85 protein-coding genes and 1 tRNA gene (2 of these 86 running past the window's edge) are annotated in these 115,343 nt (G+C 32.6%); 65 read left to right on the top strand and 21 right to left on the bottom strand.

Annotated elements, in window-relative coordinates:
- Together HNQ90_RS01185 and HNQ90_RS01180 are read right to left on the bottom strand one after the other, a co-directional pair.
- A protein-coding gene (locus HNQ90_RS01185; RefSeq protein ID WP_144114834.1) for a hypothetical protein crosses the window boundary here: on the bottom strand, window positions 1-1,870 show its 5' portion. It extends 623 nt beyond the left edge of the window; the window shows 1,870 of its 2,493 coding nt (coding positions 1-1,870); the start codon lies at window positions 1,868-1,870; its stop codon lies off the left edge, out of view.
- A 64-nt stretch (window positions 1,871-1,934) separates the two neighbouring features.
- On the bottom strand, window positions 1,935-4,394 hold the full coding sequence (locus HNQ90_RS01180; RefSeq protein WP_144114833.1) for a SusC/RagA family TonB-linked outer membrane protein: 2,460 nt from the start codon (window positions 4,392-4,394) through the stop codon (window positions 1,935-1,937).
- Window positions 4,395-4,644: 250 nt separating this feature from the next.
- Here HNQ90_RS01180 and lepA point away from each other — a divergent pair, with 250 nt between their 5' ends.
- Window positions 4,645-6,441, top strand: a complete 1,797-nt coding sequence (gene lepA / locus HNQ90_RS01175; protein WP_144114832.1) for a translation elongation factor 4 — start codon at window positions 4,645-4,647, stop codon at window positions 6,439-6,441.
- Window positions 6,442-6,581: 140 nt separating this feature from the next.
- On the opposite strand, the gene HNQ90_RS01170 is transcribed toward lepA, so the two are convergent.
- Genes HNQ90_RS01170 through HNQ90_RS01160 form a run of 3 tightly spaced genes read right to left on the bottom strand, consistent with a single transcriptional unit; the run spans window position 6,582 to window position 10,744 of the window.
- The gene (locus HNQ90_RS01170) at window positions 6,582-7,346 is read right to left on the bottom strand and encodes a LytR/AlgR family response regulator transcription factor (protein WP_144114831.1); all 765 of its coding nucleotides are present in this window, start codon (window positions 7,344-7,346) and stop codon (window positions 6,582-6,584) included.
- 15 nt (window positions 7,347-7,361) lie between these two features.
- Complete coding sequence (locus HNQ90_RS01165) at window positions 7,362-8,372, bottom strand: sensor histidine kinase (RefSeq protein WP_144114830.1); 1,011 nt, start codon at window positions 8,370-8,372, stop codon at window positions 7,362-7,364.
- A 17-nt stretch (window positions 8,373-8,389) separates the two neighbouring features.
- Window positions 8,390-10,744 carry a TonB-dependent receptor gene (locus tag HNQ90_RS01160; RefSeq protein ID WP_144114829.1) on the bottom strand — a complete coding sequence of 785 codons (2,355 nt, stop codon included), beginning with the start codon at window positions 10,742-10,744 and terminating at the stop codon, window positions 8,390-8,392.
- 712 nt (window positions 10,745-11,456) lie between these two features.
- Here HNQ90_RS01160 and glgA point away from each other — a divergent pair.
- The 6 genes from glgA to HNQ90_RS01130 all read left to right on the top strand — a co-directional run bounded on the left by glgA (window position 11,457) and on the right by HNQ90_RS01130 (window position 21,111).
- Window positions 11,457-12,659: a glycogen synthase gene (gene glgA, locus HNQ90_RS01155; RefSeq protein ID WP_144114828.1), complete on the top strand. Its 1,203-nt coding sequence runs from the start codon at window positions 11,457-11,459 to the stop codon at window positions 12,657-12,659.
- 35 nt (window positions 12,660-12,694) lie between these two features.
- Window positions 12,695-13,960 (top strand): glucose-1-phosphate adenylyltransferase, encoded by a 1,266-nt coding sequence (locus tag HNQ90_RS01150; RefSeq protein WP_144114827.1) that lies wholly within the window; start codon window positions 12,695-12,697, stop codon window positions 13,958-13,960.
- Window positions 13,961-13,995: 35 nt separating this feature from the next.
- Window positions 13,996-15,933 carry an alpha-1,4-glucan--maltose-1-phosphate maltosyltransferase gene (locus HNQ90_RS01145; RefSeq protein WP_144114826.1) on the top strand — a complete coding sequence of 646 codons (1,938 nt, stop codon included), beginning with the start codon at window positions 13,996-13,998 and terminating at the stop codon, window positions 15,931-15,933.
- Between the two features lie 39 nt (window positions 15,934-15,972).
- Window positions 15,973-17,880 carry a 1,4-alpha-glucan branching protein GlgB gene (gene glgB, locus HNQ90_RS01140; protein ID WP_144114825.1) on the top strand — a complete coding sequence of 636 codons (1,908 nt, stop codon included), beginning with the start codon at window positions 15,973-15,975 and terminating at the stop codon, window positions 17,878-17,880.
- A 300-nt stretch (window positions 17,881-18,180) separates the two neighbouring features.
- Window positions 18,181-20,583, top strand: coding sequence for a glycoside hydrolase family 31 protein (locus HNQ90_RS01135; protein WP_144114824.1), 2,403 nt, complete (start codon window positions 18,181-18,183; stop codon window positions 20,581-20,583).
- A gap of 120 nt (window positions 20,584-20,703) precedes the next feature.
- A complete protein-coding gene (locus tag HNQ90_RS01130) occupies window positions 20,704-21,111 on the top strand; it encodes an MFS transporter (RefSeq protein WP_144114823.1) in 408 nt (135 codons plus the stop codon).
- 61 nt (window positions 21,112-21,172) lie between these two features.
- Here HNQ90_RS01130 and HNQ90_RS01125 read toward each other — a convergent pair whose 3' ends face one another.
- Window positions 21,173-23,041 (bottom strand): cation:proton antiporter, encoded by a 1,869-nt coding sequence (locus HNQ90_RS01125; RefSeq protein WP_144114822.1) that lies wholly within the window; start codon window positions 23,039-23,041, stop codon window positions 21,173-21,175.
- A 104-nt stretch (window positions 23,042-23,145) separates the two neighbouring features.
- Here HNQ90_RS01125 and HNQ90_RS01120 point away from each other — a divergent pair, with 104 nt between their 5' ends.
- The 10 genes from HNQ90_RS01120 (at window position 23,146) to HNQ90_RS01075 (ending at window position 36,301) form a co-directional block, all read left to right on the top strand.
- Window positions 23,146-23,994 (top strand): universal stress protein, encoded by an 849-nt coding sequence (locus HNQ90_RS01120; RefSeq protein WP_144114821.1) that lies wholly within the window; start codon window positions 23,146-23,148, stop codon window positions 23,992-23,994.
- Complete coding sequence (locus tag HNQ90_RS01115; protein ID WP_144114820.1) at window positions 23,991-26,213, top strand: SulP family inorganic anion transporter; 2,223 nt, start codon at window positions 23,991-23,993, stop codon at window positions 26,211-26,213. The genes HNQ90_RS01120 and HNQ90_RS01115 overlap by 4 nt, the downstream gene beginning before the upstream one ends.
- A gap of 72 nt (window positions 26,214-26,285) precedes the next feature.
- Window positions 26,286-27,146 (top strand): MBL fold metallo-hydrolase, encoded by an 861-nt coding sequence (locus HNQ90_RS01110; RefSeq protein WP_144114819.1) that lies wholly within the window; start codon window positions 26,286-26,288, stop codon window positions 27,144-27,146.
- A 28-nt stretch (window positions 27,147-27,174) separates the two neighbouring features.
- A complete protein-coding gene (locus HNQ90_RS01105; protein WP_144114818.1) occupies window positions 27,175-28,782 on the top strand; it encodes a S8 family peptidase in 1,608 nt (535 codons plus the stop codon).
- A 73-nt stretch (window positions 28,783-28,855) separates the two neighbouring features.
- Window positions 28,856-30,661 (top strand): M1 family metallopeptidase, encoded by a 1,806-nt coding sequence (locus tag HNQ90_RS01100; RefSeq protein WP_144114817.1) that lies wholly within the window; start codon window positions 28,856-28,858, stop codon window positions 30,659-30,661.
- 301 nt (window positions 30,662-30,962) lie between these two features.
- On the top strand, window positions 30,963-31,868 hold the full coding sequence (locus HNQ90_RS01095; protein WP_144114816.1) for a LolA-like protein: 906 nt from the start codon (window positions 30,963-30,965) through the stop codon (window positions 31,866-31,868).
- A gap of 89 nt (window positions 31,869-31,957) precedes the next feature.
- Window positions 31,958-32,335, top strand: coding sequence for a ribonuclease P protein component (gene rnpA, locus HNQ90_RS01090; protein WP_144114815.1), 378 nt, complete (start codon window positions 31,958-31,960; stop codon window positions 32,333-32,335).
- Between the two features lie 6 nt (window positions 32,336-32,341).
- A complete protein-coding gene (locus HNQ90_RS01085; protein WP_144114814.1) occupies window positions 32,342-33,976 on the top strand; it encodes a S41 family peptidase in 1,635 nt (544 codons plus the stop codon).
- A 99-nt stretch (window positions 33,977-34,075) separates the two neighbouring features.
- Entirely contained in the window at window positions 34,076-34,939 is an 864-nt protein-coding gene (locus HNQ90_RS01080; protein WP_144114813.1) for an OmpA family protein, read from the top strand.
- A 6-nt stretch (window positions 34,940-34,945) separates the two neighbouring features.
- Window positions 34,946-36,301 (top strand): T9SS type B sorting domain-containing protein, encoded by a 1,356-nt coding sequence (locus HNQ90_RS01075; RefSeq protein WP_144114812.1) that lies wholly within the window; start codon window positions 34,946-34,948, stop codon window positions 36,299-36,301.
- 4 nt (window positions 36,302-36,305) lie between these two features.
- Here HNQ90_RS01075 and HNQ90_RS01070 read toward each other — a convergent pair whose 3' ends face one another.
- The 3 genes from HNQ90_RS01070 to HNQ90_RS01060 all read right to left on the bottom strand — a co-directional run bounded on the left by HNQ90_RS01070 (window position 36,306) and on the right by HNQ90_RS01060 (window position 38,205).
- Window positions 36,306-36,749, bottom strand: a complete 444-nt coding sequence (locus HNQ90_RS01070; RefSeq protein ID WP_144114811.1) for a GNAT family N-acetyltransferase — start codon at window positions 36,747-36,749, stop codon at window positions 36,306-36,308.
- Between the two features lie 103 nt (window positions 36,750-36,852).
- Window positions 36,853-37,770, bottom strand: coding sequence for a cation diffusion facilitator family transporter (locus HNQ90_RS01065; protein WP_144114810.1), 918 nt, complete (start codon window positions 37,768-37,770; stop codon window positions 36,853-36,855).
- A complete protein-coding gene (locus HNQ90_RS01060) occupies window positions 37,771-38,205 on the bottom strand; it encodes an RpiB/LacA/LacB family sugar-phosphate isomerase (protein WP_144114809.1) in 435 nt (144 codons plus the stop codon).
- A gap of 725 nt (window positions 38,206-38,930) precedes the next feature.
- Between HNQ90_RS01060 and HNQ90_RS01055 the strand changes: the two genes are divergently transcribed.
- The 13 genes from HNQ90_RS01055 (at window position 38,931) to HNQ90_RS00995 (ending at window position 61,498) form a co-directional block, all read left to right on the top strand.
- Window positions 38,931-40,994, top strand: coding sequence for a T9SS type A sorting domain-containing protein (locus tag HNQ90_RS01055; RefSeq protein WP_144114808.1), 2,064 nt, complete (start codon window positions 38,931-38,933; stop codon window positions 40,992-40,994).
- 197 nt (window positions 40,995-41,191) lie between these two features.
- Window positions 41,192-43,390, top strand: a complete 2,199-nt coding sequence (rnr, locus tag HNQ90_RS01050) for a ribonuclease R (RefSeq protein WP_144114807.1) — start codon at window positions 41,192-41,194, stop codon at window positions 43,388-43,390.
- A gap of 146 nt (window positions 43,391-43,536) precedes the next feature.
- Window positions 43,537-43,830: a YbjQ family protein gene (locus HNQ90_RS01045; RefSeq protein ID WP_144114806.1), complete on the top strand. Its 294-nt coding sequence runs from the start codon at window positions 43,537-43,539 to the stop codon at window positions 43,828-43,830.
- Between the two features lie 85 nt (window positions 43,831-43,915).
- The gene (locus HNQ90_RS01040; protein WP_144114805.1) at window positions 43,916-44,593 is read left to right on the top strand and encodes a head GIN domain-containing protein; all 678 of its coding nucleotides are present in this window, start codon (window positions 43,916-43,918) and stop codon (window positions 44,591-44,593) included.
- Window positions 44,594-44,749: 156 nt separating this feature from the next.
- Window positions 44,750-47,560 carry a helix-turn-helix and ligand-binding sensor domain-containing protein gene (locus HNQ90_RS01035; RefSeq protein WP_241678308.1) on the top strand — a complete coding sequence of 937 codons (2,811 nt, stop codon included), beginning with the start codon at window positions 44,750-44,752 and terminating at the stop codon, window positions 47,558-47,560.
- A 232-nt stretch (window positions 47,561-47,792) separates the two neighbouring features.
- Window positions 47,793-50,807: a SusC/RagA family TonB-linked outer membrane protein gene (locus tag HNQ90_RS01030; RefSeq protein ID WP_144114804.1), complete on the top strand. Its 3,015-nt coding sequence runs from the start codon at window positions 47,793-47,795 to the stop codon at window positions 50,805-50,807.
- An 11-nt stretch (window positions 50,808-50,818) separates the two neighbouring features.
- Window positions 50,819-52,291: a RagB/SusD family nutrient uptake outer membrane protein gene (locus tag HNQ90_RS01025; protein ID WP_144114803.1), complete on the top strand. Its 1,473-nt coding sequence runs from the start codon at window positions 50,819-50,821 to the stop codon at window positions 52,289-52,291.
- Window positions 52,292-52,303: 12 nt separating this feature from the next.
- Window positions 52,304-54,289, top strand: a complete 1,986-nt coding sequence (locus HNQ90_RS01020; RefSeq protein ID WP_144114802.1) for a carbohydrate binding domain-containing protein — start codon at window positions 52,304-52,306, stop codon at window positions 54,287-54,289.
- A 10-nt stretch (window positions 54,290-54,299) separates the two neighbouring features.
- The gene (locus HNQ90_RS01015; protein ID WP_241678307.1) at window positions 54,300-55,985 is read left to right on the top strand and encodes a family 16 glycosylhydrolase; all 1,686 of its coding nucleotides are present in this window, start codon (window positions 54,300-54,302) and stop codon (window positions 55,983-55,985) included.
- A gap of 4 nt (window positions 55,986-55,989) precedes the next feature.
- Window positions 55,990-58,275: a beta-glucosidase BglX gene (bglX, locus tag HNQ90_RS01010; protein ID WP_144114801.1), complete on the top strand. Its 2,286-nt coding sequence runs from the start codon at window positions 55,990-55,992 to the stop codon at window positions 58,273-58,275.
- On the top strand, window positions 58,275-59,042 hold the full coding sequence (locus tag HNQ90_RS01005; RefSeq protein WP_144114800.1) for a glycoside hydrolase family 16 protein: 768 nt from the start codon (window positions 58,275-58,277) through the stop codon (window positions 59,040-59,042). The genes bglX and HNQ90_RS01005 overlap by 1 nt, the downstream gene beginning before the upstream one ends.
- 265 nt (window positions 59,043-59,307) lie before the next feature.
- The gene (locus HNQ90_RS01000; protein ID WP_241678306.1) at window positions 59,308-60,654 is read left to right on the top strand and encodes a T9SS type A sorting domain-containing protein; all 1,347 of its coding nucleotides are present in this window, start codon (window positions 59,308-59,310) and stop codon (window positions 60,652-60,654) included.
- A 148-nt stretch (window positions 60,655-60,802) separates the two neighbouring features.
- A complete protein-coding gene (locus tag HNQ90_RS00995; protein ID WP_144114799.1) occupies window positions 60,803-61,498 on the top strand; it encodes a LysE family translocator in 696 nt (231 codons plus the stop codon).
- A 214-nt stretch (window positions 61,499-61,712) separates the two neighbouring features.
- Here the strand turns inward: HNQ90_RS00995 and HNQ90_RS00990 are convergent.
- Window positions 61,713-61,783 (bottom strand) — tRNA-Cys (locus tag HNQ90_RS00990).
- 120 nt (window positions 61,784-61,903) lie between these two features.
- On the bottom strand, window positions 61,904-62,260 hold the full coding sequence (gene folB, locus HNQ90_RS00985; RefSeq protein WP_144114798.1) for a dihydroneopterin aldolase: 357 nt from the start codon (window positions 62,258-62,260) through the stop codon (window positions 61,904-61,906).
- A 100-nt stretch (window positions 62,261-62,360) separates the two neighbouring features.
- Between folB and HNQ90_RS00980 the strand changes: the two genes are divergently transcribed.
- From HNQ90_RS00980 to HNQ90_RS00960, 5 genes are all read left to right on the top strand, one after another.
- The gene (locus HNQ90_RS00980; RefSeq protein ID WP_144114797.1) at window positions 62,361-64,358 is read left to right on the top strand and encodes a glutamine--tRNA ligase/YqeY domain fusion protein; all 1,998 of its coding nucleotides are present in this window, start codon (window positions 62,361-62,363) and stop codon (window positions 64,356-64,358) included.
- A 53-nt stretch (window positions 64,359-64,411) separates the two neighbouring features.
- Window positions 64,412-65,497: a TPM domain-containing protein gene (locus HNQ90_RS00975; protein WP_144114796.1), complete on the top strand. Its 1,086-nt coding sequence runs from the start codon at window positions 64,412-64,414 to the stop codon at window positions 65,495-65,497.
- A gap of 57 nt (window positions 65,498-65,554) precedes the next feature.
- A complete protein-coding gene (locus HNQ90_RS00970; RefSeq protein ID WP_144114795.1) occupies window positions 65,555-66,040 on the top strand; it encodes a DUF1761 domain-containing protein in 486 nt (161 codons plus the stop codon).
- Between the two features lie 67 nt (window positions 66,041-66,107).
- A complete protein-coding gene (locus HNQ90_RS00965) occupies window positions 66,108-67,262 on the top strand; it encodes a GNAT family N-acetyltransferase (protein WP_144114794.1) in 1,155 nt (384 codons plus the stop codon).
- A 68-nt stretch (window positions 67,263-67,330) separates the two neighbouring features.
- Entirely contained in the window at window positions 67,331-67,543 is a 213-nt protein-coding gene (locus HNQ90_RS00960; protein WP_092849403.1) for a hypothetical protein, read from the top strand.
- A gap of 175 nt (window positions 67,544-67,718) precedes the next feature.
- Here HNQ90_RS00960 and HNQ90_RS00955 read toward each other — a convergent pair whose 3' ends face one another.
- On the bottom strand, window positions 67,719-69,035 hold the full coding sequence (locus tag HNQ90_RS00955) for a T9SS type A sorting domain-containing protein (RefSeq protein WP_144114793.1): 1,317 nt from the start codon (window positions 69,033-69,035) through the stop codon (window positions 67,719-67,721).
- A 245-nt stretch (window positions 69,036-69,280) separates the two neighbouring features.
- Entirely contained in the window at window positions 69,281-70,204 is a 924-nt protein-coding gene (locus HNQ90_RS00950) for an SPFH domain-containing protein (protein WP_144114792.1), read from the bottom strand.
- A gap of 77 nt (window positions 70,205-70,281) precedes the next feature.
- Between HNQ90_RS00950 and HNQ90_RS00945 the strand changes: the two genes are divergently transcribed.
- A complete protein-coding gene (locus tag HNQ90_RS00945) occupies window positions 70,282-70,965 on the top strand; it encodes a hypothetical protein (RefSeq protein ID WP_144114791.1) in 684 nt (227 codons plus the stop codon).
- Window positions 70,966-71,306: 341 nt separating this feature from the next.
- Here the strand turns inward: HNQ90_RS00945 and gltX are convergent, their stop codons facing one another.
- Window positions 71,307-72,818 (bottom strand): glutamate--tRNA ligase, encoded by a 1,512-nt coding sequence (gene gltX, locus HNQ90_RS00940; protein ID WP_144114790.1) that lies wholly within the window; start codon window positions 72,816-72,818, stop codon window positions 71,307-71,309.
- A 179-nt stretch (window positions 72,819-72,997) separates the two neighbouring features.
- On the opposite strand from gltX, the gene HNQ90_RS00935 reads away from it, so the two are divergent.
- The 5 genes from HNQ90_RS00935 (at window position 72,998) to HNQ90_RS00915 (ending at window position 80,686) form a co-directional block, all read left to right on the top strand.
- Complete coding sequence (locus HNQ90_RS00935) at window positions 72,998-76,480, top strand: DUF4175 family protein (protein WP_183822283.1); 3,483 nt, start codon at window positions 72,998-73,000, stop codon at window positions 76,478-76,480.
- Complete coding sequence (gene ybeY, locus HNQ90_RS00930; protein WP_144114789.1) at window positions 76,473-76,889, top strand: rRNA maturation RNase YbeY; 417 nt, start codon at window positions 76,473-76,475, stop codon at window positions 76,887-76,889. The genes HNQ90_RS00935 and ybeY overlap by 8 nt, the downstream gene beginning before the upstream one ends.
- An 87-nt stretch (window positions 76,890-76,976) precedes the next feature.
- Window positions 76,977-78,848 carry a tRNA uridine-5-carboxymethylaminomethyl(34) synthesis enzyme MnmG gene (gene mnmG / locus HNQ90_RS00925; RefSeq protein WP_144114788.1) on the top strand — a complete coding sequence of 624 codons (1,872 nt, stop codon included), beginning with the start codon at window positions 76,977-76,979 and terminating at the stop codon, window positions 78,846-78,848.
- 215 nt (window positions 78,849-79,063) lie between these two features.
- Complete coding sequence (locus tag HNQ90_RS00920; RefSeq protein WP_144114787.1) at window positions 79,064-79,909, top strand: class I SAM-dependent methyltransferase; 846 nt, start codon at window positions 79,064-79,066, stop codon at window positions 79,907-79,909.
- Window positions 79,910-80,158: 249 nt separating this feature from the next.
- Complete coding sequence (locus tag HNQ90_RS00915) at window positions 80,159-80,686, top strand: OmpH/Skp family outer membrane protein (RefSeq protein WP_144114786.1); 528 nt, start codon at window positions 80,159-80,161, stop codon at window positions 80,684-80,686.
- Between the two features lie 67 nt (window positions 80,687-80,753).
- On the opposite strand, the gene HNQ90_RS00910 is transcribed toward HNQ90_RS00915, so the two are convergent.
- Both HNQ90_RS00910 and HNQ90_RS00905 read right to left on the bottom strand, forming a co-directional pair.
- Window positions 80,754-81,908: a DNA polymerase III subunit gene (locus tag HNQ90_RS00910; protein ID WP_144114785.1), complete on the bottom strand. Its 1,155-nt coding sequence runs from the start codon at window positions 81,906-81,908 to the stop codon at window positions 80,754-80,756.
- 357 nt (window positions 81,909-82,265) lie between these two features.
- A complete protein-coding gene (locus HNQ90_RS00905; protein WP_144114784.1) occupies window positions 82,266-83,486 on the bottom strand; it encodes a DUF418 domain-containing protein in 1,221 nt (406 codons plus the stop codon).
- Window positions 83,487-83,802: 316 nt separating this feature from the next.
- Here HNQ90_RS00905 and HNQ90_RS00900 point away from each other — a divergent pair, with 316 nt between their 5' ends.
- The 3 genes from HNQ90_RS00900 (at window position 83,803) to HNQ90_RS00890 (ending at window position 87,754) form a co-directional block, all read left to right on the top strand.
- Window positions 83,803-84,990, top strand: a complete 1,188-nt coding sequence (locus HNQ90_RS00900; RefSeq protein WP_144114783.1) for a phosphoglycerate kinase — start codon at window positions 83,803-83,805, stop codon at window positions 84,988-84,990.
- Window positions 84,991-85,100: 110 nt separating this feature from the next.
- Window positions 85,101-86,720 carry a LysM peptidoglycan-binding domain-containing protein gene (locus HNQ90_RS00895; protein ID WP_144114782.1) on the top strand — a complete coding sequence of 540 codons (1,620 nt, stop codon included), beginning with the start codon at window positions 85,101-85,103 and terminating at the stop codon, window positions 86,718-86,720.
- Window positions 86,721-86,746: 26 nt separating this feature from the next.
- The gene (locus HNQ90_RS00890) at window positions 86,747-87,754 is read left to right on the top strand and encodes a DUF4837 family protein (protein WP_144114781.1); all 1,008 of its coding nucleotides are present in this window, start codon (window positions 86,747-86,749) and stop codon (window positions 87,752-87,754) included.
- Between the two features lie 71 nt (window positions 87,755-87,825).
- Here HNQ90_RS00890 and HNQ90_RS00885 read toward each other — a convergent pair whose 3' ends face one another.
- On the bottom strand, window positions 87,826-88,008 hold the full coding sequence (locus HNQ90_RS00885; protein ID WP_092849366.1) for a twin-arginine translocase TatA/TatE family subunit: 183 nt from the start codon (window positions 88,006-88,008) through the stop codon (window positions 87,826-87,828).
- Window positions 88,009-88,124: 116 nt separating this feature from the next.
- Between HNQ90_RS00885 and HNQ90_RS00880 the strand changes: the two genes are divergently transcribed.
- From HNQ90_RS00880 to HNQ90_RS00790, 19 genes are all read left to right on the top strand, one after another.
- Window positions 88,125-88,994, top strand: coding sequence for a M23 family metallopeptidase (locus HNQ90_RS00880; RefSeq protein ID WP_144114780.1), 870 nt, complete (start codon window positions 88,125-88,127; stop codon window positions 88,992-88,994).
- Between the two features lie 91 nt (window positions 88,995-89,085).
- Window positions 89,086-90,567 carry a GH3 auxin-responsive promoter family protein gene (locus HNQ90_RS00875; RefSeq protein ID WP_144114779.1) on the top strand — a complete coding sequence of 494 codons (1,482 nt, stop codon included), beginning with the start codon at window positions 89,086-89,088 and terminating at the stop codon, window positions 90,565-90,567.
- A gap of 51 nt (window positions 90,568-90,618) precedes the next feature.
- On the top strand, window positions 90,619-92,307 hold the full coding sequence (locus HNQ90_RS00870) for a DUF6909 family protein (RefSeq protein ID WP_144114778.1): 1,689 nt from the start codon (window positions 90,619-90,621) through the stop codon (window positions 92,305-92,307).
- 5 nt (window positions 92,308-92,312) lie between these two features.
- A complete protein-coding gene (locus HNQ90_RS00865) occupies window positions 92,313-93,398 on the top strand; it encodes a hypothetical protein (protein WP_144114777.1) in 1,086 nt (361 codons plus the stop codon).
- Window positions 93,395-94,402, top strand: coding sequence for a dTDP-glucose 4,6-dehydratase (gene rfbB, locus HNQ90_RS00860; RefSeq protein ID WP_144114776.1), 1,008 nt, complete (start codon window positions 93,395-93,397; stop codon window positions 94,400-94,402). Before HNQ90_RS00865 ends, rfbB begins: the two co-directional genes overlap by 4 nt.
- A gap of 50 nt (window positions 94,403-94,452) precedes the next feature.
- Window positions 94,453-95,310 carry a glucose-1-phosphate thymidylyltransferase RfbA gene (gene rfbA, locus HNQ90_RS00855; RefSeq protein ID WP_144114775.1) on the top strand — a complete coding sequence of 286 codons (858 nt, stop codon included), beginning with the start codon at window positions 94,453-94,455 and terminating at the stop codon, window positions 95,308-95,310.
- A 5-nt stretch (window positions 95,311-95,315) separates the two neighbouring features.
- Window positions 95,316-95,864 (top strand): dTDP-4-dehydrorhamnose 3,5-epimerase, encoded by a 549-nt coding sequence (rfbC, locus tag HNQ90_RS00850; protein WP_144114774.1) that lies wholly within the window; start codon window positions 95,316-95,318, stop codon window positions 95,862-95,864.
- On the top strand, window positions 95,858-96,640 hold the full coding sequence (gene rfbD / locus HNQ90_RS00845) for a dTDP-4-dehydrorhamnose reductase (protein WP_144114773.1): 783 nt from the start codon (window positions 95,858-95,860) through the stop codon (window positions 96,638-96,640). Before rfbC ends, rfbD begins: the two co-directional genes overlap by 7 nt.
- Before the next feature lie 209 nt (window positions 96,641-96,849).
- Window positions 96,850-97,872 (top strand): NAD-dependent epimerase/dehydratase family protein, encoded by a 1,023-nt coding sequence (locus HNQ90_RS00840; protein WP_144114772.1) that lies wholly within the window; start codon window positions 96,850-96,852, stop codon window positions 97,870-97,872.
- Between the two features lie 8 nt (window positions 97,873-97,880).
- Window positions 97,881-98,249, top strand: coding sequence for a serine O-acetyltransferase (locus HNQ90_RS18040; protein ID WP_144114771.1), 369 nt, complete (start codon window positions 97,881-97,883; stop codon window positions 98,247-98,249).
- 12 nt (window positions 98,250-98,261) lie between these two features.
- Window positions 98,262-99,539 carry an oligosaccharide flippase family protein gene (locus HNQ90_RS00830; protein ID WP_144114770.1) on the top strand — a complete coding sequence of 426 codons (1,278 nt, stop codon included), beginning with the start codon at window positions 98,262-98,264 and terminating at the stop codon, window positions 99,537-99,539.
- A gap of 33 nt (window positions 99,540-99,572) precedes the next feature.
- Window positions 99,573-100,775 carry a glycosyltransferase gene (locus HNQ90_RS00825; RefSeq protein WP_144114769.1) on the top strand — a complete coding sequence of 401 codons (1,203 nt, stop codon included), beginning with the start codon at window positions 99,573-99,575 and terminating at the stop codon, window positions 100,773-100,775.
- 7 nt (window positions 100,776-100,782) lie between these two features.
- Window positions 100,783-101,910, top strand: a complete 1,128-nt coding sequence (locus HNQ90_RS00820; protein WP_144114768.1) for an acyltransferase family protein — start codon at window positions 100,783-100,785, stop codon at window positions 101,908-101,910.
- 2 nt (window positions 101,911-101,912) lie between these two features.
- On the top strand, window positions 101,913-102,971 hold the full coding sequence (locus tag HNQ90_RS00815) for a hypothetical protein (protein WP_144114767.1): 1,059 nt from the start codon (window positions 101,913-101,915) through the stop codon (window positions 102,969-102,971).
- Entirely contained in the window at window positions 102,943-104,214 is a 1,272-nt protein-coding gene (locus tag HNQ90_RS18060; protein WP_144114766.1) for an O-antigen ligase family protein, read from the top strand. The genes HNQ90_RS00815 and HNQ90_RS18060 overlap by 29 nt, the downstream gene beginning before the upstream one ends.
- Window positions 104,211-105,338 (top strand): glycosyltransferase, encoded by a 1,128-nt coding sequence (locus HNQ90_RS00805; RefSeq protein WP_144114765.1) that lies wholly within the window; start codon window positions 104,211-104,213, stop codon window positions 105,336-105,338. Before HNQ90_RS18060 ends, HNQ90_RS00805 begins: the two co-directional genes overlap by 4 nt.
- A gap of 135 nt (window positions 105,339-105,473) precedes the next feature.
- Window positions 105,474-106,877, top strand: coding sequence for a UDP-glucose 6-dehydrogenase (locus tag HNQ90_RS00800; RefSeq protein WP_144114764.1), 1,404 nt, complete (start codon window positions 105,474-105,476; stop codon window positions 106,875-106,877).
- Between the two features lie 2 nt (window positions 106,878-106,879).
- The gene (locus tag HNQ90_RS00795) at window positions 106,880-107,866 is read left to right on the top strand and encodes a UDP-glucuronic acid decarboxylase family protein (protein WP_144114763.1); all 987 of its coding nucleotides are present in this window, start codon (window positions 106,880-106,882) and stop codon (window positions 107,864-107,866) included.
- A complete protein-coding gene (locus tag HNQ90_RS00790; RefSeq protein WP_144114762.1) occupies window positions 107,867-109,219 on the top strand; it encodes an undecaprenyl-phosphate glucose phosphotransferase in 1,353 nt (450 codons plus the stop codon).
- Here HNQ90_RS00790 and HNQ90_RS00785 read toward each other — a convergent pair.
- The 3 genes from HNQ90_RS00785 to HNQ90_RS00775 are packed head-to-tail and all read right to left on the bottom strand — an operon-like array spanning window position 109,216 to window position 112,788.
- Window positions 109,216-110,379 (bottom strand): glycosyltransferase family 4 protein, encoded by a 1,164-nt coding sequence (locus tag HNQ90_RS00785; RefSeq protein ID WP_144114761.1) that lies wholly within the window; start codon window positions 110,377-110,379, stop codon window positions 109,216-109,218. The genes HNQ90_RS00790 and HNQ90_RS00785 overlap by 4 nt on opposite strands.
- A 7-nt stretch (window positions 110,380-110,386) precedes the next feature.
- Window positions 110,387-111,472, bottom strand: coding sequence for a non-hydrolyzing UDP-N-acetylglucosamine 2-epimerase (gene wecB / locus HNQ90_RS00780; protein ID WP_144114760.1), 1,086 nt, complete (start codon window positions 111,470-111,472; stop codon window positions 110,387-110,389).
- On the bottom strand, window positions 111,469-112,788 hold the full coding sequence (locus HNQ90_RS00775) for a phenylacetate--CoA ligase family protein (protein ID WP_144114759.1): 1,320 nt from the start codon (window positions 112,786-112,788) through the stop codon (window positions 111,469-111,471). The genes wecB and HNQ90_RS00775 overlap by 4 nt, the downstream gene beginning before the upstream one ends.
- A 183-nt stretch (window positions 112,789-112,971) precedes the next feature.
- Between HNQ90_RS00775 and purD the strand changes: the two genes are divergently transcribed.
- Window positions 112,972-114,243 carry a phosphoribosylamine--glycine ligase gene (purD, locus tag HNQ90_RS00770; protein WP_144114758.1) on the top strand — a complete coding sequence of 424 codons (1,272 nt, stop codon included), beginning with the start codon at window positions 112,972-112,974 and terminating at the stop codon, window positions 114,241-114,243.
- Here the strand turns inward: purD and HNQ90_RS00765 are convergent.
- A complete protein-coding gene (locus HNQ90_RS00765; RefSeq protein ID WP_144114757.1) occupies window positions 114,238-114,465 on the bottom strand; it encodes a DUF6341 family protein in 228 nt (75 codons plus the stop codon). The genes purD and HNQ90_RS00765 overlap by 6 nt on opposite strands.
- A 73-nt stretch (window positions 114,466-114,538) precedes the next feature.
- Between HNQ90_RS00765 and HNQ90_RS00760 the strand changes: the two genes are divergently transcribed.
- On the top strand, window positions 114,539-115,343 hold the 5' portion of the coding sequence (locus tag HNQ90_RS00760) for a DUF6427 family protein (protein ID WP_144114756.1). It continues 119 nt past the right edge of the window; only the first 805 of its 924 coding nucleotides appear in the window; the start codon lies at window positions 114,539-114,541; its stop codon lies beyond the right edge, outside the window.

The raw sequence follows: 115,343 nt of genomic DNA, 5'->3' as shown, positions 1-115,343 counted from the left end.
TGTTTCCTAAATTGCTATACATAGTTTTCATGGAAGCCTCTTTCTTTTTACCTGTTAAGACAACCTCATCCAGAATATTTTCTGGCAACACATCAAATTGAATGTGTTTTTTATAAATGTTGTTCGACAATATGCTCATTTCAGATGAAAAGTTAGAGCGGTCTTCAACAGCCTTATAATCGACAGCTATTGGCCCATTAAAAATGGAATCTAAAACAAACATGCCGTTGTTTTTCCCTTTTTTGTTTTTTGAATTTAGCATAATACGTGCTTTACCCGTAATTGCTAAATCGTTAAAACTAAATTTACCATCATGGTCTGTAATTTTAGTAAATGATTCTATCGATTTATTAAAAACAGCCAAGGAAATGGTATTACCAGCAGCAGGCTTATTACCAAATAATTGCTTCACACGACCACTAATATTAATACCTTTTTCAAGATTATAAGTCGGGTTTTCTTTTACCACCGGCAATTGTTTCCATAAAAAATCTCTCCACCCTTGTGTTAGAAGCAACAAGTCTAAAAACCTAAATCGGTTAACGTTATTAGCATCAAAATAATAGCCAGCGTTGTGTATTTTTCCTCGTATATCCGATTCCATTAAAAAATAAGAACTAATGTTGGCACCATAGTCTTTCTCGTCTTTAACACCATTAAGATCGGTACTTGCTATAGAGAAACTTGCAGGAATCGCATCTCCTAAACTGTTTGTAGAAGACAGCTTTAAAACTACTTTTTCTCGCGGACTATAGGTGGTTTTATCGGTACCTAAAACAACATTTACATCTTGATTTTTATTAACATAAACTAAGCGTTCACTTTGTGGTCGCAATGCTTCATCAAACAAGGTGATTTGAGCAATGCCCTCTGGTAGATTATCCTTTGGTAATTCAATAGACAAACTACCTTTTGTTAACGTAAGCTTTTCTTCAAAGTACGGAACTCCTCTTGAGGCATATCGTATGGTTAAATTAGCATTTGGATGTTTTAAAACGGTTTGGGCATTCGTTTTTATGCTCAAAATATCGGTGTCCTTTATTTTTCTTGCACTTAAAATATAACCTTCTTGGGTTACTTTTGGAAGCGGCACCTCCATTTCGGTGTTATTAGCTAACGTTATTTTAGCATGGTATGTATTGCCTGTACCAGGTTTAAGTACAAATTTGCCCATACCATCATGAACGCTAGCAAACATGGTTACTACTTCGTTATTAGTATCAAGAATTTGCCCTTGTATGTTTACCGGATTCCCGTTTTTATCGGTAGTCTTAAATGCTACAACACTAGCAACATTATCTAGCAAAGATCCGCCTTCGGGAAAAAACTGTATATCTAAATTGGCTTTAGTAATTAATGTTTTATTTTCGTTTTGATTGTTAGCATCCAACGTAGTAATTGCCGCTGCACTATGGGCTCGCTTTTGAGATTCAAAAACATCTATAATTTCAATTTCTTTTTTAAATACAAAATCTGCTCCAAAGTTTCTAGACCAATTGGTATACGCTCGAATTTGATATATACCCAACTTATTTATCTCGTTAGATTTTGTAAGTTCAAAATCACCATGACCTAATCCACCCACTAATTTGGTATTATTACGGGCTACAACTCTAGAGTCTGGCGACACTAACTCGACATACAAAATACCACTATTATCAAACAATAAGTGGTTATAAGCATAAACCAAATACGCCTTGTACCATATAGATTCTCCTGCTACATAAGTGGTTCTATCGGTATGCAGATATACTTTTTCAATATCTGGAATGGATGGTTTTTCTTGAGAACACAACGGTAGGGAGACCACCATTAAAATTAAAAAAAATAGCGTTTTATGTTTTAATTTTTGGCTTAATAAATGTTGCATTTATATAGTTTTAGTTGGATTGTTTATGATGCTTTAAAACGCGATACAAAAAAGAAAAACCGTGTTATTTCTTAATGGCATAGTGGGTTTTAACTACAATAGGTATCCCGGTTGATGTTAAGCCCTCTAAAGTAACTTTCACGTCGGTTTCCACGTTGGTATTATAATAACTTACTTGTGTGTTTCCTGTTTCGTCTGGATGAACAAAGGCATTCCAATACAACGTATTTCTTATAGCATCGCTATTGTCCATTTTAAAAGCAAGCTCTTCGGGCTTTGGCGAGTAAAAAACACGCGCATCATAGAGACCATCAATTTGCTTTGTTATAGAGTGTGGTTTTAATTTTGTTTTACTGCGTTTATTAAGTGCGCCTTCTTTTAAATAAATTAATATTACGCCATTTGCGCCATCCAATCCAAATACAGAAGCACTTGGTCCGTTCATAGATTCTACTTTAGCAACATCGTCTGGATAAATAAAGCCTATATCGCCCTCAAAAGGCACGCCATCAATTCTTATTTGTGCTGTTCCAGAATTACCAAAAAATTTAATTGAAGTACCGCTAACTTGTATTCCTGGTATTTTAAACTGAAGTAGTAAATAAATACTTGAAAAATGCGGTGTGTCTTCATCAATAATATAACTATGGTCTGGTGTGCCATATAAGCTTTTAGGTACGTTACTTTTGCCCTTTCCATTAATTTCTACAGCATCTAAAACAGTTTCTCCAGTAATACCAAAGGTTATATTTTTTCTGTAAATATTATTTTTTATGGTTAAGCTTTTTGACGAAAACACAGTGCTATCTGCTGTAAAGTTAGAGGCTAAAGGCGGTAAAAGAAGCGAATCTAACTCAAACATACCTCGCTCTTTCCTTTTATCATCTTGGGTGTTTAGCATCATGGTCGTTGGCCCCATAAAAACTAAGTTTTCAAATTTAAACCTCCCATTAGCGTCTGTTAATCCGGTAAGAGATCTCATTTTCCCTTTATTAAACATGTTTAAAAGCACCGTGTTATTTGGTTTAGGAATATCGGCTTCAATTTGCTTTACGGTGCCAGAAATGGTAATTCCTTTTTCGGCAACGTAGGGTTCGTTATACGGGTTAATTTTAGGCATTTCTTTCCATAAAAAATCCCTCCAACCTTGGGTTAATAATAAAACATCTAAATACGCTAACCGTCTAGGGTTGGCCTTATCAAAATAAAAACTAGGGTTGTGTACCTTTCCTCTAATATCCGACTCCAATAAAAAATAAGAACAAATATTTGTGCCAAAATCTTTTGAACCCTGCATACCATTAACATCTACACTACTTAACGAGAAACTAGCTGGTACAGCTTTGTCTTCTGCTGTTTTGGACGAAATGTATAAGGTTACTTTTTCATTAGGTTTATAAACCTCTTTTACGGTTTTTAAAGTAACATTAACGTCTTTTTTCTTTTCTATATAAATTAAGCGTTCGCTTTGTGGTCGTGCAAGTGCATCATACAAGGTTATTTGTAAAACACCTTCTAGTAGGTTTGTTTTAGGCAGCTCAAAAGTAATACTGGTTTGGCTTAAAGGTTGAGATCCTTCAAAATACGAAATCCCTCGTGATGAACACACTATTTTAACGGGTGCACTTTGATAATTGGCTATAGTTACCGCATTCGTTTTAATGCTTATCATGTTCTTTCCTCTAACACTAACTGCACTTAATAAATAGCCTTGATCTTTAGCTTTTGGAAGCTTAACCTCTAAAATTTCCTCTCCATTTGAGTTGGTGATTTTCGCGTAATACCTTTCCCCTTTTTTAGGCGTTATAATAAACTTACCCATACCATCATGCAAACTCCCTAATAAGGTAACTAAGTTCCCATTATCATCAAAAACTTCACCTTTTACCTTTACAGGATTGCCATAACTATCAACAGCTTTAAAAGCCACAACACTTAAAACATCTTCAATTAGCGATCCGCCTTCCGGAAAAAACTGCAGGTTAATATCACTTTTAGTTGCTGCAGCTATATTACTGGGTTCTGTGTTTTGCAACGCAGTGTTTTTAGCGTTTTTATTACTTTTATCGAACACATCAAAGACCTCTATTTCTTTAGTAAAAACAAAATCGTCATCAAAATTCCGCATCCAATTTGTATAGGCTCGAATTTGATATTTTCCTGGTTTTACGCCTAAAGAATCGGTTAGTTTAAAATCGCCATAACCTAAACCATCATCTAACCTTGTTTTATTGCGCGCAATTATTTTAGAGTTTGCCGCAATAAGTTCTACGTATAAAACATTGCTGTGGTCGAAAAGTAAATTATTAAACGCGTACACCAAATAAGCTTTATACCATAAATCTTCACCTACAACGTAGTTGGATCTATCGGTATGAAGGTACACTTTTTCTATATCTGGAATCCCTTCCTTTGGGGGTGTAGACGTGGGTGTTTGTTGAGAAAACGAAAAATTAAAACTTAAAATTAAAAGAAAAACACAGCGTACTATAGTCGATGTAATTTTGGGCGGTTGGTTTAACATGTTTTAATTTAGCTTGTGTGTATCAATACTTAAGACTTGAAAAGCGACTAATAGTTTAATTCTTACATGATATTTTTGTCTGTTTAACATATTGAAACTTTTAAAGTTGTATTAAAACAAATTATGTAATTGCTTTTAACCCCTTTTAAACGCTGAAAAAAGCGACATCTTACAATTTCCATGTATTGCATATTAAAGCCTCATTTAAAACATCTATATTTGCAGAATCTTTTTATGAAGATTGTTGACTATGAAAAACATTAGAAATTTTTGCATCATTGCACATATAGATCACGGTAAAAGCACACTTGCAGACCGTTTATTAGATTTTACAGGCTCGGTAACTGCTAGAGAGCAACAAGCGCAATTACTAGATAGTATGGACTTGGAACGCGAACGCGGTATAACCATAAAGTCGCACGCTATACAAATGGATTATGAGCTTAATGGTGAAAAATATGTTTTGAATTTAATTGACACACCTGGTCACGTAGATTTCTCATACGAAGTATCTCGATCTATCGCTGCTTGCGAAGGCGCCTTACTTATTGTTGATGCAGCACAAAGTATACAAGCACAAACTATTTCTAATTTATATTTAGCCTTAGAAAACGACTTGGAAATTATTCCTGTTTTAAACAAGGTAGATTTACCAAGTGCCAATCCAGAAGAAGTAACCGATGATATTGTTGATTTATTAGGTTGCGACCCATCGGAAGTGATACATGCCAGTGGGAAAACAGGTTTTGGTGTAGATAATATATTAGCGGCTATTATAGATCGTATTCCGGCGCCAAAAGGGAATGTAGATGAACCGCTTCAAGCCTTAATTTTCGATTCTGTTTACAATACTTTTAGAGGTATTGAAACGTATTTTAGAGTCTTTAATGGTGAAATTAAAAAAGGACAAAAAATTAAATTTGTTGCTACAGATAAAGAATATTTTGCCGACGAAGTTGGTACTTTAAAACTAACTCAGGTTGCAAAACAAAGCGTAAAAGCTGGTGATGTTGGTTACTTAATAACGGGTATTAAAACCGCTAAAGAGGTAAAAGTTGGTGATACCATTACCGATTTTGCTAATCCAACAACCAATATTGTTGAAGGTTTTGAAGATGTAAAACCTATGGTGTTTGCTGGTATTTACCCAGTTGATACTGAAGATTACGAAGAGCTTAGAAACTCTATGGAAAAACTTCAACTTAACGATGCATCGTTAGTCTTTCAACCAGAAAGTTCTGCGGCATTAGGTTTTGGTTTCCGTTGTGGATTTTTAGGTATGTTACACATGGAAATTATCCAGGAGCGTTTGGAGCGTGAGTTTGATATGACGGTTATTACAACGGTTCCCAATGTATCTTACCATGCTTACACGAATAAAAACCCTGATGAGGCCTTTATTGTAAACAACCCTTCCGATTTACCAGAACCATCGTCTGTAAACCGTGTTGAAGAGCCTTTTATTAAAGCCACTATAATTACTAAAGCCGATTTTGTTGGTAACGTGATGTCGCTTTGTATTGAAAAGCGTGGACTTATAATGAACCAAACGTATTTAACTACCGAGCGTGTTGAATTAACTTTTGAAATGCCTTTAGCTGAAATTGTATTTGATTTTTACGATAGATTAAAAACGGTTTCTAAAGGGTATGCTTCTTTTGATTATCATCCAATTGGTATGAAAGTATCAAAACTTGTACGTTTAGATATTTTACTGAATGCACAAACGGTTGATGCACTTTCTGCCTTAATACATGCTGATAATGCTCAAAACATTGGTAAAAAGATGTGTGAGAAGCTTAAAGAACTAATTCCACGTCAGCAATTCGATATTCCAATTCAGGCAGCTGTTGGTGCCAAAATTATTTCGAGAGAAACGATTAAAGCTCTTCGTAAAGATGTTACCGCTAAATGTTATGGTGGTGATATTTCGCGTAAGCGTAAACTTCTTGAAAAACAGAAAAAAGGTAAAAAACGTATGCGTCAAGTTGGTAATGTAGAAATACCACAGCAAGCGTTTATGGCTGTTTTGAAGCTAAATGATTAACGACTTAACTAACGGATAACTTGCGTTAGGGATTGAAGTGGCATCCTTTTTTTGCTGCCATAAATGGCAAAAAAAGATACAGCGTAAAGCCCGACCGCCTGCCCTGAGCATAGACGAAGGGTGTGGTAACGCCAAAAAAATTATTCTTCCAACCATTTTCTAAAATCAGATGTTGTGGATGAGCTGGTCATAGCCTTGTCTTTAATACTCGTTAAGGTGATTAGTAAGCGGTTTTTAAAATGACTTTCTATTTGTTCGATGGCATCGATACAAATGATTTCGCTTCGGTTAATCTTAAAGAATTTATTAGGTTGTAATTGCTGATGAATACTGCCTAAGTTTTGAGAAATTGTATGTCGTTTTCCTTTTAAATCTGTGGCTATACAAAAATCGCCATTTGCTTCTATTTTACTAATCTCTGAAACATTTAAAAGCTGAATACCTTTTGCTTTTTTAATTACAAATCGCTTTTTATAGTTAGCATGTTCCTCTTTTAAAGCCGATTTAAGCTCGCTAATTGTGCTCTTGTTTAATATATTATACGTACCTTTTTGAAATAAGGCTTGGTACTTTTCTATGGCTTTTTTAAAATCCGTTTGCGTGTATGGTTTTAAAATATAAGCAATACCATTGGTGTTAAAGGCTTGAAACAAATACTCGTCGTGTGCAGAACAGAAAATAATTGGTACTTGTATGCTTATTTCGTTATACAAATCGAAAGATAAACCGTCTAGCAATTGAATATCCGATAATATAAAGGAATAGGTGTTTTTTTGCAGATATAGTTTGCCTTCGGAATTGGAACGCGCCCAATCGTGTGGAATATCGTCCTGAAAATAGTCCTTTATAAAGGATACTAGTTTTTGATATGCTGGAATTTCGTCTTCTAAAATTAAAATTCTCATGATGTTATTTTAGATTTAACTTTCTTCGATTAATTTAATAATTGGAATAGCTATTTTAAACTCCATATTGGTGTTTTTTATAACTACTTCTTTATCTGATAGTAATTTATAACGGGCTTTTAAGTTTTCTAATCCGGTGCCAAAAGATTCGATTTTAGATTGAATATTCGATTTTGTATTACAAATATTTAGCTCGTTTTCGCCTATAGAAATAACGGTTTTTATGGCTTTTCCGTTAAGCGGTTTATTATGTTTTACCACATTTTCTAATAGGGTTTGTATGGCGCCTGTTGGTATAAACTTATCTTGAATACTGGTTTGGATATCTATTTTAAAATCGTAATCGTCTTGGAAGCGTGTTTTTATTAAAAACATGTAGTTTTCGGCAAGTTGTAGCTCTTCCGATAGTTCCATAACCTCAGCATCTTTTGTTTTTATTAAATAGCGATAAATTAAGGATAGTCTGTTAATGTACTCTTTAGCTTTATCGGTATTGCTATCTATTAAAGAATCGAGCGTATTTAGATTATTGAATAAAAAATGTGGATCTATTTGAGAACGCAATAATTTAAGCTCGGTTTCGTTTTGCTGTTTTTCAATTTTTAAAAATTCGTTTTGTCCTTCGTAAAACTTTTTGGTTAGTAATAAGGCGAAAGGAAAAGCCATTTGTTGCGAACTTATATTAATCATTAATAAAACAAAACTTAGGCCTTTAGGGTATTTATTCCAGTCGTTATCTCCAGACCAAAAGCCAATAGTATAATCTACTGCCGAAATAGAAACCATTAGCATTATAGCCAAAGCAAAAAACAAAACATATTTTTTTTGCATTACGAACTTTGGAATTAGCCAATAGATAAATAAAAGAATTAAGCTACAAACGCAAATTAACTCGATAGTGAAATCGAAAAAATACTCTCGCAATAAGGCGCCTCTATCATAATAATCTATACCTTGAATAATAAAAGAAATACTAAAGTAGATGCCTAATATTATAAAATCTGATATGTTAAGCTTGGTATTCATTGTTTATACAAACCTGTTTAATTATTATCGTTAATTCTATTTTCCTCTTCTTGCGAGGCATTTTTACGGGCTTTCTTTTTGCCAAATTTAGAGCCAAAACTATAAGATAAACGCAATTGCACGTTTTGTCTAGATTGGTTACTTTCTACTTCGGCATATAAGTTATTATAATCTATAACGCCAACAAACCCTCTGTTTAGCACTTTATTAATTCCTAGGTTTACCTTTAGTTTTTCGTCCATAAACTTTTTACTAAACGAAAATCCAATATCGGCAAACCATTCGGCATCTATACCGCCTTCTAAAGCTCCTGTGCCGTAGTTTCCGTTTAATTCTGCATTAATTTCCCAAGGCAGCTCATAATTAGCTTGTGTAAACCACATTAAACTCCATTTCTGTAAATTTAAATTGTTTGGATTAGACTCAAATTTATTATAATTAACAATAAAACCTGTATAACCTTCTAGTCCTTTTATAATACTTAGTGGCGCGAATAACCTAAAATTCCAGTTTTTGCTATCGTTTAAGTTAATGGTTTTACGCTCTATTTGTGCGGTTTCGTTGTCTTGCGAAACAAACTGAAACATGGCATCTTTAGTTTCGCTATAACCAATGGTAAAGAATGGTTGGCCATCGAATGTTAAATTAAATTGATATCTGTTGGTAAAAGACGGTTTTAAATTTTCGTTTCCAACCTCGGACGATAAGGGATCGTAAAACGTTACAAAAGAATTTAGTGTGTTGTAACTAGGACGACGAATACGGTAACTATATGCTAAGTTAGCTCCTAAATTGTCGTTTAATTTTCTGCTTATTGAAGCGCTAGGAAAAAGTTTGGAGATTTTACGCTCGCGGGTTTCATTATTACTGCTAGAGATGCCTTGCGTGTTACTATCTTCAAATCGTAGTCCTCCAGAAAACGACCATGCGCCTTGGGTTACATTTAATTTGGTGTACAGCGCAAATATATGCTCGTTTACAAAAAAGCGATTACTTGCATTGGCATCAAAATCGAACTCACCATTAGTGTTTTCATTAAAAGATTTTAAATCGCTATCGGTATTTACTTGCGAATTTTTAAGCCCAAAGCTTAATTTAAAATCATCGGAAAACAGTCTAGAATAATCCGCTTTATAGGTCTTTATTTGGTATTTAGCATCTTGTAAATATTGTTGGTTTGTATACTCGATAGTACTTTCTGGAAGCGACGAAATGGTATTAATATTATCGTTTTTATAATCCACAAAATTAAAATCGGCTGTAAGCTTATGCGCGTCATTTTTAAACTCATAATAAGGGTTTACATTAAAAACCTCTTGGTCGCGGTTAAAACTGTTTTTAGACAGTAATAAATCGGTTGTACTTGGTGTGGTAATCGTATTAGTGCTTCGAGAATCTCTATCTGAATTGGTATTGGTTTTCCTAACCGATATACCTACCGAGTGCGCATCATTTAAATAATAATCGATACTTGCACTGGCTCTTAAACTTTTAGGATCGTAAGGCTCAATTGTAGCTTGGTTATAGGTTTCCTCACCAATACTTCTTTTAAGAAATAAATCTTCTCGCCATGTTGGTGCGGAATACCCAGCGTTTGCTTGCCAATTTAGTTTATTTTTATAACTGGCAATAGAGGCGCTAGTTCCATACTCGAAACCTTCATCTTCACCAAACCAAGTTGTAACACTACCATGGGTGCCTAGTTTAACGTTTTTCTTTAAAATAATATTAATAATAGGTCCGGAGCCTTCGGCATCAAACTCTGCTCCCGGTTGCTCCACCAATTCTACCTTAGCAATATTATCTGCTGGCATATCGCGTAATAAGGTGTCCATATCCATATAATCGGTAGTTCTTCCATTTATAAGGATTCTAATATTACTTTGTCCAGCGTAACTAATACCGTTGTTGGTTACTAAAATTCCAGGAACGCCTTTCATAACATCTTGCAGGTTGGCGTTAATCATCTCAGACTTTTCTAAATCTACAATAAGCTTTTCTGCTGTTTGCCTTATTACGGGGCGTTTACTTTTAATAACAACTTCATCTAAACTTTCATTTTCTTCAATAAGATTAAAGTCCAATGTTTTATTAGCTAAAAGCTCAAATGGCTCTGATTTTTTAGTTTTAAAGCCTAACATAGAAACGCTAATATAATAGGTACCGTTTTCTATATCTGTAAAAAGATAATTTCCACTTTCGTTGGAAATAACACCCGTTATAACTTCCTTAGATAAACTATCATACAAAATAACATTTGCGAACTCTAAAGGTTGGTTGCTTTCCGAAATTAAACCTGAAATTTGATTTTGAGCACTTAACGAAAAATTACTTAAAAGAAAAATTAAAATGATTTTGATGAGCACATTCATAACTGTTTGTTTTAAATTGATGAGACAAACCTATAACCATTATCTAGTAATTTGAAATCATTTCTGCCGAATCGGGTTAAAAAAAGGTTGAATATTCCTTTTTATAATGACAAAGGTTAACAGTGGTAAAACTAAAAAAACGAGGTAGACTTGCAGAGTAAAGGTAACTTAACAATATATAATGACGAGCCGTTATTAGAAGATTGACATTTACAGAAGTAATTTTTATAAAATTGACAATCATAATTTATTAAAATAGATTATCTTCAATGACATTAATAACCATATTCCTGTTTTTAGTTGAATGATTAAAACCAAATAAGCTATTTTCTATATTTTTTTTATTGATAATCTCTTTTAATTATAGAAACACCTTTTTTTTCATAAAAATAAAACATCTCAAAAAATGTTAATAAATATTTTGTATGTTTATAACAAAGTAAATAGGATTAAGTATTAAACGTGCGATAAACACTTTAATAATCGCTATTTGCCAAATTTTCAAATTATGTTCTTTTTGCGTTTTTTCGCAATAATTGTTATTAACAAATTAGTATTTTTTTAAACGACTTTTGCTTGATTTACAATAAACTATCCTTTAAAAAATAGTTTTGGTAATTTTTTAAATTAATCATATTGAAAAGTTATTTCTAAATATCATAATTCATTTTTTTGTATGAATTAAATACTTTTTTTTACATTTTTTCTTACTATGAAAGCACTTTTTTACACAAGAGAATTTCCGCCATATGTTTATGGTGGCGCAGGCGTACATGTTGAATATTTAGCTGAAGAATTGGCTAAATTAATTGAAATGGATGTAAGGTGTTTTGGAGATCAAGATGTTGCATCAAGCAACTTAACGGTTAAAGGTTACCCTTTTGAAAACCCTGTTTTTGATGGTGCCGATGATAAACTAAAGTCTGTTTTTAAAACTTTAAGCACCTGTATTCAAATGAATGCAGAGCCTATTGATGCCGACGTGGTGCATTGCCATACTTGGTACGCTCACTTTGCAGGTATTGTTGCAAAACTGTGTTACGGCACGCCATTGGTAATTACAACGCACTCATTAGAGCCTTTGCGCCCATGGAAACGCGAGCAATTAGGTAGAGGTTATGATGCCTCATCGTGGGTAGAAAAAACAGCCATTGAAATGGCCGATGCCCTTATTGCGGTTTCCGAAGAAACTAAAGAAGATGTTTTAAAACATTTTGATGTTGATGAAAGTAAAGTACATGTTATATACAATGGTATAAACTTGCAACAGTATATAACCACACCAGAAACCTCTACCTTAGATGAATATGGTGTAGATAAAACTAAACCTTACGTGCTTTTTGTGGGTAGAATTACCCGCCAAAAAGGAATTATTCATTTAGTAAATGCTATAAAATATATTGATCCAAACACGCAAATAGTACTTTGCGCTGGTGCCCCAGACACTCCAGAAATAGGAAAGGAAATGCAAGATGCCGTTAACGAAGTTCAAAAAACACGTAAAAATGTTATTTGGATTGATAAAATGGTAACTAAAGAAGAAATTATTCAATTATACTCGCATGCCGATGTATTTTGCTGTCCTTCCATATACGAACCTTTCGGTATTATAAATATTGAAGCCATGGCATGTAACACGGCAGTTGTTGCTAGTGCTGTTGGTGGTATAAAAGAAGTTGTTGTACATGGAGAAACTGGATTACTTATTCCGTTAGAACAACAAACCGAAGCGCCTTTTGAACCTATAGATCCAGATAAATTTTCGAGAGACTTAGCCAACGGTGTTAATAAAGTTATTAATGATAAATCCCTAAGAGAAACTATGGCGAAAAATGGCCGAAAACGTGTTGAAGATTATTTCGACTGGATAGCCATTGCAAAACAAGTTGAATCGCTATATAAATCAATAATATAAACAAATTAACAAACAAACTATAAAAACCAAAAGATATGATTAACAACAAAGTTTTATCCATTGTACTGGGCGGTGGACAAGGTTCTAGACTATATCCTCTAACAGACCGACGATCAAAACCAGCAGTATCAATAGCTGGTAAATACAGATTAGTAGATATTCCTATTTCTAACTGTATTAATGCAGATATCAAACGTATTTTTGTTTTAACACAATTTAATTCTGCCGGATTAAATAAACATATCAAAAACACCTATCATTTTAGTTTTTTTAGTAGCGCCTTTGTTGATGTACTTGCTGCAGAACAAACACCAGAAAGTAAAACGTGGTTTCAAGGAACTGCTGATGCCGTAAGACAAAGTATGCATCATTTTTTACAACACGATTTTGAATATGCTTTAATACTGTCTGGCGATCAATTATACCAAATGGATTATGATAAAATGATTGAAGCTCATGAAAAAAGTGGAGCCGAAATTTCTATCGCAACCATTCCTGTCACTGCTAAAGACGCTACAGGATTTGGAATTCTTAAGGCGAATGACGAGAGTACAATCACATCTTTTATTGAAAAACCAGACGCAAGTTTATTACCAGATTGGACATCGGAAGTTAGTAACGATATGAAATCGCAAGGGCGTAATTATCTTGCTTCAATGGGTATTTATGTATTTAATAGAGATTTGTTAGTAGATTTAATGAAAAACCCAGATACTAACGATTTCGGGAAAGAAATTATACCACAGGCTATTGATAAACATAAAACATTAAGCTATCAATACGAAGGGTATTGGACCGATATTGGAACTATAGAATCCTTTTTTGAAGCTAATTTAGGATTAACAGATGATATCCCTAAGTTTGATTTATATAATAGAGACAAACGTATATATACACACGCCAGAATGCTACCTACAACAAAAATTGCCGGTACAGCATTGGACAAGGCTGTAGTATCGGAAGGTTGTATTATTGGTGCTGCAAAAATTGAAAAATCGGTTATAGGCATCCGTTCTAGAATTGGTAAAGAATCGACCATTATAAATACATATATGATGGGTGCAGATTATTACGAATCGCTTGCTGATATGCAAAGCAATAAAATTGAAAATTTAATGGGTATTGGCGAGCGTTGCTTTATAAAAAACTGTATCCTCGATAAAAATTGCCGTATTGGAGACGATGTTAGAATAAATGGAGGTAAACATTTAGAAGATACAGAAACCGACACGTATTGTATTAGAGATGGCATTGTTGTTATTAAACATGGCGTAACCATACCAAAAGGTACTGTAATATAAATAACCTTTTATTTTTCTTATTATAATTAATCAAAATGCAAGACCAAAGAAGAGTTGTTATAGACCACGTTTCACCTAGTGTAAATTGTGGCGAGTTTTATATTAAACGTGTTATAAATGAAATTGTTAATATAGATGCACATATTATGGCCGATGGTCATGATGTATTAGGCGCATCTATTCTATATAAACCAGAAAAAGAAAAAGCTTGGAGAGAAACTAGAATGACGCTAACCTCTAATGATGAGTGGAAAGCAGCTTTTACTGTCGATACTCAAGGATTTTATTCATATAAAGTACAAGCTTGGGTGGATTATGCCTTAAATTGGCGCTATGGCTTAATTAGAAAAATTAACGATGGGCAACATGTGTCTTCTGAATTACTTGAAGGTGCCGAGTTTATTGAAGCTATTTTAAATAAAGTACCTGCCGATGATAAAGCCTATTTAAAACATCTTCACAAACTATTTAAAAATGAAGACAGTTATGGCGAAGCTATAACAGAAGCTACAAACGATAGGTTATACCAGATTTTCTATAACAACCCTGTAAAAATACTTGATAATACTACAAAAGAATATCAAGTATATGTAGATAGAAAAAAGGCTAGATTTAGTACTTGGTACGAGTTTTTTCCGCGTTCTGCATCAGAGCATCCGGGAGTTCATGGTACTTTTAAAGACTGCGAACGTTTACTTCCTAGAGTTAAAAATATGGGGTTCGATGTGGTATATTTACCACCAATTCATCCTATTGGAGAAGTAAATAGAAAAGGGAAAAACAATACCACCGAAGCTAAAGAAGGCGATGTTGGTTCTACTTGGGGCGTTGGTTCTCAATACGGCGGACATAAAGATATTCACCCACAATTAGGATCTTTAGATGATTTTAAATCACTAATCCAAAAGGCCAAAGAGAATAATCTTGAAATCGCCATGGATTATGCACTACAAGCTGCACCAGATCATCCTTGGGTAAAAGACCATCCATCGTGGTTTAAATGGCGACCAGATGGTACGGTACAATATGCAGAAAATCCACCTAAAAAATATCAAGATATACTTCCGATTTATTGGGAAAGTGAAGATTATAAAAATCTGTGGAATGAGTGTTTAGATATTTTAATGTATTGGATAGATTGTGGTATTAATATATTTAGAGTTGATAATCCGCATACAAAACCATTCTATTTCTGGAATTGGATTATTTCTAATGTAAAAGCAAAGCATCCAGATGTTATCTTTCTAGCGGAAGCATTTACAGCACCAAAAGTCATGAAACAACTAGCAAAACATGGCTATACACAATCTTATACTTACTTTACATGGCGCGAAAATAAGCATGAGATTATAGAGTATGTTACAGAATTAACAACTTCAGAATTAAAAGAATATATGCAACCTAATTTCTGGCCAAATACACCAGATATTAACCCGCATCATTTACAAGGCGCCAACGAATCTAAACACATACAGCGTTATGCGCTTGCTGCAACTTTAAGTTCTAGTATTGGTATTTACGGTCCTGTGTTTGAATATATGTTATCAGAATCACTTCTTGGTAAAGAAGAATATTTAAATTCAGAAAAATTCCAAATCACACATTACGATTGGGATATTAAGAATAAGCTAATAACAATAATCGCTAAAATTAATTACATAAGGCATAACAATCCCGCGCTTCAGCAAACCAATAATATTAAATTCTGCCATATAGATAACGATAACCTTTTGGCGTTTTACAAATGGAATGACGACAGAACCAGCCAAATATTTGTAATTATTAGCTTAGATGCTCACAACTCGCAACAAGGGACTGTGCAAGTTCCTTTGCACGAAATTGGTGTTCATCATGGACATAACCTTGAAATGCACGATTTAATAACCGATAGTCGCTATAATTGGAATAGCGAATGGTGTTACGTAGAGCTGCATCCTACTATGCCTTTTCACATATTTAAAATTAATAAATAACATTAGCACTTAATTGCTAAAAACCATAAACAACATAACATGGCACAAGTAAAAGTTCACAGTTTATTTACCGAGTTTGATATTAACCTGTTTAAAGCTGGAAAGCATTTTAGATTATATGAAAAATTTGGATCTCACCTTGTAACTGTTGATGGGATTGACGGTGTGTATTTTGCAGTTTGGGCACCAACAGCAAAACAAGTTTCTGTAATTGGCGACTTTAACTATTGGATGGAAGGCGAACACCAATTAAATGTTCGTTGGGATTCTAGTGGTATTTGGGAAGGTTTTATTCCTTTAGTTGAAAAAGGTGCTACTTACAAATATAAAATACAAAGCCATAATAACGATATTAAAACAGAAAAAGCCGATCCTTACGCTAGACGCTTTGAACATAACCCAAATACAGCATCAATAGTTTGGGATGATAATTATAAGTGGAAAGATAAAGACTGGATGAAAACCCGTAAAAAGAATAATGCCTTAGATGCGCCCTATTCTGTTTACGAAGTCCATTTAGGCTCTTGGAAAAGACATGCCGAAGAAGATCGTTTTCTGTCGTATTTCGAACTAGCAGACGATTTAGTAAAATACGTTAGCGACATGAATTTTACGCACGTTGAGCTCATGCCTATCATGGAATTTCCATACGATCCTTCATGGGGTTATCAAATAACAGGCTATTTTGCGCCTACATCGCGTTTTGGTTACCCTGAAGAATTTAAATATTTAGTCGATAAATTACACCAAGCTGGAATAGGAATTATTCTAGATTGGGTACCATCGCACTTTCCAGAAGATGCGCACGGTTTAGGATTCTTTGATGGCTCACATTTATACGAACACCCAGATAAACGCAAAGGTTATCATCAAGATTGGAAAAGTTTAATTTTTAATTATGAACGTAACGAAGTACGCTCATTTTTAATAAGTAATGCTGTTTTTTGGATGGATCAATACCATGCTGATGGTTTACGTGTAGATGCCGTGGCGTCCATGTTGTTTTTAGATTACTCTAGAGAAGATGGCGAATGGGAACCAAACATATATGGAGGAAGAGAAAACCTAGCCGTTATAAGCTTCTTAAAAGAATTGAATGAAGAAATATATGCATCCTTTCCAGATGTACAAACTATTGCAGAGGAATCTACAGCATTTCCAATGGTCTCTAAACCTACATTTGTTGGTGGTTTAGGTTTTGGAATGAAATGGATGATGGGCTGGATGCACGATACCTTAGAGTATTTTGCTAAAGATCCGATTTACAGAAAACACCATCATAACGAAATCACCTTCAGTTTGGCCTATGCCTTTACCGAAAACTTTATGCTTCCACTATCGCATGATGAAGTCGTTTATGGTAAAAACTCTATTCTAGGAAGAATGCCTGGTGATGAGTGGCAACGCTTTGCTAACCTACGTTTATTATATGGCTACATGTTTACACATCCAGGAACAAAACTATTGTTTATGGGTAGTGAATTTGGTCAATATAACGAGTGGAATTTCCAAGAAAGTTTAGATTGGAATTTGCTAGAGTTTAAACCCCATCAAGACATGCTAAACTATTATAAATCGCTTAATGCGGTTTATAAAAACACACCTGCACTCTACGAAAAAGCATTTAGTGGCGAAGGTTTTGAGTGGATTAGTCACGACGACCATGAAAACTGCGTAATCTCTTATATAAGAAAAGGTTATAAAGAAGAAGGAAATGTAGTAGTGGTTTGCAACTTAACACCAACTGTTAGAGAAAAATATAAAATTGGAGTTACAGCAAAAGGTAAACTAGTTGAGATTTTTAATAGTGATGATAAAGCTTTTGGCGGCAGTGGTATAAAAAATAAAAAAGAAATAACCATTAAAAAAGCACCATGGAATGGTAAAGAGTATTCGGTAGAAATTACTTTACCTCCTCTAGCAGTTACCATTTTTAAATTTAAATAAATAAGCACAATTTCATTTAGCAATTAATACTAATTGCTAAATGAAAGCTTTTAATCTTCACTTCCTTTAGCGTAATAACATAATTAAGGCATAATTCTTTACATCAAGGTTTTAACTTAATATATTAAGAAAGAAGCGATACAAAAAACAACGTATTAGCTAAATGTTATGCTATCCATAATTTAATAAGTAAAAATTTAGCTATTATACAATACTGTAAGCTTTTTTTTAATAAAAAGAACCAATTAAGGTCTTATAAATTTAGTAAATTCGTCAATTATAATTAATACATTATTTAATATGATATTAAATACAGAATTAGAATATAAAGGGAATTTATTTCCTTCAAAAATAATTTCTTACGAGAAGAATCTTAATGTACTTTCTTTTACAACTGCAAATGGCGTTATTTTAGAAGTTACAGTACGTCGAGATAGTATTCTTCGTTTCAGATTTACAACAACAGGCATTTTTGATAATGATTTTTCTTATGCCATTACTAAATATGCAAGTAGAGGTTACAATCACTTAGAGGTTACTGAAGATGATGCTAATTACATCATTACTACATCAAAACTTATCTGTAAAATTTCAAAGTTAGACTTAAGAACATCTATGTATGATGCTAAGGATAACTCTTTAATTTGCGAAGATGAACTTGGTTTTCACTGGGAAGAAAGTTACGAACTTGGTGGCGATATTGTAAAAATGTCTAAAACCGCTCAACCAGGAGAAAGTTATTATGGTTTAGGAGATAAGCCTGTAGACAACAACCTAAAAGGAAAACGTTTTGAAAACTGGGTAACAGATTCTTATGCTTATGGCAGAGATACAGATCCTATCTACAAAACCATCCCTTTTTATACAGCATTACACAACAAAAAATCTTACGGTATATTTTTCGATAATACCTTCAGATCGTTTTTTGATTTTTGTAACGAACGCCGAAACATTACAAGTTTTTGGGCGCAAGGAGGCGAAATGAATTACTACTTTATTTACGGTCCAGAAATGTCCGATGTAGTAGTTAATTACACGGATTTAACAGGTAAGCCACACGAATTGCCTGCGCTTTGGACTTTAGGTTATCACCAATGTAAATGGAGTTATTACCCAGAATCGAACGTAAAAGAAATTACCGCTAAATTTAGAGATTTAAAAATTCCTTGCGATGCTATTTATCTAGACATCGATTATATGGAAGGGTTTAGATGCTTCACTTGGAGTGAGGAGTATTTTCCAAACCCTAAACGTATGGTTAAGGAACTAGCAGACGATGGTTTTAAAACTATTGTTATTATTGATCCAGGAATTAAAATAGACATGGATTATTCTGTGTTTAGAGAAGGTTTAGAAAAAGATTATTTCTGTAAACGTGCCGATGGTCCATACATGAAAGGTAAAGTTTGGCCGGGGGAGTGTTATTTCCCAGATTTCACTAACCCTGAGGTTAGAGACTGGTGGTCAAATTTATTTAAAGAACTTGTTGAAGATATAGGTGTTAAAGGTGTTTGGAACGATATGAATGAGCCAGCTGTAATGGATGTTCCTGGAAAAACATTTCCTGATGATGTAAGACACGATTACGACGGAAACCATTGTAGCCATAAAAAAGCGCATAACGTTTACGGTATGCAAATGGCACGTGCAACTTACCATGGCTTAAAGAAATTTTCTTATCCAAAAAGACCTTTTGTTATTACCAGAGCAGCATATTCAGGTACACAACGTTATACTTCTAGTTGGACTGGAGATAATATTGCAACCTGGGATCATTTAACTATAGCAAACCTACAAGCACAACGTATGTGTATGTCTGGATTCTCGTTTATAGGATCTGATATTGGAGGATTTGCAGAACAACCTAATGGCGAGCTTTATGCACGTTGGATTCAATTAGGAATTTTTCACCCATTCTGTAGAACACACTCTTCTGGAGACCACGGCGATCAAGAACCTTGGGCTTTCGGAACAACTATTACAGATGTAGTAAGAAAATTTATTGAATTAAGATATCAATTATTACCATACTTATATACAGCGTTTTGGAGATATGCCGAAGAGGGTGTTCCAATTTTAAAATCGTTAGTATTATACGATCAGCATGATCCACAAACGCATTACAGAAATGATGAGTTTGTTTTTGGTGAAAAAATATTAGCTTGTCCAATAACAGGACCAAATCAAAAAGGTAGACGTATGTACTTCCCTCTTGGTAAATGGTATAATTTCTGGACAGACGAAGTTGTTGAAGGTGGTACAGAACAATGGGTAGATGCCGATTTAGATAGTATGCCAATTTTTGTAAAAGAAGGTGCTATTATACCTAAATATCCTATACAACAGTATGTAGGCGAAAAAACTATTGATGAGCTTTCTTTAGACGTGTATTACACTGAAGGTAAAGAAACATCGCAAGTTTACGAAGATGCTACCGATGGTTACGATTATATTAAAGGAAGATACAGCTTAAGAGACTTTAAATTGTCTGGTAAGAAAAACGAATTAATAATTCAACAACATAAATCTGGTAAGTTTACAACCACGTATAAAACGTTTAAAGTAAGTTTACATGGTTTACCATTCAAAATTTCTAAAGTAGAGGTTGATAATGTTATCATTCCTTTTGAAGACCTTAAACTTGATAGCAGTAACACGTTAACACTTACTAAAGAGTTTACAGAACTTCATATTATAGGGTAATAAAAACCTTTTAAATTAAAACACTAAGCCTCTCTTTTAAAGAAGGAGAGGCTTTTTTTATTCTATTTTCTAGTAAATAAATATCATTAAATTTGCTAACAACTAACAACCTAATAGGACATGCAAGAGAAACTAAAAGTTATTAAAATGATTCATATTGCCTTATGTGCAGGCTTAATTATGGCTTATATTTTTATAGGAGATCTTGCGTCTATAAACTTAAATATGCCTGAAATAAGTCAATCTAACATCCTTTTTGTGCTTATCCCTGTAATTGCCTATGTGTTTAGTAATTTTATGTATAAAACACAGTTAAAAAATGCCAACAACAAACAAAAGCTTGAAGACAATATGGCTGTGTATCAAACGGCATCCATAATAAGGTGGGCTATACTTGAAGGTTCTGCTTTTATAATTTTGGTAATGAGTAAAGATTTTATACTCTTCGGAATTTTAATAATTCTTTATCTTGCCCTACTTCACCCTACCGAAGATAGAATTAAATCCGATTTAAAATATCGAGCATAAGCATTATATTTTCAGTTTTTCAACTGAATATCCTCAAAAATTAATAAAAACAAAATAATTGTTAATCATCCTTGGTTGTTAAAGTTTCAGCGGTAGGCACCTCATCTACATCAAAAGGTTTCCCTAAATACACAAGTTGGTAACCAGGTTCAATATCTTCAAATTCTAAATTATGAGAAGAAATAATATGGAATTCACCTTCGTTATCCTTAACAAATAATGGAATAATTTCCATATCCTCGTTAGATATTTTAATAAGCTTTTCATAATGAGCCTTATCTTCCAAATCTATTTCTTGTATTGATGGATATGCTCTTGTTAACTCTAAAAGCGCACTGTAATCATCTCTATGAGAAAACAACCCTTCCTTAGGGTTATTGGTGTCATCGAGCATTTCTTGAGTTGTAACCAATCTATAAGCACCATTTTCGCCAAATTGATTACTTAACTTATTAATAGCATACTTATTTATATCTGGATTTCCTGTTAAAGCCATTAAATAACCAACATCATTAAGTTCAATATTATCGGCTAATGTTTCAGAATAAATATTAGTGCTAATAGCTTCTAAACCTAGTTCTTTAGCTTTTCTAATATTACCTTCATTACTATCAATTAAAACCACGTGTCTGCCATTTGTTAAAAGATAATGGCCTAATAACCTTGAAACTTTTGATGCTCCTACTATTAAAATACCATCAGATTTTTTAAGAAAAACACCTACTAATTTGGCAAATAAACGCGCTGTTGTAGCGTTTAATAAAACGGTTCCTAACACAATCATAAAAACCAAAGGGGTAATATATTCGGCACCTTCAACACCTTGTTTTAACAACTTACTTCCAAATAACGAAGCAATACCTGCCGCCACAATACCTCTTGGTCCTACCCAACTAATAAACACCTTTTCGTTGGTTTTTAATTTGGAACCCATGGTGCTTAAAAACACAGCTATTGGTCTAATTATAAATACGACAGCCGAAAATAAAATGGCTGTATCCCAGGTGTAGAGCAACATCATGTCTTCAATATTAATATTGGCTGCTAAAAGAATAAATAATATAGAAATTAAAAGAACGCTTAGCGACTCTTTAAAATAAAGCAATTCTTTTATGTTTTCTAGTTTTCCATTTCCTAAAACCATTCCCATTACAACCACAGCTAATAAACCCGATTCGTGAGCAAAAATTTCAGATTCTACAAAAACCAATAATACAGTAGATAAGGACACTACATTTAATAAATAATGCGGAATAAACTTCTTGTTTATGGCAAACGCTAAGGCGTGGGCAAACGTAAACCCGAAAGTAGTACCGAATAAAATAATTTTACCAAACTCTATTAAAGCTGTTTTTGTAAAACCACTATCGCCTTCCACACTAATAAATTCAAAAACCAAAACGGCAACCAAAGCTCCAATAGGGTCTATTAAAATGCCTTCCCATTTTAAAACCGTAGAAATATCCTTTTTAAGTGGAATGTTTCTTAAAATAGGCGTTATTACTGTTGGTCCGGTAACAATTATTAAACCAGAAAACAGGAATGATAATTGCCAACTTAAGTTAAAAATATAATGCGCTAATATTCCAGCACCAAAAAAAGTAACTGCAGACCCTAAGGTAATAAGCTTAGTAATTACGGGACCTACATTTTTAATTTCAGATCGTTTTAAGGTTAAACCACCTTCAAACAAAATAATGCTAATAGCTAACGAAACAAAATAATACAACCCTTCGCCAGGAAATAGTCCTTTTTCGCCATTCCAAATGGGCTCTATCCACTTACTTCCATCTTCGCTTAAAAACGCTGCAGCAATTGGGCCAACTAATAAACCAATTAAAATTAAAGGTAAGATAGCGGGTATTTTAAATTTCCAAGCTACCCATTGTGCTAATATTCCTAAAATAATAATTCCTGCAAGTTCTAACATAGGCTCTTTGTTTTTTTAAAAATACTAATTTAAGTAAAACACATCATTTAAAGTTTTTAAAAAATGTTATCTTTCAACTTTTACATTAAATTTTAATAAAACCTTTGTATTTAAAGCCTTTTAAAAGTATTGGAATTGGAGTCGCATTTTCTCCAAACTTAAAAGCTAACCTCTTTGAAGCCGCAAGGTTATCTGTATTTTTCAAAGCCAAATTAGTCTTAATTCATGTTGGTGAAGCATCAGAAGAAAAAACAAATGTACTAAGCACTTGTTTAAAAAGCTTCGAAAAAGACAATCTAGACTATGAAGTTGTTTTTAAACCAGGTGATCCTGTTAATGTAATCCTTTCAACTTCCGAAGAAAAAAAAATAGACTTGTTAATTCTAGGTGCAGTAAAGCGCGAAAAGGTAGTAAAATATTATGTGGGTTCTATTGCTAGAAAAATTACGCGACAAGCTAAATGTTCTATTTTATTACTTATAAAACCTTCGGTTGAAAGTAATCCGTGTAAACATATTGTTGTAAATGGTTTAAAAGATCCTAAAACGGAACAAACAATTACTGCCGCTTTTTATGTTGCCAACCATGTTAATTCTGAAAAAATAACGATTGTTGAAGAAATTGATCAAGAAGAAATTCATGTAAAAGTTGAAGACGATAAATCGTTAAGACGTGCCAACATTGTTAAAGAACGAATTAAACTTAGAGAAAACTCTAGGGTAAACGAGATTATAAAACACATTCCGGAAGAATATACAAAGAATAAAACCATAAAGTTACAGCCCATTTTTGGTAAACGCGGCTATTCGATTGGGCATTATGCGCAAATTTCGAGAGCCGATTTATTAATTATGAATAGCCCAAGTAAAATGACGTTTTGGGACCGTTTATTTCCACATGATATAGAACATATTTTAACCGAATTACCAACCGATGTGCTAATCCTTCAATGAGTCCAAAAACGAATAACATAAGCGCCTTTTTTAAAGCCTTACCTAAAAACATATTTTCTGGTTTTGTAGTAAGTCTTATTGCATTACCTCTAGGTTTAGGGCTTGCTATGGCCAGTGATGCACCACCAATTGCAGGTATTATTGCCGCAGTTATTGGAGGTGTAATGGTATCTATTTTAGGTGGCAGTCACGTTACTATTGTGGGCCCAGGAAACGGGTTGGTTGGTGTGCTTTTGGTAGCTATAACCACGTTGGGTTTAGAAAGTGCATATATAGCCATTGTATGCTCGGGTATTTTACTTTTACTCTTAGGTTTTTTTAGAATGGGAGCTTTAGCCGATTTTTTCCCTTCGGCAGCAATACAAGGTATGCTCGCAGCTATTGGTTTAATTATTCTCGGAAAACAATTTCATATTATGATGGCTCATAAGATTAAAAGAGCCGATACTATTGATTATTTAGTAGAAATTCCATTTACTATAAACGATGCTGTTCATTACGAAAACAAAGGGTTAATATTTGCTGCCTTAGCAGGTATTTTAAGTTTAACTATAATGCTGTTTTATTCGAAAATTAGAAATAAATATCTACAGCTTATTCCGGCACCAATGTGGATTGTTATATTATCTATAGCCTTTAGCTATTATTTTGAGTTTGGTTTACACGAACCCAACCCTATTGCGCCACAGTATATGGTTTCTGGTATTCCTAGTATTCAAGAAATTATTGCAGATATACCAACACCTAATTTTATTGGTATTTGGAGTTTTTCGTTTTGGGGCAGTGTTTTAGCTTTAACCTTAATATCTAGTATAGAATCCCTTTTAAGTATTAAAGCGGTTGATAAACTGGATCCAGAAAAGCGACGCTCGAATGTTAATAGAGATTTAAAAGCACTAGGTTTGGCAACCGTTGGTAGCGGGCTGTTAGGAGGTTTAAACGTGGTAACTGTTATAGCTAGAAGTTCGGTAAACGTAAACCAAGGTGGTACCAACCGATCTTCAAATTTTTTCCACGCTCTATTTCTTGTCCTATTTATAGCGTTTTTTAGCACACAGCTTACTCGAATTCCGCTTCCTGCATTAATGGCTATTTTAGTCTATACAGGTTATAAATTAGCATCGCCAAAGGTTATCACCAAAATGTTTTCCATAGGTAAAGAGCAACTTATTATCTTTTTTGTAACGCTAATTGTTACTTTAAAAATTGGCTTAATTACAGGCATTCTTGCCGGCGTAATTGCTACTTTTATTATTCATGTGGTTATCAACAAGCATTTAGGTTATGGTTTAATAGTACGAAACTTGGCAAAGCCTAATGTTTTAATGTACATGGAGCAAGGCAAGAAAAACAACTATTATGTTAGTGTAAAACATTTTTGTAGCTTTTTAAATTACTTTAGGTTAAAAAAACATTTAGACGCTATCCCAGAAAATAAAGATGTTATCGTTGATTTTTCATTATGCCATTTTGTTGATGATACCGTTTTGGAGAACATTAGTAATTACCAAGAATTATTCGATAAACGTGGTGGCCATTTTGATGTTGTTGGTTTAGATATGCACGATACAGAAACTAAACACCCTTTTGCATCTAGACGTTTATTACCTGTACCAAATATTATAAAAAACAGCTTAACAAGACGCCAAACAAGTATGGAGACTTTAGCTGAAAATTATAGTTTAACATACCACCCTAAAAGGAAAAAAAAGGTATCCTTTTTAAATAACTTTTCGTTTTTTAACACAAAACATATTAACCACATTTACAATAAATTAAACGATAATAACTGTTCAATTTCTATTTTTGATATCGAGTTTTCTGAAGGTGAATTTATAGCTAAAGAAGTGGGTAGGAAAACGATGCTTCATATCGATTTAGATGATACTATTCCAAAATTTACTTTAGATAAAGAAGGATTTTTAGAAAAGGTTTCAGCCTTTGCTGGGTTTAAAGATATCGACATTGATAATCATGACGATTTCTCTAACCGCTTTTATTTATTGGGTGATAATCGAGTAGAAATAGCAAAGTTTTTTAATGATGATGTTACCCATTTCTTTGAAAGCAACCCTTACTACCATGTTGAATCAAACGGAAACGCCCTTTTAATTTTTGGAAAAGAACGTTTAGCCAGCATTAAAGAAATTAAGGCTTTATATGATTTTGGTAAGAGATTAAGGCAAGTTATTTCCAAAGCACAAACAATAGACGTTTAACCGTAAAAAAAATCTTAATAAACTCTTAACCTTTAAAAGCGTTTAATATAGATTTCTTAATTTTACATTCCTATGAAATTACATCCTATTAATGCCGGAAACCTAAAGCTTGATGGTGGTGCCATGTTTGGTGTTGTGCCTAAAGTATTATGGAACAGATCAAACCCTGCAGATGCCAATAACATGATAGATATTGCGACGCGCTGTTTATTAATTGAAGATGGCAATCGCCTTATTTTGATTGATAATGGTATGGGCGATAAGCAATCTGATAAATTTTACAGTTACTACCATCCTTGGGGCGATTATAGTTTAGATGCCTCGTTGAAAGCCGCTGGTTTTAATCGCGATGATATTACCGATGTGTTTATGACGCATTTACATTTTGATCATTGTGGTGGTAGTATTCAATGGAACAAAGACAAAACGGGCTACGAACCCGCTTTTAAAAATGCGCATTTTTGGAGTAATAAAGACCATTGGAAATGGGCAACCGAGCCTAATAGACGAGAAAGTGCTTCGTTTTTAAAAGAAAATATTATGCCTATGGAAGAAAGTGGACAATTAAAATTCACAGCACTTCCCGAAGATAATTTACTTAAAAACTCAGCACTAGGTTTCGATATCTTTTTTGCCGATGGACATACCGATAAGCAAATGATTCCACTTATAAAGTATAAGGATAAAACCATTGCTTTTATGGCCGATTTATTACCAACAATTGGTCATTTACCACTACCCTATGTTATGGGTTATGATACTAGACCACTATTAACGCTAAACGAAAAAGAAAACTTTTTAAACATAGCGGCAGAACAAAATTTCTATTTATTTTTAGAGCATGACGCCCATCACGAAATAATAACCGTACATAATACAGAAAATGGTGTACGCTTAAAAGGACTTCATACCTGCGAGGAGATCTTTAATTAAAACAAAATGACTAATTCAATACATTACAATGAAAACAATTAATTTAATAGCAAAATCTGCATTCCTAGCAGTTTTAATTTCAGGTTGTGGCGGAGTCGCTCCTGTATTATCAACCCCTGTTGAAAACATCGATTCATCGCCACTAAAAGTTTCTGAACTTACTGATGCTGAAGCACACAATTGGGGACACTTGGATTTGGTAAAAGATACCATTCCTGGAATGAGTGTTGATAAAGCTTACGCTGAAATCATAAAAAACAAAAAAGGTAAAAAAGTAATAGTTGCTGTAATAGATTCTGGAATAGATATCGATCATGAAGATTTAAACGATGTTATTTGGACTAACAAAGATGAAATACCAAACAACGGAAAAGACGACGACAACAATGGATATGTTGATGATGTACACGGATGGAACTTTTTAGGTGAAGGCTACAACGAGCAATTAGAATTTGTTAGAATTTTAGCTAGTGGAGATACCAGTAACCCTGATTATGCTGCTGCTAAGGCAGAATACGATAGCGAATATCAAAAATGGCTAGGTAGAAAAACACAATACGAGCAAATTTATCAACAACTTCAAACAGCCGATGCAGCATTAACAAAACATTTTGGCAAAAAAGATTATACAAAAAAAGAAGTTGCCGCTATTAAAACTGAAAATGAAAGTTTAGCACAAGCACAACAAATAGCAAATTACATGCTAAATAACGGTATGGATTCTATGACTGATGCGGTAAAAGAAATTGAAAATGGGTTAGAAAGTATTAACGAGCGTTTAAACTACAACTTAAATAAAGATTTTAAAGGTCGTGTTAACGGAGATAATCCAGACGATATGTCTACTAAATTTTACGGCAATGGTAATGTAAAGCCTGTTAAAATAACTGAAAGCCATGGTACACACGTAGCAGGTATTATTGCTGCCGAACGTAACAATGGTAAAGGTGCAAATGGTGTTGCAAATAATGTAGAGATTATGAGTATTAGAGCTGTACCAAACGGCGATGAGTACGATAAAGATGTAGCCTTAGCTATTCGTTACGCTGTAGATAATGGTGCTTCTATTATTAATGGTAGTTTTGGTAAAAGCTTTTCAACACATAGCGATTGGGTACGCGATGCTATAACTTACGCCTCAGAAAAAGACGTAATTTTTGTTCATGCTGCCGGAAATGACAGTAAAGATGTAGATACAGAACCAAATTTTCCAGATGATAATGTAAACTATAACGAGATTTCAAATACTTATATTAGAGTTGGTGCTTTGGCTCCAAAATACGGATCGTCAATGGTAGCTGGTTTTTCTAACTACGGAAAACAAAATGTAGATGTTTTTGCTCCTGGAGCAAGCGTGTACTCTACAACTCCAGAAAACGATTACCAAACTAAAGGAGGAACATCAATGGCTGCTCCTGGTGTAGCTGGTGTAGCGGCATTAATTCGTTCGCAATACCCTAGCTTAAGCGCTGCTCAAGTAAAACAAATTATTATGGATTCTGGTTTAGCCATTAACTCTAAAGTTATTGTTGGAGGAAACTCAGAAGATATTCGTCCGTTTGCCAATTTAAGTAAATCTGCTAAAATGGTAAATGCCTATAATGCATTAATTATGGCAGCCAAATTAGCTAAATAAAAAATTATAAATTATAAAGGTTGTTCTGTGATGTTAAAGCATCATTTAACAACCTTTTTTAATACACATGTCTATGAATCGTTATATCCTTTCCGCACTAAGTATCGTATTATTACTGTCTTGTAGTAGTCAAAAAACCATGGCTGTATCTCCGCCACCAGCACCAACGCCTCCTGCTGCCTCAACATCTTGTTATTGGCAACAACATGTAGACTACAGTATGGATATTGATATGGATGTAAACAACTATCAATACAAAGGAAAACAAGAGTTAGTTTACACAAACAACTCTCCAGATGTTTTAGATAAAGTGTTCTATCATTTATATTTTAATGCGTTTCAACCAGGAAGCGAAATGGATGTACGTTCTAGAACCATTGCAGATCCAGACTCTAGAGTTGGCGACAGAATTAGCAAGTTAAGTCCAAATGAAATTGGTTATATTAAAGTAAACGCATTAAAACAAAATGGTGTTGATTTAAAACACCAAACCGTTGGTACTGTTTTAGAAGTCGCTTTAGCAAAACCTATTCAACCCGGAGAAAGTGTAACTTTTAATATGCTTTTTGATGCTCAAGTACCAGTTCAAATTCGTCGTTCTGGTAGAAACAGTAAAGAAGGTGTAGCACTTTCAATGACACAATGGTACCCTAAATTAGCCGAATACGATTTTGAAGGCTGGCACGCCGATCCTTATATAGGTCGCGAATTTATTGGCGTTTGGGGCGATTACGATGTAAAATTAACCATCAATAAAGACTACGTTGTAGGCGGAACAGGTTATTTACAAGGAGAACCAAAAGTTGAAGGCAGTAAAAAAACACTTCATTTTAAAGCAGCAAACGTACACGATTTTACTTGGGCCGCAGATCCAGATTACATTCATGATACTAAGCAAGTGCCTAATGGTCCGCTTCTAAATTTCTATTACAAAAACACACTAAGTTCAGAGCACAAGCAAAACTGGAAAAAATTACAATCAAAAACGGTCGAAATGATGCAGTATTTCTCAGAGCATATTGGTAACTATCCTTACGACCAATATTCGGTAATTCAAGGTGGCGATGGCGGAATGGAATATGCTATGTGTACTTTAATTACTGGGCAACGCAGTTTTGGCAGTTTAGCAGGTGTTACAGCCCATGAGTTGGCACATACATGGTTTCAGTTCCTGTTAGCATCAAACGAAGCTAAACACGAGTGGATGGACGAAGGTTTTACAACCTATATAAGTAACTGGGCCATGAATGATATCTTTAACGAAGGCAAAGCAAACCCAGTCGAAAACGCTTATAAAGGCTATATATATTTAGCAACCTCTGGTAAAGAACAACCGCTTACCACACATGCAGATCGTTACACATACAATCAATCCTATGGTATTTCTGCTTACAGTAAAGGTGCCGTGTTTATGTCGCAATTAGGTTATGTAATAGGCGACGATAACCTTAAAAAAACCATTAAAAAATATTTCACAGACTTTGCTTTTAAACACCCAAAGCCTTTAGATATTATTAGAACTGCCGAAAAAGTTTCTGGTTTAGAACTCGATTGGTATTTAACAGATTTTGCACAAACAACAAACACCATAGATTATGGCGTTAAAAGTATCGATGGTAACGCCATTACCCTAGAGCGTATAGGGGTTATGCCAATGCCTTTAGACCTTACTGTTACTTACACCGACGGTAAAACCGAAGATTTTTACATTCCTTTACAAATAATGCGTGGCGAAAAACCAACCACGGCTACCATTGCTAAAGACTGGGCGTGGGCGTATCCAACATACACCTTACAAACATCAAAACCAGTAAAATCTGTACAAATAGACCCAAAAGCATTAATGGCAGATATAGATAAGGAGAATAATAAAAAATAAACGAATAATTTGGGCGCTACCACAAGGGTCGGGCTTTTCGCTACAAGTCCTCACGCCCTCAAAAACAAACTCGGGCGCTGTGGGCTTTCCACTGCAATCCCTAGCGCACTTATTTGCTAGCAAAGTTTTAAGCCTAAAAGGCTGTTAGTATCCAAACCATAAAAAGACCACTTTATTTTTTAAGTAAGGTGGTTTTTTTATGGATAATGTTTAAAAACTTTAAGAAATCGGTACACCGCATTTAAAACTATATTAACATAATTTAAAAATTAATATAGTTACTTCGCAAAAAGAAAACATCATGAAAAACATACTACTAACTTTAACCTTAGGCGCATCTATATTTGCCACAAGTTGTAAAAACAATACAGAAGCCAAAACCGAATCAACAACCGTTGAAACTGCTACAAAAGATTTAGCTTTAAAACCAGAATCTTGGATTAATGCTCGTGTAGAAAAAGCAAAAACAAAATTACAAAGTACCGAAGCTGGAAACATTATTTGGCAAGCCATGGAAGCTCATGGTGGCCTTAAAAACTGGTACAGTAATGGACCAGTATCATTTCATTTCGATTATTTACCTTTAGATGGTAAAACACGTCGTAATACCCATCAAACCATCGATACTTGGAGTAACAAAGCGCGCCACCAAAGCCTTACAGACTCAACAGATGAGTTTGGATGGACCGGTGAAAAAGCATGGAAAAAAACAAAAGACTCTTTAGCATTTCCTTTCGATATGCGTTTCTGGGCCTTAACACCACATTACTTTTTATCGCAACCTTTCGTTTTTGATGGCGAAGGTGTAAACTTTAAAAAACTAGAAGATAAAACCCATAAAAATGAAACTTTTAATACCGTTAAAGTCACATTTTCTCCAGGTACAGGCGATGCTCCAGACGACTATTATATCCTTTATTTTAGTAAAACAACACATAAATTAGCGGTTATACGCTACATCGTTTCTTACCCAGAATATTTTAAAAACGGTAAAATGAAACATTCTCCAGAAAAATTTATGGAAATACAAGGCTATCAAACGGTTAGTGGTATCGAGTTTCCAACGGCATATCATACCCATTGGTTAACAAAAAATGAAACAGCCGGAGCACATATTACAACCATAACGGTAGATAATATTTCATTTAAACCAGAGCTTGAAAACGATTATTTCGATATGCCAAATGGCGCTGTTCTTATCGAGTAAACCTTTCACAAAAAATATAATTTTCAAAAACCACTTAGTTACTAAGTGGTTTTTATATTTTATTACCTTTGGCAAATAAAATAAACCTATTGAACTACACTTACGGTAATAAAGAAAAGCTTAAAAGTAAAAAATTGATTGACCAGTTATTTACTGAAGGAAAATCGGTTTCGGCCTACCCATTGCGTTTGGTGTATTTAGGAACTACTTTTAAGGAGGATATAATAGCTAAAACAGGTGTCTCGGTTAGTAAGCGTAACTTTAAAACTGCAGTAGACAGAAATAGAATAAAACGTTTGTTAAGAGAAGCTTACCGACTTAATAAATCAATCTTTTTTAACAATTTAACAACGCAGCATGCGTTTATGATTTTGTATATTGGAAAAGATAAGCCTACTTTAGATTTCGTTGAAACTAAAATGAAAATTTTATTTGAGAAGTTTTCAAGCAAAATTTCAGAAAAATAATCGAACATGAAAAACATTTTTAAAAAGAGAATTATAATTCCCATACTAGCAGGTGTTCTGTTTATTTCAACTACTGCTTTTAAAAACGATTTTTTTGAAATCGCCAAACAAATAGAGATTTTCACCACATTATTTAAGGAATTAAATATGAATTACGTGGACGAAACTAACCCTGGCGATTTAATGGATACCGCCATAAAAAGTATGCTTGCAGATTTAGATCCGTATACTAATTTTATGAACGAGCAAGATGTTGAGGCCGCTAGAATTAACAATACCGGCGATTATACAGGTATTGGTGCCAAAATACAAACTAAAAAAGATAAACTAATTATAATTGAGCCCTACAAAGGTTACCCAGCAGATAAAGCGGGTTTAAAAGCTGGAGACGAAATTATTAAAGTTGGTAATACATTAATTGAAGGTTATGAGGATTACCCTGGCGATTTACTTAAAGGTGCTCCAGATTCCTCAGTCGAAGTGGTTTTTAAACGCCAAGGAAAAACTCAAACAGCAACTATAAAACGAGCCGAAGTTGAGATAAAAGCTGTACCTCACTTCTCTATGATTAACGATAAAACAGGTTATATCGTTTTAAGTAAATTCAATAAAAAAGCGCATGCCGAAACTAATTATGCTTTACGTGATTTAAAAGCTCAAGGTGCCGAAAATATCGTTTTAGATTTACGTGGTAACCCTGGTGGATTACTAAGAGAAGCTATAAAAATTGTAAACCTTTTTGTGCCAAAAAATCAATTGGTAGTAACAACAAAATCAAAAGTAAAAAAATACAATCGTACCTATCTTACAACCGACGAACCTATAGATACCGAAATTCCGCTTGTTATTTTAATTGATGGTAAAAGTGCATCAGCTAGCGAAATTGTATCTGGAGCGCTTCAAGATTTAGACAGAGCGGTTATTGTTGGATCACGCAGTTTTGGAAAAGGTTTAGTACAACGCCCTAAAATATTAACGTATGGTACACAAGTTAAAATCACCATTTCAAGGTATTACACACCTTCTGGACGTTGTATTCAAGCTCTAGATTATTGGAATAGAAATGAAAAAGGTGAAGCCGTAAAAGTAAAACAAGAAAACTATAATGCCTTTAAAACTAAAAATGGCAGACAAGTATTTGATGGTGGTGGTGTTTTTCCTGATGCCCAAGTTGGATCGTATAAAATATCGCCAATTACAACTGCCATTGTTAATAACAATTTAATTTTTGACTATGCTACAAAATACCATTACAGTCATAATATTAGCGATATTAATAGTTTAAAACTTAGCGATGCCGATTTTTCAGATTTTAAAAACTATTTAAAAACTAATAATTTTACGTTTGAAACCGATACCGAAAAAGCCCTTAAAAAGGCCTATGAAATAGCGCAAAAAGAAGAATTAAACGATAATATTGACCGCGATTACAACACATTAATTTCTAATTTAAACACATCAAAAACCAATATTATTGATGAGAATAAAGACTATTTATTAGAGTTATTAACTAAAGATATTGTTAAACAATATGTGTACAGAGAAGGCTTGTATGAATATTTAGAAATCCATGATAACGAAATAAAAAAAGCTACAAATATACTGGCTACCCCAACAACATATCAAGGTTATTTAAAATAAAAAGCAAAGTGAGTATTTACGAAAAACCGCATACATGTTGACTTCTGGCATGGTTTTAGATTAAAAACAGTATATTTATCTCCTATTTAAAACCCCTATATGACTAAATTATTTGTATTAATATGTTTTACTTTATGTAGTGTTTTTTCTTTTTCTCAAAAAGAACTAACACACGAAGTATATTTTAATACGGATAAATTTGAGGTTCCAAACACCGAAGAAAACCGTTTACTATTATTTATATCGAACTTAAATGATATAGATATAGAATCTATTTCAATATTTGGTTTTTGCGATGATAGAGGTGCAGATACCTACAACTTATTACTCTCGCAACAGCGTGCAGATGCTATTAAAGCCATTTTTGCAAATAACGAAATTAGCGAAGACTTAATTTCGAATGTAGATGGTAAAGGCGAAATACTTTTAAAAATAATTGAAGAAGAAAACCTTTTAAAAATAAGAGGATTAAACCGGAAGGTAGAAATTATAGTAAAACCTAAAGTACCAAAACCAGTGGTTAAAAAGGTTGTGGATAGCACGCCAAAACCTAAAAAAGAAAAAGGTATTGAAGATCTTATAAAAGAAGGTAATAAAGGTGATAAAATTTTATTTAAAAATATTTTATTTAAAACAGGTTATGCTTCAGTTACTCCAAGTTCAAAAAAAATATTAGAATCTATTGCTAAAGCACTTTTAGAACGCGAAGATATTTACTTTACCATACAAGGGCATGTATGTTGTACACAGTATAGTAGAGATGCTGTGAATAGACAAACTAAAAAAAGAGATTTATCGGCAGCGCGTGCAAAATACGTTTACGACTATTTTGCTAAAAAAGGTATTGATAAAAAACGTATGCGACACATTGGGTTACGACGAAAATTTCCTCTTGGTGGCGATCCAGAATTAGATAGACGCGTTGAAATTCTTATTACCTACGTTAGTAAACCTACCAACTAAATTTAAATGGGCTCCAAAACTAAATTTTTTGTAATTAGTTTCTATTTGGTTTCCTTTTGTTGCCTTTCTCAAAACACATTCATTCCAGACGATAATTTTGAACAAGTTTTAATCGACTTAGGCTTAGATTCTGGTCCTTTAGATGATTTTGTACCAACTTCCAATATAACGACTGTAACAAGCTTAGATTTAAGTTTTGATACTACGGGCTTAAATATTTCCAATCTTACCGGTATTGAAGATTTTACAAGCTTAAATCAACTCTTCGTACAAAATAATCAATTAACAAGTATTGATGTTAGCTCGAATACTAATTTACAGATTTTATGGTGTTTTAATAACCAATTATCTGATCTTAATGTTTCTCAAAACCCTAATTTAATTTCTTTACGCTGCGAAGATAATCTGCTAACAAATTTGGATACTTTAAACAATATTAACTTAAATGTATTGATTTGCGAACGTAATAATTTATCGACTTTAAATGTTTCAAATAATACGGGTTTAAGCAGGTTGCAATGTGGCAGTAATAACTTAACTAGTTTAGATGTTAGTAATAATTCAAACTTATCGTATTTATCGTGCCCGCAGAATAATATAACTACTTTAAACGTTGAAAATAACAATAAATTAACGACATTACTATGTTTTGAAAATACAATTTCGGCTCTAAATCTTTCTAAAAATTTTAATTTAACCGAAATAGATTGTAGTAATAATGCGCTGTGCAGTTTAAATTTAAATAACGGGAATAACACAAACATGACATCAATTAATTTTGAATTTAATCCAAATTTAAATTGTGTTGTGGTAGATAATCCTGATGCCGACCATACAACTTGGCAACCATCAAATTTTGCTAATTATGTAAATTCTAATGAAGCCTGCAGCGATTTTATTCCTGTTGATAGTTTAGATACGGTTTTTGGAACAAGTTATACCTTACCAACACTAAATAATGGAAATTACTTTACCGAGCCTAATGGTATGGGAACAGCCTTAAATGCAGGAAGTATTATTAACAGTACCCAAACTATTTTTATATACAATCAAACGTCTTGTTATAGCAATCAAACTAGTTTTTCTGTAATTATAAATAATGAAGATTACTTTATTCCTAAATACTTTACACCCAATAATGATGGTATAAACGATGTTTGGCAAGTTTACGATCGTTTAAACCTAGTTAATAACATTTCAATTTATAACCGATACGGAAAATTATTAAAATTTTTACCTAATACAACTGCAGGATGGGATGGTACCTATAACGGTCAAATTTTAAATAGTGATAGCTATTGGTACGAGATTATATTAAACTCTAAAGAAGTGTTACGCGGCTATTTTACTTTAAAACGCTAGAAGATCAGCCTTTTATCATGGCTATATGAGGTATATTGTCTTCCAAATACTCCTCGCCTGTTTCTTTAAATCCTAAATTATTATAGAATTTTAATAAATATACTTGTGCCGATATTTTAATAGTGGTTTCATTAAAATAAGTTTTTATCGCTTCCGCGGAAGCGTTCATAATATCGTAACCATACATATGCTCTCTTTCATTTTTAGCAACCACTACCCTACCAATACTAGCTAATTCAAAGTAATCACCAGGTTTAAAAATTCTTGTGTAAGCTACAATTTTATCATTTTTAACACCCAATACATGAAGGGATTTTTGGTCTTTCCCATCAATATCTTGGTAAATGCAATCTTGTTCTACTACAAATACTTCACTTCGTAATTGTAATAAGTAATACAACTCGTGTCTACTAAGTTCGTTAAAAGATTTTACTTTAATATTTAGCATGATAATCGGTTATTAAAGACTTTGGTAACAAGTCGTAGAAATCATTATAATTGAGGGTTAATCTATAATTAAAAAAAAAAAAGATTCCTGCCTTCGATGGAATTTAATCTTGAACAATAATATCCTTGGCATCATTTTTACCAAATTCCGGTTGAATATTAACATGATTAATGTCGTATTTATCGAATACCAAATCTTCAATTTGATGTAAAATAGTATCAAATTGAGATAGAGTAATATCTTGATTAAAATCGATATGAGCTTCTAAATGAATTTCGTCTTCATTAAGTTGCCAAATATGTACATGATGAATACTTTTAACAGTTTCAAAAGCATTTATTTCGTCAACAATTTGTTTTATAGGAATGGTATCTGGTGTAAATAGCATGAGTACTTTGGTTGAATCCTTCAACAAATCGAAGCCCATCCAAACTAAATAAATTGCTATTGCAAAGGTTAATACACTATCTACCCAAAACAGCTGATAATACTTCATTAAAAGGCCGCCAATTAAAACAGCTACACTAGCCATCATATCTGTTAATAAATGAAGGTAGGCACTTTTCATATTCATATTAGTATTAGCATCTTTTTTAAGTAAAAGCACACTAAAACCGTTTCCTAAAATAGCCACTAAAGACAGCCATATTACTAAACCAGAATCAATTTTTTGAGGATCTTGAAATCGTTTTACGGCTTCAATAATTAATAAAATAGCTACTACAATTAATGTGGCTGCATTAATAAAAGCGGCTAAAATTTCGGCACGTTTATACCCGAAAGTTTTTTGAAAAGAGGCCTTCTTTTTAGTTAGATTATTTGCTACATAACTAATAATTAAAGAAATAACATCGCTAAAATTATGTAATGCATCACTTAATAAAGCTAAACTTCCAGAAATTAAACCACCAACAACCTGAGCTGCCGTAATAATAATATTTAAAAAAATAGATATAAGAAGGTTACGACCTTTTAAGTCGCTATGAACATGCGCGTGATTATGAGCATGATGGTGCTCCATTTAACAAGACAATGGAATTTTATCTATTCTGTTTTGGTGTCTGCCGCCTTCAAATTCAGTACTTAAAAAAGTTTCTACCATTTTTAAGGTTTGAGGAATAGCAGTGAACCTAGCAGGAATACATAATATGTTGGCATTATTGTGTTGTCTTATTAATTCTACTATTTCGTTTGTCCAGCAAATACCAGCACGAATTTTTTGGTGTTTATTAGCCGTCATAGCAACACCATTTGCACTGCCACAAATTAAAATACCAAAATCTGCTTTATTAGTTTCAACATCGTTAGCAACTGGGTGTACAAAATCTGCGTAATCTACACTATCAAAAACATCGGTGCCATGGTTAATTACTTTATAACCTTTAGTTTTTAAAAGTTCTATTATTGCAAATTTATAATCGGTACCTGCGTGGTCATTTCCTATTGAAATAGTCATTATTATGTATATTGATTTTTATAATTACAAAGGTAGTAAATTATGGATTTAGATTGCCTTTTTACTTAACCTGTGTTATATAAACAAGTTACATTTTTGTATAAATATAAAAGTGTAAAACCGAATCTATAAAATTAAGGCGTACTAATTAGACTTATAAACAATGTGTACTATTATGTGCACGACATGTTAATAACTGTTAATTAGTTTTTAAAAGAAAAACATTGAATATCCAATAAATTTTACAATCCGTAACCTTTAGTTAACATGCAAATAAGTTAATGTAAATTTATAGTTAAGTTATAAGTCTTATTTGTGTACTTGTGAGTCAAAAATTTTATAATACTTATTAAAAATTGTTGTTAATAGTTGTTATTAACAATTGTTAATAGAAATTATAAATAGCTTTAAATTTAAGGACTTAAGTATTTTAAAACTGTTCATTTCGTATCAACAAAATACTATAAGATATTTATCAAAGAAAATACTAAAAAAGTTATACCGCTATTAACACACTATAATAACCACCATTTATTTTTTTAAATTTTAAAAGAAAAATGATAGTATATATATATATGTGGATAAGTCTAAAAAAAAAATTAGAAAATTTGATTTTTCTGTCATTGAAATGAAAATATTTCGTAAATTGTTTACTTACAAATAAATAGCATTTTAGTTTTCCTCACAGAATTTTAGCAAAATAATTTATTAACCTAAAATTTAATATGATGAAAACATTTTACTCTTTTCTTGCCGTATTTTTTTATTTCTCAACGCTTTTTGCCCAATATACTTATGTTCCTGACGATAATTTCGAGCAGGCATTAATTAATTTAGGCTATGATAATGTTTTAGATAACTATGTTTTAACAAGTAACATTAATGGTGTAACAAATTTAGATGTAAGTAATTCTAGATTCTCTGATGATGATATTTTTGGTATACAGGATTTAACCGGTATAGAGGATTTTACTGCTTTAGTAGACTTAAACTGTAGTATTAATAGTTTAACAAGTTTAGATTTAAGCTCAAATCTTGCTTTAGAATATGTGTTTTGTGAAATTAACGACCTAACTAGTATTAATGTTTGTGCTAATACAGCTTTAAAATGGCTTATTTGTAGATCTAATAATTTAATAGGTTTAGATGTAACTTCAAATCCAGCTTTAGAAGTATTAATTTGTGAAACTAACGAATTAACAAGTTTAAATGTAAGGTCTAATCCTAATCTTACTAGATTACGTTGTGGTGATAATAAGCTTGAGTTTTTAAATGTAAAAAATTGTAATAACTATAATTTTGATTCTGATGTTGTAATAGGTTTTGATGCTAGTGGTAATCCTGATTTGTCTTGTATTTTAGTGGATGATGCTGCCTATAGTAATGCTAATTGGTCTTTTAAAGATGATACCGCTAGTTACGATGAATACTGCTTGTTACCATCATTAACCTATGTACCAGACGATAATTTTGAACAAGCACTAATAAATTTAGGTTATGATGATGTTTTAGACAATTTTGTAGTATCTGGTAATATAAATACTATTACAAATTTAGATGTGAGTAATAGTAGATTTGGAAATGATGATTTTGGTATTATAGATTTAACTGGTATTGAAGATTTTACAAGTTTAGTAAGTTTAGATTGTTCTTATAACAATATTACAAGTTTAGATTTAAGTTCTAATGGATTGTTGGAAACTTTGTTTTGTAATGTTAATGATTTAAAATCCCTCAATGTTGCTTGTACTCCAAATTTAAAAACTTTAAATTGTGATAGTAATGAATTAACGCAATTAAATGTTAGTTTAAATCCAAAGTTAGAATTATTATACTGCGTTACAAACCAATTAACTAGTTTGGATGTAAGTGCAAATCCTGCTCTTGTAAGATTACGTTGTGCTGTTAATGAATTAACTTATTTAAATGTAAAAAATGGAAATAATACTAATTTTCATGGTGATGTCGTGCTTGGTTTTGAAGCAACTGGAAACCCAGATTTAACGTGTATACAAGTAGATGATGCCGCTTATAGTAATGCTAATTGGACACATAAAGATGATACTGCCAGTTATAGTAGTAGTTGTTATAACCCATTATTAGTTTACTTACCAGATAATTTTTTCGAACAATTTTTTATTGATTTAGGTCTTGATGATATTTTAGACGACTATATATTTTTAGATAAAGTAATTAATATACAAAAACTAGATATTAGTAATAAAAATATCTCAGATTTAACAGGTATTGAATATTTAACTTCATTAGAAACATTATACTGCCAAAACAATAAGCTTATTAACTTAGATTTAAGTTTAAACACTGCACTAACATATTTAAATTGTTCTGGAAATCAATTGGAAACGATAAACTTAAAAAATGGTAATAATGCTAAATTAACCTATTTAAATACTACAGGAAACCCTAATTTAACGTGTATCCAGGTAGATAATGAAGATTACAGTAATAAGAATTGGAAAAGTGATGGCAGTAAACATTTTTGTATAGATAAGTATACTAAGTTTAGCGAAAAATGCGAATTATTAAGTATAACTAATATTAAAAATTTAAGTTTTAAGTTGTATCCAAATCCAATTTCAGAAAAGTTTACTATAAAACTTCAAAATGGTTTAGAACTAAAAAAACTAAGTATTTATAATCATATAGGGGAACTTATTAAACAAGAGAAGCAAAATACTATGGATGTTTCTAAACTATCCAAGGGTATTTATTTTATTCAAGTTGAAACCAATCAAGGTAAATCGGCTAAAAAAATACTTATAGAATAATATTAATTTCTTCAATATTTAAAAAAGGCTCCCAGTAATTTGCGAGCCTTTTTTCATAAATTAATAGTAATAAAATATCCATTTAATATTAAAACCGTAGCTTTGTAAAAAGAAATAGCAAATTCTTCACATTAATAATGCTATTTAATAACAAAATTTCCAATACCTTAGGAAATAATAATGATTACAATAATTAAATGAGTAAAAAAAGAAAAGGAAAGTCCAAAAAGAATGGCATTTCCAACCTTACAAATACAATCTTAAGTATATTAAAAAAAGAAAGAAACCAAAGTTTTAACTACAAACAAATTGCTGCAAAACTTGGTGTAAACGATGCTAGTAGCAGAAATCAAATTATAAAAACACTGGCTAAACTTACGGCTCAACAAGAGTTAGAAGAAGTAGAACGCGGTAAATTTAAAGCAGTAGTAAATACAGAATATCATATTGGTACGCTAGATTTAGGCGCTAAAGGAAACGGTTATGTTATTTCCGATGATTTTGAGGACGATGTCTTTATTGCATCCAATAATATTAATAAAGCTTTACATGGCGACGAAGTAGAATTCTACGCTTATAAACGTAAAAAACGTGGTAAATCGGAAGGCGAAATTACCAATATAATAAAACGTGCAAAATCAGAGTATGTGGGCGTTATTCAAATTCACGAAAAAAAGAATTTTGCTTTTGTAGTAGTAGATAGTAATAAAATGTACAAAGATATTTTTGTACCAATTAACAAAATTAATAAGGCCGAAGATGGCGATAAAGTATTAGTATTACTAGAAGATTGGCCAGAAAAATCAGATTCTCCAAACGGTAAAATTCTAAAAGTATTAGGTAAACCAGGTGAACATAATACCGAAATTCATGCTATTCTAGCCGAATACGGATTACCATTAGAATTCCCTCACGAGGTTGAAGAATTTGCAAATAACATAGATACTTCAATTACCGAAAAAGAAATAGCAAACCGTCGTGATATGCGTAAAGATTTAACCTTTACCATAGATCCTAAAGATGCTAAAGATTTTGATGATGCCTTATCTTTTGAAGTTATCGATAACGGACTCTACGAAATAGGAATCCATATTGCCGATGTATCACATTATTTACAAGAAGGCACTGTGCTGGACGATGAAGCTTACGAGCGTGCAACCTCTGTATATTTAGTAGATCGTGTTGTACCTATGCTTCCAGAAGTATTATCAAACAATGCCTGTTCATTACGTCCGCATGAGGAGAAATATACCTTTTCGGCAGTTTTTCAAATCAATGATAAAGCCGAAATTAAAAACCAATGGTTTGGTAGAACAGTAACGTATAGCGATGCTCGATATGCTTACGAGGAAGCTCAAGCAGTCATAGAATCTAAAACAAATACCATTCCTGCCGAAGTTTCATTAACAGGAAAAACATATCAAACCGATCAAAAATTAGCCGATGCCATCTTAAAAATGGACGAATTAGCTAAAATTATGAGAGGCAGACGTATGCGCGATGGCGCCATATCTTTCGATAAGGTAGAAGTAAAATTCAATTTAGATGAGCAAGCAAATCCGGTAGGGGTATTCTTTAAAACAAGTAAAGATGCCAATAAACTTATCGAGGAGTTTATGCTTTTAGCTAATCGAAAAGTATCGGAATTTGTTGGTAAACAAGATCCTAAAAAAACCTTTGTTTACCGTGTTCACGACGAGCCAGACGATAGTAAATTAGCCTCATTACAAAATGTAGTAGGCCGTTTTGGTTACAAACTTAATTTTAAAGATCGTAAGAGCACAACCGCTTCTTTAAACAATTTATTAAAAGAAGTAAACGGAAAAAAAGAACAAAATCTAGTCGATACTTTAACTATTCGTAGTATGAGTAAAGCCGAATATACCACCCATAACATTGGGCATTACGGTTTAGCATTCAATTATTATAGCCACTTTACATCACCAATACGTCGTTATCCAGATGTTATGGCGCACAGGTTGTTACAACACTATTTAGATGGCGGAAAATCGGCTAGCGAAGCCATTTACGAAGAGAAATGCAACCACTCCAGTAATATGGAAGGTTTAGCAACCAGAGCCGAACGCGATTCTATTAAATACATGCAAATTCGTTTTATGGAAGATCATAAAGACGAAGATTTTGTGGGTGTAATAACAGGTGTTACCGATTGGGGAATCTATGTAGAAATTGTAAGCAACAAATGCGAAGGTATGGTAAGCGTTCGCGACATGAAGGACGATCATTACGCCTTCGATCAAGATCTATACGCTATGGTGGGTAAAAACAACGGTTTGGTCTATCAACTAGGCGACGAGGTAGTCGTAAAAGTTAAAAATACCGATTTAGTTAAAAAACACCTCGATTTTAACCTATTAGGAAAACCGCAGCAATAACATATTTATAACAATTTGGGCGTTACCACAAGGGTCGGGCTTTCGGCAGTCGCTTTTTTGTGTTGCATACGTGCAACAACACAAAAAGAGCTTCAACAAAGCCTCAATCCCTAACGCGAGCAACGTGTTTAAACAAAATAAAAATCATGATATTAACAACAACACATTCAATAGAAGGTTTTAAAATTAACGATTACTTAGGTATTGTAACAGGTGTATCAAGTGTTATTAAAACATCCTTTTCATTTAAAACCGAAAAAAACAATGCTTTAATTGCAGAGGTTATTAATAAAGCAAAAGAAGAAGCGTTTCAAAATTTAAAAGAGAATGCAGCTAAATTAAAAGCCAATGCGGTTGTAGGCATTCAATTAGATATGGAAACCGAAGCCGGATCCTATTATTTTATATCTGTTACAGGTACAGCAGTAAACGTTTTATAACAGCGTATTATAAAGTTTTCATAAAGTAAATAACTTATGGAATAAATCTTGATAGTTTTGCGTTAAACAAAAAACAATAACACTCATGAAAACCTTAATTAAAGTAGTTGTACTATTTGTAACAACGGTGTGTTTAGCACAAAACCCAATAGAAAAAACCGTTGGAGAGTTTAGCGAATTAAAAGTTTACGATTTAATAGAAGTAGAACTTATCAAATCAGATATCGATAAAGTTTCCGTTACCGGAAAAAACGCTGCCGATGTTTTAGTAAATAATAAAAACGGTACTTTAAAAATTAAAATGAAGCTTGAAGAAGCTTTTGATGGTAATAACACTAAAGTAAAATTATATTACACCAATTTAGATGTTATCGATGTTAATGAAGGTGCAAAAGTACACTCCAATGATGTTATCGAGCAATTCGAAATAGATTTAAACGCCCAAGAAGGTGCAAGTATCGATGTAAAAGTCGCTGTTAAATACACCAATGTGCGTGCCGTTACTGGAGGCTCTGTAAAAGCATCAGGTAAATCAAATAACCAAGATATTTCAATTTACACAGGAGGTATTTACAACGGTAAAGATTTAAGTACTAAAGTTACCGAGGTTTCAATTAGAGCAGCTGGCGAAGCCCAAGTAAATGCAACTAAAAAAGTAATAGCTAAGGTTAGAGCTGGTGGCGAAATTTTAATTTACGGAAACCCAGAAGAAATTGAAGAAAGTAAAATTTTAGGTGGGCGTATCTCAAAAGCTAAAGAATAATTTACTACATAAACACAGTAAAAAAATATACAAAAAACCTTCTATTTAGAAGGTTTTTTGCTTTTATAACATATCAATTTAGCAATACATAAACTATACAGTGTTGCTTATACCTCTTGTTTTTACTACCTTGGTAACAAAACAAAACTAAACCTAGTGAAATATTGCAAATACGTAGTCTCTTTTTTATTGTGTTTATTTTTTCTTAATGCAACAACTCAAGAAAGACCACCAATAAATGTTTTTTATCCAGAAGATTATGGTGCCGAACCACAAAATTGGTCTATTTCTCAGGCTAACAGTAGGTTTATATATATTGCTAATAGTAAAGGCTTATTGGAATACAATGGTGCCAAGTGGACCGTATACGATTCGCCAAACCAAACCAATATTAGGTCGGTTCATGTTATAGATAGTTTAGTTTATACGGGCAGTTATCACGATTTTGGCTTCTGGAAAAAAAATAACTACGGTGCTTTAAAGTATACATCGATTTCTAAAAGTTTAAAGGTCGATTTATTGGAAGATGAGGAGTTTTGGAACATCATGTCTATCGATAATTCCATATTATTTCAATCTCTAGATCGTATTATTATTTTTAATAAAGTAACAAGTAGTTATAATATTATTAATTCCCCAACTAAAATTTCTAGGCTGTTTAAGGTAGATTCTAGTTTCTATTTTCAAAGTTTAAATAATGGGTTGTATAAAATAGAAAATGGTAATAGTGTTTTAGTTTCTAACGATGTTATTATTAAAAACAATGTTATTGTAAACATTTTTACTTCTAATGGAGTTCCTATCATTCTTACTCAAGACAATGGCTTTTTTCAACTAATAAATAATCAGTTAAAACCTTGGATTAGTTCTGCTTCAGCCGTTTTAAAAAACATAAGTGTATTTAGTAGTATTCAGCTTAAAGATGGAAGCTTTGTACTTGGTACTATTTCTAACGGCCTAATTCATATTACTCAAAATGGCGATGTTAATTATAAAATTAACCAAAGTAACGGATTAACCAATAATACTATTTTGGCCCTTTATGAGGATATCGATAATAATATTTGGTTGGGTTTAGATAACGGAATAAATTGTATAAATATTAAATCGCCATATCATATTTATTACGATTATAGTGGCATGATAGGTAGTGTTTACACCTCTAAAGTATATAATAACATGCTTTATTTAGGTACAAATCAAGGACTATTCTGTAAACCATTATATAGTAATGAAAATGTAGAATTTTTAGAGGGTACACAAGGGCAAGTTTGGTGTTTAGATATTATTGATAATACCTTGTTTTGTGGTCATAATTCCGGAACATTTATAGTTAATAATAAACAAGCAACTAAAATAGCTAACGTGCAAGGTACTTGGCAAATAAAGCCAATTTCAAATCACAAAGATTTACTAATTCAGGGTAATTATAATGGCTTAAATATTCTTGAAAAAAATAATGGGCAATGGCAATTTAGAAATAAAATAAAAGGTTTTGATATTTCTAGTAGGTTCTTCGAGTTTATTGACAGTAATAGCGTCTACTTGGTTCATGAATACAAGGGTTCATTTAGTATAAAAATTGATAAAGAATTTACCAAAACAGTACAAGTTAATCAAGATAGCTCAATGCCTATTAAACTTAATTCTAGCTTAACTAAACATTATAGTGATTTACTGTATTCAAACAATAAAGGTGTTTTTAAATATAAAAGGGATTCTAATAAGTTTGCAAAGGATAGTGTATTAAGTCGGTTAATCGATAAGGATAATTTTAGTTCCGGTGTAATTGTTTCCGATAGTTTAACTAACAAATTATGGAGCTTTTCTGCTCAAGGTATTAAGTATGCTACATTATCTAGTTTAAGTGGCGAAAACAGTATTAAAAGTATCTCTTTTTCTGAGGATTTAAGAAAAGATGTTTTGCACTATGAAAGTGTGACGCATATAGGAAATCAAAAATATTTGTTTGGATCTACAACCGGATATATTGTTTTAGACTTAGATAAATTGGGTAATAAAAATCATGATATAACCTTAAATCAAATAAAAGTAAGTACCTCACAAGTTAATGATACCATTAAATTGGTAGATATTACTGCTAATCCAAAATTTGAAAATAACGAAAATAACATTCAATTTTCTTATAGTATTTCGGAGTTTTCTAAAATTCAAAAACCAGAATATCAATATAAACTAGAAGGTATCTATAATACTTGGAGCGATTGGTCTAGTAGCGGTACCGTTTTATTTAAAAACCTTCCCTTTGGAGATTATACCTTTAGCGTAAGAGGTCGAGTTGGTTATCAATTTACAGAGAGTACAAAATCATATACCTTCCATATTCAAAGGCCTTGGTATTTATCAAACCTAGCTTTTGCGCTTTATTTGCTTACTTTATTGTTATTTACGTTACTAATGCATACTATTTATAAACGCTATTATAGAAAACAGCGCGAAAGACTCATGTTAAGAACAACAAGAGAGCTAAACCTTAAAGAATTAGAGAATAAACAGCAATTAATGCGTTTTAAAAACGATAAATTAAGAGAAGATATTGAAACTAAAAATAGAGAATTAGGCATCTCTACAATGAATCTTATAAAGAAAAACGAATTTTTAAATACCATAAAAAAAGAACTAGAAAATGTAGAGGGTAAAAACCTAAATAAGGTTATAAAAATTATTGATAAAAATCTTAATAATTCCGATGATTGGAATCTGTTTCAAGAAGCCTTTAATAATGCCGATAAAGATTTTCTAAAAAAGATTAAAACTTTGCACCCAAGTTTAACAGCAAACGATTTACGTCTTTGTGCCTACTTACGTTTAAATTTATCTTCAAAAGAAATAGCACCTTTATTAAATATTTCGACCCGTAGTGTAGAGGTTAAACGTTACAGGTTAAGAAAGAAAATGGACTTATCACACGAATCTAGCCTTACTAATTATATTTTAGAAATTTAATATCCACAACAACTTAAGTTTTTACCTATACAACACCACAACATTGAGTGTTTTTTAACTTTTTAACTTTTTTTAGCTTAAAGAGTAATTTGATAATAAAAGCCTATAATTATTGGGGTATTACTATAATTTACTGCTTTTTTTTATCATGTATATTTTTTGTTTGGGTGTTTTTTGTTAATTAAACCTTAATGTCTTCTTAATTTTACCTTAAACAAAAACTAACATATTTATGAGACACACGCTATTACAAGTTTTAGCTTTATTCTTTATAACCTTTGCAGGTGCACAGAATATAGATATAAGCGGAAACGTTCAGGATGAAACGGGTTTACCTATTCCTGGAGCGAACATCATTGTTAAGAATACCACTAGAGGAACCACAACAGATTTTGATGGTAACTTTATCTTAACAGGAGTGGAAAAAGGAACTACTATTATGGTTACATTTATTGGTTATGTAACTAAGGAAATAGTAATATCGAACAACAACAATTTAGCAATTAAACTACAAGAGGATTTAGCTCAGCTAGATGAAGTTGTGGTTGTAGGTTATGGTACGCAGAAAAAGAAAGACGTTACAGGTGCTGTATCTATTGTAAGTGCTGCAACACTAGAAGATTTAAGGCCTATAGATGCAGCTCAAGCATTACAAGGTACATCAGCTGGAGTTTCTGTTACCGCGCCTTCAGGATCTCCTGGTGGAGGATTTAATATTTTAATTCGTGGTGTAAGTTCTAACGGAGATAATGGTCCTTTAATTATTATTGATGGTTATAAAGGTGATTTAAACTCTATTAACCCTAGTGATATTGAAACCTTTTCTATTTTAAAGGATGCACAAGCAGCTATCTATGGTATTGAAGGTGCAAACGGTGTAGTATTAGTAACTACAAAAACAGGTAAGAAAAATTCAAAAGCTAAAATTAGTTACAACGGGTATACAGGTATTCAAGAAACTACTCGCGAATTACCTTATTTAAACGCTACCGAATATGCTTTAATTTTAAACGAAAGCTATGCTGCAAATGGTCAAACATTACCATTCCCAAACGTAAGTGGTTTAGGTACAGGAAACGATTGGCAAAAGCAATTGTTCGATACAGCACCAATTACTAATCATAGTTTATCGGTTACAGGTGGTGGCGAAAGAAGCACCTATTACTTTGGTGGTTCGGTTTTAGAGCAGAAAGGTATTGTTGCTAGCGATAAATCTGATTTTCAAAGAGCAAACGCTAAAATTAAATTAACGTTCGAGCTTTCTGATAAATTAAAGTTTACTACATCGGCTAACTACTTTAATAATAACAGAAAAACTATTGGTGAAAATGCGTTAGGAACGCCTTTATTTAATGCATTAAACTACGCACCTACTTATAGCCTAGATCAACAAGATACATCAGGCTTTTTAGGAAACGAAGTGGTTAACCCAATTTCTCAAATAGCAAATACATATAATAAGTATTCAGGTAACGCTATTGAAGGTACTTTTCAATTAGAATATGAAGCTTTCGAGGGTTTTAAAATAACATCACGTATAGGTTTAAAAGCTTATAATGATGATAAAAAAGAATTTTCTCCTAGTGTAAATTATGGATCTGGTAAAGTTTTTAATAATGATAGAAGTAGTGTTACACAAACAAAAAACACAAATAACACTTATACTTGGGATACTTTTGCAACTTATAATAAAGTGTTTGGAGAAAACCACAATACCACGTTCACTTTGGGTACTAGTGCACAACGTGCATGGGGCGATAATCTTCAAGCAACTGGTTTCGATGTACCAAATAACTCTTGGGAATTTGCTGATATTTCATTAGCAAACGGATTGAGTGAAGCAAAATCAACTAGTTCATATATTTATGATACTAGATTATCTTCATTTTTTGGTAGAGTTCAATATGATTTTAAAAGCAAATATTTGCTATCTGCAATGATTCGTAGAGATGGTGCTTCAGATTTTGCACCAGAGAATAGAATAGATTATTTCTCGTCTGCTACTGCAGGTTGGAAAATTTCAGATGAAGATTTTTTACAAGATTCTGAAACGATAAACTTTTTAAAACTTAGAGCCAGTTACGGTACTTTAGGTAATAATGTTGGAGATGATTTATATAGAGCTTTATTAAGCGGAGAAGCAACTTATGTTATTGATGGCGCATTAGTAACAGGAACAGCAAATGGTAGAATTCCAAATCCGGATGCACAATGGGAAACTGCCGAAAAATTGGATATAGGTTTAGATATGAATCTATTTAATAATAAGCTTGAAATAGTTGCGGATTATTTTGTTGAAGACAGAAATGATTTATTGATTGAAGGTTTTCCTGTTTCAGGAATTATAGGTGCCGGTGCTCCTGGTGCCGGTTTACCAACAGTAAATGCAGGTACAACAAGAAATAAAGGTATTGAGCTTTTTCTAAATTATAAAGAAACACTTTCAGATAAATTTTCTTTTGGCGTAAGCTATAACGTAACCAAAATTGATGGTGAAGTTACAGATATTAACGGAGGCGTTATTCCAGAAGGTGGTTCCTTCAGTGTAGGACAACCATCTATCTCTAGAATGGAAATTGGTCAACCTATTGGATATTTCTACGGTCTTAAAACAGATGGAATTTTCCAAAATCAAGCAGAGGTTAATGCGCATCCATCACAAACTAGTCTTGGCGCTGCTGCAGCACCAGGCGATATACGTTTTGTAGATACTAATGGCGATAATGAAATTACTATTGCAGATAGAACATATCTAGGTAAACCTCAAGCCGATTATATTATGGGTCTAAATTTAAACTTCGATTATAAAAATTTCGATTTTGGCGCCTATATGTATGCCGAATTAGGAAAAGAAACGGTTCGTAACTACGAACGTGATCAACCAAATGTAAACCGATTAAATTTATACTTAAATAGATGGACAGGCGAAGGTACAAGCAATACGGTACCTAGAACAACTTTAGGTGTTACAAACAACAAATTGTTTTCAGATTTTTATGTTGAAGACTCTTCGTTCTTAAGAATTCAAAATATTCAGTTAGGCTATTCACTACCGCAAGCTGTAATTGAAAAACTAGGAATTAGTAAATTCCGATTATATGCTTCAGTAAATAATGCGTTTACATTTACTAAATATAATGGTTACGATCCAGCTGCAACTAATGGCGATGCTATTGGTGGAGGTATAGATTATGGTTTTTACCCTATTTCAAGACAGTTTATTTTAGGCTTAAACCTTTCAATATAAAACATTTACAGATGAAAAAATATATAAACAAAATAACAACAAGTTTAATTGCCTGCTTATGCCTATTTGCAATTTTTTCTTGTAGCGACAATTATTTAGAAGAAGTAGATAGATACAGTATTGATTCTGAGAGCTATTTCAATTCTGAAACTGATTATTATAATGCCTTAATTGGTGCTTACGATTTATTACAATCTACCTATTTAAATGTTATTATGGGCGAAATAGCCTCAGATAATACATTGGCAGGTGGCGAGAGCGCAACAGATGTAGTAAGCTGGCAACAAATTGATGACATGATTCATACACCTGTAAATAGTGAATTAAGAAAATTATGGGAATGGATGTATGCAGGTGTCAATAGAGCTAATTTTATTTTAGAGTTTCAAGATAAAACAAACTTTGAGAGTAAAGAAATTATTCTTGGTGAAGCTCATTTTCTAAGAGCATATTACTACTTTGAATTGGTAAAATGGTTTGGCCCTGTTCCATTAAAAGAAACGCGTTTTCAATTAGGAGACGAAACATCTATTCCTCGTTCTCCAGTAGCAGATGTTTATGCTTTAATTGAAACCGATTTAAAATATGCCGCAGCTAATTTAAATTATACAGCACCACAAACAGGAAGAGCAACTAAAGGATCTGCACAAGCACTTTTAGGAAAAGCATATTTATATCAAAATAAATTTGCACTTGCAGCTACTGTTCTTGATGATTTAATAGCAAAAGGGCCTTATGATTTGGTAGATGATTACAACACCATTTTTGAAAATGCAGGTGAAAATAATATCGAATCTGTTTTTGAAGTACAATATTCTGATGCGGAAGGTGCTGGTTTCGATTGTTTACAGTGTAGTGAGGGTAACGTTGCTGTTGGTTTTAATGGTATAAGAAATTATTCAGGGCCGTTCTTCGATTCTGGTTTTAGTTTTAACGTACCAACACAAGAAGTGGTTGATGAATTTGAAACTGGAGATTCACGTAAAAGTGTCGCTATTCTAGATATCGAAGCTTGGGCGGCAACAAATGATGCTACTTATGGCGAAGGTAATGAGCACACAGGCTATTTCAACAGAAAATATATAGCTAGAAAAGGCGATTTAAATACAGGAGATCCAAACCTAACAAATCCAAATAATTACAGAGCCATTCGTTTTGCTGATGTTTTATTAATGGCAGCAGAAGCGTATAACCGTGGGGATATTGATGATTCTAAAGCTCAAGGTTATTTAAATAGAGTTAGAGCTAGAGCTTTTGGTGAGCCAAATGAGGTAACCTCTACAGGAGCTGTACTTACTGATGCTATTGCGCATGAAAGACGTGTAGAACTAGTTGGTGAAGGTCATCGTTTTTTCGACTTAGTAAGAACAGGTAGAGGAACAGAAATAGACGGGTTTACTACAGGTAAAAATGAAGTATTTCCAATTCCAATTGAAGAAATTCAATTTTCAAACGGAAACTGGGAGCAAAACCCTAATTATTAATAAAAAGATAAGATGATGAAAATTATAAAAAATGTATTCAATTTATGTCTTGTTGCGCTAATTGCTATTAGCTGTGTTGAAGATGATAATACCGATTATGTAGATGCTATTGCTGCACCTGCAAGTGTTTCTGCTACAATAAGTGTTACACAAGATAATACGGGATTAGTTACTATTACACCCTTAGCAGAAGGCGCTGTAAGTTATAACGTTAGTTTTGGTGATGGTTCTGAGATTGAAGAAGGTATCACTCCAGGAAATGGTGTAGATCACATTTACGAAGAAGGAACTTATGAAGCTATTATTACAGCTGTAGGACTAAACGGATTAACTACCGCAGCGACACAAAATGTTGTGGTATCGTTTAAAGCTCCGGAAAATTTAATGGTAACTATTGAAAATGATGCAGCCATTTCAAAACAAGTAAACGTTTCTGCAACAGCTGATTTTGTAACGGCTTTTGAGGTGTATTTTGGTGAAGCAGGAAAAACAGATCCTGTTGTAATGAATATAGACGAAACCATTTCGTATCAATATGAAGAAGCCGGTACATACACGATTAAGGTGGTAGCTATGAGTGCTGCCATTGAAACAGTGGAATATTCAGAGGAGTTTATAGTTACAGCTATTTTACAACCACTAACCGCTGCTCCCACTCCAAATAGAGCACAAAGCGATGTAATTTCTATTTACAGCGATTCTTATGTAAACCCAGATCCAATAGATTATTATCCTAATTGGGGACAAACAACTACATATACACAAATTGAAGTAGCTGGAAATAATGTTATACAATATGGTGATTTAACCTATCAAGGTATCGATTTTAATACGGTTGCAGTAGATGCTTCTGCTATGGAATTTATACATATTGATGTTTGGACTGCCGATGCTAATTTTAGCGCTAAACTTTCACCAATAAGTTCTGGTCCAAATGAAGCGGCTTACGATTTAGCGTTAATTCAAGATCAATGGACATCTTTCGATATTCCTATTTCATTTTTTACAGACGCTAATCCTGCTTTAAATTTTGGTGATATCATTCAATTTAAGTTTGATGGTGTGCCTTCTGGAGGTGGAACTATTTTTGTAGATAATCTGTATTTCTATAAGGCAGGAACAATTGCACCGGATAATTTATTAATTAATGGGGATTTTGAAAACGGAAGTGATTCATGGCTAATAGGTGTTGATGATAACTCTTCTGCACCAGTAGTTACCGAAGGCGATAACACGTTTTATTCAGTTAATGTTACAAGTGCCGGATTCCCATACGATGTTAATGTGAGTCAAAAAGTAGAAATTACACAAGGCGAAACATATACCTTAACTTTTGATGCCTGGTCAGACGGAAATAGATCAATAGTAGCAGGAATAGGCCTTAGTGCAGATCCTTGGACAAATACTACTGAAAATGTAAATATCACCACAACACGAACTACCTATTCATATACGTTTACAGCAACAGATTTTGGAGCTGCTAATGCACGTGTAATATTTGATTTAGGAGCCGAAGTTGGCATTGTAAATATAGATAACGTGATTTTAAGTGGTGGTGAGGGTGTCGTTGTTAATCTATTAGCTAATCCAGATTTCGAAAACGGAAGTGATTCATGGTTAATAGGTGTTGATGATAACTCTTCTGCACCAGTTGTTACAGAAGGAGACAACACATATTATTCAGTTAATGTAGCAAGTGCAGGAAATCCTTATGATGTTAATTTAAGTCAAAAAGTGCAAATTATTCAAGGTGAAACATACACGCTAACTTTTGATGCTTGGTCAGATGTAAATAGATCTATAATTGCAGGAATAGGACTAAGTGCAGACCCTTGGACTAATACTACTGAAGATGTAGCTATAACAACAACAAGAGCAACATATACGTATAGTTTCACAGCAACAGAATTTGGTGATGCTAATGCACGTGTAATATTTGATTTAGGAGCCGAAGTTGGTATGGTTAATATTGATGATGTATCGTTGGTTTTAGAATAAAAAGGGAGTCATGAAAGAATTAAAAATGGAAAAAATGAAAAACTTTAAATATTATATTGGATTGTTATTGGCACTTACTCTAGTGTTTACTAGCTGTCAAGAGGATGATGCATCAATAGGTGACATTATAACTCCATCAAACGTTACTATTAGTGCTGAAGTTGTTGGTTTAGATGCCGATAACCCTTACGGAGATGGAAGTGGGTTTGTTAATTTTACAGCGACTTCAAATAATGAAATAACATATCAATTTAACTTTGGCGACGGAAAAACGGGTGTAGCACCTGCTGGCACAATTCAACATCGTTTTACCGTAACAGGAGTAAACACCTATACGGTAGTAGTTAGTGCTGTAGGAACTGGTGGCGTTACTTCAAGTACATCTATGGAGGTTGAAGTCTTTAGTTCATTCTCAGATGTTGAGGTTGAAAACTTTTTGGCAGGTGAATTGGTTAACGATTCTAAAAAATGGTACTGGGCAGCAAACATACCTCTTCATGTAGGCTTAGGACCTGTTGAAGATGATTATGGTAATGGTGAATTTGCTTATGAAGCTTGGTGGAATGCTATTCAACCTTGGGATGAAGAAAAATCTTGTATGTATGATAATGAGTTTGTTTTTACACGTACTGAAAAAGGATTAACATTCGAGCAAACAGTTGGTCCTGCATTTGTTCCTGGTACATATGCTGGTGCCATTGGTGTGGATGGCGATACGTGTCATGATGAATCTGTAGCAACGACAATGTTTGGTGTTAAAAACGTTTCCTTTTTACCGTCTTCTTCAAAAGCGGCTACAGAAGGATCTTATAACGAAAAACCATACAGAGGTACTGCTTTCGAAATATCTGATGGCGGATTTATGGGCTGGTATGTTGGTGCAAGCACTTATGATATTATTTCAGTTTCTGAAGATAAGCTACATGTAAGAATAATTGAAAAAGGAGGTGGTGCCGCTTGGTATCAAGTGTTTACTTCAAGTAAACCAACTGAAGGTGAGGCATTTGAATCTGTCTTTAATAGTTTAGTTTGGTCTGACGAATTCGATACTAACGGAGCACCAGATGCCACAAAATGGACCTATGATATAGGTGCTGGTGGATGGGGAAACCAAGAGTTACAAACCTATACCAATAGTACGGATAATGCTGTTGTAGAAGATGGATTCCTTAAAATTACGGCAATAGCAGAAAATGGAGGTTATACATCTGCAAGATTAAAATCTGAAAACCTATATGAGTTTACTTATGGTCGTGTTGAGGTTAGAGCGAAATTACCAAATGCTCAAGGTACTTGGCCGGCAATTTGGATGTTAGGTGCTAATTTTGATATAGTAGATTGGCCTGCTTGTGGCGAAATTGACATTATGGAACAAAATGGTCAAGATAAAGCAACAACTTATGGCGCTTTACATCGACCTGGTAATTTTGGTGGAGATGCCGATATAGGTAGCATCCCAAATGCTACATCCACAACAGAATTTCATAATTATACCGTGGAGTGGACTACAAGTGAAATTAAACTGTTAGTTGACGATACTGTGTTTTTATCGTTTGCTAATTCACCAGATACACCGTATAACTTAGATTTCTTTATGATATTAAATATCGCTATGGGTGGTGCTTTAGGTGGAGATATAGATCCCGCATTTACTCAAGACACAATGGAAATTGATTATGTACGCGTTTACCAATAAAACTATGAATTATAGAAAACTTAATTTAATCATTTTCGCTTTGGGTTTATGTATTGTTAGCTGTAATAACAATAAAGAAGTGGCTTTAAGTGGTAATGAGAACAAGAATAATATTGAATTTAAGGTTGAGCAATTGCTTTCTAAAATGACGTTAGAAGAAAAAATTGGTCAAATGAATCAATATAACGGATTTTGGGATGTTACTGGTCCAACACCTTCTTCTGGAGATGCTGCAAAAAAATACGAGCATTTAAGAAAAGGTTATGTGGGTTCAATGCTAAATGTTAAAGGTGTTCAAGAAGTACGTGCTGTTCAAAAAATAGCCGTGGAAGAAACAAGACTAGGTATTCCATTAATTATTGGTTTCGATGTTATTCATGGCTACAAAACCTTAAGTCCAATTCCTTTAGCAGAGGCTGCAAGTTGGGATTTAGAAGCCATAAAGAAATCGGCTGAAATAGCTGCTTTAGAAGCTTCGGCAGCGGGTATTAACTGGACTTTTGCACCAATGGTAGATATATCAAGAGATGCAAGATGGGGAAGAGTAATGGAAGGTGCTGGCGAAGATCCATATTTAGGTTCTAAAATTGCTAAGGCTCGTGTTATGGGTTTTCAAGGCGACGATTTATCTAAACCTAATACAATTGCGGCTTGCGCTAAGCATTGGGCAGGTTATGGATTTGCTGAATCAGGACGAGATTATAATACCGTTGATGTGGGTACATCCACTTTAAACAATATTATTTTCCCTCCTTTTAAAGCGACTGTCGATGCTGGAGTTAAAACCTTTATGAACTCTTTTAATGAGTTAAATGGAATTCCTGCAACAGGTAATGCATATTTGCAACGCGAGGTTTTAAAAGATAAATGGGATTTTAAAGGCTTTGTGGTTTCAGATTGGGGTTCTATGGTCGAAATGATTAACCATGGGTATGTTGAAAACAAAAAACAGGCTGCTGAAGTTTCAGCAAATGCAGGTTCAGATATGGATATGGAATCCTATGCTTACGTTTCAGAATTAGCAAATTTGGTTAATGAAGGTAAAGTATCAGAAGCACTTATTGATGATGCTGTAACGCGTATTTTAAGAGTAAAGTTTGAGTTGGGTTTGTTTGACGATCCATATAAATACTGTGATGAAAATCGCGAAAAAGAAGTTACTGGAAGCAAAGAAATCCATGAAGCGGTTTTAGATGTTGCTAAAAAATCTATAGTACTTTTAAAAAACGAGAACAACATGTTACCGTTAAAGAAAAAGGGTCAAAAAATAGCTGTAATAGGTACTTTAGCAAACGATAAAACGAGTCCATTAGGAAGTTGGAGAATTGGTGCAGACGATAATACTGCTGTTTCTGTATTAGAAGGCATGCAAAAGTACCCAGATAATCAAATACACTACGCAAAAGGTGCCGATTTGGTTACAGGAGAAGCTTCCTTTCCATTCGAATTAAAAATCAATACAACCGATAAGAGTGATTTTCCTAAAGCAATTAACACCGCTAAAAATGCCGATGTGGTTGTTATGGTTTTAGGAGAACATGGTTTTCAAAGTGGTGAGGCTAGAAGCAGAACCAATATTGGATTACCTGGTGTACAACAAGAATTATTAGAGGCGGTTTATGCCGTTAATAAAAACATTGTTTTAGTATTAAACAATGGTAGACCTTTAGCTATTTCTTGGGCAGACGCTAACATTCCTGCCATAGTTGAGGCGTGGCAATTAGGAACTCAAAACGGAAATGCCATTGCTCAAGTATTATATGGCGATTATAATCCTAGTGGCAAGTTACCAATGACGTTTCCTAGAAACGTAGGTCAACTTCCAATGTATTACAATTATAAAAACACCGGAAGACCAGCAGCTAACGAGCCAAATAGCGTGTTTTGGTCGCACTTTATTGACGAGGCTAATACACCTTTATATCCATTTGGGCATGGGCTTAGTTACACCTCATTTACATACAGTAACTTGAGTATTAGTAAAATTTCAAATAATCAAGTTGAAGTTTCGGTTCACTTAAAAAACACAGGAAAATTTAAAGGAAAGGAAGTTGCTCAGTTGTACATAAGAGATTTATTTGCAAGTGTTACAAGGCCTGTTAAGGAACTAAAAGGATTTGATTTAGTTGAATTGGAACCAAATGAATCTAAAACTGTCAAATTTACCTTAACCAAAAAGGAATTAGGGTTTTACAATAATGAAGGTGATTTTGTTATTGAAACAGGAACGTTTACCGTTTTTGTTGGAGGAAGTTCTTATACGTCCCTCGAAGAAAACTTTGTGTTATAATGTATAGAATAGCATCCGTCATAATTTTATTTTCAATTTTAGTATCATGTAATAACGATATAACCAACCTTATTTGGGAAGAAAATTTCGACGGAAATTCTTTAAACGAAAATAATTGGAATTTCGAGCTAGGTAATGGTTGCCCTAATCTTTGTGGCTGGGGCAATAATGAAATGCAGTTGTACACTAAAAACAACCACGAAGTAAAAGATGGTTTGCTAACCATAAAAGCAAAACTCAAAGATTCCGTTTATACCTCTACAAGAATTACTACTAAAAATAAGTTTGAATTTAAATATGGCAAAATCGAGGCTAGAGCTAAATTGCCAGTTGGTAAAGGCTTGTGGCCGGCATTTTGGATGTTAGGTTCTAATATCGACAAAGTAGGTTGGCCAAAATGTGGTGAAATTGATATTTTGGAGTATGTAGGGAAGGAGCCAGGTATGGTCTTTACATCGCTTCATACCCAAGATAGTCATGGTGATACTATAAACACCAAAAAATCTAAAATAGAATCAATAGAAGAAGGGTTTCATGTGTATGCTGTTAATTGGACGGAAGATAAAATTGAGTTTTTTATAGACAACCAGTTGTTCTATACATTTATTCCTAAAAGTGTAAAAGATGATAATATTTGGCCTTTTAATCAACGGTTCTATGTTATTGTTAATCTTGCCATTGGCGGAAATTATGGAGGGCCAGAAGTTGATAATACGATATTTCCGCAAGAATTTATTATTGACTATATAAAGGTTTATAGTAATTAGAGTTTTTGTCGTTCTCATTAAAAATAGCTGTTTATTTCCAGTAGCTATCACCACAACATTACCACAACATTCAAGGAATTTTAAAATTTATTTATCAAGTTAGTTTTATAGTATAGGCCTGTACATAGTCAACTATAGCAAAGGTTAACAGCTTTTTTTGGATTTATTTTAAAATTGTATAGTTTGTATGTTATTGATTTTCAAGAAACAAAGAGACAACAAGCTATCTTTATCAAACAACTAAACATTAACTAAAACAAGTATTATGAAAAAAACTACATTATTAGTATTCCTAATGATAATCTCTTTAGGATACGCACAAGAATTAGTCATTAATGGTGACTTCGAAAGCGGAACCATGTCATGGTATGGAAACGCTCTTAACCCGGTTGACGATGGAAGCGGGAATTTTGTAAATCAAGCAGAAATTACTACGGCTGGCGATCCATGGAATGTAAATATTAGTCAAGCCGTAAGTTTAATCGATGGTGCTTCTTATACATTTTCTTTTGATGCTTACACAGCTACAGGTACTACTAGAACTATAATTGTAGGAATTGGTAATGCAGGGGCACCTTATGGAGCAAACGTCGTAACAGAAACCTTAACAGACGTTAAAACAACCTATACATATACTATGGATGCTAATTATGGAGACGTTGGTGCAAGTAGAGTTATTTTTGATATGGGTGCCGACACTGGTTTTGTATTTATAGATAATGTATCGCTATTAGGCGCAACATCAACTTGTAATAATGGTGTTATGGATGGCGATGAAACTGGAATTGATTGTGGTGGTTCTTGCGATGCTTGTGTAATGGCTCCTACTATGGCAGCACCTGCAGCACCTGCTAGACCAGAAGCAGATGTGGTTTCAATATACAGTGATAGTTACACAGGTAATATTGCCTTCGATAATTTTGATGCCGGATGGTGTGGTGGCGCTGCAGTAAACGGTATTATGATTGCGGGTAACAATACTCTAGAAAAGAAACCAGGAATAGATTGCCATGGTATTGATTTTCAAAGCGACAGACAAGATTTAAGTGATTTTACACACATCCATTTTGATTTTTACACAAACGACACAGATTTAGCTGGAGATGTATTTAATGTAAAACTAGTTGATTTTGGTGGCGGTGGTTCCGAATCATCAGCTCTAGAGGTTAATATTAACGGCGGTACTATGCCGCAATTAGTGGCAAACCAATGGGTATCGGTAGATTTAGATATTACAGCTTTAGGCGGTATTGTTACAGGAAGCTTAACTAGATCTGATATTGCTCAAATAGGTATTACAACTGCCAATGTAACTAACGTTTGGTATGATAATATCTATTTACATAAAAACACGTTATTAGGAATCGAGGATTTTAATAAAACGGTGTTTAGTACGTATCCTAATCCAACTAAAAATAGCTGGACAGTAAAAACAGAAAGTACAAAAATGACAAACATCCAACTGTTTGATGTGTTAGGCAAAAATGTATTATCAATGTCTCCTAATTCAAGAGAAACAAAAATTGATGCATCGAATTTAAAAGCTGGATTATACTTCGCAAGAATTAATACGGAATTTGGTACCAGCAGCATAAAACTTATAAAGAACTAGTTTAGTTTGTTTGTATTTGTTTAAATGGAGTGGAGGTTACAAGCCCCACTCCTTTTTTTTCGTTTAAAAAATCAAGTAGAGTTCTAAGCTAATTAACCGCAATAGTTTTAAAATATTTCTTTACTTTGTGTAAAAGCTTCTTGTTTTTATGTTCGACGATATTTTAACAGCCATTCCTTTTGGTATAATACTGGCCTTTACCATTGGCCCAGTATTTTTTGTACTGTTAGAAACCAGTGCTACAAAAGGTTTTCGTAGTGCGCTAATATTCGATTTAGGCGTTATTCTTGCCGATATCATTTTCATTGTAATAGCATTTTACAGCACCAATAACCTAAGAGGAAAAATAGGAAACGACCCCAGTTTTTTAATCTTTGGTGGTGTTTTATTAATGGTATACGGTTTTATTTCATTTATAAAAACATCAAAATCATTTCGATCAATTGTTAAGGAATACCATAAAGTTGAAATAAAAAAAGGCTACGGAAAGCTATTTATTAAGGGCTTCCTGTTAAACTTTATAAATATTGGTGTGTTATTAGGTTGGCTTGGGTTTATCGTTTTAGGGGACTCCTTAACAACCTCAGAGCATGGCGATATTATTTTTATTGCTTCTATGTTGGCGTCCTATTTTGTGGCAGATTTAGTAAAAATTGTCATTGCAAAACGGCTAAAAGCAAAATTAACACCACGTCTTATTTTTAAAACCAAAAAAGTTATTGCCGTGGTCATTTTAGGCTTTGGAATATTATTGTTTGTTCAAGGACTTTTCCCAGAAGCTTACGAGAAAAACAAGGAGAAGTTAGAACAGATTAGCCCTATCAAAGATAAGTTTTCAGAGTAAGCTTAAACCTAGAACAATGTTTTGGGCGTTACCACAAGGGTCGGGCTTTACATTACAAGTCCTCGCACCTCCTTCGTCGGGCTGTGGGCTTTCCACTGCAATCCCTAACGCGGGTTAGTACTTAATTAAAACTATTAGCATACAAATCAAGTTAGTTTTTCCAAAAAAACATTTTAAAATAAAAAAACCTCCAAGTAAAACTTGAAGGTTCTTGAGGCGTCGAGCGGATTCGAACCGCTGTACAAGGTTTTGCAGACCTCTGCCTAGCCACTCGGCCACGACGCCATTATATTTAATTTTTTAGAAACATTTTTACTGCTTTGTTTAAAGTAGTGTTTAACATTTCTGAAAAATTCTGATGCAAAAGTATAAAAAAAAGTGAGTTTACAATAGTTAAAATGATATTTAACGTTTTTCTGACATTTTTATCGTCACTTTTGCTACATCTCCGCCAATAGGAGGATTTAGTTTACTTACCCAAACAGTCGCTTTTGTAACAAGGCTGTCTTCACTAAAGATACGATTTAATATTCGTTTAGCAACGGTTTCTAGAAGTTGCGACGGAATATCCATTTCTTCTTTTATAACACGGTTTAAAAAAACATAGTCAACGGTATCACTAAGTTTATCGGTTTTTGCAGATTCTTGTAAATTTGCTTTCACCTCTAAATCAACACGGTAATCGCTTCCAATTTTGGTTTCTTCTTTTAAACAACCATGGTGGGCAAATACCCGAATATTTTCAACTTTTATAATTCCCATTGTCACACAATTTAAGTCGTCAAAATTACCTAATTTTGTACAATATTTTTGTTTAATGGGTTTGTTTTTATTGAGCTAAACCCAAAGCGTAACATATTTTATGTCTGAAGAAAGAAAATCACTCAATTTTATTGAGCAAATTATAGAAGAAGATTTAGCCAACGGAATGCCTAAAAACAGTCTTCGTTTTCGTTTTCCGCCAGAGCCAAATGGGTATTTACATATTGGGCACACTAAGGCTATTGGAATTAGTTTTGGTTTGGGTGAATATTATAACGCTCCGGTAAACCTTCGTTTCGATGATACTAATCCGGCTAAAGAAGAGCAGGAATATGTAGATGCTATTAAAGAGGATGTGGCTTGGTTAGGCTATAAGTGGGATAAAGAATTATTTTCTTCCGATTATTTTCAACAATTGTACAATTGGGCGGTTCATTTAATAAAAGAAGGTAAAGCATATGTCGATTCGCAATCTAGCGAAGCTATGGCAGAACAAAAAGGTACGCCAACACAACCTGGTGTTGATGGGCCTTATAGAAATAGAACTGTTGCAGAAAATTTAGATTTGTTTGATCGTATGAAAGCTGGCGAATTTAATGAAGGCGAGCATATTTTACGGGCAAAAATAGACATGCAACATGTTAACATGTTAATGCGCGATCCTATTATGTATCGTGTTTTAAAGAAACATCACCACAGAACGGCCAACGATTGGTGTATTTACCCAATGTACGATTGGACCCATGGAGAAAGTGATTATTTAGAGCAAATATCGCATTCGCTTTGTTCTTTAGAATTTAAGCCTCACAGAGAGCTTTACGATTGGTTCTTGGATCAAGTTGTCGAGGAAGATAAATTAAGACCTAAACAACGCGAATTTGCCCGTTTAAACCTAAATTACACCATAATGAGTAAACGTAAGTTACTTAAATTGGTTGAAGATGGCGTTGTAAACGGTTGGGACGATCCTAGAATGCCTACCATTTCTGGATTACGACGAAGAGGTTACACCCCAAATGCTATTCGAAAATTTGTAGAAACCGTTGGTGTGGCCAAACGCGAAAACATTATTGATGTGTCGCTTTTAGAGTTTTGTATTCGCGAAGATTTAAACAAAACAGCACCGCGTGTTATGGCTGTTTTAAACCCTGTTAAATTGGTAATTACCAATTATCCGGAGGATAAAGTGGAGTGGTTTGATGCAGAAAATAACCAAGAAGATGAAAGTGCTGGCTTTAGAAAAGTGCCCTTTTCTCGCGAATTATATATTGAAAAAGAAGATTTTAAGGAAGAAGCCGGAAACAAATTTTTTAGATTAAAATTAGGAGGTGAAGTACGACTTAAAAACGCTTATATTATTAAGGCTGAAAGTGTTGTAAAAGATGCTAGTGACGAGGTAACAGAGATACATTGTACCTATTCTGAAGATACCGAACGTAAAATAAAAGGCACATTACATTGGGTGTCTATAGCGCATGCTGTAAAAGCTGAAGTTAGAGAATATGACAGGTTGTTTAGCGACGAGACTCCAGATAGTCATGCCGACAAAGATTTTATGGATTTTATAAATCCTAATTCGTTAAAAATTATAGAAGCTTTTGTAGAACCTAGTTTAACTGAGGCTAAGGTAGGAGACAGGTTTCAGTTTCAACGTTTAGGGTATTTTAATGTGGACAACGATTCGGCATCAGATAAATTAGTGTTTAACAAAACCGTTGGTTTAAGAGATACTTGGACTAAAGTTAAACCACAACAAAACACGAATCAAAATCAACAAAAACAACCACAACAAAATAATAGACCAGCTATAGAGCAAATAAAGTCATATGGTAAAAAGTATGATAGATTACCAGAAGATAAGCAAGCTGCTGCAAAGGCAGATATTCAAAAATTGGCTAAAAATGTAAGCTATGAGGAGGTTGAACCATTATTTAACACATCGGTTAAAAAATCTGGAACACGTATAATAACCATGATTACGCTTGGTGTTTTGTTAGAAAATGGCTTAGAGAAAAACGAGGCTATCAATGCTTTTATCTCTAAAGCGTTGGAAGATAAAAATGCGCTGTTGGTTCAAGAGGCTAAGGCTATTTCATAAAAATTTTTTTAGACCTGTTTGTTTATAAATAAGCAGGTCTTCTATGTTAGAATTTGATTAAATTAAAACTAATATTCTTCTTTCTTGTCATTTGTATTCAAAATTCAAATGCGCAGATAGAGTATTCTATTTTAACCGAAATAGTAACGGATAATGCGGCTCTTTTCCGCGAAAGCGAAACCTTAGAACTTAGACAAAAGTTAACGGCTTACGAAACCGAAACGTCTCATCAAATTGTGGTTTTAACCATTAATAATTTAGGGAATAATACGGTTGAAGGTTATGCTTACCAGGTATTTAACACCAACAAACTAGGGCAAAAGAACAAGGATAACGGTCTTTTAATTTTAATTTCGAAAAACGACAGAAAGTTTAGAATTGAGGTTGGTAAAGGACTAGAACCAATAATTACCGATGCTTTTGCGTCTAGAATTATTAGTAATATAATGACGCCTAAGTTTAAAGAAGGGCTTTTTTATGAGGGTGTTGATCTTGGAACTTCAGAAATTATTAAGCTTATTAACGACCCTAAATATCGCGATGAGTTTGCCCAAGTTATTGAAGATGAAGGTAAAATACCCTTATGGGGAAAAATTTTATTTGGTCTTGTTCTTACTTTGTTTTTTGGCATTTTTATTGGTGCAGGAAGTGCTATATTTTATAGTGGTTTTAAGCGATTAATTAATTTGTTTAGAGGTTTAATTACTGGAAAAGTAAGCGTTTTAATGTTTCCCGTTTACATGATTCATTCTGTATTTATGATTGGTTTTAGTCTGCCTTTTATTATTATGCCTTTGTTTTTTGCAGGTTTAATAATTGGCTCGCAGATGGACAGCAATTTCCAATTTGATCCGTTTAAATATGTCGAGAATGCATCGTTTATTAGTATAACAAATGCAGTGTCTTTTGCAGCTTTAATCTTTTTAATTATTCCTTTAGGTATTGCCTATTTTACACGTTCGAAAACGCTTTATCAGCCTATTAAATTTTCACTTTTAAAAAGTAATAAAGCGTTTATTAGTAAAAACTTTTCTTCTAGTGGTACAAGCTCTAGTAGGTCGTACTCTAGCAGTAGTAGCAGTAGTTTTTCTGGTGGTGGCGGAAGTTCTGGTGGCGGTGGAGCAAGTGGTAGCTGGTAGCTTTGTAATTGCTATTTATTTTTTTGTACATTTAACTACTAACTAAATTTTTTAATTATGGATTTTCTAAATTTTCCGGCAATTTTGGTTGCCGCTGTTTCAGCATTAGTTGTTGGCTTTATTTGGTATAACCCAAAGGTTTTTGGAAACGCTTGGATGCAAGCAGCAGGTTTAACCGAAGACCAACTAAAAGGTGCTAATATGGCTAAGATTTTTATTCTAGCCTTTATTTTTGCCTTTTTATTAGCTATGACGATGATGCAAATGAGTATTCATCAAACTGGTGCTTTAAGCTTAATAGGTGGCGACGCGAGTAAAGCATTACCATCGTATACCGCGTTTATGGCCGATTATGGCGATGCTTTTAGGACCTATAAACACGGGGCTTTACATGGTGTTTTGGCAGGAGTTTTTGTAGCTTTACCTATAATTGGCACCAATGCATTATTTGAACGTAAAAGTGCTAAATACATTTTTATAAATAGCGGTTATTGGATTGTAACTCTTGGAGTAATGGGTGCTATAGTATGCGGATGGAAATAATATTAATGTAATTTTTTAATACATGTAAAGACTGAGGTAATTAACTTCGGTCTTTTTTAATTTTAGTTTGATATATCATAAAATATATAATCATGTTGATACACTTCCCAAAGCTTGGGATGCGCTTCCTATTTCCGATATTTTTTTAAAAACAGATTTTTTAAAAGGCCTTGAAACCTCTATACCATCTAATATTACAGGATATTACGCTGGCGTTTTTAAACATGATGAATTAGTAGGTATAGCTATTGTGCAACGTGTGGAAATGTATGCCGATGATATTTTTAGAAAAAGTAGTAAAAGCAGAATAAAAGAGATAGGTAAGCAGTTGGTTTCTAAAATTGTAAAAGGAAATGCCTTAGTGGTTGGAAACCTTTTACACACCGGGCAACATGGTATTTATTTTAATCCGCTTAAAATTTCGCAAAGTGAATTTTTAAAGGAATTAGAACAGGTTTTAGACAATTTAACGCTTGAAATTAAGACTAAATTCAACAAAAAAATAAGAATTATTGTTTTTAAAGATTATTTCGAGAATGATAAAATTCATGAAGCCACTCACTTTTTTAAATCTAATAATTTATACAAAGTACAGGTACAACCAAACATGGTTTTTAAAAGTGAAACTTGGAAAACGACTAATGAATATATTTCTGCTTTTAATAAAAAATATAGAAGACGTTTTAATACAGCTAGAAAAAAGGGAATTGACTTAGATTATAGAGAACTTGATAGCGATTATTTAAACACCAATTCTAAAGCTATATATAGTTTATATAAAACGGTGTCGGATAATGCAGGTGTTAATTCGTTTAAGCTTCCAGAAAACCATTTTTATCAATTAAAAGTACACTTAAAAGAGCGTTTTAAAGTTTTTGGGGTTTTTTTAAATGAAGAGTTAGTTGGTTTTTATTCGCTTATTCTTAACGATACCGTGTTAGAAACCTATTTTTTGGGTTATAATAAAACGCTTCAGCAAGCGTATCAATTGTATTTAAATATGCTCTTTAATATGGCTTTTTTCGGTATAGAAAATCAATTTAAGCGTATTGTATATGCAAGAACAGCCATGGAAATTAAAAGCTCGATAGGAGCAAAACCACACAATATGCGTATTTATCTAAATCACACTAATAGCTTTATTGCAAACACGGTTTTAAAGGCTATTGTAAAGTATATGAATCCTATTCAAAAATGGGAAGAAAGACACCCTTTTAAATAATTTAATACTTCTTTAAGAGAATAATTATTTTCTTTTTACTATATTTTCGTAAGAAAAATATAACACTTATGAAAACTGAAAATGCAAATATTCTTAGCGAAATATCAACACTTACTAGAGTTATTGAAGAGCAATATCCTGAGCTTCAAAAATATTTAGATGAAGGAAGAAGTACCTTGCCACAAGGCAATATGGAAGCCTCGATTGATAATAAATCTTTAGAAAATTATAGAGACACGTTAAAAGAGTTAATACAGAATTACGATAAAAATAAACACTAAAAAATAAAATTTGGGTTCAGCTGAAGCAAGAGCTATGAGGCCTATTTAAAGCATACCAATAGATTTTGTATGCCATTTTAAAGCAAGTTTTTAAGCTAATGAGTCCGTCTTCAAATTGGGAAGAAAGGCTCCCGTTTAAAGAAAACTAATTTCCTTTAAATCTTTATTATCAATGCTACTTTTTTAAAATTCCGAAAACGGCCAAGTCTGCTTCGTTACGAATTTTGAATATATATTTTCCTTGTGCAAAATGTGAAATGTTCATCTTAAAAACAGATAAGTCTTTTATTTCTTTTGAAAACAGTTTTTTTCCATAAATATCGAATATTTCCAAGTTTAAAGTATGTTGTTTCTCTGTAAAATCAAACGTAATATTTCCGTTTGATGGGTTTGGGTAATATTTAATTTTGTTTGAAAATGAGTTTTCATTTAAGTGTAATGTTATGTCACAACTTGTAGACCCAGGCTCTGAACTGGTATCGTTAGGACATAGTACACAGTAAGTTTCTCCTGAATTAGGCTGAATAGTTCCTGCAGGGCAATCTACACAAGCGGCACTACCAGAATTAGCACTAAATGAACCAGGGTTACAATTTAAACAGGTTTCGCCGCCTTTATTAGGTTGGTATGTTCCTGCGGCACATAGCGAGCATGCAGTGCTACCGGTGTTACTAGCAACTGTTCCTGGAGCACAATCAATACATTCAGTACTTCCAATATTTTGTTGGTATTTACCTTTAGGACAATCTTCACAGTAAGCTTGTCCAGAGAGGCCTTGGTATGTTCCTGCGGCACATAGCGAGCATGCAGTGCTACCGGTGTTACTAGCAACTGTTCCTGGAGCGCAATCAAAACATTCAGTACTTCCAATATTTTGTTGGTATTTACCTTTAGGACAATCTTCACAGTAAGCTTGACCAGATTTGTCTTGGTAGGTTCCTGCGGCGCATGCAGAACAAGCAGTGCTGCGGGTTTTAGTAGCTACTGTTCCCGGAGCACAATCAAAACATTCAGTACTTCCAGTAGATTGTTGATATTTACCTTCAGGACAATCTTCGCAATAAGCTTGTCCAGAGAGGCCTTGGTATGTTCCTGCGGCACATAGCGAGCATGCAGTGCTACCGGTGTTACTAGCAACTGTTCCTGGAGCGCAATCAAAACATTCAGTACTTCCAGTATTTTGTTGGAACTTACCTTTAGGACAATCTATGCAGGAAGTACTACCTGTTCTGTTTTGATATCTTCCTGCTTCACATGCAATGCAAAATTTGCTTCCTGTTATATTAGAATAGTATCCCGCGTTACAGGGTATAGGCGCTGTAATGTTACCTCCTGGGCTATAGGTACCTGCTGGTGCTTTTACATATTCACAAATGCTTTGGTCTATATATTGTCCTGCTGGTGCATTATTTAATGTGCATTGCCCAAAGATTAAGTTAGGATATATTATGAAAAAGAATAATACAAAATAGAGTTTAGGTACATTTTTCATGATTATTGTTTTAATAAAAATAGAAAAAATTATTGGAAATAGTGTTTTTATTTTTGAGTTTTACATTAAAAATCAGTTAGTTACAGTTTTTAGTAGAGTGGTTATTGGTAAAAATTTATCTTTAGACTATATTGTTACTTGTTTTTCATTGGTAGTTTAAGGGAATGGGCGTGGGTTGCTTACTACAAACAAAAAACCCTCAAAAAAACACGTTTTTTGAGGATTCTTAGTTTTAAATAATTGGTTTATTCTTTTTTCTTTTCTCTGGCTTCTTTCATAGCCTCACCAATTTGGTTACTTGCTGCAAAACTTGCCACCATATCATTTAGCATGTTGCTTCCTGCTTGTGGCGCATTAGGTAGTAAAATTAAATTACTGTTTGTTTCTTCACCTAACGATTGTAAGGTATCATAATGCTGCGTTACAACGATTAAAGCAGAAGCTTCTTGACTGTTTATACCAACACGGTTTAAAACCTCTACAGACTCCTCTAAACCACGCGCAATCTCACGACGTTGGTCTGCAATACCTTGTCCTTGTAAACGTTTGCTTTCAGCCTCAGCTTTTGCTTTTTCAACAATTAAAATACGAGCAGCATCTCCTTCAAATTGCGCTGCAATTTTTTCACGTTCAGAAGCATTAATTCTATTCATAGCCTCTTTTACTTGGGCATCTGGATCGATATCGGTTACTAAAGTTTTAATAATATCAAAACCATAATCGGACATGGCATCATTAAGTTCGGCTTTTACTGCTAAAGCGATATCGTCTTTTTTAACAAATACATCATCCAATTTCATTTTTGGAACCTCGGCACGTACTACATCAAATACATAACTCGTAATTTGATCGTGCGGATAATCTAGCTTATAAAAGGCATCGTAAACTTTTTGGCTAATTACTTTGTATTGCACAGATACTTTAAGGCGCACAAATACATCATCTAGAGTTTTGGTTTCAATGATAACATCTAATTGCTGAATTTTTAAACTTAATCGACCAGCAATTTTGTCTACCAACGGAATTTTAAGCTGTAAACCCGATTGGCGTATACTTTGAAACTTACCAAAGCGTTCTATAATGGCAGCGGTTTGTTGTTTAACAACAAAAAAGGATGAGATGAAAATAAATAGTCCAATAACTATAAAAGGAATAAATGCGAAGCTCATAATGTTTTTATTAAAATGGTTAAAAAAATAAGAATTACTAAATTAAGTTATATTTGCTCACTTATCTCTAAAATGGCATGAAAAAAATACAACTATATCTATTAGTAGCATTCTCTATATGTTTTGTTACAGAAAGTTTTTCTCAAAGAGGGCAATATGATATTGTAAATGGTATTGGCCTTTTTGGCGGTATTACTAAAGTCAATCTTACTACAGATAATTTTATAACTAAAGAAGGTGATGGTTTTATTGGAGGGTTAAGTGCCACTGTTGATATTCCATTTAAGTGGTATAACATGAGTTACGGTTTGCATTTTTCTGAAAGTACAGTTAGTGTTTTGGGTAGACCATTAGAGTTTAGTCCGAATAACGAGTATGTTGATTATAAACTTTTTGCTGCGCAATTGGCGTTAATGATGCATGTTAAGCTTGTTGGTAGTTACATTACTTTAGATGTAGGGCCTATGTTGCAATACAATAGCCGGTTAGAATTTGAGGATGCAACCCAAGAAGGTTATTTTATAAATAATTACGATAATTTATTGGCTGAAGATATCAGCAACATTTCTCAATTTAACATAGATGGAGCCGTTGGTATTACAGCCGGTTTTAAATTTGTGAAGTTAAGAGCCCATTATATTTACGGGGCAACTAATATTTTGAAAAAGCTTGAAAGTGAAGATATAGATACTTCTGGCGGCGATTCGCGTTTTAAAGGAAATATGTCTATGTTATTGTTTGGGGCTATGTTATCGTTTTAATAATTATATCGGCTTTTATTAATCGTATTTTACGAGCACCAAAAAGAGGGGTCTCGTGATGAGGGTCGCTGGATTTGGGGTTTCTGAATAAAGGTTGAAGATGTTATAAACAACAACTTATACGAAAAAGTAAACGCAGGCGGAGTATGTTAATTTTGTTGACGCATTTAACGTAATTAAAGACCTATTTTTAAGGTGTTTTTCGCAAAGTTACCTTATTCACCATCTTCATAATAGAATTCAACAATAGCATAAACATGCTATTTGTTGAACTCTTTCTTCTTTATGTTTTTAATTAGTTAAGGGCGATTATTAAAAACATCAATTTGTTTCTTTTTAATTTAGAGTGTTTGTACGATTCTTTCAATCCTCTTAACAGTCTCCGCTTTACCAATCATGTAAATAATATCAAACACATCAGGACCTTGTAAGGCACCAACAAGGGCTAAACGTAAAGGCATCATTACTTTTCCGAAACCAATGTCGTTAGTTGTTATCCAGCCTTTTATTTCTGTAGTAAGTGTTTCTACAGTAAAATCGGTATTAGCGTTTAAAATAGCTATAAGCTGGTTCATAATAGTATCTGTACCTTCTTTTAAAGATTTTTTAGAGGCTTTTTCATCGTACGCTGTAGGAGCAACAAAAAAGAAATGACTCAAATCCCAAAAATCTGAAACAAAGGTTGCGCGTTCTTTTATTAAAGCGACTACCATTTCAATGTAATTAATGTCGGTTTCGGCCAATTTTGAGTTATAATTTTTAAAAGCTTCAGCTAATTCATAATTATTTTGCTCTTGCATGTAATGGTGGTTAAACCATTTTATTTTATCTGGATCGAAACGTGCACCAGACTTGTTTACTTTTTTCAAATCGAAGGCAGTAACTAATTCTTCTAGAGTAAAAATTTCTTGTTCTGTTCCAGGATTCCATCCTAAGAAAGCAAGGAAATTTACCATAGCATCGGCAAAATAACCATCTTCTTTATAACCTCTAGAAATATCGTTTGTTTTAGGGTCTGTCCATTGTAAAGGAAACACAGGGAAACCTAATTTGTCGCCATCACGCTTGCTTAATTTTCCTTTTCCTGTAGGTTTTAATATAAGCGGTAAATGAGCAAATTCTGGCGCGTCCCAACCAAATGCTTGGTATAATTGAAAGTGTAATGCCAAACTTGGTAACCATTCTTCACCACGAATAACATGCGAGATTTTCATTAAGTGGTCGTCCACAATATTGGCTAAATGGTACGTTGGCATACCATCACTTTTAAACAATACTTTATCATCTAAAATATTGGTGTCAATTTTAATATCGCCACGAATAATATCGGTTAAATGTAAGGTTTCATCTTGCGGACTTTTAAAGCGAATTACGTAGTCTTCACCAGCATCTAATTTAGCTTTTACTTCTTCCGCGCTAAGCGATAAAGAATTGCTTAATTTTAGTCTGTTATGCCAATTGTAAATAAAGGTTTTGCCTTTAGCTTCATGATCTTTTCTATGTGCATCTAATGCCTCAGAAGTATCAAAAGCATAATATGCATTTCCAGAATTTATTAACTCTTCAGCGTAAGCTTTATAAAGTGGTTTACGCTCGCTTTGTCGGTATGGACCAAATTTTTCGTTGGTTCCTGGACCTTCATCAAAAGGCATTCCACACCAATTTAAGGCATCAATAATGTATTGTTCTGCGCCTTCAACATATCTGTTTTGGTCGGTATCCTCAATTCTTAAAATTAAGGTTCCGTTATGTTTTTTGGCAAATAAATAATTGAATAAAGCGGTACGAACTCCGCCTATATGTAATGGTCCTGTTGGGCTAGGTGCAAAACGCACACGAACGTTTTTGGTCATGTTTTGTAAATTTGTGGCAAAGATATGTATTAAGAAAGAAGACAGAAGCCCGAACACAGAAGTTTTTTGTTTTTTTACCAAGAACCCCTTTATTAACACATAATTATAAATACCGTAAAAAATAAAATTGTAGTTTAGTAAGTTGAAACACAATAATAGACAATGTTTTACCCCAAACCATGAGTAATTTTAATACCATACAAAATAAGCTGGAAGCCTTTATTAAGCGCTATTATATTAACGAATTGCTTAAAGGTGTCATTCTGTTTTTTGCAATAGGTTTACTTTATTTTTTGTTTACGCTATTTCTTGAGCATATGTTGTGGTTAAGTACCACGGCACGAACATTTTTGTTTTGGTTATTTATAGCTGTGGAATTTGGCTTACTTGTTAAGTTTATTTTTATTCCGTTGGCAAAATTATTTAAATTACAAAAGGGAATAGATTACCATGCGGCTTCCAAAATTATTGGCACACATTTTCCGGAGGTAAACGATAAATTATTAAATGTGCTACAACTTAATGAGGCCGATTCTAAATCGGAATTATTATTAGCAAGTATCGAGCAAAAAGCTTCCGAACTTAAACCAGTACCTTTTAAATTAGCCGTTAATTTTAAAAAGAATTTAGGGTATTTAAAATATGCCGCTATTCCGGTGGTTATTTTATTGCTTACTTTTTTTACTGGAAATTTTAATTGGTTTAGTGAAAGTTATAACCGAGTAGTACATTATAAAACAGCTTACGAACCACCTGCGCCGTTTCAGTTTTTTGTAGTTAATGAAAATTTACAGGCTATTGAAAATACCGATTTTAAATTGCTTGTTAAAACGGCTGGCGATGTTACTCCAGAAAGTGCGCAAATTAGTTACAATAACGAAACTTATTTTTTACAGCAAAAAGCTATTGGAGAATTCGAGTATGTGTTTACACAACCTAAGGAAGCCATTACGTTTCAGTTAATGTCTAACGATGTTACCTCTAAACCATATACCATAGATGTGGTTGAAACACCATCGCTTTTAAGTTTTAAAATGGTTTTGGATTATCCGAGTTATACCAAAAAACAAGATGAGGTTTTAAAAAGTACAGGTAATGCTTTGGTTCCTGAAGGCACACAAATAAAATGGCAGCTACAAACAAAATCTACCAATAAAGTACAGTTGTTTGCCAAAGATACTACACAGTTTATTTCAATATCTAAAGGGGTTTTTGAGGCTTCTAAGCGTTTATATTCTAAATTTGACTATACACTTAGTACTAGCAATAAAGACTTGCAGAATTACGAGAATTTGGCTTTTAATATTGATGTGGTTAAAGATGAATACCCAGAAATAGATATTAAAGTTGAGAAAGATAGTTTGGATTTGCAATCCTTGTATTTTTATGGGCAAATTAGTGACGATTATGGGTTTAGTAAATTGCAATTGGTTTATTATCCTGTAGAAAATGAGGCTAACAAACAAATGGAGACAATTCCTGTATCAGGTTCAAATATTTCTGATTTTATTAGTGCATTCCCTAATAATTTGGAGATTTCTGAAGGTGTAGCTTACGAATTATACTTTCAAGTATTTGATAATGATAGGGTTAATAAATTTAAAAGCGTTAAAAGTAGCGTGTTTTCGTACCGTAAGCGTACCGAAGCTGAGGAAGCAGATAAGAATTTAAAGGAGCAAGGTGAAACTATTAAGGATTTAAATAAGTCCTTAACTAGGTTTGATGAACAAGAGAAAAAACTTCAAGAATTAACCAATACCCAAAAAGAAAAATCGGAGTTAAATTTTAATGATAAAAAGAAACTAGAAAACTTTTTTAAGCGTCAGAAAGAACAAGATCAAATGATGCAAAATTTTAACAAGAAGTTAAAAGATAATTTAGAGGAGTTTCAAAAAGATGAGCAAAAGGAAGATCAATTTAAAGAGGATTTAAAAGAACGCTTAAATGAAAATGAAGAGAAGCTTAAGCAAGATGAAAAGTTACTTGATGAAATTGAAAAGCTTCACGAAAAAATAAACAATGAAGATTTAATTAAAAAGCTCGATGAGCTCGCAAAACAGAATAAAAATAAAAAGCGAAGTTTAGAGCAACTGTTAGAATTAACTAAACGTTTTTATGTTGAGAAGAAGTTAGAAAAACTTAATGACGATTTATTAAAGTTAGCAGAGGAGCAAGAGCAGTTGTCTGAAAAATCTGAAGATGAAAACACTAAGGAAAAGCAAGACGAGTTAAACAAAAAGTTTGAGGATTATAAAAAGGAACTTGAAGATTTAGAAAAAGAATCTAAAGACTTGAAGAAGCCAATAGAGATTCCTAGAGATAAATTGGATGAACAAGAAGTTGAAGACGAACAACAAAAAGCTTCTGATGCTTTAGAAGAAAAAGAAGCAGATAAAAAAGAATCGGAACAAGAGAATAAAGAAGGTTCAGAAGAAAAGAATGAGCCTTCAAAAAAGAAAGATTCAAATTCTGAAAAAGCTAAAAAAAGCCAGAAAAAGGCGGCTCAAAAAATGAAGCAAATGAGTCAGCAAATGCAAAGTGCCATGCAAGGTGGTAGTGACGATCAAATACAGGAGGATGCCGAAATGCTTCGTCAGATTCTAGACAACTTAGTATTGTTCTCTTTCGATCAGGAAGCGGTTATGAATCAATTTAAAAGCATCGAATCTAACAATAACAAGTTTGCGTCTTATTTAAAAAAGCAGCAAAATTTAAGAGAACATTTTGAACATGTGGATGATAGTTTGTTTGCGTTATCGCTCCGTCAGCCAAAACTATCTGAAGAAGTAAATAAAGAAATTACTGAAGTGTATTATAACATTGATAAGGCTCTAGCGTTATTGGCCGAAAACCAATTATATCAGGGTGTATCTAATCAGCAATTCGTAGTTACTGCTGCGAATAATTTGGCAAATTTTTTAAGCGATGTTTTGGATAATATGGAGGAAAGCATGAGCATGTCTGCTGGAAAAGGAGGACAAGGTGATATGCAATTACCGGATATTATTATGAGTCAGGAAGAGCTTAATAAGATGATGGAAGAAGGAATGAAGAAAGGAGAAAAAGGTTCTCCAAAGGAAGGAGATGGTAAAAGGGATGGCGAAGGAGAAAAGAAGGGCGAGAAAGAAGGTGAGAAAGAGGGCGACAAAAGTAAGGAAGGCGATAAGGGAAAAGAAGGCAAAGGTAAAGGTAAAGACAAGGGTGAAGATGGTGAACAAAATGGAGGTGATGGCGAAGGTAATGGTGAGGATGAAAATGGACTTCTTTTTGAAATTTATCAAAAGCAACAACAATTAAGACAGGCGTTGCAGGAGCGTTGGGCTAAGGAAGGCAAAAGTGGAAACGGAGATGCCCTAGTCAGAAAAATGGAGGATATAGAATTGGAATTATTAAACAAAGGTTTTACGCAGCAAACACTTCAAAAAATGATGGCTTTAAAACATCAATTATTGAAGTTAGAAAAAGCAACCTTCCAGCAAGGTGAGGATAATAAGCGGGAATCTGAAACTAATAAAAATAATTTCGATAACAATTCTAACAATCAAATCCCTACAGCAAAACAATATTTTCAAACTACCGAAATATTAAACCGACAAGCTTTACCTTTGCAGCAAGTTTACAAAAAGAAGGTTCAAGAATATTTCAAAAAAGAAAATGATTAATTTTAATTACGAAACGGATTTTAAATTAGGATCTGAGGCACCAATTTCTAATTGGATTATAGATACTATTTCAGCTGAAGAATATAAGTTGGAGGAAATAAATTATGTGTTTTGTGACGATGAATATTTGCATAAATTAAATGTAGAGTTTCTTGATCATGATACCTTAACAGATATTATTAGCTTTGATTATTCAGTCGGAAAAAGTATACAAGGCGATATCTTTATTTCCGTAGAACGAGTGGCAGATAATGCCAAGGATTTTGGGGTTTCGTTTGATGAAGAATTAATGCGAGTTATCATTCATGGCGTACTTCACTATTGTGGTTATAAAGATAAAACGGATGCAGAGGCTAAGGTTATGCGGGAGAAGGAGAATCTGTATCTTGAACGATTAGCTGCTAAATAAATAATTCAGGGTATATTTGCAAACTTAATTTATAGATGTGTTCCACGTGGAACATGTTTGTTTTAATGATTATATAAAAGAGGAATCATGTTTAACGAAGTTTACGATGTTATAGTTGTTGGAGCAGGACATGCAGGAAGCGAAGCTGCTGCGTCTGCTGCTAATATGGGTAGTAAAACGCTGCTTATTACAATGAACTTACAAAACATTGCACAGATGTCTTGCAACCCTGCTATGGGCGGAATTGCCAAAGGGCAAATTGTAAGAGAGATTGATGCGCTGGGTGGTTATAGTGGAATTGTATCAGACACATCTGCTATACAATTTAAAATGCTTAACAAATCTAAGGGTCCTGCAATGTGGAGTCCAAGGGTTCAAAGTGATAGAATGCGTTTTGCAGAAGATTGGAGAATGCTTCTTGAGGGAACTCCTAATCTTGATTTTTATCAGGATATGGTTTCTGGATTGTTGGTAGAAAATCATAAAGTTGTTGGCGTAAAAACATCTTTAGGAATTACTATAAAAGCAAAGTCTGTAGTCTTAACTAATGGTACTTTTTTAAATGGCTTAATTCATATAGGTGATAAAAATTTTGGTGGCGGTAGAGCAGGTGAAAGAGCAGCTACAGGAATTACAGAACAACTAGTTCGGTTAGGTTTTGAATCTGGTAGGATGAAAACAGGAACACCGCCGCGAGTGGATGGTAGAAGTTTAGATTATTCTAAAATGGCTGAACAGCCTGGTGATGCTAACCCTGAAAAATTCTCGTACTTAGATATTACAAAACCATTAGAAAAACAACGTTCTTGCTACATGACTTATACAAGTCTTGAGGTACATGATTTGCTTCGTGAAGGCTTCGATAGGTCGCCGATGTTTAATGGCAGAATAAAAAGTTTAGGGCCGCGTTATTGTCCGTCTATTGAGGATAAGATTAATCGTTTTGCAGATAAGGATAGTCATCAGTTGTTTATCGAACCCGAAGGTTGGAATACTTGCGAGGTATATGTAAACGGCTTCTCAACATCGTTACCAGAAGATGTTCAATTTAAAGCATTACGATCTGTTGTTGGTTTTGAAAATGTGAAGTTTTTTAGACCTGGTTATGCTATTGAATATGATTATTTTCCGCCTACACAATTGAAACATACTTTAGAAACTAAGTTGGTTGATGGTTTATATTTTGCAGGTCAGATTAATGGAACTACAGGATATGAAGAAGCGGCTTCTCAAGGGTTAATGGCAGGAATAAATGCGGCTTTAAAAGTTCAGGAAAAAGATCCTTTTACTTTAAAGAGAGACGAGGCTTATATAGGTGTTTTGGTAGACGATTTAATTACAAAAGGTACTGAAGAGCCGTATCGTATGTTTACATCAAGAGCGGAATACAGAACGCTGTTAAGACAAGATAATGCAGATATTCGATTAACACCAAAAGGTTTCGGATTGGGATTAGCTTCGGAGAAACGTCTAAAACGTATGGAGGAGAAACACGATGCTGCCGAAAAATTTGTCAGCTTTTTTGAAAATCAAAGTGTGAAACCAGAAGTTATAAATCCTATTTTAGAATCGAAAAATTCTGCTGTTGTTAAACAATCTGGAAAGCTTTTTAAAGTGTTCGCTAGACCTAATATTGAAATGGAAGATATTAGAAAAGTAGATGCTGTTGAGTCTTATATTCAAGAAAATAATTTGGATAGGGAAGTGATAGAGCAGGCTGAAATTCAAGTTAAATATGCAGGGTATATTGCTAAAGAAAAAAATAACGCAGACAAATTAACGCGCTTAGAGTATGTAAAAATACCTGAGAATTTTGACTACTCGCAAATTAAATCTATGAGTTTTGAAGCGCGAGAGAAACTTAAAAAAATTCAGCCAACAACGGTATCGCAGGCATCAAGAATTAGTGGGGTTTCTCCCAATGATATTTCTGTTTTATTGGTTTATATGGGGCGTTAAATTCCTGTGAAAACAGGAATCTTAATCTTAATGTTTTCGTTACAGGATATTAAATAAATTATTTTTTTTTAAACGTTCCACGTGGAACGTTTAAAATTTAAAGCTGTTTTTTTAGTTATTCAAACAGAAACAGTAACCCAAAGTAAGGAGATAAACTAAGTTCACTAAAGTTCGATTTATAATTAAAAAATACTTATTAATCCATTCGTGTATTCGTGACTAAAGAAAATTTAAAAGTAAAAGATCACTCTGTTTCAGGAGAAGTATTTGAGCTTATTCAGAATTTAGAATATGGTTTTTTGGAAACAACTCCACAACCGTCTTCCGATAAATTATCTGATTATTATGAAAGCGAAGATTATATTTCGCATACAGATTCTAAAAGAAATCTATTCGAAAAAGCGTATCATTTAGTGCGATCGGTTTCTTTAAAAAAGAAATTAAATTTAATCAATTCATTTCCTTCCGAAGACAAAAAACTTTTGGACATTGGATGTGGTACGGGTGATTTTTTACAAACTGCGCAACAAAATAATTGGATTGTTTCTGGAATTGAACCTAACCAACAAGCAAGAGAAATTGCAAATAAAAAAACAAACGGATCTGTTTTTAATACAGAACAACTTTTAAAGTTCCAACCAAAAAGTTTTGATGTTATTACCCTTTGGCATGTGCTAGAACATTTACCAAATTTAGACGAGCAGATTGCTACATTTAAAAAACTATTAAAACCAAATGGAACTTTAATAATTGCGGTTCCTAATTATAAAAGTTTCGATGCACAATATTATAAATCGTTTTGGGCTGCTTATGATGTACCTAGGCATCTTTGGCATTTTAATAAAACATCGGTTTCAAATTTAGTTTCAAAACAATCTTTTAAAGTAAATAAAATAAAACCCATGTGGTTCGATTCCTTTTATGTGAGTATGCTTTCAGAAAAATATAAAACAGGAAGCATGAATGCGGTTAAAGGTTTTTGGATTGGCTTACGTTCAAATTTAAAAGCGATAGGCTCAAAAGAAGCTTCGTCTCTAATTTATGTCATAAAAAACAGCTAAAACTTGTTTTTAGCGACTAAGCTTTATCCTGATGCATATAAACGTCCAAACACAAGTCGTTTTTCTAAAAAGCGCTTAAAACGCTTTATTTGACCTCAAATTTAATAGAGACTTCTTATTTTAATTCCTTTTTATCATAAAGAATCCTTATATGTTAAATTGAAAATAAATTCGCTTTAATTTAAAAGCTACTTTATTACATTTGTTCGGATATAAATTTTACCAACAATTAACTAATTAAATAAAAAAATGAAAAACATAATTTATGTTGCCTTAGTGATGCTTGTTTTAGCATCTTGTGAAAAACCAAATAAAATTGCTTTTGTAGATAACGGAGAATTAATTAACGACTATCAAGAAAAGAAAGATGTAGAAGCAGCATTTCAAATAAAAGACGATGCTTTTAGAAAAAGAGCAGATAGTATTAGTCAAGCTTTTCAAGCAGAAGCACAAAAAGGACAAGCAGAAGCGCAACGTTTAGCTAGAAGTAATAGAAAGAAAGCTGAAGAATTAATGACTGGGCTTCAACAAAAGCAACAACAATTGCAACAGCAAATGCAAATAGAGCAACAAAAGTTAACTCAAGAGTTTCAAGCGGAAATCGACTCGGTTATTGTTCATGTAAAAGACTTTGTAAAAGACTACGGAAAAACTAATGGTTACAACTATATATTAGGAACAAGTGATGCGGCAGCAACAGTAATGTATGGTGCAGAACAAAGCGATTTAACACAAACTATTTTAGATGCTTTAAATGCAGACTATAAAAAGGAATAGTGGTGTAAATACCTAGTAAACAAAATATTAAGCCCTGTTAAATCAAATTTAATAGGGCTTTTTTTATTTACTCCGCCTTCTTATGGAGTAAGCGCGTTAATTTAATAGATAAGTCGGTTAAAATAATTTTAGAATTGCCATTTCGCTCAATATGGTAAATTGCATCTTGTAGTTCGTTGCTAATATCCATAATGTTATTTCCGTGTACGTAAGGCGCAAAATTTTCAAGCTTAAACTTCTCGGTTTTGGGCTCAAAAAACACTAAATCTGTAGCGTTATAATTCATTAATAACGCCTGACGAAAAAAGTCTATACAAAAGTTTAGAAATTGTTTTTGTGTTTCACGACCTGTTTTGGCAATATCCTCGCTCCAAGAAATTAAATCGTGTATGGCTGCCTTATTTCCTCTGGCTTTAAAGGCACTGCGAATCCAGAAAATAAACCAAGTTTCAAACTGAGAATCTTCGGTGTCTTGATACACCAAATCGCAAGCCTTATTATAATTTCCGTTAGATTGATGCGCAATTTTGGTAGCTTCACTCGCATTAAGGTTGTATTCTTTAATTAAAGCTGTTTTAATAACGTCTTCTGCCAACGGCGGAAAATGTAAAATCTGGCAACGCGATCTAATCGTATTTATAATTTGCTCTTCATCTTCGGCAATAAGTAAAAATATAGTTTTATTTGGTGGCTCTTCAATCAGTTTTAAAAGCTTATTGGCACAAGCGGTATTCATTTTTTCGGCCATCCAAATAAGCATCACTTTATAGCCACCCTCGTAGGCTTTTAGGGTAAGCGATTTTACAATTTCATGCGCTTCTTCAACACCAATTTGTCCTTGTTTGTTATCAACACCTAGTAATTTATACCAATCAAAAAGGTTGCCGTAAGGCTGTTGGTCCAAAAGCTGGCGCCACTCTTCCATGTAAAAACTAGATACCGGTTTGCTTTTAACCTTATCGCTGGTAGTAACCGGAAAAGCAAAATGCAAATCGGGGTGCGAAAAGTTTTTAAACTTTAAATTACAAGCGTCGTTTCCGTTAGTGTTTTCGCCACCAGAATTCGTGCACAAAATGTACTGTGCATAAGCCAGTGCCATAGGTAAAGTGCCAGAGCCCTCTTTACCAACAAACAATTGGGCATGTGGTAATCTGCCATTGTCAACACTCTGCGTGAGGTGATTTTTAATATGATTTTGTCCTAAAATATCTTTAAAAAGCATAAAGACAAAAGTAAACGAATTTTATTAGATGTTAAACATTAACAAACCAGTAAAATTTTATAGATTTTTATTTGAGCGTTACCACAAGGGTCGGGCTTTACGTTTCAAGTCCTCGCACCTCCTACGTCGGGCTGTGGGCTTTCCACTGCAATCCCTAACGCGCTTTTTTGTTAGGGTTAGGTTTTATAATTTAAGTGTGGTTTGTTGTTGTGGAGGTTCGTTTAAAGTGTTTGTGTATCATGTCGGTGCGCATTACAGCCAATACCAACCAAATAGAAAATCCGCGAAGATGTTAGCAAGTAAGCTATATCCAGCAATAAATTATATACGGCTTAAGTTTGTAGTTTTTAATAGATTTTAATGTCTAATTTTTATCCGTTTTTTATAAGTTAAACTTCTCCAAGCCCATTCAAGTGGTCCGAATCGATAATGTTTTAACCAAATATTACTTAAAATTATTTGAATAGCGACAATAACTAAAGCAATACTAAAGGTTGGAATTAACCCTATTTTTCCAAACAGACTAAAGCCGAAATTATAAAAAATAACAACCATTAAAACGGTTTGTATAATGTAATTACTTAGGGCCGTTCTTCCCACAGGTATCAAATATTTAAATACTTTTTTACCAATTACAGTTTGGGCAATTTTTATTATTGCCAAGATATAAGAAAAACTAATAAGCAGTTGGCCAGCCATTGATAAGAACTTATATCGAATATTTTGAAGCGTAGGCAGCTCATAAGGATTACCTCCTAAAAGTTTTGCAGCAATAGTAATTAGTATCCCAACAATTAAAATAGTTAATATTAATATGGTGGATTTTGGAGCTTTTTTATAGAATTCTATCGAGGCTAAATAGTAACCCAAAAGAAAAATGCCAAGGAAATTAAAATAACCGCCAGAGGGTATGTAGCCTAATTGCTTCCATATAAAATTATGAATGTTTAGCTTGATTATTTCGGTAATAGAATCGTCTCTAAAAGTATTAATAATATCTACATTCGACATATCTGGATACGAAATGCGAGCCGTTTGTGTATGATTTGTGTTACCAGGGAAGTTAGCTTGTGCGGCTTCAGTAAATGGTAAAATAGCAAAATCCAATACATAGGGTATTAACAGGAAAAAGAGCGTCCATCGAAGTAGTATTTTTGGTTTTACATTTCTAAATAAAATTAGAATAAAACCATAAATAGCATAGGTAAATAATATATCGCCATACCAAAATAAAGTATGGATAATTCCTATAATTAATAAAATGAATAATCTTCTGCGATACGTTTTTAAAAAATCGGCTGCTCTATCTCTGTTTTTGTTGAATTGTATATAAAAACCAACAGCAAATAAAATTGAAAATATAGTGTAAAATTTACCGGAGACTATAATTCCTAAAAAATAATATAGATTATCATCTAACTCAAAGTTCGATATCTGCTTAAGTTCTTCAAAGGGCATAAATACGTAACCGCTAAAAAAACTCATATTCATAAAAATAATTCCGAGTAGTGCAAATCCACGAAGAATATCTATAATTTCGATTCTTTTATTGGGCTCAACGGGTTTACTAATTTCCATAAGACTATTTTTTAATTAATTTATATTTTCTATTTATATTAATTAGCGGTAGTACTTTGGGGAGTATGAATCTTCATGTTAAACGAAGGTAGGTGAAAAATTCTACAAATTCAAAGACGGTATATCATCGATATGCCATTTTCAGTATAGAAATATAGGGTTCGATATAAAATAGTTAATATGTAATACCTATATAATTCAAAAATCGAAGAAATCTTCTCAAGCTATATCGTTTTCGTGAAAAAAGTCATTTTTTATCGCTTTTTAATTAGTTACATTTGTGTTTCAAATAGTTAAAAAATAAAAACATATATACATGAAAACGCTTAACGATTTTAATTTCGAAAATAAAAAAGCATTAATACGCGTAGATTTTAATGTGCCATTAAACGATAAGTTTGAGGTTACAGATGCCACTAGAATTGTATCGGCAAAACCTACAATTATTAAAATTTTAGAAGATGGCGGAAGCTGTATTTTAATGTCGCATTTAGGACGTCCAAAAGGATTTCAAGATGAGTTTTCATTAAAACATATTGCGGCTAAAGTATCGGATATTTTAGGTGTAGAAGTTAAGTTTGTTACAGATTGTATTGGAACTAAAGCTGAAGAAGCAGCAGCAAATTTACAACCAGGAGAAGTTTTATTACTAGAAAACTTACGTTTTTACAAAGAAGAAACTGCTGGCGATAAAGACTTTGCTGAAAAATTATCTAAACTAGGAGATATTTACGTTAATGATGCTTTTGGTACAGCTCACAGAGCGCATGCTTCTACAACTATTGTAGCTCAGTTTTTTGAAGGAAGAAAATGTTTTGGAAACTTATTAGCTCAAGAAATTGAAAGCATTAATAAAGTAATGGAAACAGGAGAAAAGCCTGTTTTAGCTATTTTAGGTGGTGCTAAAGTATCTTCTAAAATTACCATTATAGAAAACATTCTTGATAAAGTAGATCACTTAATTATTGGTGGTGGTATGGCATTTACGTTTGTTAAAGCGCAAGGTGGAAAAATTGGTAATTCTATTTGTGAGGACGATAAAATGCCTTTAGCTTTAGATATTTTAAAACAAGCTAAAGAAAAAAATGTTCAAATTCATATTCCTGTAGATACTATTGCTGCCGACGATTTTAGTAACGATGCAAATACACAAACGGTTGATATTAATGAAATTCCTGATGGTTGGGAAGGTGTAGATGCTGGACCAAAATCTAGAGCACAATTTCATGATGTAGTTATGCAGTGTAAAACAATCCTTTGGAATGGACCACTAGGTGTTTTTGAAATGGAAAGTTTTGCTCAAGGTACTATCGAATTAGGAAACTCGATTGCCGAAGCTACTAAAAACGGAGCGTTTTCACTTGTTGGTGGAGGTGACTCGGTTGCTGCTGTTAAGCAATTTGGTTTCGAAAATAAAGTGAGTTACGTAAGTACAGGTGGTGGCGCTATGCTAGAAAGCTTAGAAGGAAAAACACTTCCTGGAATTGCTGCTATATTAGAGTAGAAATAATAGGCCTGCGACAGTTTTAAAGCTTCACAGGTCTTAATATATTTTGTTCTTAGTAAAATAAATACGATTTTAGCCATAACATCATTCATTAATGAATAGATTTTATGGCTTTTCGATTTTTTATAGTATTATATATTTTAAGTTTACCATCTTGTTTTTCGCAAACGCAAGACACGATATCTATTCAAAATACTAAGGTTAAAGATACTTTAGTTGTTCAAAATACTGCTATTCCAGATACCATTTCTGGGCCTACAGTAGTTCTTAAAAGTGCTGTTGTAGAAGATAATACCTATACCCAAAAAACTATTGAAGCTACTGTAGATAGTACATCTATAGCAAATTTAAAAGACAACGAAGAAGTTTTAAAGTTAGACCAAGCTTGGTTTGATGAGTTGTATAGCAATCGCTTATTCGACACCATTTATAAAACCGTTACAGAGCTCGACTACAAACCCGTTGATTATCCAGAACTACATAGCGATACGCTTAAGGCACGCTTAAAAGAGCTAGATGCCAGAACACCTTTTAATGTAGAGTACAATCCATCTCTAGAAAGTGTTATAAAATCGTATTTAAAACATAGGCGTAACTCTATACAAAACCTATTAACATTAAGTGCGTTTTACTTTCCTATGTTTGAGGGCGAGTTGGATAAACATAACATTCCTTTAGAAATTAAATATTTAGCCATTGTAGAATCGGCATTAAAACCAAGAGCAAGATCTAGAGTTGGGGCTACAGGTTTATGGCAATTTATGTACGGAACAGGTAAGGAATATGGGTTGGATGTAAGCAGTTATGTTGATGAGCGTAGCGACCCTATAAAATCTACCGAAGCTGCAGCGAAATATTTATCAAGATTATATAAAATTTTTGGCGATTGGGATTTGGCGCTTGCGGCCTATAATTCTGGTCCGGGTAATGTTGGTAAAGCCATTCGGCGTTCTGGTGGTTACCGAAACTACTGGAATATTCGTCATAATTTACCAAGGGAAACTGCTGGGTATTTGCCTGCTTTTTTAGCTAATATGTATATTTTTGAATACGCTAAAGAACATGGTTTTAAAAATTATAAACCAGAGTTGGCTTATTTTGAAACCGATACCGTTTTAGTAAAGCAACAAATAACGCTCGATCAGGTTTCGGAAGCTACGGGAACTCCTATTGAGGAACTTCAGTTTTTAAACCCGTCTTATAAGCTAGATATTATTCCTTTTATAAAAGATGAAAATTATGTGTTGAGATTGCCTCGCGATGTGGTTGGAACATTTGTAAATAATGAAGATAGAATATATGCATTTGCTAAAGCAGAGCTTGATAAACGCGAAAAACAAATGCCTCAGTTTATTGAAGCGCAAAATAAAACGACGTATCGTGTAAAATCTGGTGATTATTTAGGTAAAATTTCAAGATTATATGGTGTTAGGGTTAGCGATATAAAAAAGTGGAATGGTTTACGAAGCAATAACTTAAAAATTGGTCAACGATTAACCATTTTTCCGCGAACACCTCATGGAAACGCTACCTCTTCCGCGAAAGCGACAGTAAAAACAATACCCATAAAAGGCGATGTTATTAACTACACCGTTAAGGATGGTGACTCGTTGTGGAGTATTTCTCAAAAATTTTCTGGTGTTTCTGTTCAAAATATTAAAGATTGGAACGGTATTAGTGGTAGTAAATTAAAACCCGGAATGATTCTTAAAATTGCTAAGAGTTAAACCCCTAACTAAACTTAAAAAATATTATGCGATATTTTCTATTTTCATTACTTACGTTAACACTTTTAGTGTCTTGTGTTGATAAAAACGAAAAAGCTGAAAAGTTTTTGCCAGATGCCTCTGGTGCTATTAATAATGTATCTGTTGTAACAGAAAACGAATATTGGGATGGTCGTGTGGGTGAAGCCATAAGGCAAGTACTTGCAAAGCCAATTTATGGGTTGCCACAAGATGAGCCAATGTTTACCATTAGCCAGATTCCACCATCTGTTTTTTCTGGATTTGTTACCAAAAATAGAACGGTTTTAAAGGTTGAAACTAATAAACCAGCGGGAATAACATTTTCTGAAGATGTGTATGCTAAGCCTCAAAAAGTAATCGTGGTTTCTGGTAACACCAAAGAAGAGATTATTGAAGTGGTAAAAGAGAATGAAGCTAAAATTATTGAAACGTTTAGAAACTCGGAGTTGGATGAAAGACAACGCCAAATGGCAAAGTCGCCACATAACTTTAATACTATAAAAGAAAAACTAGGTTTAACTATTAAATTTTCTTTAATTTACGAGCAGGCAAAGCAAGAGGGTAATTTCTTTTGGTTTAGAAAAGATATTACCACAGGGCATTCTCACATTATGCTTTACGAGTTGCCTTTTGATGCTGTTACAAGAAATGATAGTACTGTAGGACAAATAATTAAGATTCGAGACTCTATAGGACAAGCCTATTTTAAAGGTCGATTAGATGGTACAGTTAAAGCTAATGGCGATACCGTAAGTTCGTTTATGGTAACAGAGCCGGCGTACACACCTTTTTTTGGTGAAACTATTTTAGATAATAAGCCAGCTTTAGTAACCAAAGGCTTATGGGAATTAACTAACGATTTTATGGGCGGACCATTTATAAATTACATGATTGAAGATAAGGTAAATAAAAGATGGGTTGTAGTTGAAGCCTTTATATTTGCGCCATCTGTAGAGAAAAGAAATTATATGCTAGAGCTAGAATCTGTTATAAAATCTGTAAAAATAGAGTAGCAATACGCTATGTAGTAAATAAAAAAAACCAGCCTTTCGAGCTGGTTTTTTGTTTTAAGATAAATTTAAAATTATCCTTTTTTATCTTCAGTAGTTTCTTCTTCTTTACTAGCGTCTTTAAATTCTTTAATTCCGCTACCTAATCCACGCATTAATTCTGGTATCTTTTTACCTCCAAATAAAAGTAAAACAGCTAGAACAATTAATGCTATTTGCCAAGGTCCTATTGCTAATGGTAACATGTATAAGTTCATAATAGTGATTTTAAAGTACAAAGTTAATAATTAAAGTTCAATAAAAACGTTTTAAACATAACTTTAGCATACTGATAGTAAAGTCTTGTGATAAATTTATTTATTTTTGTTTTAACATGGCAGACAAAAAAAAGAAACCCAAAAAGATAAAACGAAAACTACTCGATAAGTATCGTTTAATGGTGCTTAATGAGAATACTTTCGAAGAGCGTTTATCATTTAAGTTAACGCGACTAAACGTATTTGTGTTTATGTCTTTATTGGCTATTTTTCTAATCACTCTAACGTACTTGTTAATTGCTTTTACGCCACTTCGTGAGTATATACCAGGATACTCATCAACGGCATTAAAAAAGAAAGCAACCGAGTTAAGTTATAAAACCGATTCGCTGCAACGAGTTATTCATTTAAATGATAGGTATTATGAGTCTATTAAAAAGGTTTTAAAAGGCGATGTAAATACTGTAGATTTTAATAAAGATTCTATTATTCAAGCTGTTAAATTAGAAGCTAGTGAGGTCGATTTAAACCCTATTGCAGAAGATTCTTTGCTTAGAGAAAAGGTAGATAAAGAGGATAAGTATAATTTGTTTGAATCGGCAACGTCAACTACCAATTTTGTGTTATTCCCCCCTGTAAGTGGCACCATTAGCGAACCATATAACGCAAAAGAAAAACACTATGCCGTAGATGTTGTTGTGGCTAAAGATACGCCTATAAAAGCGGCTGCCGATGGCATTGTTATTTTTGCAGAATGGACCGCAAATACCGGTAACGTTATAATTATTGAGCATAGTTATGGTCTTATTTCTGTTTACAAGCACAATGCTTCTTTAACCAAAGCGCAAGGCGATTTAGTTAAATCTGGAGAGGTTATTGCCACTGCAGGAAGTACAGGAGAATTATCTACTGGTCCGCATTTACATTTCGAACTTTGGAATGATGGGTATCCAATTAACCCAACAAATTTTATAGATTTTGAATAACTCTAGTGTCTAGTAAAATTATATCTTGTAAATTGTTAAAAACAAAAGCGATAATTTAGTTATTAACTGGTTTAAAACACATTCAAAATAAATGCTATCATTAAAATCTGTTTTAGCAAAACCTTTTGCTAAGCGTATTTATAAGAAAGTCCAAAAATGGGCTAATAACCCAATTGAAACACAAGAAAAAGTATTTCGAGAGTTAATATCGCAAGCAGCAAGTACCGAATTTGGAAAGGATCATGATTTTAAAAGTATAAAAAATCATAACGATTTTATTAAACGTGTTCCCGTTCGAGATTACGAAGCATTAAAGCCTTATATTGAAAAGGTAGTTGCGGGTAAGGAAGATATTCTTTGGAAAGGGAAGCCTTTATATTTTGCTAAAACATCGGGCACAACTTCGGGTTCAAAATACATACCTATTACCAAAGAGAGTATGCCAAGTCATGTTGAAGCGGCAAGAAATGCTATTTTGTTTTATATTCATGAAACAGGGAATGCTAAATTTGTAGATGGTAAAATGATTTTTTTACAAGGCAGCCCCATTTTAAATACACAAAACGGCATCCAATTGGGACGTTTATCTGGTATTGTGGCGCATTATGTGCCTAAATATTTACAGAAAAACAGATTGCCTTCATGGGAAACCAATTGTATTGACGATTGGGAAACCAAGGTTGATGCGATAGTAGAAGAAACTCTGCCAGAAAACATGACTATAATTTCTGGAATTCCATCTTGGGTACAAATGTATTTTGAAAGGCTTCAAGAAAAAACAGGAAAGAAGGTAGGCGATATATTTAAAAACTTTAATTTATTTATTTTTGGAGGCGTTAATTATGAGCCTTATCGCAGTAAATTTGAAAATTTAATAGGACGAAAAGTAGATAGTATAGAGTTGTATCCGGCTAGTGAAGGTTTTTTTGCATTTCAGGATAAGCAAGATGAAAAAGGCATGCTGCTTCAGCTTAATTCCGGTATTTTTTACGAGTTTATTAAAGCCGATGAGTTTTTTGACGAGCAGCCCAAACGCATTACTATAAAAGATGTTGAAGTTGGGGTTAATTATGTGATGATAATCTCGACAAATGCGGGTTTATGGGCATACAATATAGGCGATACGGTTATGTTTACGTCAACTAAACCCTATCGTGTTATAGTTTCAGGTAGAATTAAACATTTTATTTCTGCTTTTGGTGAGCATGTTATAGGTAAAGAAGTAGAACAAGCCATGCAGGATGCTACACAGGGTTCCAATATTAGAGTTTCGGAGTTTACGGTGGCGCCTCAAATTAACCCTAAAGAAGGCCTGCCTTTTCATGAATGGTTTGTAGAATTCGAAAATGAACCGGAAGACATGTCCGTACTAGCGAAAAAAATAGACGAATCTTTACAGAAGCAAAACACCTACTATTTTGATTTAATTCAAGGTAAAGTTTTGCAACCGCTTAAAATTACAAAAGTAAAAAAAGATGGGTTTCAAGATTATATGAAGTCTATTGGAAAATTGGGAGGACAAAACAAACTCCCTAGATTGTCTAACGACCGCAACATTGTGGATAAATTTTAGCGTATAAAAATTAACACAAATAGTGTTATATTTGCGCGACCAAATTATATTATGAGCAATAAAAAACATCATGCAAGAACCCGAGCTCAAGAAAGCTCGAATGCTATTGAACGGATGTATATAACTATGCGTCACCTGTTTAACAGAGGGTTTTACAAGCCAATGGGAGTTTCGGGAGAAACTTTAAGGCAATCCTTATTGCTTTTACGACCAGAAATTTACGGGTCTATTGGCGATGAAAAAGCCGAACTAGAAGGCTTGCTGTATGTAATAGATAGGTTGCCTCAAGGTATTGAGGAATGTATGTTTATTAATTTAACTAGCGATGAAGGGTACTCTACATCGCATTTTAAACCTATAATTCCAGAAAAACGTCGTCGTAATTGTTTTCGAATAGATGACGAGCAAATGAACATTGAAATTACTCGTGGTCGATCTGAGATTTATGACATTTTAACTCACCTTACTTTTCTTTTTGTTGAGTCTCATAAAATTAGTAAACGTGTTTTAATTGATGAGGATGGAGCAACAACCCGAGATTGGATAAAACTTGAAAAAGCAGTTTTAGCCAAAAAGAAACTTACACAAGAGGAACGTGAGGTAACTATTACTCATATAGCTAATATTTTAGGTAGAACCTTTAATGAGCTAACAACGGTTTATAACCAATTTGCAACCCCAACACAACCAGAACGTTTATTACATATTGTATATTGGTTAGGGAAGTTAGCTATTGAAGAGTTGGTTAATAATAACAAACGTACCGTAACTTTTAGTCCTGTTTTAAGAGAACGAATTGGCCACCACATACATGGCGAAATTTGGGCAGACACCATAAAGGATGTTTTGTTTAAAAACAATTTATTGGAGCGCCCAATTCATATAATTAGTGCTAATATGCACAGTGTTATGAATACGCTTTTTACACCTAGCGCATTAAAACCAATAGTTGCTAAAAAGGATATTTTTCAAGTTTACGAGGCCTTAAGTAATAAAGATAATAACGATCTACGTAATAAAGTATCAAAGGAAGCGTTGCAAAAGGGTATGACTTACATTAAGGACTCATCTGGAGCCAATATTGATGTGCAAATATTTGATACCGCCAAAATTGATGCTTCAAAATTAGATATTAAAATTGATGATGCCGTTTTAAAGCAACAACAACCAGTTATTTTGGTTATGGATTATGCCTTTGGAGAACAAGCATACGAGACTATTGATGAGCTGTTAAAACCCTATAAACAAAAGGGTAAAAAAACACATTTAAATGTCGAGTCGGTTTCTATAATGGGTAAAGCTGGTATTTTAGAAGGCGGAAAAGGAGATATTATGATTCCGTCGGCCCATATATTTGAAGGTACAGCAGATAATTACCCTTTTAAAAACGAATTAAAAAGAGAAGATCTGGAAGGACAAGGTGTAAATGTTTACGAAGGCTCGATGATAACCGTTTTAGGAACGTCGCTTCAAAACAAAGATATTTTGAAATTCTTTTACAACTCAACTTGGAATGTAATTGGTCTAGAAATGGAAGGTGCACATTACCAAAAAGCGATTCAAGCCGCATCAAAAGTACGTGGTAGTATAAGCGCAGATGTAAAAGTAAGATATGCGTATTATGCTAGTGATAACCCTTTAGAAACAGGGGCAACATTAGCATCGGGTGGTTTAGGGACTTCGGGGGTTAGACCAACGTATTTAATAACAAGAACAATATTAGAACAAATACTAAATTAGTAATTATGAGTAAAGATTTACCACAGCAATCAAAATCTGAAGAAATAGATTTGGGTCAATTGTTTAATTTGATAGGAAATCTATTTCAAAAGCTTTTTAATTTCATTGCAACTATATTTAAAGGTATTTTTAATTTAATAATAGTGCTTTTAATTCATGTCTACAAAAGAATTAAATGGTATGCAATAGCTGGAATTTTAGGACTTGTTATAGGATTTGTATTGGATACAATGGAAGATGAGGTTTATGGAGCTAATTCTTATATTGAAACAAATTTTGGTTCTGCTCATCAGGTTTATGAAAACTTAAAGTATCTTCATCAATTAGCTTATGTTGATAAAGATTCAGTAGAATTAGCAAGAAAGCTAAATATTAGCGTGAAAGATGCTGCTTCAATTAGAGGTATTTACATGAAACCAGATATTGATGAGAACGATCGTATTAAAATGTTTGTCAATTTTAAAAAAGGATTAGACTCTGTAAATAGAGCAGATTATTTATATGATGATTATATTGAATCCTTAGATTATTTTAGTTTTAACAGGCATGCAATAGGTGTAGCTTCTACAGATAGATTTATATTTAAAAAACTTAATGATAACTTTGTAAAGGCTATTTCCAATAATACTTATTTAAATGAATTGAAAGAAGTAGAAAGGTTAAATTATAAGCAGCAAAGAGAATCTATTGAAGTTGAAAAAAAGGAAATTGATTCACTTGCCTCAGAATACCTGAAAATTCGTAAAAATGAATCTAAAAAAGAACCACTTCCTGGGTCTGGAACTAATTTGTATATGGGTAGTACGGCTCAAAACCAATTGATTGTTAATGAATCTGTCTTATTAGGTAAAAAATCTAGTCTGGAGGCTTTAAAAAGAGAAATTAATGTTCATTTGGTGAAAACTGAAAATGTAGTAAATGTGATATCAGAGTTTCCGGATGCAGGTTACGACATGTCAGAATGGAAAGATCAAATGAAAGTTAGATTACCAGTTATATTTTTCTTAATTACTTTCTTTGGATTTATACTTTACGGCTTAGGTAAATACTTAGATCAGCAAGATAAAAATCTAAATATAAAGCAGTTATGATTATTTTAGTAACGGGAGGTGCTGGTTTTATAGGTTCTAATTATATAGTTTATTTCCTTAAAAAATATCCACTTTTAAAAATTGTAAATATTGACAAGCTCACCTATGCAGGTGAGCTTTCTAATTTGGATGAGGTTAGAAATAATAATAATTATACTTTTATTAAAGGTGATATTTGCGATAGAGAATTGGTTGAAAGTTTATTTGATAAATACAATTTTTGTGGTGTCATTAATTTTGCCGCTGAGTCTCATGTAGATAATTCTATAAAATCGCCTAACGAATTTATAAATACAAATATTCTTGGAACTTTTAATGTGCTAGATGTAGCAAAAAATCATTGGATGATTGGGCCAAATTTAATAAAGGAAAATCATGTGCATTCACGATTTTTGCATATCTCAACAGATGAAGTTTATGGTACACTACCAGAAACCGGCTTGTTTACGGAAACCACAAGTTATGCACCCAATAGCCCTTACAGTGCTTCCAAAGCATCATCAGATTTAATTGTAAGAAGCTATTTTCATACCTACGGATTAAATGTAATAACAACAAACTGCTCCAATAATTATGGGCCAAAACAACACGATGAAAAATTAATTCCAACAATTATAAAGAAGGCGTTAACAGGTGAGGATATCCCTATTTATGGAGATGGTAAAAATATTCGAGATTGGTTGTATGTCGAAGATCATTGTAAAGGAATAGACTTGGCATTTCGTAAAGGTATTTCGGGGGAGACTTATAATATTGGGGGTAAAAACGAACGAAATAATTTATATATTGCAAATCAGATATGTGAAATATTAGATAATGTTTTGCCTAAAAATCAATCTTATAAAAAGCAAATTACGTTTGTAAAAGACAGACCTGGCCATGATTTTAGATATGCTATTGATGCATCAAAAATAGAAAAAGAATTAGGATGGCTTGCTGAAGAAAACTTTGAATCAGGAATAAGAAAAACCATAGATTGGTATATTAAGAAATACAGCTTTTAAAATAAGGAGATTTCCATGGTTATGGAAAAAGTAAAAAAACAAAATTTTAAATGAAAGGAATCATATTAGCAGGAGGTTCAGGAACTCGATTATATCCACTTACTAAAGTAGTAAGTAAGCAACTTATGCCAGTTTATGATAAACCTATGATCTATTACCCGTTAACAACACTTTTATCAGCTGGCATAAGGGAGGTTTTAATAATCTCTACTTCAAACGATTTGCCAAGATTTAAAGAGCTTTTAGGAAATGGTGAAGATTACGGTTGTACTTTTGAATATGCTGTTCAAGAAGAGCCAAAAGGATTAGCCGAGGCTTTTGTAATTGGAGAAAAATTTATTGGTAGTGACGGTGTTGCTTTAATTTTGGGCGATAATATTTTTTATGGATCAGGTTTGGACAAAACACTCCAAAGTAATATAAAGCCTGATGGAGGCGTAATATTTGCCTATCATGTTCAAGACCCTCAACGTTATGGTGTTGTTGAGTTTAACCAAGATAATAAAGCTATATCTATCGAGGAAAAGCCTGAAAAACCAAAGTCTAATTTTGCCGTTCCTGGTATTTACTTTTATGATAATTCTGTAGTTGAAATCGCTAAAAATATTAAACCAAGTAAGCGTGGAGAGTTAGAAATAACAGATATAAACAAGACGTATTTAAGTAATGGTAAACTTAATGTTCAAATTCTAGACAAAGGAACTGCGTGGTTAGATACTGGCACGTTTACATCATTAATGCAGGCCTCACAGTTTGTTCAGGTTATAGAGGAACGACAAGCTCAAAAAATTGGCTGCATAGAAGAGATAGCCTATAAAATGGGTTATATAGATAAAAAGCAGTTAATTAAATTAGCCCAACCTTTACTTAAAAGTGGATACGGAAATTATCTTAAACAACTAGTATAATATAAATGGAAATTGCAGAAACATATTTAAAAGGGTGTTTTGTTATTACCCCTAAGATGCACAAGGATGAAAGAGGTTATTTTTTAGAAACATTTAATGAGAAAATTTTTTTTAAGACAACAGGAATAAAAAATAAATTTGTTCAAGATAACTTGTCTAAATCATCAAAAGGTGTATTGAGAGGATTGCATTTTCAAAAAGGAAATACTGCACAAGCTAAATTAGTGCAAGTAATAAGCGGAAAAGTTTTAGATGTATGTGTTGATTTAAGAAAAGATTCGCCAACATTTGGTAAACATTTTTCAATCCTTTTAGATTGTGTAAAAAAACAACAACTTTATGTGCCTAGAGGGTTTGCGCATGGATTTATAGTTTTAGAAAATAATACTGTTTTTTCGTATAAATGTGATAACTATTATGATAAGTCATCAGAATCAGGAATCATATTCAATGATAAATTTTTAAATATAGATTGGGGTTTTTCCGAAGACAAAATGATAGTTTCCGAAAAAGATAAAAACTTATTAACGTTTAAAAGTCTGTTTAAATGTTAAAAAAAGTTTTGGTTACAGGAGCAAATGGTCAATTAGGTTTAACCATAAAAGAATTATATCAAGATAATAACATTAATCTAGAATTTATATTAGTTAGTAAAGAAGAACTAGATATTACTAATAAAGAAGCACTTAGTGAGTTTTTTAATAGTAATAGTTTTGATTATTGTATTAATTGTGCTGCCTATACAAATGTTGAACAAGCCGAAAAAACACCCGAACAGGCTTACCAAGTTAATAGTGAGGCAGTAAAATTTCTAGCTAACGTTTGTAGACTAAATAAGGTAGTTTTAATACATGTTTCTACAGACTATGTTTTTGATGGGGAAAAACAAGAGCCATATACTGTTTTAGACCAAACGAACCCTATAAATGAATATGGTAAATCAAAATTGCAAGGAGAAAAGCAAATACAAGCTAATTTAGATGCATATTTTATAGTTAGAACATCTTGGTTGTATAGTAAAAAATATGGAAAAAACTTTTATCAAACCATATTGAAACTTGCAAAAAAAGAAAAAAAACTAACAATAACTACAGAGCAAAAAGGCTGTCCTACAAATACAGAAAATTTAGCAAAATATATTATTGAATTAATAGTAGAGAAGACAAACGATTATGGTTTAAAACATTTTTGTGATAAACAGGTTATGTCTTGGTTTGAATTTGCAAAAATAATTTTAGAAGAGCATAATTTTACTAATAAAATTGAATTAGAAGGAATTACAGAATTTAAAACATACGCAAAACGACCAAAATATTCAGTTCTGCTTTAATTAAAAGGAAAATGCTTTTTTGTTTTTAATAGATTTATTAAATTCTACTGCTGTTGCTAAAAAGGTGTTTATTTTATTAAAACTAGATTTACAATGGTGGGTAAATAAAAAAAACATTGGCTTGTACTAAGAAATATTTGTCCTACTTTTGCACAAGTATAGGGTAAACTTACATTTTTTCGATGTTTAACTAAAATAATTGTTTTTTTATGAAAATACTTATAACAGGAGCTGCGGGTTTTATTGGATTTCATTTAGTACGAAATCTTTGCTCAAAATCATGTCAGGTCGTTGGTCTTGATAATATCAATGATTATTATGATGTTAACTTAAAGTATGCAAGACTAAACGAATTAGGTATCGAAAGATCAGGTGCCGAAAAGTTTAGCGTTGAAACTGTAAGTAGTCTTCATGAAAATTTTAAATTTTTAAGATTAAACCTAGAAGATGCAAATGAGATTTCTAGTTTATTTGAAAGAGAAAAATTCGACGTTGTTGTTAATTTGGCAGCTCAAGCAGGGGTACGATACAGTATAGAAAACCCAAAATCTTATGTGCAAAGTAATGTTGTTGGGTTTTTAAATATTTTAGAAGGGTGCAGGCATACCAAGGTAAAGCATTTACTTTATGCCAGTAGCTCAAGTGTATATGGTGAGAATAAAAAAGTCCCATTTGCTACTTCTGACAATGTAGATTATCCAATTAGTTTATATGCGGCAACAAAAAAAAGTAATGAATTAATGGCTCATACCTACAGTCATTTATATAACATACCAACTACAGGTCTTCGATTTTTTACGGTTTACGGTCCTTGGGGACGTCCAGATATGGCTCTATTTTTATTTACTAAAGCGATTACAGAAGGTAAAGCTATTAATGTATTTAACAATGGTAAAATGAGTAGGGATTTTACTTATATTGATGATATAATACATGGTATTAATATTGTTTTGGAAAACCCTCCAAAGGATTATAGAGAAACTAAAGTGCCTTATAAAGTGTCTAATATTGGAAATGGATCACCAGAAACTCTTGAACATTTCATTTCTGCCATAGAAAATAATATTGGTATTAAAGCAGTAAAAAACATGATGCCAATGCAAGCTGGAGATGTTCCGCAAACTTGGGCAGATATTGATGATTTAAAGGCTTTGGGTTATAATAGTAATTATGATGTAAATACTGGTGTTAAAAATTTTGTAGAGTGGTATAAAAATTTTTATAACAAATAATTTTAAAGATGCTTAGGAAATTAAATTCCCTTATAAAATGGATATTTAGTAACGATTTTCGTTGTGGTATATCTTATTTAAGAAAGCGTAATATAAAATTTCCTCATCCAATTGGTATTGTAATAGGGAAAAACGTAGAATTAGGAAATAATTGTACTATATACCAAAACGTTACTATTGGAGCTAAAACAGAAAAAGATGCGAAATTAAAACTATATCCAAAAATAGGTAATAACGTCGTTATTGGAGCTAATGCATTAATTATAGGGGATATTAAAATAGGTAATAACTCATATATTGGGGCAGGCAGTGTTGTTTTAAAAGATGTTGACGAAGGTAGTGTAGTTGTAGGGAATCCCGCAAAAGTACTACGGTAATATTTAAGAATTTTGGGTAAACTAAAAAATATTCTCTTAGAGAAAAAAGGTTATTTTTTTTATGTATTAGGAGAAGGATTATCTAAGGGTATTGTTTTTTTACTATTAGGGTTTTATACCAATATTTTTGATAAAAATGATTTTGGAAAACTTTCTTTATTTTGGATTTCTGTTCCACTCTTATCTATATTTTTAGATTTATCGCAAAGAAGCTATGTTAAACATGTTTCTATACACAGTAAAAATGAAGCCTTAAAACTAATAGACATTGTAAAGTACTTTTCTACAATGTTATTAGCAATCTTGCTTTTATCCTTTGTAATTAAAGGCTATTTTGGTGTTTATATTATTGACGAAAAAGGAGACTATTACTTGCTGTTATGTGCGTTTTTATATTCAATAATAGAACTGCATTTATTTTTTTATCAATTACAAGGAGAGGTAAGAAAATACAATATAATTTTTGTTTTAAAAAACACCTTACCCTATATACTTTCTGCAATAATTATACTATTATATTCTAATAGTATTTATGCCTTTATGAATGTGCAATTAATATTGTATATAGGTTTAGTTATTTGGCTTTCAAGAGGTTTTTCCTCTTTCAAAAAATTAAAACACGAAGGCCTAACTATTTTGAAGGCTTCTTTAAAATTTAGTTTACCATTTATCCCCTCTTTATTTTCTGCTCTTGCATTAGGTGTTTCAGATCGCTATATCATTAAATATTTTTATTCTGATGTTGAACTGGCCGAATACACAGTAGCCTATACTGTAAGTTCCATTTTTATGGCATTTTATTTAGCAACTAATAAAATGTTTCAAAAAACAGTATTAGAAAATTTAAAACTTAAAAAATTTGATTTAAATTTTAAACTTACTAAAAAATATATATTTGTCATTTTAATTCTAGGTATATTTATTAGCTTGATTAAAAAATATATGGTTCTTATAATGTCAAATGAATCATATTTAGTAATTTTAGATATTATTCCTACAATTATTTTAGGTATGTTTTTCTATTTTTTATATTCAATAGTTGCAAATATACCTTTCTTTTTTAAGGACACTAAAATTATGGTCATTCCTGCAATTTTTGCGGCAATATTAAATCTAGTGTTAAATTTTATTTTAGTGCCTAAATATGGCTATAAAATTGCTGCGTTAACAACTACAATTAGTTATGCAGTAGAGTTTTTGGTAATGTATTTACTTTGTCTTAAAAAATACAAAATTGACGTTGTTTTTAATATCAAATTTAACAGACCAGTTAACCTTAGAAAGAAATAACTAAAATATTTTTTTGAAAACTACACCTTTACTATGACTGACTTGATTGTAATTAATGATGAACCTGTAAACTTTCATTTTCCCGATCATTACAAATATGTATACTTAGATTTACTCAAAAAAGATTACAATATTGAAACCAAAATGATTGTAACAGAAAAAGGGGAATCAAGCTTTAATCATAAAAATATACTTATAAAACTCAAAAAAAGTAGTACTAAAAGCTTTTTAAAACGTGTGTTTTATAGCGTTTATTTAATGTTTAGTGTATTTAAAACCTTAATGTTCAATAAAAAAGTTAAAGGCGTAAAGTATATTATGGTTCATGATGAGCCTATTGTAGGTGCTATTTCGTATTTGGTTTGTAAAATAAAAGGTAAGAAATTTATTTATCGAATAACTCATTTAAAGGCAGAAGAAGTTGGACAAACACCAGGGTTTAAATATAGAATTCTTTCGTCTGTGGCTATATTTTTAAGAAATACACTATTAAAAAAGGCCGACGCTGTAATTGTAATGAGTAATGAAATGAAACGGTACTTTGAAAAAAGTATTAAAAGAGACATGCATGTTATATCATCATGCATAAAATTGAATAATGATGTGCCTTTAAATGATATTCCTGAAGAAATAATCAATTTAAAGGCAAGTATTACTAAAAATAGTTTGTGTTATTTGGGTACAATATCCAGATTTAGGGGATTGTCTTTTATTATTGATGTTATGCATAACCTTCACTTAAAAGGCTTTAAAAAGAAATTATATATTTTTGGGAAAGGAACTGAAGATGATTTTATTTATTTAAAAAACTCCATTAAAGATTTAAAACTCGAAGATTATATATATTTACACAATCAAATTCCTATGGATCATTTAAAATATGTTATTGAAGAAGTTCGAATTGGTTTAAGTCCTTATTTATTTGACGATAATTATGTATTAAAATATAATTCTCCGCTTAAAACATTGGATTATATGAGTTTTGGTAAATTTGTTGTTGGGTCGGATATTGATGATCATTTAGAAACAATAATCAACTCTAATTCTGGAGAGGTTGCGCCAAATAAAGCTGATGATTTTTCAGATGCTATTATAAGACTTGAAAAAAGGTTAAATAAACTTACTGAACAAGAGGAAGAAGAGCATGTGGAAATTTTTAGTAACTGGCTCAAAGAGAATAGAAGCTTGGGCGTTAGCGCAAAAAAAGTTTATAATGTTTTGGAAACCCTAAGCTAAAATTAATATGGCACATAAACACCTAAAAGGACTAAATACATTAAGATTTTTTGCTGCTACTCTAGTAGTAATGGATCACGGAAGGCATCACCTATCCGAAATGAATATTGATTTTGCCGAAAATTTAAAAGTATTTCATAGAGGAACAGTTGCTGTCGATTTCTTTTTCGCATTATCTGGTTTTTTAATTAGCTATTTAGCTTTTTCTGAAATTAAACAAACTGGTAAAATTAATTACAGGTTTTTTTACATTAGGAGAGCGTTAAGAATAATGCCATTGTATTATCTAACATTAACGGTCACATTAATTTTAATAGCATTTATTGTTCCCTTACTATTAAATGAAAGCAAATTAGGTTTTCCGTTGTTTGAAGGAGCATTATTATTTATTGTAATGTTACCAAATTTAGTTAAACCCCTCTGGGACAGCACAGTTGGAGGTATCAACATTTTATGGAGTATTGGTGTGGAAGAGCAATTCTATTTAGTTTTTCCTTTAATTATGTTTTGTTTAAAGAAAGCAAAGAGTAAGTTAATTATTGCTCTTTTTATTTATCTCGGTTATCTTGCATTTTATTGGGCTGTTCAATATGGTTTTATAACCTCTAATGAAGTTCTAATAAAGTTTTTAGGAACTTTAAAATTTCATTTTATGTTAATGGGTATTTTCTTTTCTTTATTTGCTCATAAGCATTTGGAAAATAGCGATTTAAAATCATTTTATTATAATTTAATTAATAATAACATTGTCCAAATAGTTATATTTACTTTAGCTTTGTTAATTCTTTTCATAGATTTTAATATAGCTAGTATTTTTAAAGATATTTTTTCAAGCTTGGTTTTTTCTTTATTAATACTAATTGTTTCTCACAGGACAAAAGGCAGTGTTTTTAATCTTAATATTAAATTTTTGTCCTATTTTGGAGTCATATCATATGGTATCTATTTATTACATCCATTGGTTTCATATGGCTTACGTATGGCTGTAGTTAAAATAGGCTTTTTAAATAGTCTTGTACAAAGTTTTCCAATTGTTTATATTTTGTTATTATTGGTTTTAACATTATATGTTTCAAAATTGTCATATAGATATTTTGAAACAAAGTTTTTAAATTTAAAAGATCGGTTTAGATAAAAATGAAATTAAAAATTAAAAATAATGTTTTCATCTTTTATTTTTTTGTTGCTATAGGTCTTTTAACATCTGTACTAGTGTTTTTTGTGCTTCCTCCTAGGTTTTTTTTAGATACTAATACCTATGTTAATGATCCTTATAATGAAATCGGATACACAGGTGGTTATCCTATAACTATTTTGTTTTATAAAATTACTGGGTTAAAGTATTTACACTTTTCTATAATTGGGTTTATTCAATACTTTATATTAGCCTTAATTTTGTATAAAATTGGTATACCTAAGAGCTTTGCAAAACTAAATTTAAAAAACTTTCTAGTTTATTTTGGTTTAATTGTTATGGCAATATTTTTATCCATGCCAACAAAAGAGTTTATAGCCTATTTATTTACTGCTTTAATAGTTTTTCTTTACAAGAATAAAAAGAGGAGCATAAGGAAAACCGTCATTATATCTTTACTGCTAATACTTTTTTTTGGAATTAAGTTTAGGGAATATTATATTTTATTGGCCGTACTTTCGGTTCTTTTCTTTCTTTTTAATAAAATTAGATTTTACGATAAGAATGTTATTAATATTATTTTTGGTGTTTTAATGCTTATCTGTTTGTCTTTAAGTTATGGCGTGCTTAAAGGTGAATTCATTTCCCAGAGTACCAGAGAAACTTTAAATTCGTCAAGAAATACGGAAACTAATTCCATGATTATTTCCCCTATAGATACAGATAGTTGGTATGGAGAGTCCTTAGGTATAGTTTATGGTTTTTTCTCTGTAAACATACCTCTAAATGCATTTAAACACATAACCTCGCCTCAAATATTAGTTTTTAGTATTTGGCAACTATTTTTATTTATTATTTTATTTATAAAGTTTGGCAAAAGCTTAAATACTAAAAAAGAAGATCCGTATCAAGTTTGGTTATTTTATTTCTTGTTTTCATACTTCATTATTCAAGGCGTTTTTGAACCAGATTTAGGATCGGCTATAAGGCATAAAGCAGGTATATTCCCCTTAATTTATTTTTTATTGTATTATGATGAGCTTGGAAAGAAATTATCATAAAATTTATAATGCATTTTTATGTATACTACCTGTTTCTTTTCTTTTTATGAAACTTAGTAACATAGTTGTAATATTATTTGTTCTATTTAATATAATTAATTACAAAAAGTTAGTTTTTAATAAGCAAAAAATTATATGGTGCCTTATTATAGCAATGCCTTTGTTGTTGGATTTGTTGTTTTTCTGGAATAATAGTAGTTATTATCTAGCAGTTAAGGCTACCGAAAAGCATTTGCTGTTTTTGTTTTTTCCTGTACTGATAATTGGGTATAACAAAAAGATTAATTTAATTAAACTCTTATCCATATATGTTGTGGTAATGCTAATAGTTTTAACAGGATTATTTATAAGGTATGTGATAATATATCCGGATCACATATTAAAATATTTAGAGGGTAGGCATTTATGGGAAATGGGATACCATTTTACTAATAGCTTTAAATTGCACGCCCCTTCTTTAAATATGCATGTTGCCTTTGCTAGTGTTTCTTGTTTTTATGTATTAATAAATAAAAAGTTTGGCAAATCGGTTAAGAGTATTATTTTTTTCTTTTTGTTTCTTTTATCACTGTTTTTAGTACTTTATATAAACACTAGAGTAGCTGTTGTTTGTGCTATTTTTGGATATTTTTTCGTGTTTTTATTTATAACATTTAAAAATTATAGCTCCAGTGTTTTAATTAAAAAAGGTGCTTTGGTATTTTTAATATTTTTCCTAGGAATGGGGGCTTTTGTTAAAATATTTCCATACACAATTAAAAAATTTACAAGTAGAAGTTTTGCTAATATGGAAATGGTTGGGCGTTTGGATGAGTTTGAAAACCCAGAAGTAGAAGTATTTAGTTCTTTAGTAACCAGAGTTTCAATCTGGAAATCTGCATTAGAGCTTTCAAAAAGTAATTTGTTATTTGGTTATGGGGCTGTAGATGCAAAAGAAAAATTATTTGAATATTATAAAGAAACAAATCAAAAATTTTTATATAAATATAAATTCCCTGTTCATAATCAATTTATAGACTATCTTATAAAATATGGTATATTAGGACCAATTGCTTTATTGGTGTTTTTTAGCTTTTTATGCTATTTAGGTTTTATTAATAAGAATTCTTTAATGTTTTTTTTTGTAATACTTTTTTTTCTTTCTAATTTAACGGATGATTTTTTTATATTGTATAGTGGTATAAGTTTTAGTGCCTATTGGGCTTCGATTTTTGGTAATTATAGTAATGAGTTAGATAAATGAAAAAAATTAAAATTGCACAAATATTGGATTCTGTTGGAGGCGTAGAGGTATACCTTCGCTTAATAACAGAAAACATGGATTCTAATAGTTTTGAAAACATTATTATTCACAAAAAAAATGAAAATAAAAAAGGCTATTTAGATAATTCGCAAGGTTTAATTTCTGAGTTTGATATAGATATTCAGCGAGAGATTCATGTAATCAAAGATTTAAAAGCTATATTTAAAACGGTAAAGATTCTAAAAAAAGAAAAACCAGATTTAATACATGCGCATAGTGCAAAAGGAGGCATTATAGCTCGAGCTGCTTCATTATTTTATAATGTAAAGGTTTTGCATACACCGCATGCATATTCCTATCTAAGTGCTAATAATAAATTAAAGGCACGGTTGTTTTTGTCGCTAGAAAAACTATTTAAACATTTTAATTCATATTTATTGGCTACTTCAGAGTCAGAAAGAAATAGGGGTATTAATGAAGTTGGCTACAAAGAAGAAAAAGCGTTGTTATTAAATAATTCAATATTACCAATTCCTAAAAAGAATATAGATCTTTCTTTTAATTTAAAAGAAAACTACATATGCACTGTAGCACGACCGTCATTTCAAAAAAATTTAGAAATGATGATAAATGTAGTTAAGAAGCTAAAAGAAACACAACCAGACATTAATCTTATAATTTTAGGCGTAGGAGAGTATAGCCCAAATAAAGAGGTTATTAAGGGAATGATAGTCGATTTTAAATTAGAAAATAATGTTCAGCTAATTGAATGGATGGAAAGAGATATGGTTTTTGAAGTAATTTCTAAATCAAAACTTTATATTTCTACTTCACGTTACGAAGGCTTACCATATTCTGTTATTGAAAGTTTGGCATTGTCCAAAGCTTGTGTTGTAACAAATTGTGATGGAAATAGAGATTTAGTAAAAAACAACTATAATGGATTTGTTGTAGAACATGAAGATGTTGAGTTTATGGCAAAAAAGATCTCATATTTATTGGATAACAGCAAAATTCGAGAGAAATTTGAAAAAAAATCTTTGGAGCTTTTTGAAGCTAATTTTAATCTTAATGTAAATATTAAGAATTTAGAAAAATTTTATAAAACATTCTGTAAGAAATAGTATGTGGTAATTGTAAATATCTAGCTAAAGATGGTTACCTTAATTGTTTATAATCTTGCAGCTAGACTTGTTATGGTAAAAGCTATTTAAAGTAGCAATTTAGTTTACTAAAAATGAATTTGAAAACTTAGAGAAATGAAAATAAAAAATATATGCTGCATAGGGGCAGGATACGTAGGCGGACCTACAATGGCTGTAATTGCTAAGCAGTGTCCTGGTATAAAAGTTACTATTGTAGATATTAACGAAGCAAGAATTTTAGCTTGGAATTCTAATAATTTTGATGATTTACCTGTTTTCGAACCTGGTTTGGCAGAAATAGTAAAAGAAACTAGAGGAAGAAATTTATTTTTTTCAACAGAAGTAGATAAAGCTATCGATGAAGCAGAAATGATTTTTATATCTGTAAACACGCCAACAAAAACCTATGGAAAGGGAAAAGGTATGGCGGCCGATTTAAAATACATAGAATTATGTGCTAGACAAATTGCAAGAGTTGCCAAACAAGATAAAATTGTTGTAGAAAAATCTACGCTTCCCGTAAGAACGGCATCTGCAATAAAAAGCATTTTAGATAACACAGGCAATGGTGTGCAATTTCAAATTTTATCTAATCCAGAATTTTTAGCAGAAGGTACTGCAGTACAAGATTTATTAAACCCTGATCGTGTTTTAATTGGTGGAGATACTTCAACCAAAGAAGGAAATGAAGCCGTTAAATCTTTAGTCGAGGTGTATTCTAATTGGATTCCTCTCGCTCAAATTTTAACCACAAATTTATGGTCTTCCGAGTTGTCAAAGTTAACTGCAAATGCTTTTTTGGCTCAGCGCGTTTCGTCAATAAACGCTATGTCAGAAATATGCGAAGAAACAGGAGCAGATGTTCAAGAAGTATCTAAAGCTATTGGTATGGATAGCCGAATAGGTCCGAAGTTTTTAAACGCCTCGGTTGGTTTTGGTGGTTCATGTTTCCAAAAAGACATTTTAAATTTAGTTTATATAGCTAAAAGCTATGGCTTAAATGAAGCTGCAGATTATTGGGAACAAGTAATATTGATAAATGAGCATCAAAAAAATCGTTTTTCTGATAACATTGTTAAAACATTGTATAACACTGTTTCTGGTAAAAATATTGCATTTCTTGGTTGGGCATTTAAAAAGGATACAAACGATACTAGAGAGTCTCCTGCTATTAAGGTGGCCGATAATCTTTTAAACGAGCAAGCTTTAATTTCTGTATACGATCCTAAAGTGATTGAAGAAAGAATTTATGCCGATTTGGATTATTTGAATACAAGATCTGAAGAAGAAAATAGAAGCCTTCTAAAAGTAATGACCAATCCTTATCAAGCTTGTGATAACGTACATGCCGTTGCAGTTTTAACTGAATGGGATGAATTTAAAGATTATGACTGGAAAAAAATATATGCAAACATGCAAAAACCTGCCTTTGTTTTTGATGGTAGAGGTGTTTTGAATAAAGAAGCAATGGAATCTATCGGTTTTGTCTATTATAAAATTGGAAGTGGTAGTAAGTAGTTATGAAAAAAGTTTTAATAACAGGCGCTGCAGGTTTTCTAGGTTCTCACTTATGTGATAGATTTATAAAAGAAGGCTATCATGTTGTAGCTATGGATAATTTTATCACTGGAGATAAAAAAAACATAGAACATTTAATGGGGCTAGAACATTTTGAATTTGTAGCACACGATGTTACTAATTTTATAGAAATTAGAGGTAAGCTAGATTATATTTTACACTTTGCATCACCTGCCAGCCCTATTGACTACTTGAAAATACCTATTCAAACTTTAAAAGTAGGTGCTCTAGGAACACATAATTTGCTTGGTTTAGCTAAGGCTAAAAATGCTAGAATGCTTATTGCTTCAACATCCGAAGTTTATGGAGACCCATTGGTACATCCTCAAACAGAAGATTATTACGGCAATGTAAATACAATTGGACCGCGTGGTGTTTATGACGAGGCTAAGCGTTTTCAAGAGTCTATAACTATGGCTTACCATAGATTTCATGGTTTAGAAACCCGAATTGTTAGGATTTTTAATACCTATGGACCTCGAATGCGACTTAATGATGGTAGAGTAATACCTGCCTTTATTGGTCAAGCTTTAAGAGGTGAAGATTTAACCGTTTTTGGAGATGGGTCTCAAACACGATCTTTTTGTTATGTAGATGATCAAGTAGAAGGTATATATAGATTATTATTAAGCGATTATTCAAATCCAGTTAATATTGGAAACCCTTATGAAATTACAATAAAGGACTTTGCAGAAGAAATTATTAAGCTAACGGGCACACATCAAAAGATAGTTTATAAAGAATTACCTCAAGATGATCCATTACAAAGACAACCAGATATTACATTAGCAAAAAAAATACTAAATTGGGAGCCCAAAGTTAATAGAGCTGAAGGCATGAAAATAACTTATGATTATTTTAAATCTTTATCAGAAGAAGAATTAAATAAAAGTGATCATAAAGAGTTTAAAGAACACATAAAGAAATAAGTGAACTACAAAAAAGGAAGATATTCTAGTTTAATAAAACCACTCTTTGGGTTTATCGATTTAGTCATTATTAATGCGGCTGTGTTTTATTTTGATATAAATTTAAAGAATATTTATATATTCTGTTTATACATATCCTTGTCGTGGATGATAATTGCAATAAAAAATCATTTTTACGAAGTACAAAGACATACACGATTAATTCAAATTATTCCATTATTATTTAAGCAAATAATACTTTTTACAATAGTGCTATACGCTTTTATTGGTTTTTTTAAACAACCCAACGTAAGCCGTTTTGCACTAGGTAATTATTTGTTGCTTGTGTTTTTACTAATATTTATATTTAAATTTTTAACTACGTTTTTATTAAAAAAATATAGGACGGTATTAAGAGGTAATAATAGAAAGGTTATTGTAATTGGTTGCAATGATAAGGCTAGACAACTTATAAAAACGTTTAATACAAGGTTAGATTATGGGTATAAGTTTGAAGCCCAATTTAGTATTAAAGATAAAGAGTTTTCTTTAGATAACTGTTTTAACTATATTATAGAAAACAACATAGATGAAATATATTTTTCCGTTTCAGAATTATCTAATAAGCAAATTAATAGGTTAATTGACTTTGCCGATAATAACTTACGTGAACTTAAATTCATTCCAGACAATAAGGAGATATATTCCAAAAAACTTAAGTATGAATATTATGATTATATTCCAATACTATCAATAAGAGCAATTCCTCTGCAAGAGCCATTTAGTAAGTTAGTTAAACGCCTTTTCGATATAGTTTTTTCATTATTTATTATCGTTTTTGTATTGTCTTGGTTAACCCCAATTATAGCCTTACTAATTAAGTTGGAGTCAAAAGGCCCCGTGTTTTTTAAACAATCTAGAAACGGTTTTAATTATAAAGAGTTTGATTGTTATAAGTTTAGATCTATGACTCCTAATAAAGATGCAAATTTACACCAAGCAACTAAAGGTGATTTAAGAGTTACTAAAATGGGAGCTTTTATAAGGAAAACAAGTATTGATGAGTTGCCACAGTTCTTTAATGTGCTGTTTGGTGATATGTCGGTGGTTGGACCAAGACCACACATGGTAAGTCATACTAATATGTATGCGCAACGAATTGATAAGTTTATGGTGCGCCATTTTGTTAAGCCAGGTATTACAGGTTTGGCTCAAGTAAGTGGGTTTAGAGGAGAGATAGAGACCGATAAAGATATTATTAACCGCGTAAAGTATGATATATTTTACATTGAAAATTGGTCGTTGTTATTAGATATTAAAATCGCTATCCAAACATTTACTAATGCCGTAAAAGGCGAAGAGAAAGCTTATTAAATCACTTCAATTAGTTGTTTTAACTGAATATTAAAATCAAAATTTGTAAATGCTATATTTTGTATTTTAATTCTGTTTTTTAAAGACAACTTTGATCTATCTAAATTTGATATTACTGTATTTAATTCAGCATAGTCACCGGCATTAGCAACCCAACCAAGCTCATATTTATTTATTACCGTTTCACCTTCACCACCACCAAAATAAAGCATAGGCATACCTAAACGTGCATATTCGAATATTTTAGAAGGTACAGAACCATAAATTCTATTAAGTAAAGGAATTATAGTGATATCGTATTGAGTTAAAACGCTATGAAGTTCTTGTCTAGAAACTTCGCCATGATATATAATATCTAGTTCTGGTTTATTTTTAATTAAATATTGAATAGCAAGTTGCTCAGCACCAGCGCCGTAAATATGAAGTTGAATTTTAGAATAGTCTAAATGCTCGCAGAGTTTTAAAATACCTTGGGCAATCCCTAATAGGCCTGCATATACTATTTTTAGTTTTTCTGAAGTTTGTATTTCTTGGTTTGGTGCCTGTGCTTTAAAATCCGGATAATTACGATATAAGAATATTTCTTTTTTACTATAAAGCGATTTTACATGGGTTAGTATTTCATCGCTTTGTCCGAGAATTAAATCGGCATGTTTATAATTAAAACGCTCGATTTTTTCAAGTATTCTATAGCTAAAATTCTTTTTTAAGGCGCCTAACTCTAAGCCAGCAAGTGGCCATAAATCGCTAACATTTAAAATGAGTTTTCTCTTTTTAGAACGCAGAAATAAAACTGAGGTAAAAGCCACAAGTAAAGGTGGCGATTGTATAACTACTGTTTCAGGAATTTTATTCCACATAAAAAACCAAATCAAACTGAAACTATAAGATAACATGGCAATTAGGCGCAGTAGTTTATTCTTTGAATTACTAGCGTAAATCCACAGCCTATGTATGGTTATGTCATTTTCTACAGAAGTTTGCTTAAATCGCCCTCTATAGTCTTTAAATACTCTGCCTTTAGGGTAATTTGGTAAAGGGGTTAAAACGGAAACATTAAAATTGTGTTTTTGTAAGCCTTCAGATAAATGAAAAATACGATTTGATGCCGCTCCAGTTTCAGGAGGAAAATAATTTGTTATGATAAGTAGGTCTTTCATATCCAATTTAAATAGATACTAAATGATGTACTATACGTTTTGCGGTATTTCCATCCCACAACTGGGGTGTTACGCCTTGTTTCCAAGTGCCAGATAATAGAATATTAAAAGCATTTTTAATTTTTTCAGGGTCACTGCCAACTAAAATATTTGTTCCAATATCGCAGGTTTCAGGACGTTCGGTGCTATCTCGCAAGGTTATACAAGGCACATTCATAACGGTAGTTTCTTCTGTAATACCGCCAGAATCCGTTATAACAGCCAAGGCATTTTTAACCAAATAATTAAATTCTAAATAGCCTAAAGGGTTTACATAATATAGGTTGTCAAAATTTAGGTTGAGGTTGCTTAAAAGCTTTTTTGTTCTAGGATGCACTGGGAAAATAATAGGGTAATCTTTTCCTAAAGTTACAATTTGTGTTATCAGCTTTTTTAATTGCTGTTCTTCATCAACATTACTAGGTCTGTGAAGCGTCATAACCATATACTTCTTTTCAGATAAATTTAAATCATCCCAAAGCGAAGGTTTTGCTAATCTACTTTTATTTTTAAGTAACGTATCAATCATAACGTTTCCAACAAAAAACACTTTAGATTCTGGAACACCTAATGCACTTAAGTTTTTGTTCGCATACGTGGATGTTGTAAAAAAATAATCTGTTAAACTATCTGTAACTATTCTATTAATTTCTTCAGGCATATCCATATCTCCAGAACGAATTCCGGCTTCAACATGTGCTACTTTAATACCTGCTTTTTTAGCAACTATTGTACAAGCCATTGTTGAGGTTACATCTCCAACAACCATTACTAAATCACATTTATTTACCATTAATTCGTTTTCAAAACCAATCATTATGGCTGCAGTTTGTTCTGCTTGAGTACCGCTTTTTACTTCTAAATTACTATCGGGTAGTGGTATGTTTAATTCTTCAAAAAAAGTTCCGCTTAAGTTTTTATCATAATGCTGCCCGGTATGTACAAGCCTATAATTAATATTAAAACCTTCTTTTTTTTTGTTTTGAATAGCTTCAATAATGGGCGCAATTTTCATAAAATTTGGTCTGGCACCTGCAACTATGGTAATATTCATATATCTTGGTTTAAGTAGGATGTAAACTGCTTTAATTTACCACTTTTTGAGCGAATTAATTTATCTTGTCTTTCAAACTGAATTTGTAGTCCTTTTTCAAGGTAATTTTCCATTTCGATGGTTATAGTTTTTATCTTTTCTTCTAAAAGGGGTTCAGTACTAACATAAATAATCTTAAAAGTATCTAGTTTATGTTGTTCAATTATAAACTCTTTTACATTTCCGTCATCTTCAATAATACTTTTTGTAATGTAGTAAAAAGTTAATCCTGCAGCTTTTTTTCCGCTTGCTAAAATAGCAATATCATTAGTTCTTCCTATTAGTTTTTCAAGAATAGGAGTTTTAGCTGTACTTTTTGTAGATAGAATTCCAACATCGCCAATGTCATATCTAATAAATGGGTGTGCTTTATTGTAAAGCGAAGTAATTACAATACGGCCTTCTTCGCCGTAAGGCAAAACAGAATTATTGTCATCAAGAATTTCAACATAAAGAGATTCGCTATTAACTTGCCAGTTCCCGTTGGGGTTTTCAAAGGCTATTAAATCTAATTCCGAAGCGCCATATTCGTTAATTATTGGCACTCCAAATTGGGTTTCCATGAGCTTCTTATCATGGTCAAATAACATTTCAGAAGTCACAATACAGGCTTTTAATGTCGGGCAAATGGTTTTTAAAACAAGATTTTTATCTTGAAGAAATTTAGCAAATTGTACAATTGAGCTTGTATAGCCATTAAGATATTCGAAAGGGGTTTTTGTGAATTTTTGAAGATGTTTTTCGAAAGCCGCTGCGCTTAAATCGAATACCGAAAATCGAAATCTGCGACTAAGTTTATCCTTAAAACGTTCTTTGTAATATCCTTTTTTATCTAAAGGAATACCATAAAAACGAGCTTGTTTCGATGTGTTAAAATCTAAATTATACCAACCAAAACGGTTTTGAATAATAGCCCAAGTTAAGGCGTGACTAAATTTATCTTTGGCAAAAACAAAAGGCGTTCCAGACGATCCTGATGTTTTATTAATATAAATATCAAATTTGGTATAATGTTTTGTAAGTCGTTCCTCTAAGGGTTTTTGTAAATCTTGTTTTGTTAAAACAGGAATGTTGTTCCAATCTGAAGTATCTATATCCTTTAAAAAGGTTTTGTAATAAGGATTGTTTTTTAGGTGAAATGCAACTATATCTTGTTTTTTCTCTTCTACATGTGCTGCAAAATCTTTTTCATCTATATCTTGAATTGATTTTAATACAGTTCTAGCCTCCTTAATAGGAAAACCATTTAATTGTAATGAAAAGTCGAATAGATTCAAGTTAAAAAAGGGCTGAATTATTTAATAATGCACGAAAATCAAAAATAATTATAAATGCTTTAGCGAAGAACACTTTTAGCAACACAATTATTTAAAGTTAGTATTTTATGTAAAGTAAATAAAAAATATTCGTGAATTAGAAGCATTAATTTTATTTTTGCGCAAATAACTTATACTATTACTATGAATATTTTAATACTTGGTTCTGGAGGAAGAGAACACACTTTTGCTTGGAAAATAGCTCAAAGCCCAAAATGCGATAAACTATTTGTAGCACCAGGAAACTCTGGTACTAATGAAATAGCGACAAACGTAAATATTGGTGTAACAGATTTTCCGGCTATAAAGGAACTGGTACTTAGTAATAATATAAATTTAGTGGTTGTTGGACCAGAAGATCCACTAGTGCAAGGAGTTCATGATTTCTTTTTAAATGATGATGCTATTAAACATGTATCTGTAATTGGACCACAAAAGGCTGCTGCTGAATTAGAAGGAAGTAAAGAGTTTGCAAAAGAGTTTTTATACCGCCATAATATACCAACTGCCGCCTACGAAAGTTTTACTAAAGAAACCGTTGAGAAAGGCTATACTTTTTTAGAAACTTTAAATGCGCCGTATGTTTTAAAGGCCGATGGATTAGCAGCAGGTAAAGGTGTTGTTATTTTAAATGATATTAATGAAGCTAAAGCTGAATTAAAAAGTATGCTTGTTGATGCTAAATTTGGTGAAGCAAGTACAAAAGTGGTAATTGAAGAGTTTTTAGATGGTATAGAGCTAAGTTGTTTTGTATTAACCGATGGCGAGCATTATAAAATTTTACCAACAGCTAAAGATTATAAGCGTATTGGCGAAGGCGATACAGGATTAAACACAGGTGGTATGGGAGCGGTTTCTCCAGTACCTTTTGCTACCGATGAGTTTCTTAACAAAATTGAAGAGCGCATTGTAAAACCAACAATCTCTGGTTTTAAAAAGGACAAACTGCCTTATGTTGGTTTTGTTTTTATTGGACTAATTAAAGTTGGAGACGATCCTAAAGTTATTGAGTACAATGTACGTATGGGCGACCCAGAAACCGAAGTTGTTTTACCAAGATTGAAAAATGATTTTGTTGAAATTCTACAAGCCATGGCTAATGGAACTTTAAATAACATTGATGTCGAAATTGATGAGCGTGCAGCCACTACTATAATGACAGTGTCTGGTGGTTACCCTGAAGCTTATGAAAAAGGTAAAGAAATTACTGGTGTTAAAAGTATTGTAGATTCTATTCCCTTTCATGCAGGAGCGCAAATTAAAGATGGGAAAATAGTTACTTCTGGTGGGCGAGTTATGGCTATAACGTCATATGGAAATACGTACCAAGAGGCCATAAAAAAATCTTACCAAAGTATAGAAAAACTACATTTTGATAAGATGTATTATCGTAAAGATATTGGATTCGATTTATAGGAAAGAATGAGAAGATATACTTTTATCCTCTTCATTGTTATCACTAAATATTTTAAGTTGTAGCATCCAGTAAACCATAGCTACAATACAAATAACAATAAAAATCCAAGAAATTGTATTTGCAGCAAACCAGTTTTCTAGTTCTAATGCTCTTATAACATCCATAGGAGCAAAAAGAACATTAACAAATAAATCCTGTATTGCGTAAAAGAAATCTTTCATTTTGTGTTTGTTTATTATTTACCAACCATTTTTTAGTTAGTATATTTACATAGCAAAAATACAAAAACAGTTAATGATTACAAGTTTTTTTAATAAATCTAAACCAATATATTTTGTTGTTGTTTTTTTTATAGTGCTTTTAGCTTTTGTAAATGCTAGAATTTACCTGGTAAATGGTGGGATAAACCTCGATTATATACTAAAGCAAACGGTACTAGTTTTTGTTGTTTATTCCTGTATTTTGCTTTTAAGTTTTATAGCCAACAAAAACAATTTAACCAATAGAAATAGCTACGAAGTCCTATTGTTTAGTCTTTTTTTGCTATTTATTACCCAAACAACAAGTAATGGAAATGTGTTATTTTCAAACTTTTTTGTTTTACTTGGGTTAAGGCGGATAGTAAGTATGCGCTCCCCAAAAAACATTAAGAAAAAGCTTTTTGATGCCGCTTTCTGGATTGCTTTAGCATCCCTTTTTTACTTCTGGTCCATTCTGTTTTTTGTTCTAATCTTGTTATCGCTTGTGTTGTATACCGATAATAATATTCGCCATTGGTTAATACCATTTTTAGGTGTTGTAACGATTTTAATTATAAGCTGTAGTGTATCAATACTGATATTCGATAATTATTTCGACCTGATTAATTGGAATCCGCAAATTAGTTACGATTTTAGTAATTATAATTCTGCAGCATATTTAATTTCTATTACAGTCTTGCTATCCTTTGGTATTTGGTCTTCAATTTATTATTTAAATAATATTAAAAAGCAAAAAAAAGTATTTAGAGCATCGTTTAAAACCATCATTTTAGCTGCAATAATTGGTTTTATAATAGTAATACTAGCTCCAGGAAAAAACGGAAGCGAGTTTTTATTTT

It is taken from the genome of Algibacter amylolyticus, from assembly GCF_014202225.1.
GTDB classification, from domain to species: domain Bacteria; phylum Bacteroidota; class Bacteroidia; order Flavobacteriales; family Flavobacteriaceae; genus Algibacter_B; species Algibacter_B amylolyticus.
This window is presented reverse-complemented; position numbering and strand designations above follow the sequence as displayed.

Excerpts from the sequence above, each read along its gene's own strand:
- HNQ90_RS01180 (WP_144114833.1), bottom strand. The coding sequence starts at position 4,394 with ATGTTAAACCAACCGCCCAAAATTACATCGACTATAGTACGCTGTGTT.
- lepA (WP_144114832.1), top strand. The coding sequence starts at position 4,645 with ATGAAAAACATTAGAAATTTTTGCATCATTGCACATATAGATCACGGT.
- HNQ90_RS01170 (WP_144114831.1), bottom strand. The coding sequence starts at position 7,346 with ATGAGAATTTTAATTTTAGAAGACGAAATTCCAGCATATCAAAAACTA.
- HNQ90_RS01165 (WP_144114830.1), bottom strand. The coding sequence starts at position 8,372 with ATGAATACCAAGCTTAACATATCAGATTTTATAATATTAGGCATCTAC.
- HNQ90_RS01160 (WP_144114829.1), bottom strand. The coding sequence starts at position 10,744 with ATGAATGTGCTCATCAAAATCATTTTAATTTTTCTTTTAAGTAATTTT.
- glgA (WP_144114828.1), top strand. The coding sequence starts at position 11,457 with ATGAAAGCACTTTTTTACACAAGAGAATTTCCGCCATATGTTTATGGT.
- HNQ90_RS01150 (WP_144114827.1), top strand. The coding sequence starts at position 12,695 with ATGATTAACAACAAAGTTTTATCCATTGTACTGGGCGGTGGACAAGGT.
- HNQ90_RS01145 (WP_144114826.1), top strand. The coding sequence starts at position 13,996 with ATGCAAGACCAAAGAAGAGTTGTTATAGACCACGTTTCACCTAGTGTA.
- glgB (WP_144114825.1), top strand. The coding sequence starts at position 15,973 with ATGGCACAAGTAAAAGTTCACAGTTTATTTACCGAGTTTGATATTAAC.
- HNQ90_RS01135 (WP_144114824.1), top strand. The coding sequence starts at position 18,181 with ATGATATTAAATACAGAATTAGAATATAAAGGGAATTTATTTCCTTCA.
- HNQ90_RS01130 (WP_144114823.1), top strand. The coding sequence starts at position 20,704 with ATGCAAGAGAAACTAAAAGTTATTAAAATGATTCATATTGCCTTATGT.
- HNQ90_RS01125 (WP_144114822.1), bottom strand. The coding sequence starts at position 23,041 with ATGTTAGAACTTGCAGGAATTATTATTTTAGGAATATTAGCACAATGG.
- HNQ90_RS01115 (WP_144114820.1), top strand. The coding sequence starts at position 23,991 with ATGAGTCCAAAAACGAATAACATAAGCGCCTTTTTTAAAGCCTTACCT.
- HNQ90_RS01110 (WP_144114819.1), top strand. The coding sequence starts at position 26,286 with ATGAAATTACATCCTATTAATGCCGGAAACCTAAAGCTTGATGGTGGT.
- HNQ90_RS01105 (WP_144114818.1), top strand. The coding sequence starts at position 27,175 with ATGAAAACAATTAATTTAATAGCAAAATCTGCATTCCTAGCAGTTTTA.
- HNQ90_RS01100 (WP_144114817.1), top strand. The coding sequence starts at position 28,856 with ATGAATCGTTATATCCTTTCCGCACTAAGTATCGTATTATTACTGTCT.
- HNQ90_RS01095 (WP_144114816.1), top strand. The coding sequence starts at position 30,963 with ATGAAAAACATACTACTAACTTTAACCTTAGGCGCATCTATATTTGCC.
- HNQ90_RS01085 (WP_144114814.1), top strand. The coding sequence starts at position 32,342 with ATGAAAAACATTTTTAAAAAGAGAATTATAATTCCCATACTAGCAGGT.
- HNQ90_RS01080 (WP_144114813.1), top strand. The coding sequence starts at position 34,076 with ATGACTAAATTATTTGTATTAATATGTTTTACTTTATGTAGTGTTTTT.
- HNQ90_RS01075 (WP_144114812.1), top strand. The coding sequence starts at position 34,946 with ATGGGCTCCAAAACTAAATTTTTTGTAATTAGTTTCTATTTGGTTTCC.
- HNQ90_RS01070 (WP_144114811.1), bottom strand. The coding sequence starts at position 36,749 with ATGCTAAATATTAAAGTAAAATCTTTTAACGAACTTAGTAGACACGAG.
- HNQ90_RS01065 (WP_144114810.1), bottom strand. The coding sequence starts at position 37,770 with ATGGAGCACCATCATGCTCATAATCACGCGCATGTTCATAGCGACTTA.
- HNQ90_RS01060 (WP_144114809.1), bottom strand. The coding sequence starts at position 38,205 with ATGACTATTTCAATAGGAAATGACCACGCAGGTACCGATTATAAATTT.
- HNQ90_RS01055 (WP_144114808.1), top strand. The coding sequence starts at position 38,931 with ATGATGAAAACATTTTACTCTTTTCTTGCCGTATTTTTTTATTTCTCA.
- rnr (WP_144114807.1), top strand. The coding sequence starts at position 41,192 with ATGAGTAAAAAAAGAAAAGGAAAGTCCAAAAAGAATGGCATTTCCAAC.
- HNQ90_RS01045 (WP_144114806.1), top strand. The coding sequence starts at position 43,537 with ATGATATTAACAACAACACATTCAATAGAAGGTTTTAAAATTAACGAT.
- HNQ90_RS01040 (WP_144114805.1), top strand. The coding sequence starts at position 43,916 with ATGAAAACCTTAATTAAAGTAGTTGTACTATTTGTAACAACGGTGTGT.
- HNQ90_RS01030 (WP_144114804.1), top strand. The coding sequence starts at position 47,793 with ATGAGACACACGCTATTACAAGTTTTAGCTTTATTCTTTATAACCTTT.
- HNQ90_RS01025 (WP_144114803.1), top strand. The coding sequence starts at position 50,819 with ATGAAAAAATATATAAACAAAATAACAACAAGTTTAATTGCCTGCTTA.
- HNQ90_RS01020 (WP_144114802.1), top strand. The coding sequence starts at position 52,304 with ATGATGAAAATTATAAAAAATGTATTCAATTTATGTCTTGTTGCGCTA.
- HNQ90_RS01015 (WP_241678307.1), top strand. The coding sequence starts at position 54,300 with ATGAAAGAATTAAAAATGGAAAAAATGAAAAACTTTAAATATTATATT.
- bglX (WP_144114801.1), top strand. The coding sequence starts at position 55,990 with ATGAATTATAGAAAACTTAATTTAATCATTTTCGCTTTGGGTTTATGT.
- HNQ90_RS01005 (WP_144114800.1), top strand. The coding sequence starts at position 58,275 with ATGTATAGAATAGCATCCGTCATAATTTTATTTTCAATTTTAGTATCA.
- HNQ90_RS01000 (WP_241678306.1), top strand. The coding sequence starts at position 59,308 with ATGAAAAAAACTACATTATTAGTATTCCTAATGATAATCTCTTTAGGA.
- HNQ90_RS00995 (WP_144114799.1), top strand. The coding sequence starts at position 60,803 with ATGTTCGACGATATTTTAACAGCCATTCCTTTTGGTATAATACTGGCC.
- folB (WP_144114798.1), bottom strand. The coding sequence starts at position 62,260 with ATGGGAATTATAAAAGTTGAAAATATTCGGGTATTTGCCCACCATGGT.
- HNQ90_RS00980 (WP_144114797.1), top strand. The coding sequence starts at position 62,361 with ATGTCTGAAGAAAGAAAATCACTCAATTTTATTGAGCAAATTATAGAA.
- HNQ90_RS00970 (WP_144114795.1), top strand. The coding sequence starts at position 65,555 with ATGGATTTTCTAAATTTTCCGGCAATTTTGGTTGCCGCTGTTTCAGCA.
- HNQ90_RS00960 (WP_092849403.1), top strand. The coding sequence starts at position 67,331 with ATGAAAACTGAAAATGCAAATATTCTTAGCGAAATATCAACACTTACT.
- HNQ90_RS00955 (WP_144114793.1), bottom strand. The coding sequence starts at position 69,035 with ATGAAAAATGTACCTAAACTCTATTTTGTATTATTCTTTTTCATAATA.
- HNQ90_RS00950 (WP_144114792.1), bottom strand. The coding sequence starts at position 70,204 with ATGAGCTTCGCATTTATTCCTTTTATAGTTATTGGACTATTTATTTTC.
- HNQ90_RS00945 (WP_144114791.1), top strand. The coding sequence starts at position 70,282 with ATGAAAAAAATACAACTATATCTATTAGTAGCATTCTCTATATGTTTT.
- gltX (WP_144114790.1), bottom strand. The coding sequence starts at position 72,818 with ATGACCAAAAACGTTCGTGTGCGTTTTGCACCTAGCCCAACAGGACCA.
- HNQ90_RS00935 (WP_183822283.1), top strand. The coding sequence starts at position 72,998 with ATGAGTAATTTTAATACCATACAAAATAAGCTGGAAGCCTTTATTAAG.
- ybeY (WP_144114789.1), top strand. The coding sequence starts at position 76,473 with ATGATTAATTTTAATTACGAAACGGATTTTAAATTAGGATCTGAGGCA.
- mnmG (WP_144114788.1), top strand. The coding sequence starts at position 76,977 with ATGTTTAACGAAGTTTACGATGTTATAGTTGTTGGAGCAGGACATGCA.
- HNQ90_RS00915 (WP_144114786.1), top strand. The coding sequence starts at position 80,159 with ATGAAAAACATAATTTATGTTGCCTTAGTGATGCTTGTTTTAGCATCT.
- HNQ90_RS00910 (WP_144114785.1), bottom strand. The coding sequence starts at position 81,908 with ATGCTTTTTAAAGATATTTTAGGACAAAATCATATTAAAAATCACCTC.
- HNQ90_RS00905 (WP_144114784.1), bottom strand. The coding sequence starts at position 83,486 with ATGGAAATTAGTAAACCCGTTGAGCCCAATAAAAGAATCGAAATTATA.
- HNQ90_RS00900 (WP_144114783.1), top strand. The coding sequence starts at position 83,803 with ATGAAAACGCTTAACGATTTTAATTTCGAAAATAAAAAAGCATTAATA.
- HNQ90_RS00895 (WP_144114782.1), top strand. The coding sequence starts at position 85,101 with ATGGCTTTTCGATTTTTTATAGTATTATATATTTTAAGTTTACCATCT.
- HNQ90_RS00890 (WP_144114781.1), top strand. The coding sequence starts at position 86,747 with ATGCGATATTTTCTATTTTCATTACTTACGTTAACACTTTTAGTGTCT.
- HNQ90_RS00885 (WP_092849366.1), bottom strand. The coding sequence starts at position 88,008 with ATGAACTTATACATGTTACCATTAGCAATAGGACCTTGGCAAATAGCA.
- HNQ90_RS00880 (WP_144114780.1), top strand. The coding sequence starts at position 88,125 with ATGGCAGACAAAAAAAAGAAACCCAAAAAGATAAAACGAAAACTACTC.
- HNQ90_RS00875 (WP_144114779.1), top strand. The coding sequence starts at position 89,086 with ATGCTATCATTAAAATCTGTTTTAGCAAAACCTTTTGCTAAGCGTATT.
- HNQ90_RS00870 (WP_144114778.1), top strand. The coding sequence starts at position 90,619 with ATGAGCAATAAAAAACATCATGCAAGAACCCGAGCTCAAGAAAGCTCG.
- HNQ90_RS00865 (WP_144114777.1), top strand. The coding sequence starts at position 92,313 with ATGAGTAAAGATTTACCACAGCAATCAAAATCTGAAGAAATAGATTTG.
- rfbB (WP_144114776.1), top strand. The coding sequence starts at position 93,395 with ATGATTATTTTAGTAACGGGAGGTGCTGGTTTTATAGGTTCTAATTAT.
- rfbA (WP_144114775.1), top strand. The coding sequence starts at position 94,453 with ATGAAAGGAATCATATTAGCAGGAGGTTCAGGAACTCGATTATATCCA.
- rfbC (WP_144114774.1), top strand. The coding sequence starts at position 95,316 with ATGGAAATTGCAGAAACATATTTAAAAGGGTGTTTTGTTATTACCCCT.
- rfbD (WP_144114773.1), top strand. The coding sequence starts at position 95,858 with ATGTTAAAAAAAGTTTTGGTTACAGGAGCAAATGGTCAATTAGGTTTA.
- HNQ90_RS00840 (WP_144114772.1), top strand. The coding sequence starts at position 96,850 with ATGAAAATACTTATAACAGGAGCTGCGGGTTTTATTGGATTTCATTTA.
- HNQ90_RS18040 (WP_144114771.1), top strand. The coding sequence starts at position 97,881 with ATGCTTAGGAAATTAAATTCCCTTATAAAATGGATATTTAGTAACGAT.
- HNQ90_RS00825 (WP_144114769.1), top strand. The coding sequence starts at position 99,573 with ATGACTGACTTGATTGTAATTAATGATGAACCTGTAAACTTTCATTTT.
- HNQ90_RS00820 (WP_144114768.1), top strand. The coding sequence starts at position 100,783 with ATGGCACATAAACACCTAAAAGGACTAAATACATTAAGATTTTTTGCT.
- HNQ90_RS00815 (WP_144114767.1), top strand. The coding sequence starts at position 101,913 with ATGAAATTAAAAATTAAAAATAATGTTTTCATCTTTTATTTTTTTGTT.
- HNQ90_RS18060 (WP_144114766.1), top strand. The coding sequence starts at position 102,943 with ATGATGAGCTTGGAAAGAAATTATCATAAAATTTATAATGCATTTTTA.
- HNQ90_RS00805 (WP_144114765.1), top strand. The coding sequence starts at position 104,211 with ATGAAAAAAATTAAAATTGCACAAATATTGGATTCTGTTGGAGGCGTA.
- HNQ90_RS00800 (WP_144114764.1), top strand. The coding sequence starts at position 105,474 with ATGAAAATAAAAAATATATGCTGCATAGGGGCAGGATACGTAGGCGGA.
- HNQ90_RS00795 (WP_144114763.1), top strand. The coding sequence starts at position 106,880 with ATGAAAAAAGTTTTAATAACAGGCGCTGCAGGTTTTCTAGGTTCTCAC.
- HNQ90_RS00785 (WP_144114761.1), bottom strand. The coding sequence starts at position 110,379 with ATGAAAGACCTACTTATCATAACAAATTATTTTCCTCCTGAAACTGGA.
- wecB (WP_144114760.1), bottom strand. The coding sequence starts at position 111,472 with ATGAATATTACCATAGTTGCAGGTGCCAGACCAAATTTTATGAAAATT.
- purD (WP_144114758.1), top strand. The coding sequence starts at position 112,972 with ATGAATATTTTAATACTTGGTTCTGGAGGAAGAGAACACACTTTTGCT.
- HNQ90_RS00765 (WP_144114757.1), bottom strand. The coding sequence starts at position 114,465 with ATGAAAGATTTCTTTTACGCAATACAGGATTTATTTGTTAATGTTCTT.